Genomic DNA, 115343 nt, shown 5'->3' on the forward strand with positions numbered 1-115343 from the left:
GAGTTGGAGCAATCCGCTGCCAGCGGTAAACCGCCTCTGGATCTGAGTGTTTTTCCTCGCACTGAACATTGGCGTAAGCTCCTGTCAGCACTGATTGCTGAACTACGCCCTGATGCCCCGGATCATATTGTGGCCGTATTGGATAATCTGGATAAGGCATCGGTACATGAGCTGGAACTGTATGCTGATGCGCTGTTAAACCGCGAGTTTGCCCAAATCGGCAGTGAAAAAGCGCCATTCATCTGGGCGGCTTTATCGTTGTATTGGGCGCAGATGGCCAGCCAGATCCCCGGTAAGGCGCGAGCTGAATATGGTGAACATCGCCAGTTCTGCCCAGTCTGCGGCAGTATTCCGGTCTCCAGCGTGGTGCATATCGGTACCCAAAACGGTTTACGTTATCTGCACTGCAACTTGTGTGAAAGCGAGTGGCATGTGGTCCGAATCAAATGCAGTAACTGCGAACAGACCCGTGATTTGAATTACTGGTCACTGGACAGTGAACTGGCGGCAGTAAAAGCGGAAAGTTGTGGTGATTGCGGCACTTACCTGAAAATTCTCTATCAGGAAAAAGACCCACAAGTTGAAGCGGTTGCTGATGATCTGGCCTCGCTTATTCTTGATGCCAAAATGGAAGGTGAAGGATTCGCCCGCAGCAGTATCAATCCATTCTTGTTTCCAGGGGAATAGGTTTCCGGGTCACAAAATAGAAGTATAGTTTGTATGGTTATTATACAATGGTCGCGCTCACATGTGATGGCCATTGTAACCACTGTTGGTTTTATTGACAGGCGCTACTCCATCATCCGAGCGATACGCTAACTTAAATAAGGATATTTATTGTATGTTGAAGATAGTCGCAAAACTGACGGTAGTGATGGTGTTGGTAGGTGGTCTGGCCGCGTGTGATAACAGTAAGGAGAGCAAGGAAAGCACCAACAATGCCGCCCCTGCATCGACCCCTGCTACAACACCCGCGCCCGCTCCGGTAGCCTCTACACCCGCAGTAACTCCGCCAGCAGCAACCACGCCAGCCGCTAAACTTTCCGCTGACCAGCAGCAGGTTAGTCTATTTGATGGTAAGGTTACCTTTGTATTACCAACATCATTTGTTGACCAAACTAAATTGGCGGGTGACGTAAACAATGAGCAAAATCAAACGTTGTTATTGATTGATGCTGCCGGTAAACAAATGGCCGTCACTGCGGTGACTAACCCGCCGGGCGTTGAATTGCTTGATACCAGTGATTTGTCCCTTGATGCGTTAAACAAAGGGTTATTGCAGGGGTTCAGTGCTCAGTACCAGAATATTAAACAAACCGGACAAAAAGACATCATCGTTGATGGCCATAAGTTCCGCCTGTTTGATACCAAGCAAAAAATACAAAATTCGCCGATGGTAGCGACTACAATCTTTACTGTGTTAGATAAGAAAGTGGTATTTATTCAGATGGTCTCTGCCGCTGAAAAAACCAAGCAACACCAAACGTTAGTGAATAGCGTGGTTGATTCTATCGCGCTACACTAATTACTCAGACCGAGCGCCGTACCATTATTATGGCGCTCTTTCGACCTTATTACCTGAGTGAGTATGAGCGCAGAACCCCATCAGTTATACAGTCAGTTACCCGCAATAGATCGCCTGCTACGCGAGCCAGATGTTGCCCCTTTAGTGGCTGAATATGGCCCTGTTTTATTGACCGATATTTTGCGTCAAATGCAGGTTGAGGCTCGTGAATATATCCGCCAATTTCATTCACTGGCTGATTGGTGCAGTGACTGGCCAACAGCATTAAAGCAGCGTTTACATAGCCGCCAATCCGCGTTAAAACCCGTCTTTAACCTTTCCGGTACCGTATTGCATACCAACTTGGGCCGTGCCCCATTGGCTGAATCAGCTATTGCTGCGGTGAATGATGCGATGCGTGGCGCGGTAACACTGGAATACTCTCTGAGTGGTGCCGGGCGTGGCCATCGTGACCGGGCTATCGCCGATTTGCTGTGTGAGCTGACCGGTGCGGAAGATGCTTGTATCGTGAATAACAATGCTGCTGCGGTGTTTCTCATGCTGACGGTAATGGCGGCGGGGAAACAGGTAGTGGTTTCTCGCGGTGAGCTGGTGGAGATTGGTGGTGCTTTTCGTATCCCGGATGTGATGCGACAGGCGGGGTGTGAATTGGTCGAAGTGGGTACCACTAATCGCACGCACCTTAAAGATTACCGCCAAGCCATAAATGAACACACTGGCCTGCTGATGAAAGTGCATACCAGCAATTACAGTATTGAAGGTTTCACCGCCTCGGTTGCCGAAGCGCAACTCGCAACATTAGGCCATGAATTCTCCATCCCGACCGCCACCGATCTGGGCAGCGGTTCGTTGGTGGATATGACCCGCTATGGTTTGCCAGCAGAACCAATGCCACAGCAATTGATTGCAGCGGGTATCGATTTAGTCACCTTTTCGGGCGATAAACTGCTGGGTGGCCCACAGGCCGGGATTATTCTTGGCAAAAAACAGTGGATTGAGCAGCTACAGCAGCACCCACTTAAGCGGGTGTTACGCGCCGATAAAATGACGCTGGCCGCACTGGACGCCACCTTGCGTCTCTATCAGCAGCCAGACCGGTTGACAGAGTTGCTGCCAACCATGAGGTTACTCACCCGGCCAACACAGGTTATCGCCGAGAGTGCACAACGGGTATTGGGTGCCCTAACCGCTCGTTATGGCACCGATTTCACGCTGGCGGCAGAACCTTGCTGGTCGCAGATCGGTAGCGGTTCGCTACCGGTAGACCGTCTGGCCAGTTGGGCGGTAACGTTCGCACCAAAAGAGGGGCGCGGAAGTGCTCTGGAAGCCCTAACAGCGCGTTGGCGCGGTTTGGCTAAGCCGGTTATTGGCCGCGTGGCTGATGGGCGTTTGTGGCTCGATTTGCGTTGCCTGGAGGATGAGGCGGCGTTGCTCAGGGAATTGGCTCGATGATTATTGTAACAGCAGGCCATGTCGATCATGGCAAAACGACACTCTTACAGGCCATCACCGGGGTGAATGCGGATCGCCTGCCGGAAGAAAAACAGCGCGGCATGACCATTGATCTGGGTTATGCCTATTGGCCCCAGTCCGATGGCAGCGTTATGGGGTTTATCGATGTCCCCGGCCATGAGAAGTTTTTAGCCAATATGTTGGCGGGCGTGGGCGGCATTGACCATGCTTTGCTGGTGGTAGCCTGTGATGATGGTGTCATGGCACAAACCCGCGAGCATCTGGCGATTTTGCGCCTCAGCGGTCGCCCCACGTTGACCGTGGCACTGACCAAAGCTGATCGGGTTGATGATGAGCGTATCGAACAGGCTCGCCAGCAGGTGCTGGCAGAGCTGGCGGCACAGGGCTGGCAAGCAGAGCAAGTCACTTTGTTCGTGACGGCGGCGGCGACCGAGCGTGGCATTAACGAATTACGTGAACATCTGGCGCAATACCACCAACAAAATGCACAGCACAGCCGGTTACAGCGGCGCTTTCGTCTGGCTATCGATCGTGCATTCAGTGTGAAAGGGGCTGGCTTGGTGGTAACGGGCACGGCGTTGGCAGGTCAGGTGGAACTCGGTGATACCTTATGGCTCACCGGCGGCGACTGTCCGGTGCGGGTGCGTGGTATCCATGCCCAAAATCAAAATACATCACAGGCGCAAGCTGGCCAGCGTATCGCCCTGAATATCAGTGGCGATATCAGCAAACAACAGATCAACCGCGGTGACTGGCTATTAACGCAACAGCCGCCGCAGGCCACGGAGCGGGTACTTGTCATTGTGGATGCTGATACACCGATCCAACATTGGCAACCTTTACATCTGCATCATGCCGCCAGCCATATTACCGGGCGTTTTTCGCTGCTGACCAATCCACAACCTACCGACGAGAACCCCCAGCCGATACTTGCTGAACTGCTGTTGGATAACCCGCTATCGCTGGCTGAAAACGATCGTCTTATTCTGCGTGATATTGCGGCGAAGAAGACCTTGGGCGGTGCTCGGGTGATTCATCTGACGGCCCCCAAACGCGGCAAACGGCAACCTGCGTATTTATCTTGGTTAACCGCGCTGGCCCAGGCAGCCTCTGACCGTGAAGTGCTGGATTTACATCTGGCTCAAGGGCCGATTTCTTTAGATGATTTCAGTTGGGCGCGCCAGCTAACCGAACGCGATATGTCGGACTTACTGGCACAGACCGATAGTGTTGTCGCCGGTGATATTGCACTCTCTCGCCCTCATGCTCAGCAAGCGCAACAAACCTTATTACATGTCCTGTGCCTGTATCATCAACAGCATGGTGATCAGTTAGGATTAGGGCGGGCGCGCTTGCGGCGTATGGCGTTGCCAACGCTGGATGAAGGGCTGGTATTCCGTTTGATTGATGATCTGCTGGCTGAAGGGGCGCTAAAGAATACCCGTGGCTGGCTACATCTGCCAGCTCATGGCCTGGCATTTACTGCCGAGGAGCAGGTTCAGTGGCAGCAGGTCGCATCCTATTTTGCCGATGACCCTTGGTGGGTGCGCGATTTGGCGGCACAGATGCAGATTGAAGAAGGTGAGATGCGCACACTATTGCGCAAAGCGGCACAACTGGGCTATATCACAGCAATTGTTCCTGATCGCTACTATCGCAGCCAGCGTATTGAGCAATTCGCTGATTTGGTACGTGAGCTGGATGCCAGCCAAGGCAGCGCCTGTGCCTCAGATTTCCGCGATAGACTGGGTGTTGGCCGCAAACTGGCGATTCAAATCCTTGAATTCTTTGACCGCAGTGGGTTTACTCGCCGCCGAGGTAACGACCATTTGTTGCGTGACAGTGGGCTATTTCTTAATACATCTCCTAATATGTAATTTTTACGATATCCAGCGCATGAGATGTATTAATTGTTGGGTGCTGCTTTTGGCGCTAACCTAATTCGCAAGGATAGTTATATGGCGTGACAGCTTTTCAGCTTTAAAGTTACGCTAACAAAAATATTTAGCGGGAGAAAAGCGCTGCTTCTCTCCCGCTTTAAAACTACTCCGCAGTAACCGCCTCCGGCTGACGGCGAATAAATATCATCACCAAGCCCAGCCACAGCAAGCCACTGATCAGATTGAACAGGTTAAAGATACCGCTGTTGCCCCACAAGTAAGCGATTTTGGCAAACTCAATGCCGAAGGTGAATACCATCATACTGATCATCCCCATGGCGGCAGATACCGTACCTTTACTGATATCACTGGCGAACAGTGTCAACCGCACCAAACCGGCATTAGCCAAGCCAATACCAAAGGCATACAAGCTCAGTCCTGCCGTCATCCACAGATAAGCATGGGATGAATAGAGCGTTGAGCCTGCGGCAATCAGCAAGCCAATAATCATCGGACCGGCACCGTAGCGGATAAGACGTGGAATACTGGTTTTGCCGCTCAATCTCGCCAGTGTCAGATTACCAATAATCAGTGCGCCGAAAATTGGCACCTGCAAAACACCATATTCAACAGTGGATAGCTGCTCACCGCTGATCAAAATGACGGGTGATTGCGCAATCCACGCCAGCAATGGCAGGCTGGCAAAGCCTAACGCCAAGGAACCACACATGAAACGGCGGTTGGCGAGTACCAGCTTATAGTCATGCCACATCGCTGCCACTGACAGTTTCTCTCCTTTCAGAGCGGCGGTTTCCGGCATGGCGCGCCATAAGCCCACAAATGAAATGGCCCCCAGCACGGCAAATAGCACAAACATTGCCTGCCACGGAGCGACATGAATCAAGGCGGCCCCCGCCAGAGGGCCGAGTAATGGGGCAATCAAGGCGACATTGGCCATTAACGCGGTAATTTTAATACAGACCGCTTCTTCAAATGATTCCTGAATAGTGGCGTAACCGACGGCACCAATAAAGCATAAGCCGATCCCTTGCAGGAAGCGCATGGCGATGAACTGTTCGATACTATTGACCAGCAAGATGGCAAGGCATGTCACCACAAAGAATGCGACACCGAACAACATTACCGGGCGGCGCCCACGGCGGTCTGACAACGGCCCAAGTAACCATTGCAAGAACATCCCGCCAGCCAGATAGGCAGTCATAGAGGTCGGAACCCACTCAATACTGGCATTAAAATCAGCCACTACGGCGAGCATACCTGGCTGGATCATATCGTTAGCGATATAAGCGGCAAATTCGAACAATACTAAACAAAGAGGGAATAAAAGCGCCCGTCGACCTAAACGTGTCGCGGGTGAAAATGAAGTTTGCATAAATTAAGCTATTAATAATAAACGTAAAAAAGGATACGGCTCAGGCAGGGTGTGCATTCAAAGCGCGTCAGGTCGGTTATTTTGCCGTCAATAGAGGAATATGGCAATGCCAATTATTTTGGGGATACGTTAAATTTACGTTATTGTTTGCAACCTGATTATTGATGCCGTAAATAGATCAACGCTTTTAGTATGCTGACAGGTGATAGAGAGTATGCATGACCAATAAGATTGGCTGGATTGATAATTTGCGGGCGGTGGCCTGCATTATGGTGGTCATGATCCATGCCACAACCTATTACGTCACCAGTGGTGCTCAGGTGGGTGAGGCTAACTGGGATATTGCCAATCTGCTCAATTCTGCTTCTCGTGCCTGCGTGCCCCTGTTCTTTATGATCTCTGGTTATCTGTTTTTTGGTGAAAAAAGTGCACAGCAAAAGCACTTCACCCGAATTGGGCTATGCCTGCTGTTCTACAGTGTGATTGCCCTGATTTATATTTCGATCCTGACGCCGATCAACGGTTGGAGCTCACTACAGAATATCCTGCAAAAACCGGTGTTTTATCATCTGTGGTTTTTCTACGCCATTATCGTGGTTTATCTGGTATCACCACTGATTAATGTCAAACCGGTGTCAGGCCGCTATCTGGCGGTGGTGATTTTACTGCTGGCAGTGCTAGCCAATCCCCAAGCCAGCAAATATTCGATTGGCGGTTTCCATTTATTGCCAATCAACCTCTATATCTACGGTGATACTTTTTATTACTTGCTGTACGCGCTGTTGGGGCGGGCAATTGGAATGTTGGAAACCAAAGGCAGGGTGATCAGTTGGGGGGCGGCATTGCTGTTTATCACCAGCGTAATATTTATTGCCATCTCAACTGAAAAGCAGACGCGGATTAATGGCAGTTTTGCGGATACTTTCTATATGTATTGTGGCCCGCTGGTGTTCGTTGCGGCGGTATCACTGCTGGTGTGGTTTAAAAACTGCATGAACCAGCAAATTGGCTGGCTAAGCTGGCTCGCCGGGCATTCATTGGCGATTTACGGCTTCCACGCGCTCATTATTCACTTTATTCGCACCCATCATTACGATTTTACGGGTTATCCGATACTGGATATTTTCTATGTTTTCGCACTGGCTCTCGCCCTGAGCACTTTGCTATCCATGGGATTACAGCGCATTGACCGGCGGCGTCTGGTCAGTTAACCACGACCTGCCCACGCTGTTGTGCGCGCCGAAGCTGGCGGCCGGAGGAGAACCCGGCAGCCAGTGCGGCTTTCTCCAGATTAAACCCTTCTTGCAGGCGAACTTCGGCCACTGCGACTCGCAATTGTTCGTGAAATTCACGCACACTGATCCCGACATGTTCGCGGAATAATCGTGTTAAATGGCGGCTACTGACATGTGCTTTCTGCGCGACCTGAAGCAGTGACCATTCGGCTTCCGGTTCTGCCGACATCACATCCTGCGCACGGTGTACGGCGGGATGCAGGTGATTGCGGTAACGTAACCAGGGGGAAAGCTGCGGATCATCGCCAGACCGTCGAAAATAAACCACCATTTCCCGTGCGACTTCTAATGCAGTTTGTGGGCTGCAATAGCGGCTAATCAGATGCAAAGAGAGATCAATACCCGCCGTAATTCCGGCGCTGGTATACACGCCACGGTCTTCAACAAAGATACGGTTTTCTTTGGTTTGTGCGGCGGGTGCCTGCTGACGTAATCGCTCAAGTACATTGTGATGAGTGGTGCATTGGTAGCCATCCAGTAGCCCCGCTTGTGCCGCCAGTAATGCACCGGAGCAGACACAAACCAAGATTATTTTTTGCTGTGTAATGGCTATTTTTTGCTGTTGTAACCAGTGACGGGCTACTGCGGCCGTTTCGGTTGCAAAGTAGTGGCGTGAGTCGCTCACTCCCGGCACGACCAGTAAACTGCCCTCTGGCAAGCGGTCAGGCAGTGGTTGTAACTGGCCTAGCACCATGTCGGTGGAAGCCGTCACTTGCGGCAATGGACTGATATAGAAGAGATTAAATGACCCTGCCAACCGTAAGGTTTCAGCCGGGCCAGTTAAATCCAGCGACAGCACGCCGGGAAGCAATAGGAAATAGACATTTCGTTGCATGGTTAATCCACAGTTACCGTCAGATAACGGTTCAGATAAGCCGGAATATCCGGGGTGTGCTGTAGCAAAGTAGCAACAAAAGCATCGCGTTCAAAGGCCATAACCTGCAAATCCCACACACAGAACGATTCATCCCGTGCCGCACGCCACACTCCCTGCTCTTGTACCCAGACTTTCACGCGCAATTCATTCTCATTGTCCCACCATCCAACAATCAGGTAATTCAGTGTTTTCCCCTGATGCTCAATCACAAAACCAATGCCTGGGCGGTTCACCGTTTCTGCTTCTTCAGGTAACCACTGCCCAACTAACTGATAAGCGGGGGCGTAATATGGTGTGTCACCTTGGGCCTGCGAGTAACGAATAACATAGCGCTTCAACTGCCACTGCTTAAGATATTTAACGTCAGCAGGGGTGATATCTCGTGGCAAATAAGGCTGTGGCTGCCAGTTTACTGTTTTTTCTGCAACCACCTCTGACGGCCGAGTATCCAGAGCATCCAGTGTTTTCGCAACGGTACGGATGGTGGCAAACCGATCGACTAACACGGTTTCAGTGCGCAGCTTTAATTCTTCGCTACTCAATACCACCCCATTTGGCTGCATCATTGGGAAGGTTAGCGTAGCTTCAGTCACGAAGGTCACTTGATAACCTAAATCCGATGCCACACGGGCGGTGGTTTCACAGCATTGCTCAGTACGCATACCGGCAATAATTAGATGATCTATCTGCCTTTCCTTTAGCCACTGATCCAGACCTGAATCAGTCAGCGCGTTATGTACCCGCTTTTGTACGGTAACATCTGCCTGATGGGAAACCAGCGACATTGGTTTAACATAGCCTGACGCCAGTGAGAAAGGCCCTTCTGGGGCGACATGAAAAACATCGACCAGTGCCACTCCTCGCAGTTTACAGCCGGTAATTAATAGATTCAGTGCCGCCGAGAAGGCGGGTAAGTCTTGCTGCTGCCAAAAAGATTTATGTTCGAAAGATTGTTGAACATCAATAATCAGTAATGCGCTGTTAGTCATTTCCGGCCCTCCGCCGTATGGATGTAGCTCAATCATGGGCTGGTTTTAACTAGAGCGGAATGCCAAATCCGGCCATCATAGGGTGTAAAAGGGACCAGTTAACCATTTGTTTATACCCCTTATGCTTCAACTTGCTGGTGTATTAGTTGTGCTAGCCTGCATTTTGCAATCTCGGGATATATATCATTTGGTTTCCAACATCTTTTTTATCGACAAAATTTGACATTAAAAATGTATTCATTGCTTATTATATACAATTTGAATTAATTAAAAGAATAGTTCTATTGATGGCGTATGAATATATTCCTATATTTTGTAGGATTTTTCCTTCAACATTGTTGATATCTCTGGTTTGTCGAATAAACACAGATAAGATTTATTGCTGATATTATAAAAATATTTGAAGTATAACCTTGCTTAGTCAAGCCTATTTGGCATAAATAACTGGGTTTTGATCATAAACATGGCATAAAACACCAAATAAATTATATATAACGATCGATTTGGCCGATAAATTCGTATTTACTAGATAAAAAGATCGCGTATAGTCCTACCCATGTCCAGTCGGGGCGAGAACAGCCAGATAATATAAATACATGGGAGTTTATAAAGTATCGGTTACTATTTAATATAAATTACACTTTGATGATTATAATTTAAATATTGAGGATTAATTCTGGAATTTTTATTCTGGAATGCATTCCTATAATTAAATTTTAGTGTCATTTTGTGATTTCATCTTATTGCATTTTTACTTTCATGTTTTTTATTTATTTTATCGTGGTTATAGCCATCGGTAATGACGTGAGCCGTTGATGGCATTCCATCAGCGTATTCTTTAAATATGGTGTCTAAATAAAGGTTTTTTAATATGTCTAATTTTAAGAAAAGTGCATTGATTATTGCGTTGGCGTCTTCTGCTTTCATTTCCCAAGCATTTGCTGCAGATGAAGGTAATGGCCGTATTCATTTTACCGGTACTGTTATTAATGCACCATGCTCTATCGCGCCGAACTCTACTGATATCAGCGTAGATATGGGGCAGGTAGCGAATAAATTACTGGAAACCGGTAATAAATATTCTCAGAACGTTCAGTACAACATTGATCTGCAAGATTGCGATCTGACTGAACAAACCGCAGGTTCAGTAACTTACCCTGCAATGTCTAAAGTTACCGTAACTTTCGGCGGCGTTTCTGATGCAACCTCTCCAGCATTGCTGGCAAACACCGGTAGCGCAGGTGGTGCAGGTATTCGTCTGATCGACACTAACGGCGCATTGCTGAAAGTGGGTGATACCGGTGCTGATGTTAATCTGGTAACTGGCCCGAATCAGATAGTATTCGCAGCGCGCGTTGAAGCAACTGGCGCACCTGTAACAACCGGTACTATCGTGTCCCAGGCTACTTACGCGCTGAACTATAAATAAAATTACCCTTCGTACTTGGCGTTGCAGCAGCGTTAGCGGCACTTGTTTGCTGCTTTGCTGAAACACCAATTACTTTGGGTCATACCCTGCTTATTTGACGTTACAGCGGCGTATGTAGCTTCAATTTAAGGGGAGGATACTCCCCTTTATTAATACTTTGCCATAAGACAGTGATTTATTTATGCAATATAAATCTAGAAGAAAAGAAATGATCTTTCGAATGGTGCAAATATTAACATTGGCAGGTTTGAGTTTATTATTGCCTGGAATGGCTGCAGCAGTAGAGTTTAATACCAATATTATCGATGCAAAAGATCGCAGTAATATCGATCTGTCTCGTTTTGAGGTTGATGATTATACCCCTCCTGGTGATTATCTGCTTGATGTCCTGATTAATGGCCGGCTGTTACCTGAGCGCTACCTGATACCCTATTTACCTGTCGATGATGGGAAATTAACTAAATTATGCCTGTCTCCAGATTTAGTTGATCTGCTAGGGTTAGCTCCGGCTGTGCGTGAGTCGCTGACATTATGGAATGATGGCAAGTGTGTCTCTATTGATCAAAAAGAAGAAATTACGGCAAATTACGATAAAGAAAAACAATATTTAATTATCTCTATTCCACAAGCATGGTTAGCTTACAGTGATCCTAATTGGGTGCCGCCTTCTCAATGGGATGATGGCATTCCCGGCGCTATATTGGATTACAACCTGTTTGGTAATCGTTATGCGCCGAAAAGTGGTAGTAGTAGCACTAATTTTAGCAGCTACGGAACTGCGGGCGCCAATATGGGGCCATGGCGTATCCGTGCTGATTACCAATATATCAATAATGAAACAGAAGGCTCGCACTACAGTAATTTTGACTGGTCACAAGTGTATGCATTTCGGGCTATCCCAGCGATAGGGGCTAAATTTATTGGTGGTCAAACCTATCTCAGCTCCAGTATTTTCGATTCATTTCGTTTTCTGGGGGCATCACTTTCCAGTGATGAGCGGATGTTGCCACCGACACTGCGTGGCTATGCACCGCAAGTGATCGGCATTGCTCGCACCAATGCCAGAGTCATTCTGAGCCAAAATGGCCGTACCCTTTACCAAACTAACGTTGCTCCGGGGCCGTTTGTTATTCAAGATATTAGTGAGGCGGTACAGGGCAATATTGATGTCCGCGTGGAAGAGGAGGATGGTCGTGTAACCACTTTCCAAGTTAGCGCCGCAACCGTACCATTTTTAACCCGCAAAGGCGCCATCCGCTATAAAACGGCTTTGGGCCGTCCGATGCAGGGCAGCAATAACGCGGTAAGTGATCCGACTTTCTTTAATGGTGAGTTTTCATGGGGGGCATTTAATGATGTTTCCTTGTATGGCGGAGTGATTGCGACGTCACAGGACTACACCGCGATAGCCATGGGTGCTGGGCAAAATTTGCATGATTTCGGTGCGCTGTCTGTCGATGTTACACATTCCCGCTCTCAGTTACCGCATGAAGGGAAGCAGAGTGGTGAAAGCTACCGGGTTAACTATTCCAAGCGTTTTGACCAGACTAATAGCCAGATTACCTTTGCCGGATACCGTTTTTCCGAAAAGAACTTTATGAGCATGAGCCAGTATTTGGATCGGCTAAATGGCAATAATTATCTACAAAATGATAAGCAAACATACACCGTGACCGCGAACCAATATTTGGCCTGGCCGGATATCACTATGTACTTATCTGCTACCCATAAAACTTACTGGAATGATGTATCCAGTAATAATTACGGTGTTTCTGTCAGCAAAATTTTTGATATTGGCTCTTTTAAAGGCATTTCGACGACAATCTCTGCCAATAAAGTGAAATACCAGTATGAAAGCGAAAATCAGGTGTTCTTCTCATTCAGCGTCCCGATTGGTGTTGGGCAGCAGGTCAGTTATGACGCGCAACGTGATAAGAACAACGGCTACTCGCAGAATATCTCCTATTTCAACAGCCAGGACCCGAGGAATATCTGGCGTGTCAGCGCCGGGGGCGCCAGCCCTGAAATACAGCAAGGAAATGGCGTGTTCCGTGGTGGCTATCAGCATAGCTCCCCTTATGGTGAGTTTGGTGTCGATGCCAGCCATAAAAATAATGAATATAACTCGTTGAATACCAACTGGTATGGCTCGATAACCGCGACTGCGAAGGGTGTTTCAGCTCACCAGAATAAATCGGGTAATGAGCCAAGAATAATGATTGATACCGGCAATGTTTCAGGTGTGTCATTGAATAATAATTCGGCGATTACCAATCGGTTTGGTGTGGCAGTGGTAAATGGCGTTACCAGTTATCAGCAGTCAGACGTTCGGGTTGATGTGCAAAGCCTGCCGGAAGATATTGAAGTCTATAGTACTGTTATTCAAAAAACCCTAACCGAAGGTGCTATTGGTTACCGTGAAATTAGGGCAGTAAAAGGTCAGCAAATTATGGCCATAATCCGCCTCAATGACGGTAGTTTCCCACCACTTGGGTCATCGGTTATTGCTGATAAAACCGGAGCCGAGGTAGGTATTTTAGGCGAAAGTGGCTTGGCCTATTTGGCTGGCTTAGAAGATGCCGGGAAACTGACGGTTCAGTGGGGCAAAAAGCAGTGCAAGATAGTATTGCCGGAAAATAACGGCATGAATTCAGGGAAAATTCTACTTCCTTGTCAGTAGGTTAGGCAGCAATATGGAAAAATATTAATTAAAATAGTTTATTGACCGAAAACTATTATTGACCGTAAATTATTTTTTACCCAAAACTGTTGCTTACTTAAAGCAGTTATTCACAGCATAACGATCTAATTTAGAGCGGAACAGAAAATGAAAGACCTTAATAACATGATGCTGGTTAGGAAGAACCAGCAGATAAATAATGCCATAGTAGGGATTGCCTTATTGCTTACCACGATGGTCAGTGAGGCGGCGATTAATCTTGACCGGACACGGATTATCTTCAACAGCAGCGATAAATCAGCCAGTGTTATTTTGCAAAATCAGAGTAAAACATCACCTTATTTAGCGCAATCATGGTTAGAAAATGCCGCTGGCCAGAAAGTAGATAACCCATTGGTTGCTTTACCGCCAATGCAGCGGATTAATGCCGGCCAAAAAAGTCAGGTGCGCATTATGAAACTGCCTGATGCTGATAAATTAGCTACAGATCGCGAGACGCTATTCTATTTCAACGTGCGGGAAGTACCACCAAAAAGTGAAATGACCAACGTGGTACAAATTGCGATTCAAAATAGAGTGAAGCTATTTTACCGCCCTACGGCGATAAAAGCAGATTATAACGAGGTCTGGCAGGAAAAATTACAGATTAGTAAGCAAGGTGAAAGTCTAAAAATTCATAACCCGACACCGTATTACATCACGTTAGGGTATTTAAGCCAGGATAATCGCGGTAATTTCCCCGGTTTCGATAGCCTAATGATCGCGCCTTTTGGTACTGAGATTGCCAAGACGCCAGGTTATAGTGGCAGTCGTTATAGCATTGGTTATATGGATGATTTTGGTGGCATGGTCATCCGTATTTTTAACTGCTCGGCTGTTGATTGCCAAATTCAACCTGCGGAAAAGAAAAAGTAATGCGCGCAGCCTGTTCCGGTACCGGTAAAGGAATGACAATGACTCATGCTATGTTAAATAAAATGGGCCGGATGGGTGGCTCGGTAGTTATTTTATTGGTGACGCTGCTGTTATCGCAGGCGGCCTATGCCCTTGATTGTGTTGAAAAGGGAACCGGTATTGTGATTAAGCCTGCGATACCTATCGGGCAATTAGCGATACCATCGAATGTTGCGGCAGGGACGAAAGTCTGGGAATCGAACGATATTACTGTTACAGCCTATTGCGATAACGTATTAGGCTCGACGGTTGACCAAGTGTGGTTCTATTTTAACCCGCTACATCAATCGTTGGGGCAGGGGTTGCAATTAGGTGTCAGTTATAATGGGCAGGATTTAGAAACTAACGCGGCCCGTTTAAATACCAATTCCTCTCCGATTGTTAAAGGGCAAAACGTTACCGTTACGGTGACTTTCCGGCTATATATTAAAGTGACCGGTAACCCACCTTCGAGCGGTTATTATGTGGGTGCAGATAACTTCACGGTATTCCAACTTGATGGTTCAACTGGGCTGAATCTGACCTCTGGGGCAAAGAACTTGCGCTATGCCTTATCAGGGTTAACGGGAGTACGGTTTATTGCCTGCGGTGCAGACTTGGTGGTATATCCAGAATCGCAAATCGTGAATTTTGGCGTATTCAATAAAGCGTTGCTACAAAATAGCGGCAATAATATTAGTCAGCCGTTTTCCATTACCGCAGTCAAACAAGGTTGCTTGTCCAATTTTTCTATTCAGGCGCAGTTCTCAACCACGAATCCGTTAGTGGGTGATAATGCCATTGATATGCAAAACGGCACGAAATTGACGATTTATAATGATGCCAGTCAGGCGATTGTATATAACCGTTATAACGAGTTCGCACAGTTGAACGATGTGAGTCAGGTGACAAAAAATTATACTGCCAGCCTAAATGCTATTGCCGGGCAATCAGTGAAATTAGGCCAATTTGATGCCACAGCCATCGTGAAAATCAACTATTACTAATACGCTCAGGGCTGAGGGGTATTACTCGCCAGCCCTGAGGTGTTATTTACTCACATAACGGCAGTAATTGCTGATAGAGCTTTTTGAAGATTGTCCGTTGAGCAGTGTAATAGTGATGGCGATCTGTATCAGGTAAATGGGTTTGTTCCAATATCAGTTCAGGTAATAAGTCCGCTAATGGCGTTTCTGGGTTCAGTGCAATTTGAGCCAACCGGGCTGCGCCCAACGCTGGGCCGATATCCCCCCCGGTACGATATTCCAGCGTTTGGCCACTGATATCAGCCAACATTTGCCGCCAATAGGCACTGCGAGCCCCCCCGCCAATCAATGTGACTGATGTCGGCTGCAATCCGCTGGCATGCACCGCATCCATCCCATCAGCTAAAGCAAATCCCACCCCTTCTAACACCGCACGGGCTAAATCTGCCCTGCCATGTTGGTGGGTAAAGCCCCAGAATGCCCCTTTAGCATTAGGGTTATTATGGGGAGTCCGTTCGCCAGAAAGGTAGGGTAAGAACCATACCGGGGTAGCCGCTGGCGGTGCTTTCTCCACTTCTGCTATCAGTGCAGGAACATTATCGACGCCGGTGAGTTGGCAAGCCCAGTCAAGACAGGATGCGGCACTTAGCATCACCGACATCAGGTGCCAGGTATGTGGTAATGCATGGCAAAAACTATGAACTGCGCTGGCGGGGTTGCTGAGAAAGCCGTCACTGACGGCAAAATAGACGCCGGAGGTACCCAGCGACAACATCGCCTGTCCGGTCTGATACAGACCAACACCAATAGCACCGGCAGCATTATCACCGCCTCCGGCCACTACCGGAATGGTGTTGATACCCCAGCGGTGGGCAATAGCTGTACTGACATGGCCGGTAATCTGGCTGCCTTCAAACAGTGCTGGCATGTGCTGGCGGTTTAAACCGCAGGCGGCCAACATCTCATCACTCCAGTCACGCTGCGCGACATCCAGCCACATAGTACCGGCGGCATCGGACATATCGCTGGCGAAATCACCACTGATCAGAAAACGAAGATAATCTTTTGGTAACAGTACCTTATCAATACGACTAAAAATATCTGGCTCATGCTCAGCCAGCCATTTCAGTTTTGGTGCGGTAAACCCGGGCATCATCAGATTACCTGTAATCTGGCGCGACTCGGGTACTGCTTGCTCCAGTGCCTGACATTGGGCAAAACTGCGACCATCATTCCATAGAATGGCTGGGCGCAGCACCTGATGTTGTTTATCCAGTAAGGTTGCGCCGTGCATTTGCCCGGTTAACCCAAGGGCTTTTACCTGCTGCAAATCATGTGCTGCGGCCAGAGCCTGCATGGCCTGATCGGTTGCCTGCCACCAGTCAGCTGGGTTTTGTTCCGACCACAACGGGCGTGGGCGCGAGACGGATAAAGCGGCACTTTGGCTCGCAACTACTTGCCCGTTTTCGGCCAGTAGAATTGCTTTGACGCCGGAGGTGCCCAAGTCGATGCCAAGGTACATATACCTTCCTTATAGGTGAGATTGGGGCAGCGGGTGCCCCATCTTAAACATCAGCCGAATAAATAGCGGTTAACCAGATTTTCTAACTGCTCCTGATGACCACTCTGATGTTGCGGATTCAGGTTATGCTGTTCGGCATAGCGTGCCAGCTCTTCCAGCGACAGTTTACCTTGCAGAATTTGCTGACCCATCTCAGTATTCCAACCGGCATAGCGCTTGGCAACGCGTTGATCCAACTGACCATCTTCAATCATTTTGGCGGCAACTTTCAGTGCCAGCGCCATGGTATCCATCGCCCCAATATGGCCATAGAACAGGTCATATTTATCGGTACTTTGGCGGCGTACTTTTGCATCAAAGTTCAGCCCACCGGTAGTAAAACCACCCGCTTTGAGGATCTCAAACATCACCAACGCATTTTCTTCTACACTGTTTGGAAACTGATCGGTATCCCAGCCCAACTGTGGATCACCACGGTTAGCATCTACTGAACCGAAAATACCTAAGGCAATAGCACTGGCGATTTCGTGATGGAACGAGTGGCCCGCCAATGTGGCATGGTTGGCCTCAATATTTACTTTAATCTCTTTTTCCAGCCCAAACTGCTTGAGGAAGCCATAAACGGTAGCCACGTCATAGTCGTACTGATGCTTGGTGGGCTCCTGTGGCTTAGGTTCAATTAATAGCGTGCCCTGGAAACCGGTTTTATGTTTGTGCTCCACCACCATCTGCATAAAGCGGCCAATCTGCTCGCGTTCCTGGCGCAAATCGGTGTTTAACAGTGTTTCGTAGCCCTCACGCCCGCCCCATAACACATAGTTTTCACCGCCGAGTTTTTTGGTGGCATTCATGGCAGTAAAGACTTGAGTTGCAGCCCAACTAAAGACTTCTGGATCAGGGTTAGTGGCTGCCCCCGCGCCATAGCGTGGATGGGTAAAGCAGTTAGCTGTACCCCATAATAATTTTACGCCGCTGCTCTCTTGTTTCTCGGCCAATACCTCGGTCATAACGGCAAAATTATTAAGATACTCTTTCATTGACGCGCCTTCTGGCGAGACATCGATATCATGGAAGCAGTAATAAGGCACATTCAGTTTATGAAAGAATTCAAATGCGACATCGGCTTTGCGTTTTGCCAGAGCCAGTGCATCCCCCGGATGCTGCCACGGGCGATCAAAGGCATTGCTGCCAAACATATCGGCCCCGCCCCAGCAGAAGGTATGCCAATAACAGGCCGCAAACCGGAGGTGGTCGGCCATTCGCTTACCAAGAATAATTTCATCCGGGTTGTAATGATGAAATGCCAGCGGGTTAGCGCTCTGGCTGCCTTCGTAACGCACTTGTTCTAATTCATCAAAATAAGATTGCATGCAATACTCCTTGGAAGCTGGCCCCGCTTTTGCCGGGCTGATGAGCTTTTATCTTCGGAGTTGTTAGTGATTCTCTCAATTACGTTATTTCACACTTAAATTCAGAGAATTATTAATTGTGGTGTAGATCTCATAAATAACCGCTTAATTATAAAAATGCTTAGATATTCATTACACGGATAACATCCCGTAATGGAATTATGCATTTTATGAGGAAGAAAACATGATCGTTATCATAAAATTAACATTAAACCAAAAAACATAATTGGCGGATGAAAATCTGTAATTGCCGATGTGCAAATAAGCGTCAACAATCCCTATTGCAGTCGATGTTTACCGTTTCTCTTACCCTGCTTGCACAATAAGAAAGGTACCGAAAGATGAAATTTAAGAACATTTTACTCTCCGCATGTGCCGCTCTGGTGATGATTAGCCAGCCCGGATTTAGTAAAGAAATTAAAATCGGTATGGCGATAGATGATCTCCGCCTGGAACGTTGGCAGAAAGACCGCGACATTTTTGTTAACAAAGCTGAATCACTTGGCGCTAAAGTATTTGTGCAATCTGCAAATGGCAATGAAGAAACACAGATGTCACAAATAGAAAATATGATTAATCGTGGCGTTGATGTGTTAGTTATTATTCCCTATAACGGTCAAGTATTAAGTAACGTTATCGCCGAGGCTAAACGGGAAGGGATAAAGGTATTAGCGTATGATCGTATGATAAATAACGCTGATATTGATTTTTATATCTCATTTGATAATGAAAAAGTGGGTGAGTTGCAGGCGAAAAGCCTGGTTGAGCGGGTGCCGCAAGGCAATTACTTCCTGATGGGTGGGTCACCCGTCGACAACAATGCCAAGTTGTTCCGCCAAGGGCAAATGACAGTGCTTAATCCACTGATAAAAGAGGGGAAAATAAAAATTGTCGGTGATCAGTGGGTTGATGCCTGGTTACCAGAAAATGCCTTGAAAATTATGGAGAATGCACTCACTGCCAACAATAACAAGATTGATGCTGTGGTGGCATCCAATGATGCAACTGCTGGCGGGGCAATTCAGGCGTTAGCTGCACAAGGGTTGGCAGGGAAGGTGGCTATTTCCGGTCAGGATGCTGATTTGGCTGCAATAAAACGAATTGTTGCGGGTACGCAAACTATGACCGTATATAAACCAATCAGTAAATTAGCCAATGATGCGGCAGAAATTGCAGTCACCCTGGGTAAAGGTGAGGAACCAAAAGCCAACAGTAAATTAAATAATGGTATAAAAGATGTTCCTGCTTATTTATTAACACCGATTCAAGTTGATAAAAGCAATATTGATAGCACTATCATAGCCGACGGATTCCACAAAAAAGCAGATGTTTATTGATTGGCATATTGCTGATTGGACTTTGTAATAAACGGCCAGTTATTTAATTTATTAACATGGCCGTTATTTAATGTAGCCGCAATGCTATAAAATCAGCAGTATTAAGGAGGGGTTATGCCCTACCTGCTAGAAATGAAAAATATTACTAAGCAATTCGGTGTGGTTAAAGCTGTAGATAATATCAGCCTGACATTAGAGGCCGGACAAGTATTATCGTTATGTGGTGAAAACGGTTCGGGAAAATCCACACTAATGAAAGTGTTATGTGGTATTTATTCCGCCGGTTCTTATCAGGGAGAAATATTTTTTTCAGGCGAAATGTTACAGGCCAAAAATATTCGTGAAACAGAGCAAAAGGGCATTGCGATAATTCATCAGGAACTGGCGTTAGTGAAACAGATGTCGGTGCTGGAAAACATGTTCCTCGGTTCCGAATGGGGGCGCTTCGGCATTATGGATTACGATGCCATGTATTTACGCTGCCAGCGGATGTTGGCACAGGTCAAACTGGTCGTCGACCCTCACACTCCCGTCGGTGAGTTGGGCCTTGGGCAGCAACAGCTCGTTGAAATTGCGAAAGCGCTGAATAAACAAGTGCGGCTACTGGTATTAGATGAACCTACCGCCTCACTGACTGAAAGTGAAACCGCTATTTTGCTGGATATTATCCGTGACCTGCGAAACCACGGTATTGCCTGTATCTATATCTCGCATAAATTGAATGAAGTCAAAGCGATATCCGATCATATCTGTGTGATCCGCGATGGTCGTCATATTGGTACCCGCCCGGCGGCGACCATGAGCGAAGATGACATTATCGCTATGATGGTAGGCCGCGAACTGAAAGAGCTTTACCCCCATGAAGCCCACCATATTGGCGAAGAAATTCTACGGGTGGAAAATCTCTGTGCCTGGCATCCGGTCAACCGCCATATTCGCCGGGTCGATGAGGTCTCTTTCGTGTTGAAACGTGGCGAGATTCTAGGTGTTGCCGGGTTGGTAGGCTCAGGTCGAACCGAAACAGTGCAATGTCTGTTCGGCGTCTATCCGGGCCGTTGGCAGGGAGATATTTTTATTGATGGTAAACCGGTGACCATCAACACGTGTCAGCAGGCGATGAAATTGGGCATTGCGATGGTGCCAGAAGATCGCAAAAAAGACGGCATCGTACCGGTGATGGGGGTGGGCGCGAATATCACACTGGCGGCCTTGGATGATTTTACCGGTGCTTTTAGCATGCTGGATGATGCCAAAGAGCAATCCACCATTGCGCAGTCTCTGGCGCGGTTAAAGGTCAAAACCTCTTCATCAGAGCTGGCGATTGCCCGCCTTAGCGGTGGTAATCAGCAAAAAGCGATTCTGGCTAAATGCCTGTTACTGAACCCGAAAATTTTGATTCTCGATGAGCCAACTCGTGGTATAGACATCGGCGCAAAATATGAAATCTATAAACTTATCAATCAATTGGTCCAGCAGGGAATTGCGGTCATTGTGATTTCCTCTGAATTGCCGGAGGTTTTGGGATTAAGTGATCGGGTGCTGGTCATGCATCAGGGGCGCATCAAAGCTGATCTCATTAACCATAACCTGACCCAAGAAAAGGTCATGGAAGCCGCACTCAGGAGTGAAACCCATGTCGCAAGCTAATCAGTCTGAACTGAATACACCAGAAAATGGCGTTAAAAAGCCACTATTTCGGCTAAAATCTGTTAATTTGCAAGTTTTTGTCATGTTGGCCGCTATTGCCATTATTATGCTGTTTTTTACTTTTACCACTGAAGGGGCCTATCTCAGCGCCAGAAATATCTCGAATCTTCTGCGCCAAACGGCGATCACCGGCATCTTGGCGGTGGGGATGGTGTTTGTCATTATCTCAGCGGAGATTGATCTGTCGGTCGGTTCGATGATGGGGTTGCTGGGCGGTGTGGCCGCGATTTTTGATGTGTGGCTTGGCTGGCCGTTGCCGCTAACCATTGTGGTTACGCTAGGCTTGGGGCTAGTACTGGGGGCATGGAACGGTTGGTGGGTTGCCTATCGCAAAGTTCCTTCATTTATTGTCACCCTTGCCGGAATGCTGGCTTTCCGTGGCATCTTAATCGGTATTACCAACGGCACCACAGTATCGCCAACCAGTAATGCGATGTCACAAATCGGCCAAAGCTACCTGCCTAATGGATTCGGTTTTGGTATCGGGGCGATTGGCCTGATGTTGTTTGTGGCCTGGCAATGGCGTCGGCGTAGTCACCGTATTCGGCTGGGTTTGCCGGTTGCGGCACCCCAGGGAGATGTTACTCGCCAATCTATTACTGCTGTAATAGTTCTTGGGGCTATATATTTATTGAATGATTATCGTGGTGTCCCTACCCCGGTATTAATTCTTACGGCGCTGATGCTGGCCGGTATATTTATGGCTACCCGGACTGCTTTTGGTCGCCGGATCTACGCCATTGGCGGCAATATCGATGCAGCCCGTTTATCTGGGGTCAATGTAGAACGCACCAAACTGGCGGTATTTGCTATCAATGGATTGATGGTGGCAATAGCCGGTCTGATTCTTAGTTCCCGCCTGGGGGCGGGTTCACCTTCTGCGGGTAATATTGCCGAATTGGATGCCATCGCAGCTTGTGTGATTGGTGGTACCAGCCTTGCAGGGGGTATCGGCAGTGTTGCTGGTGCCGTGATGGGCGCATTTATTATGGCTTCTCTCGACAATGGGATGAGCATGCTGGATGTGCCGACTTTCTGGCAGTACATTGTCAAAGGTGCGATTTTGTTGCTGGCTGTATGGATGGATTCCGCGACCAAACGCCGGGTTTAACCCTATCTTTTTGCAGAGAGATCAATGCCATACTGCGTTGATCTCTCTGCTTATTGAGTCTTGATATCCCACCTATTTCAGGAGCCATTCCCATGTTTGAGAAACGCTACCGGATAACCTTGCTGTTTAACGCTAACAAAGTATACGACCGGCAAGTGGTGGAAGGGGTCGGTGAGTATTTACAAGCTTCACAATGTGATTGGGATATTTTTATTGAAGAGGATTTTCGTTGCCGTATCGATAACATTCGAGATTGGCTGGGTGACGGTGTTATTGCCGATTTTGATGATCGGCAGATAGAGCAATTACTGGCGAATGTAGATGTCCCGATTATTGGCGTGGGTGGTTCTTATCATCAACCGGCAGATTATCCGCCGGTCGATTATATTGCGACGGATAATGCAGCGCTGGTTGAGGCTGCTTTTATGCACTTGAAAGAAAAGGGTTTAAATCGTTTTGCTTTCTACGGACTGCCTGCCAGCAGTGATAAACGCTGGGCACAGGAGCGAGAATATGCTTTCCGACAGTTAGTGGCGGCAGAGCAATACCAAGGGGTGGTTTATCAAGGAATGGCTACCGCGCCGGCTAACTGGCAATACACCCAGAACCGCCTGGCGGACTGGGTGCAGACCTTACCACACCAGACCGGGATTATTGCTGTGACGGATGCGCGAGCGCGACATTTGCTCCAAGTGTGCGAGCATCTGGATATTGCGGTACCCGAGAAGCTGAGTGTTATTGGTATTGATAATGAAGAGTTAACCCGCTATTTATCGAGGGTGGCACTCTCTTCGGTGGTGCAGGGAACCCGACAGATGGGCTATCGGGCAGCTAAGTTGTTGCATCAACGCCTTAATCAGCGTCAGAAACAACAAGAGACAGCGCCATTACAGCGCATTCTGGTGCCACCGGTTAAAGTCATGGCCCGCCGCTCAACCGATTTTCGCTCGCTACGTGATCCGGCAGTGATTCAGGCGATGCATTATATTCGCCATCATGCTTGTAAGGGGATTAAGGTTGAGCAGGTATTAGATGCGGTAGGAATGTCGCGCTCAAATCTGGAAAAACGCTTTAAGGATGACATTGGGCAGACCATTCATGGCGTAATTCATGAAGAAAAGCTTGATCGGGCGCGTAACTTATTGGCTGCCACTTCCTTGCCTATCAATGAAATATCGCAAATGTGCGGCTATCCATCGCTACAATACTTCTATTCGGTATTCAAAAAAGGCTATTCCATTACCCCGAAAGAACACCGCGATAAATATGGCGAAGTGAGCTATTAACTGATTCGGTACTCTCAATAATGTCTCATCCCACTCTTACTTGAGGGGATTATTCATCATGTTTATTGAATGGCTAGCACCATACAATAAACAAGCTATAATCACCGCCTTACACCATTCTTCCAAATGGAAGATCATCGTCCCCGGTGGGGCGGCTGGACTTCAAATCCAGATGGGGCCGCCAGCGGTCCCTGGCAGGTTCGACTCCTGTGATCTTCCGCCAAAGCTCTTCCGTATTACTCCCCAAAAGTCCTAAAAACCCCAGTAAAACCAATAGATAGAGCGTTTTATTGTCCGTAGGTGTCCGAGCTTATCTCTCTAAATCCGTAACAATTGTGTATAGTAAAGGGTATAGAATTACCCTATACCTTTTTGAGCTATACACATGCCACTTTCCGATATCCAGATTCGCCGTGCTAAACCACAAGAAAAAGCCTATACCCTGAGTGACGGGCAAGGGCTATCACTCTTAATTGAACCTAACGGCAGCAAAGGGTGGCGCTTTCGCTATCGTTTTGCCGGTAAAGCCCGATTAATGTCATTAGGGACTTATGACTTGATATCCCTTGCTGAAGCTCGCTCTAAGCGAGATATGGCACGTAAACTGGTTGCAGATGGAACAGATCCCGCAGAGGTGAAAAAGGCTGAGAAGTTAGCGCAGCGGCTTTCATCGGAAAACTCTTTTGAGGCCATTAGCCGTGAGTGGCATAAAGCCAAATCCGATCGTTGGTCTTTGGGATATAGGGAAGAAATCATGAGTACCTTTGAGGCGGATATATTTCCGTATATTGGTAAACGGCCAATTGCAGAAATCACACCGCTGGAGTTACTTGATGTGCTTCAACGTATCGAAAAGCGTGGAGCGTTAGAAAAAACGCGCAAAGTACGTCAGCGCTGCGGCGAAGTATTTCGTTATGCCATTATTACTGGTCGGGCTGCATATAATCCCGCCCCTGACCTTGCCAGCGCATTAAGTACGCCAAAGAAACAGCATTACCCGTTCCTGTCTGCCGAAGAGATGCCATATTTTATTCGTGATCTAGAGGGTTATACCGGCAGCATCATAACCAAGAACGCCGCGAAGATACTTATGTTGACTGGTGTGCGAACTAAGGAAATGCGTTTTGCTACTTGGCAGGAAATCGATCTTGAGAATGGTTTGTGGGAGATTCCAGCAGAACGAATGAAGATGCGTCGCCCTCATATCGTGCCGTTGTCTACGCAGGTTATAGCGCTATTTAAACAGCTTTTACCCATCACTGGGCATTACCCCTACATTTTCATTGGACGGAATGACCGTAAAAAGCCCATAAGTAAAGAAACAGTCAATCAGGTCATTGAATTACTGGGTTATAAAGGCCGTGCGACGGGTCACGGATTTAGACATACCATGTCAACGATATTACATGAACAAGGCTATGATAGTGCATGGATAGAGCTACAATTGGCTCACGTTGATAAGAATAGTATTCGCGGTACTTACAATCATGCGCAGTATCTTGAAAAGCGTAGAGAGATGTTGCAGTGGTATGCTGATTCAATATATTAGTTAAAGGAATTATGCCGAGGATTAATAATAAACCTCGGCATAGTTTTATTATCAGAATGGTAACTCATCATCTACTATATTTGCGATAGGCATATTTTTTATCAAAACTTGACCGACCATTCTATCGGCAACTATTTTTAATTTCTCATTTGATAATCTAGGTTCCGACCATCCTTTAGCAAAACTGACGTTATCAGAACGTGGCCTTTTATTTTCTGGAAGATAATTAATCTTAATTTTTGCTGGCAGAGCTGCAGCTTCACCAACAAAAATAGCTTCCTGTTGAGCAAGTGATGGTAAAGAAGCTACAAGGCCTGATAAGCCGTCTGGTAGGAACTTAGCTACGTGTTGTTGATCCGTTGAGTTTGTTAATCTTAATACAATCCAAGAACCACATTGTGAGATAACGGTACTTTCTATATCAGCAGGCCTTTGGCTTACTAACATTAGGCCAAGTCCATATTTCCGCCCCTCCCTAGCAATTCGTCGAATAGCTGATTGTGCAGCTGCATATTGTGCTTCACCATGATTAGGAACATACCTATGGGCTTCTTCACAGACAAGTAAGAATGGGTCTGAGATTCTTTCTTCTAAAGTTTGATGGACTTTATATTGAAATAAAAGACGAGATAAAGTTGCTGTCAGTGGGCCAGCAACCTCATTAGGTAAGCCAGATATATCAATTATCCTTATATCCTTATATAAATCACCAGTTTTTATTTCACCTACAAGCTGATTTAATACAACTTCTAAAGTTATTGCATCATCCTTATTAACCCATTCTTCCATCAAAAATGAAATTCTTGGATCTCTTCTTAAGACAGATAGCTTATCAAGTATTGATTTGAATTTTTCTGAAAAATTAGAATCAGTTTCTTTTTCAATTTTGCCTTTTACTATTCTTGCAGCTTGAACATATCTTATATGATTTTCAAACTCAGAAAGTGAGAAAGCGATAGGCTTATCTGAATCAAATGACATTATTTCTTCAATGGTTCTACCATTATTCGGCCGAGGTTCATCTGGTGACATGCCATCGTTTGGAACATCCCACTCATAATTTTTAGGAGCTGATGAGACTAAACCAACAGAAACCATTCTGCTATGTGCCAATGCTTTATAAATTATATTATTCTGAGAAGTAGCCTCCTTTTCTGTTTTCCCAATAATCAGAGTCCTAAATTCATCTGATGACATTAACCAATATGGTAATTTAATATCTTTTTTATTTTCATTCTTTTCTAAAGCACTATACGCTTGATATGTTATGCCTCTATCTAGAAATGCAGTACCATATTCATCATGAGGGTCTATCATGATAATTCGAGGAGCAATTATTTTATCTTTTATACATGAATGGTCTAAAATACTATGGAGTAAAGTTGCTACAGCACCTGATTTTCCTGAACCTGTTGATCCTAAAACTGCACAATGTAAGCCGAATAGTTTATCTATATTGGCTCTACAGGGTATTGATGTAGCACTCGAGTATCTAGCAAATGGAACTAATGGGTTAAATTCCTCATTTCTTGCCCCCTCTGCGGCTGAAAATAAGCCAGAAGACTCGGTGTGAGTAAGTAAATACACACCTTGCAAGGGTAAAGGATATGTTTTCACTCCTCGACTGAAACTTAATATTTGCGCTGATTGTGACCATTGTCCATGCGAAAAAAGTTCTACCTCCATTATTCTTTGATCTGCTTCTGGTGGGATTGGTAAGGAGTTTCCCACTATTTCATCAGATCTCATTCTTAATAATGTTACAAATCCAAATATTATATTTCGTCCAAAATGAATTTTAACTATACTGCCAAGTTGACCTATAGGATAAACTTTTCCCTCATAACTCCTCGTTAATTCCTCTACATTATTTGATAGTTCAACTTTTATTTTTGTTCCAGAAACCTCGATTATTTTTCCAATCTTTAGTTCTTCAATTGGTATAAATTCCATCAAATAACTCCTTCTTTCATTACGGTAGTAATACCTGAGAATGTCCACCAGTCATCATATTTTTCTTTTCTTTTCAGTACTGGTTTATCAGACACATACAAACCTTCCTGAGTAGCTATATAAATTCTTTTTCCCCAAACCTCCTTTCTCCATGTATTTAGAACGTCAGGAATACAGCCATTAATTTCTTGGCAAAATGCTAAGAGAACTGTCTTGCTATCCGGATTTGACATTGATAAGGATATTTCTTGATTAATGTGTTCATCACCAAAACTATACCCGCAAACTATTAGTACATTATACGATGGTGATGAAATAGCTTTTCTAAATAAATCAAATTGAGATGAGAATGGATCTTTCTGAGTCGCTACATATTTTGTAGACTGTGGGTAGATAAGAACCCTATGGTTTTTTTTGGGGTATGTATCCCTATCTCTTACTCGCCATAAATATCCATCATCATTTTGGTACCAATCTATTGAGCCATGCATTTTTACTACATATGCTTTTGCTTCACTAACGGGTTCACTTTGCCCATATCGATAAGTTCTATATGCTACAGCTCCGCCGCTAAATCCATCCCAGTATGGGATTTTATTTAAAGATAATGCATCTTCAAGAAGCGTATCATAATTAGTTGTGAATAGCCTAACCGGCTTTCTTCGCTCGTTTATACCCGCTCTTAAGTTATAGAATAGTGTTTTTATGAAATTAAAATGATCATCTATTCTTACTATAAAATTATCCTTGTCGCCGACTTCTCTTTTTTCTCCTTCTACATATCCATATCTAATGGTGTCAGCTATATTATTCAATATTTCATTGTGTGCGCTTTCAATCTGATCAAGAGTAAAAATGGTATCTCCAATACTTATTTCTTTTGTTACTGAGCGGGAAGCTATAGCAGAATAGTCACCTAATTGGCTGAGTATGTGTTCTATATGAACATCTTGAGGTAGTTGTACCTTTAAAATATTCACTAACTTTAATACGTCAGGACTGTCATTTAATAATTCAACAACCCTATTCGTAAGTGGATACATTAATGGTATTTTTGCATTGTAGCTAATGCCAGCACCTAATAGCCAATTCTGTTCTGGGCAATTTAGTAATTCTTGAAATTGTTCAAACTCTTCATCCACATCATTAATCATAACAGCTCCTAATTACTCGCCTTGAAATAATAAGAATTGTAATTACTTTATTGACTGTAATCACAACTAATCCTGTGATGGTAGCGATACTCACTGTATATAAAGTTTTTTGCTAGTAAGATACAGTCTTGAATCAAGTTTATAGTACATATATCAATAAAAAGAGAATATAGGTAATAATAAAATTAAAAATTTCAACAGGTTACTATTTTTAAGGGGACTACGAGTTATGTGACGTTAAGGAGACATTTTTAATTCGGCTTTCAACCTAGCCGCGCGCAATGGTCCCCCGCCTACGCGCTCTGACTTTATCATGCACTTTTCATGCATGACATAGAGAGCCTACAAGCCCTTGTGGTGCGGTGTTTCAGGTGTTTTGATGCCGGGGCGTTGCATGCAAAATCATGCACTATATGCATGCAGTGCTCATTTTGGCAGGCTAGCCAGAGAAAAAGCCCTTAAACGGCAAGGTCGAAGTGGTGAGAGTCAGAGAAAAGTCCCCGCCTTGAGAGGTTACAGGCGGAGTGGGGTTATTAATGAATTCGTGCGTTAGAACCGTAGCGATTTAATATTTTTCGTTCTGGTAGAATAACCTCTGGTATTATTTCAGGCTCTTTAATCGGAGGTCGAGTAATAATCCTGTCAACACTCTCAACTGATTTAAAGGTGCAAGAGCATTCTATATTTTGGCACTGATAATAGGCCTCTTTTGTCTGCTCTGATAAATATCGACTAGAGCGCGTATGAGATGCATGTTTACATACCGGACAACGCATCATAATTATTGCTCCCCGGCTGGATTGAGTTTTTTCCTTTTTGCCATAATTGCTTCAGCTAGCCGTGTTCGTGTTATCGGGCTATTGTTCAAATCAGAATCCACGTAACCCGGTTGTGGCCGCTCTAAGGTCAGTTCTGCCAGTATGGTCTCTTTTGCCATATTTAAGGGATACAGGGCGGCGGCTACAATAGCTGCATCAATAAGCATACTCAGCGCGCGCGCCGGTGATTCGTTACCGTAGACATCGTTAACGGCCATTTTAATTTTTACTGCCCGCATGAGTTCTGGTGACAAGGTGTGCAATGCAGCGGCTATTTCTATGTCTGCGTAAGCCATTAGGGCTTCGCGATGTGTATCTTTATAGGGTTTTGCTGACGCGCACAGTTTTAGCAGAGTGCTATTTTTATCCAGCTCGAGTTCTTCAATCAGATGGCCGAATTCCTGTGCCAACTCCCGCTGTGAAATCCGGCGGATATGTTCGGTTTGTAGCTCATCCGTCATTTCACCGCGCAGGCTGCGAAACAGTTTACGCCAAGTGCCGTCGGCCTGCTGGCTTTGGGTTTCGGCGTCGCGCTGCTTTTGCTGACTGCGGGCAATGGAGGACATAATTTCTTCATAGGTTTCTTCATTCTTTAGGTGTTGCGCTTTCGCCGCTTTGAAGCTTTCAAGGGCGGGTGTAATTGGGTGTGGGGTTGTTTGGCTCATCTAGTTATAACTCCGTCTCAGTCAAGGTGGAGTCATTTTGCAAGCTCTCACACAACGTCTCAATCCATGCCCGTTGTACCATTTCCCATACAACACACTCTCAAATCAAACTAAAAGGGCTATAAAAATAATAGTTTTATAAAAACTGTTCACTACTCTTCACTTTAGTAAAAAAGTATTAATAATCAATAAATAAAAGGGTGAACAGTTCACTTGAAACTATTCACCAAGTGTTCACTACTGTTCACTGGGTTAAAAAGAGCTTTTTCTCTGGCTAGCTTAAAAAGCAGGCAAAACCCTCACTGTTGTGCTCAACCACCACCACTCTTTTTAGAGCATTTTAATATCAATCAATGTCTTTTAATTCATTTTAGCTTTAACGACTCAGTTCAAAAAATCACCCCCTCCACACATATACCCGAATACACCCACATAGACCCAGAGAGTCAAATACCGTCATTTTTACGCACGTTTGTTGTGGTAAATCACACAACAACGGCTTGTTGCATCAGGTAAAAATATTCTCACAATAGGGGGCTACCCAACTGAATCCCAGCAAACCCGGCGGTATATGACCGGACAACCAATAAGGTAGCTTTTCATGCTTGCAATGACACAACAGGCTTTATCCAATACGCCACCACCAATGGCAACACACTACCCGCGTGACCGCTTTATGCGTCTGCCGGAAGTGATTAACACCACTGCATTATCCCGCTCGACCATTTATGAACTGATTAGCCGTGACCACTTCCCCGCACAGATTTCCCTCGGCGGTAAGAACGTCGCATGGCTGGCTTCTGAGATTGAGGGCTGGATGGCAGAGCGTATTGCTAACCGTCAGGGGGTATCAGCATGATCACCCTAAAAATCGGCGAGCAATTCTTCACTCTGAATGATGGAGACGTGCAGTACATCGCTGAGGCGTTCCAGATTGCGCAGCAACAACCCGGCCTTGCTTTACCCAAGTACCGCAGCCAGCTAAACGGCGTGGTGCAAGTGATGTCGGGCAATGCGCCGAGTACGCCAGCACAGGCTAATTTCTACGCCCGTGCCCCCGCACAGCCTAAGCCTGATATTCAGACTGACTGTTAAACCGATGACGCTCATCCCGCAAAAAGGGCTTTTCTCTGGCTTGCATTTTTTGCAGGCCTTGCGTTATAGTCACCGTGCTGTCGCAAAATCGGCAGCCGGGCGTGAGAACCCGTGTAACTCAATGGCGACACAACACGCGCCAGGCGTGTTTTTTTATGTCGTGGCCTCGGCCTACCAGTTTTTTGCACAGTGGTTTCTACACCGCTGTCGCTATCAAGCAATGGTGGCTCAGGCGGGGCAGCCTTCGGGCTGGCCGGTATCCATTGAGGCCGGTTTCTCACCCCCGTCTGGGCTACCACCCAAGTGTGAGAACTCAAGTGGTAGCAATAACCATGACTCAATGGAGGCTGCCACTATGGCTACATCCCTCACCCCGTTACACCCGCAATTTATCTATTTGTTTGCTGCTGTTCGCCGTACTGAATTAACGGCGCGTCCCTGCATGTTGCGTACCATCGCCAGCAGTGAGAAAAATGCTCGCCTGCGTTTAACCCGTGACTACATCCTGTCGTTTGCTGGCCGTCTGCCACTGGGGGAGGTCGCATGAATACCCTTGCCGCCCGTTATGACCGTGATACGCAGTACAGCATCCCTCACGCTGATTTCTTACGCCTCCAGCATGCGCACAATGTCGGTGTAACGTTCCTCGATATGCTGGAAACGCAAAGCAGCCTGCTACACGGTATTACCCCACCGTCGCCTGAATCGTTCGCCTCAATGGTGGCGTTACTGACTGATCAGCTCGGACAGGTAATGAACACCTGCGAATCACAAATCTTATCCCGCATGGAGGCACCTATCGTATGAATACCCTGAATCAATCCTGTCTGCCCGTTGAAGTCCGCACCGCTGTTTATCGTCGTGCGTTGGCCCACGCTTATCTTGATGTCTGTTTGTCTCACGGGGTACGCCTTGGTTACTCGCTGGATGAATTGCAAATGACCATTGCGATGGATATTGAGGGCTATTATGTGCGCCAGCACGGGCCAGAAGCCGGTATGGATATGGCCTGCACTATGCTCAGTGACATGGTGCAACCGGATATCTTGCTGGCTCCGCCGCGCCTGACAATATTAGGGCAAAAAATGATGGATGAGCTTTGCCAAGCGCAGATAACCACAACCAGTCAAACCACCCTGCACTGAGGAGAAACAGAGAATGACAACATTAAACGTTTCAAAAACCTCACGTGCAGCCACCGGCCAGTGGCCGGTATTGCTCCCTGCTCTTGGTATTCATATCACCGCTGGAGGCCGGGCGCAGCCCTGCCCAATGTGTGGAGGTAAAGACCGTTTCCGCTTTGATAACCTGCAAGGGCGTGGCACATGGTTTTGTAACCAGTGCGGCAGCGGCGATGGCCTGAATCTGGTTGAAAAGGCGCTGGCGGTCACGACCAAGGAAGCCGCCTGCAAAGTGGCCGAGGTGCTAGGGGAACCATCGAACCCTCCATTACCGGCACACAATGCCGAACAGGAAACGCAGGAGAAAGCGCAAGCACGGCAGCGGGCCGCAGAACAGGCCAGACAGTTGCTGGCTGTCGCACAATCACAGGCCGGGAATGCTTATCTGACCACCAAAGGCTGGCCAGAGCTGGAGACGCTGACATTACACGATAAACCGTTGCGTGTTGGGGGGATTGCCTATCAGTCCGGCGACCTGTTATTTCCCCTGACTGACAGTAGCGGTGAAGTGGTTAACGTTCAGTTGATTAACACCGACGGTGACAAGCGCACACTGGCCGGGGGACAAGTGAAAACAGCCTGTCATTTTTTGGCCGGACAGGATAACGCCGTTATCTGGCTGACCGAGGGCTATGCTACCGGGCTAACGGTACATCATCTAACCGGGGAAACGGTGTGTGTCGCGCTCAGTGCTAACAATCTGCCCGCACTGGCGCAACAGTTGCGTACCCACTACCCGGATGCATTGCTATTGTTGGCCGCCGATAATGACGAGAACGGCACCGGCCAGAGCCGCGCAACAGAGGCCGCCCAATTGAGCGGCGGTAAGCTGGCGTTACCATCGGTTGTCGGTGACTGGAACGACGTTTATCAGCAGCAAGGCAAACTGGCTACTCTGACCCAGTTACAAGCATTCAATCAGCCGCAACAGCCCAGCCCGTTTGATACGCTCAGTGACGCCGACCTGAAAGCCATGGGCGCCAGTGAAAAGGCCGAACTATTAGCAGAGCACTATCAGCACTTATTGGCCGTGCCACAGGTGGGTGAAGACCTGTGCCGCTATGAAAAAGGGGCATGGCAGGTACTGCCATATCGGGTACTTAGCCGGGAGATTGCCGCTTTATTTCATAAAATCCGCGCCCCTTTCTCAGCATCAGGGATAAACAGCGTACTTGATACACTCACGCTGATGGTGCCACAAATGGGAACACCCGCCCGGCACTTGATAGGTTTTCGTAACGGGGTATTTGATACCACTACCGGCCAGTTCAGCGCGCACCAGAAAGCGCACTGGTTGCGTACCGTGAACAGTGTGGATTACACCCAGCCCAAAGCCGGGGAAAATCTGTCCGACCATGCCCCGCACTTTTGGCGCTGGTTAACGCGGGCCGCCGGGCAACAGCATGAGAAACAGGAGCGTATTCTCGCGGCGCTTTATATGGTGTTGGCGAACCGCTATGACTGGCAACTGTTCCTTGAGGTGACAGGGCCGGGCGGCAGTGGTAAAAGCGTGATGGCCTCCATCGCCAGCTTGCTGGCCGGTAAAGATAATACTACCTCGGCTACCATTGATACGCTGGAGTCGTCGCGGGAACGTGCTTCCGTGGTGGGGTTCTCACTGATTATCCTGCCAGACCAAGAGCGCTGGAGCGGTGACGGGGCGGGCATTAAAGCCATTACTGGCGGCGATGCCGTTGCCATTGACCCGAAATACCGTGATGCCTATTCCACCCATATCCCGGCGGTGATTCTGGCCGTCAATAACAACCCGATGCAGTTCAGTGACCGCAGCGGCGGCGTATCCCGTCGCCGGGTTATTCTGCCGTTCCCGGAAGTCATCCCGGCTAACGAGCGTGACCCGCTATTACTGGCGAAAATTACCGGTGAGCTGGCGGTGATCGTGCGCCACCTGATGCTGCGTTTTACCGCCCCCAATGATGCCCGCGCGCTACTCGAAGCGCAGCAGAACTCGGATGAAGCGCTGGGGATCAAACGCGGTGCTGACCCGCTGGTTGATTTTTGTGGCTATCTGTTGGCGGTTAATACACCCAATGGCCTGTATATGGGGAATGCCAATATTATCCCGGCTAACCCGCGTAAATACCTGTATCACGCTTACCTGTCATTTATGGAGGCGCGCGGCCATCAACGGCCAATGAGCCTGACCGCATTCGGGCGCGCTGTGCCGCAAACCCTGAGTGAATATGAAATAGCCTTGTTGAAGCGTAAGACCAATCAGGGGATGCAAACCAATCTGATATTAAGTGAAGACTGCGAGGCCGACTGGTTGCCTAAATGTGAAGCACATTGAATAAACAACATCACGATCGTTTCTACCGATCAATATGGCGTTATTGATCTGCCTAACCCATTGGACGCTATCAGTTGCGACACTTATAGTTGCGTTGTACAAACCTCATACATCCAACACCGGGGAGCAATGTATCAGTGTGTACTCGGGCCTGCTTGCAGGCCTTTCTTTTATCCCCAATTTGTCCCACATATCTTGGCACCTCAAAAATAATCACACCGGCCTAGGCCGGTGTTTTTGTATTCAATGGCCGACTGTTCACAGCAAGTGACTAGTTAGGCTAAACTCGTCACTAACTCATCACCACTTAATCTATTGTATTTAAATGATTAAATTCAAAAGTGAACAGTGTGAACAGTTTTTCTATAAATCTTTTTTTCTTGGCTGATATTGAAAATATATACCTACTGAGTTTTCACCCTAATAATTGCTTAAAATATCACCGCATTAACTATTGTGTATAGGAAAGTGTATAGAATCATACTTATGTTTTAATATTTTACTTATATATCAGTATGTAATGATTCTTTAGGTATTCCTGTGATCTGCCAAAAATTTTTTTTGCCTATTCCTCAGCACTTACAAAATATCCCCATTTTAAGTAAATATGAAAAATAAGTAGAATCAGCTTGTTGAAGTTATGATGATTCGATACGGATGATTTTGTATGATTCTAAACCAATAAAATGCCAAGTTATTTTCAGTAGTACTGATAATAAAAACATGTTCTTAAAAACAGTATTGACATCTGGTACAGAACACGTAGATTGGAATTCAACACCGGTGCAATTAGTAACGAACTCTTTATTTAGCCGGTGTCCATGTAGTTGATTTAAAATAATGCGATAAAGGTCACGAAATATTTTTTTATGTGAGATTCGCGATGGGTTTTTAATAATGGACTCGTGCGATGATGATTTCAGGCCACGTAATAAATCTTTACGATCGCATATGTGGACCAAAACGCGATGAGTTAAGGCTTTGTTGTTAATAGTAATGTTCGCGATTTGTGTACGTAAGTATGAAGTCGAGGATATCGCGAAGAAAGTAAAGCCATGTAGTAAGAGTATATATCGCGAGGGTGATGTACTAATTTAGTCAGTGTTATCATAAGCATGGCTAAATGTAACAAACGGGAAATGTTATCATTCAGTTAATATATTGGAGGATAGAGTTAGTTGTAAGCACCAAATATTCCTGTAGAAATAGGTACATCTTTGTAAATAGTACTAAGATAAGTGTCACGTTATTAAGTTGATTAATGTTTAATTTTAAATCTGTAGTACCTTAAAAGCCCTGACTACTGTAGTCGGGGCTTTTATCATTGTGGCTTTATAAGGTTTTGTATTACTGCGTTTTATCGGGGCGATCCAATGCTGTTATCCCGATAAGAACAAAATAACCGCCATGAGGGCGCCCCAATCCCATCAATAACTGAAGCTTTTAACCCGCGCCAGCACATGCTCCCCTACCGGCATAGTAAGTGACGTACATCCTATATAATCGCCAACTAACCCCAGAAAAGACGTAAATGTCTTAAATACATTGATGGCTTCGTTTAATATTGTTTTCTTTCATTTTATCCGATGGGGTCACCGATGATCGCAGTTATCTTTGAAGTTGAACCGGCAGAGGGTGAGTACCACGCATATCTGGATTATGCCGGGGCACTGAAACCTTTATTGGAACAAATGGACGGTTTTATTTCAGTAGAACGTTTTCAGAGTTTAAGTAATCCGCAGAAGTTGTTATCGCTATCATTTTGGCGCGATGAGGCGGCCGTTAAGCAGTGGCGGAATATTGAACAGCATCGTAGCGCACAAGCCGCGGGGCGTGCGAGTGTGTTCGCCGGTTATCGCCTGCGGGTAGCGGCGGTGGTACGGGACTACGGCTTAACTGAGCGAGAGCAAGCGCCTGTTGATAGTCAGGTTCATCATAAACAATGAGTTATAGGTAACGACGGATACATTTTGTGTTTGGTAGCCCCCTAATGGTCAACCGCGGAACCGTATAGTGTATTTGGGACGATATCGCCGATTTAGTGTGTCACAATGTAAAATCCATGTGACGTATATGTGACTTCGTGCGCAAAAACACACCAATTTTATGCTGATTTCATCAGTAAAACCACGTTGAAAATCCTTCTACTCTGCCTTAACGCAGAACGAAATTAATTATAACTAATTAATTTAAAACACTATTCATAATATTATTTTTTTTGGGTACGGCAGAATATTGCCTTTTTACCAGAGCTTGATTGTACTTGTCTATACGAGTATATGTTAATAAATACTCAAGCTAAGTAATGTCGTTGATACCTGAAAAACTGGTTGAAGGAAATTGCCGTGACTGCCCCAAATAGATTCCGTGATACTGAGATTCGTGCCCCGCGTGGTACGCAACTTACGGCCAAAAGTTGGCTGACCGAAGCCCCGTTACGTATGCTAATGAACAATCTTGATCCAGACGTGGCTGAGAATCCAAAAGAATTAGTGGTTTACGGCGGTATCGGCCGCGCAGCCCGCAATTGGGAATGCTATGACAAGATTGTTGAAAGCCTGACCCATCTGAATGACGACGAGACGCTACTGATTCAGTCAGGTAAGCCCGTCGGTGTCTTCAAAACCCACAGTAACGCCCCTAGAGTATTGATTGCCAACTCGAATCTGGTGCCTCATTGGGCCAACTGGGAGCATTTTAACGAACTAGATGCCAAGGGGTTGGCGATGTACGGCCAGATGACCGCAGGCAGTTGGATTTATATCGGTAGCCAAGGCATTGTGCAGGGTACCTATGAAACCTTCGTCGAAGCCGGTCGACAGCACTTTGGTGGCAGCCTGAAAGGGCGCTGGGTATTAACGGCAGGTCTGGGTGGCATGGGCGGGGCACAGCCACTGGCGGCAACCTTGGCGGGTGCATGTTCTCTGAATATTGAGTGCCAGCAGAGCCGCATCGATTTCCGTCTTAAAACCCGTTATGTCGATGAACAAGCCACCGATCTGGATGATGCGTTAGCGCGAATCGAAAAATATACTGCGGCGGGTGAAGCTGTTTCTATTGCACTGTGTGGCAATGCGGCTGAAATTTTACCTGAGCTGGTTCGTCGTGGGGTTCGCCCAGATATGGTGACCGACCAAACCAGCGCACATGACCCGCTAAACGGTTATCTACCAAAAGGCTGGAGCTGGGAAGAGTATCGTCAGCGCGCCCAAAGCGAACCCGCATTGGTGGTTAATGCCGCTAAAACTTCCATGGCGGAACATGTTGAAGCGATGCTGGCCTTCCACAATATGGGTATTCCAACCTTTGATTACGGCAATAATATTCGCCAGATGGCACAAGATATGGGGGTCACTCATGCTTTTGATTTCCCTGGTTTTGTCCCTGCGTATATTCGCCCGCTATTCTGTCGCGGTATTGGCCCGTTCCGCTGGGCTGCGCTCTCTGGTAACGCCGACGATATTTATAAAACCGATGCCAAGGTTAAGGAACTTATCCCTGATGATGAGCACTTGCATCACTGGTTGGATATGGCCCGCGAACGTATCAGTTTCCAAGGGCTACCGGCCCGTATTTGCTGGGTAGGCTTGGGGCTGCGCGCTAAATTAGGTTTGGCTTTTAACGAGATGGTTCGCAGTGGTGAACTGTCGGCCCCGATTGTCATTGGCCGCGACCATCTGGACTCCGGTTCAGTTGCCAGTCCTAACCGAGAAACCGAAGCGATGCAGGACGGCTCTGATGCCGTATCTGACTGGCCGCTGCTCAATGCATTGCTCAATACGGCCAGTGGCGCAACGTGGGTTTCTCTGCACCACGGTGGTGGTGTCGGGATGGGCTTCTCCCAGCACTCTGGCATGGTGGTGGTCTGTGATGGCACTGATGATGCTGCTGAGCGCATCGCCCGGGTATTACATAACGATCCGGCTACTGGTGTTATGCGTCATGCAGATGCAGGTTATGACATTGCCATTAATTGTGCACAAGAGCAGGGGTTGAACCTGCCGATGGTTGCTGCAACTCAAGGTAAAAAATCATGAAAACAGTCAATAAAACAGTCAATAAAACAATGGTACTGCACCCTGGGCTGATGACGTTGGCGGATTTGCGACATATATACCAACATCCAGTCAACATATCGCTGGATGAAAGTGCTGATGCGGCTATCCAGCAGAGTGTGAAGTGCGTACAGGCAATATTGGCAGAAAAGCGTACTGCCTATGGCATTAATACTGGTTTTGGCCTGTTAGCATCGACTCGCATCGCTACCGAAGATCTGGAGAACCTGCAACGTTCGATAGTCCTTTCCCACGCGGCCGGCGTCGGAGAGCCGAATGACGACGCCATTGTGCGGCTGATTATGGTGCTGAAAATCAATAGCCTGGCGCGTGGATTTTCAGGTATCCGTCGGGAAGTCATTGATGCGTTGATTACGTTAGTTAACGCAGAGGTCTATCCGCATATTCCGCTAAAAGGATCCGTGGGTGCTTCCGGTGATTTAGCACCTTTGGCGCACATGAGCTTGCTGCTGTTGGGAGAAGGTAAAGCGCGTTATCAGGGCGAATGGCTTGATGCTCGCACGGCTCTGACGAAAGCGGGCCTGGAACCGCTCACCTTAGCGGCCAAAGAAGGGCTAGCATTACTTAATGGCACTCAGGTTTCAACAGCTTATGCACTACGTGGTTTGTTTGAAGCCGAAGATCTCTATGCTGCGGCGTCTGTCTTTGGCAGCCTCACCGTGGAAGCGGCTTTAGGCTCCCGTAGCCCGTTTGACGCACGTATTCATGCGGTGCGAGGCCAGCGTGGTCAGATTGACGCGGCCAATACTTATCGCCACCTGTTGGGCGATCGCAGTGAAGTCTCTGAATCTCATAAGAATTGTGACAAAGTACAGGATCCTTACTCTCTGCGTTGTCAGCCGCAGGTGATGGGTGCCTGCCTGACTCAAATGCGTCAGGCAGCAGAGGTGCTGGCTATCGAGTCGAATGCAGTATCAGATAATCCGCTGGTGTTTGCCGAACAAGGCGATGTGCTGTCAGGCGGTAATTTCCATGCTGAGCCGGTGGCTATGGCAGCGGATAATTTGGCATTGGCACTGGCTGAAATAGGTTCATTAGCCGAGCGTCGTATTTCACTATTAATGGATAAACATATGTCGCAGTTACCACCATTCCTGGTGGAAAATGGCGGCGTAAACTCTGGTTTTATGATTGCACAGGTGACTGCTGCTGCATTAACCAGCGAAAATAAAGGGTTGGCATACCCTTCCAGTGTTGACAGTATTCCTACATCTGCCAATCAGGAAGACCATGTCTCTATGGCACCACGTGCGGGTAAACGCTTGTGGGAAATGGCCGAAAACGTGCGCGACATTCTGGCTGTTGAGTGGCTAGCGGCATGTCAGGGGTTGGATTTGCGCAAAGGTTTGAAAACCTCGGATGCATTGGAGCCTGCCCGCCAGCTATTGCGCCAACATGTAGCCTACTACGAGAAAGATCGTTTCTTTGCCCCCGATATTGAAGCGGCAAGCCAACTCATTGCGCAGCGTCATATGAATGAACTGATGCCTGCGCACCTACTACCCAGCCTTTAATAACGATTTGTCCACTAATAACCGTTCATCAACTAATAACAATTAATCTACTAATAACAACGGTCACCAGTTATTACATCAACCTATGGGTGGTCCCGATTACCGGGATCACCCTCTCTGAACCCCTGCCTGAAAAGGCACAAATTTTGCGAGAATGTACCATGAAGAATGATTCATCCACGCTCAAACGAGGCCTCAGTGCCCGGCATATCCGGTTTATGGCGTTAGGTTCCGCCATTGGGACCGGTCTGTTTTATGGCTCTGCCGAGGCGATTCGTCTGGCGGGACCAGCAGTTTTACTTGCTTACCTCATCGGCGGAGCGGCCGTGTTTATGGTGATGCGCGCGCTGGGTGAGATGGCAGTGCATGACCCGGTAGCAGGCTCTTTCGGTCACTATGCCAGCCGTTATCTTGGGCCGCTGGCCGGTTTTCTCACTGGCTGGACCTATACCTTTGAGATGATTATTGTGGCGTTGGCTGATGTCACCGCATTCGGTATCTATATGGGGTTATGGTTCCCTGATGCGCCACAGTGGGTTTGGGTGCTGAGTATTATTTTCTTTATTGGTGCGCTGAATCTCTGCTCAGTCAAAGTGTTTGGTGAAATGGAGTTCTGGCTATCGTTGCTAAAAGTGACGGCGATTATTGCCATGATTGCTGCCGGCTTGGGCATCATGATGTTTGGCTTTGGTGCAGGTCATGAGAGCACCGGTGTCAGTAATCTCTGGTCTCATCAAGGATTTATGCCGAATGGCTTGACGGGGGTGATTGCATCATTTGCCGTAGTGATGTTTGCTTTTGGGGGGATAGAAATTATCGGTGTCACGGCCAGTGAGGCAAAGAACCCAGAAAAAGTACTACCACGTGCCATTAATACCGTACCGATACGCATTCTATTGTTCTATGTTTTGACCTTGTTTGTGCTGATGGCTATTTATCCATGGAATAGTATTGGGCAAAATGGCAGTCCTTTTGTTGAGATTTTCAGTAGTTTAGGTATCAGTTCTGCTGCTAATATTTTGAATCTGGTGGTTATTACCGCGGCTATTTCCGCCATTAACAGTGATATTTACGGTGCGGGTCGCATGATGTACGGCATGGCGCAAGAAGGGCTGGCACCGAAGTGTTTTAGCCGTCTGACCCGTAATGGTGTGCCATGGATGACTATTTTGGTGATGGCAATCGCACTGTTATGTGGTGTGGTGCTGAACTATCTGATCCCGAAAAATGTATTCCTGATTATTGCCTCGATTGCCACCTTTGCGACGGTCTGGGTATGGCTGATGATCCTTATCTCGCAAGTGGCGATGCGCCGCTCTATGAGCAAAGAGAATATTGCCCGGCTGACATTCCCGGTACCGTTCTGGCCAGTGGCACCGATTCTGACCATCATCTTTATGGCATTTATTATCGCGGTTTTAGGTTACTTCCCTGATACCCGTATCGCCATGTATGTTGGGGTGGCGTGGGTAGTATTAATGACTCTCGCCTGGTGGGTCTGGTTACGCAAGGCTTCACCACGGTCCCTTCAAGAACCGATAGAGAGTTTGCAAAAACAGATAGAAAGTCGCGAGGTTTAGCCACGACTGGCCGCTGATGATCGATTCAGCGGCCATACTGTTGCTTTTTAGCTCTGTGGGGGGCGAGTCGGCACATTGATCACCAATTTTTGGTGTAATTCTAACGCCATGGTTTCAAGGCGGGTGGTTAATTGATTGGTCAGGGTGGTGAGTTCTGTATTCTGCCGCAGTAACTCCAGCATTTGTTCCGCATTTTGCGCTGCCATTCTTTGCCGCTCTTCATTCGCAATGGCTAGTGCCTCGCGATGTTGTGCATCGGCTTGTGCATTAGCCTTATCACGTTCTGCCTGGCGGGTTTGCGCCAATAAAATAAGGGGTGCTGCGTAGGCCGCCTGTAAGCTAAAAGCCAGATTTAGCAAAATAAACGGGTAAATATCAAATTTGACAATACCCATCACATTCAGACCAATCCAGATCACCACAATGAGTGTTTGTGCGCCAAGGAAGACTGGCGTGCCGAAAAAACGGGCAAAAGCTTCTGCTTTCTGGGCAAACCAACTGTTGCCGAAAGGGGTTGATAAGTGTTCATGAGCACGATGGTAGCGGAGATAATCGACTTTACGTGTCTGTAGTGGCGGCTGCTCGGTCACGGGTTCAGTTTTTTTCATAGGATGTTACCCCGGTAGATGAAGGATTCTGTTGAGGTCAGCTCACGACAAAATTAAATCAGGTTACTTAATGCTTCAGACTATTTAATTATAGAGTGGGGTCCGATGAGCAATGGATAATTACCCCGTCTAAAGATGTTGAGTTGATGGAATAATCACATATTCATTTTATTGTTATCGCACTATATACCAAGATAATGTTTTGCGTTTAAAGTAGCGGCGTGGCCAGATGGTGATAAACTGACCTCAATTGTGAAAAATTATATACATACGGAGTAGCGGCCCATGCCTGCCATAGCCATTAAGCGGTGGATTAAACGGATTGTACTGGTCTTGGTGGTAATGTCAGTTACCATACTGGCGATACGAATTTACGATACACAACGTGGCCCAAAGCTCGAGCTTTGGCATACGTTTGTTCCTCATGATATGCGCGCGGCTGAGATTGATAAAGCCAGTTGGGCGGATTACATCAAAGCTGAAAATAACCTTTTCGATGAAGTGCGGATTAATGTTACCGAGAAACTGGAACCAAGGAATGAAATTCCATTAAATCGTTATTACTCTGGTAGCTCGATTTACCCCCCACATTTCAAAAATGACTGGAATCGCTCATATATTCTTGAGCCAGAAGGTAAACCTAAAGGTGCTGTGGTCTTACTGCATGGTTTAACTGACACCCCTTATAGCCTGCGTCATATTGCTGAAAATTATCGTCAGCGTGGATATGTTGCCATTGGTATTCGTTTGCCCGCTCACGGAACAGTGCCTGCGGCTCTGACCGATGTTGAATGGCAGGACTGGCTGGCGGCAACGCGCTTAGCTGTTCGTGAAGCCAAAGCACTGAGTGGCCCTGATTTACCGCTACACGTGGTCGGCTTCTCCAATGGCGGCGCGTTGGCAATGAAATATACGTTGGATTCAATGGATGACCCAACACTGGCGAAACCGGTGCGGGTTATCTTGATATCCCCGATGATCGGTGTCACCAGTTTTGCGCGTTTTGCCGGTATTGCCGGTTGGCCCGCTATCTTCCCGGCCTTTGCTAAAGCTGCCTGGTTGGGGATTGTGCCGGAGTTTAATCCTTTCAAATATAACTCGTTCCCAGTGAATGCTGCCCGTCAGTCTTATTTACTGACGTCTGTGCTGCAACAGCAAATTGCGCGTGATGCCAGAAACAATAAGATGGAGGAGTTACCTCCGATTCTGACCTTCCAGTCGTTAATGGATTCAACGGTCAGTACTCGTGCGGTTGTTACTGCTCTTTATAACCACTTGCCGAAGAATGGTAGCGAAGTGGTGCTGTTCGATTTGAACCGTGCCGCCAGTTTCGGCCCGCTATTAAGAACTTCTTCTTATACTGCTCTGGCGCGTTTGTTGCCTCCACCACCACGTAATTATAGCGTAACGGTGATTACCAACGTTTCACCGCAAAGTAATGAAACAGTGGCGCTGACTACCTTGGCGGGTGAGACTAACGAGGTTTCAGTACCTACCGGCTTGATTTACCCACCGGACATTTTCTCGTTATCCCACGTGGCATTGCCATTCCCAATGAGTGATTCGCTGTATGGCCGCTATCCAGAACCGCGTGACCAATACGGTATCAGCTTGGGGACTTTTGCCGCTCGTGGTGAGCGGGCGGTACTGGTTGTCGGGTTAGACTCACTGATGCGTATCTCATCAAATCCATTCTATTCGTACATGTTGCAGCGGATAGATGACAAGATAGACGCACCAGCGAAATAAGATGATGTTAAAGCCTCCGAATCGGGGGCTTTTTCATAATGAGTGCCATACTTTCAAGTCGTAGCTGTTGTTCATATTTACTGACCCAGAAAGGAAAGCAAAATGTCTATTGAAAAAGTCGTATACCGTGCCAAAGCTAAAGCCACTGGCGGGCGTGATGGTCGGGCAACATCCTCAGATGGCGTATTGGATGTGAAATTGGGCGTCCCAAAAGAGATGGGTGGGGCGGGGGGCGCTGTGACTAATCCAGAACAGCTCTTTGCTGCGGGCTATTCAGCTTGTTTCCTTGGTGCGCTGAAATTTGTGGCATCAAAAGAAAAGGTGAAAGTGCCGGATGATGCCAGCATTGAAGGTACCGTGGGTATTGGTGCCATTCCAACTGGTTTTGGTATTGAAGTGCAACTGGATATCAGCTTGCCGGGTATCGAGCGTAGCGTAGCAGAAGATTTGGTGAAAAAGGCACATGTTGTCTGCCCATATTCCAATGCCACGCGTGGCAATATTGATGTGACATTGAATATCAAATAAGCCAATTTCTCATCTCAGCAGCCCATGAGAATTATCTTGTGGGCTATATGCTGCATCCCCAAATTTTCTGCTCTAACTTCAAATAAATAAGCCAATATATCCTCTAGAGACTATGCGCTAGTTCGTGGATTGACGAACTAAGAATTGTTAAGATAATTCTTGTAACTAAAATCAATAGCATGCTTATTGATCTCGCACTGAACCTGAGGGGGGGTTCACTGTCTGACTGATTCAAGCCGCAAATAGTGTCTCTGGAGACCTGGCGTTATATGGACAGAGTTAAATCTTTATCACAGCAAAGCATTTCTTTGTTGTTGGCTGTTTATATTGGTATTTTCCTGAATATATCTGTCTTTTATCGTCGTTTTGACTCCTTTAGCCAAGGTATCCAAGGCATAAAAGTCGTGTCTGCTATCATCGAAGTGATGGCCATTATTCTGTTTACCTTTTTTGTTATGAGGGTGATCTCCCTCGGTGGCCGGTGGTTTTATCGTGTTATTGCCACCCTGCTGGTCCTAATTTCTGTCGCTGCCAGCTATTACATGACTTTTTTCAATGTTGTCATTGGCTACGGCATCGTTATTTCGGTGCTGACCACCGATACAGATTTATCGAAAGAAGTCATCGGGTTACATTTTGTCATTTGGATGGTATTGGTCAGCACACTACCGTTACTACTTATCTGGAAAAACACTCTGCGGCTAACCCTGCTTGAGCAATTTTTGACACCAGGGCAGCGTATTAAGCCTATTTTGTTGATGGCGGTTGCTGTGGCGCTGGTTTGGTTGCCGTTACGCTATCTGGATAATGTACAAGATGCTAATGAGCAACTGAAAACGGTGGATTTGCCGAGTTATGGCGGTGTGGTTGCTCACTCATATTTACCCTCTAACTGGTTGGCTGCATTGGGTTTATATGCTTATACCCAATATAACGAGCGTTATGATGCGGTAACATTGTATAACCCGACCGAACACCATACTTATATCGCGCCTGCCGGTATTGATGACACCTATGTTGTGTTTATCATTGGCGAAACAACGCGTTGGGATCATATGGGGTTGTTGGGATACCCACGTGATACCACTCCTCGCCTGAGTAAAGAGAAGAATTTAGTCGCTTTCCGTGGCGCATCTTGTGATACCTCAACCAAACTTTCACTGCGCTGCATGTTTGTGCGCGAAGGCGGCACTGAGAATAATCCACAGCGCACATTGAAAGAGCAAAATGTGTTTACGGTGATGAAATCATTGGGTTTTACCTCTGAACTGTTTGCCATGCAGAGCGAAATTTGGTTCTACAACAATGCGAATACTGATAATTACTCGTTCCGTGAATTGATTGCTTCAGAGAAGCGCAACGATGATAAGCCGGTAGATGACATGCTGCTGGTTGATGAATTGAAGGAGTCTCTGGGACGTTATCCTGTAGGCAAGCATTTGGTGGTATTGCATACCAAAGGCTCACATTACCTCTATTCCCAACGCTATCCCCGCAGTTATGCCCGCTATCAGCCTGAATGTATGGGGGTCGATGATTTTTGCAGTAAGCAGCAATTGGTGAACGCTTTTGATAACAGTGTGCTGTATACCGATTCGTTTATCGCAAATGTGATTGACCAAATGCGGGATAAAAAAGCATTAGTGTTTTATGCATCGGATCATGGTGAGTCTATTGACGAGAACTCCCACTTCCATGGAACACCACGTGAAATGGCGCCCCCGGAGCAATTCCGTGTGCCATTGATGGTTTGGGCCTCGGACAAATTCCTGGCGCAACCGGATCATCTCGCGGCTTTTGAGCAACTACAGGCTGAGCAGCGGGTGGGTAAGACCCATCGTCAGGTTGAATTGTTTGATTCTATTTTGGGTTGTTTAGGTTATACCTCGCCAGATGGCGGCATTAATGCCCAGAATAACTGGTGCCAGGCACCGGGGCGGCCCGCAAAATAAACATTTAGCACAAGTATAATCCGATACGGAATGATTTTTGATTCCAATCCCATTGTCACTTTTAGGTTACGGTATACTCCAGTTCCAATCCCTACTGGCTGGAGTCTTCCATGACTTACCGTGTTGCCTTTATTGATGATCATGACATTGTGCGCTCAGGTTTTGCCCAGCTACTTTCTCTGGAAGACGATATTCAAGTGGTGGGGGAGTTTAGTTCAGCAAAACAGGCACGCCTCGGATTACCTAGCCTACAGGCGAATATCTGTATTTGTGATATCTCGATGCCTGATGAGAGTGGTTTAGATTTACTGAAAGACTTCCCTTCAGGGATGGGGGTCATTATGCTCTCGATGCACGACAGCCCGGCGCTAGTGGAAATGGCGTTGGAGCGTGGTGCGCGGGGGTTCCTATCCAAGCGTTGTAAGCCAGAAGATCTGGTTTCCGCTGTCCGTACCGTTGGCAGTGGCGGCGTCTATCTGATGCCTGAAATCGCCCAACAATTGACTCGTATTGCTGTTGACCCCTTAACCCGACGTGAGCGGGAAGTTGCCTTGTTATTAGCGCAAGGAATGGAAGTGCGCGAGATAGCCGAGTCACTTGGCCTGTCACCGAAAACCGTGCATGTTCATCGCGCTAACTTATTTTCCAAGCTCGGTGTCAGTAATAACGTTGAGTTAGCTAAGCAGGTATTGAATCTATGATGCAGCGTTTTATTATGCTGCTGGCATTGTTATTTATTTATATCACTGCAGCTTTCTGTTTATGGTCCGTTGGCACTCAATTAGTTGATCGGCCGTTACAGGCACTACTGCTGTTCCCGTTTGGCCTGCGGATGGGCATTTTATTGCAAAGCCCACGTCAATATTGGCCGGGCATTCTGTTGGGTGATGCACTGCTATGGTGGCTGCTGACCGATCAGTTTGGCTATCCTTATAGCTTGCTGTGGGCTGCGATTCCCTTACTGCTGGCGACCACGTTATTGGCGGTTATCGCTTCTCCTTGGCTGTTGCGCAATCAGAGCAGCGGCAGTGAATGGAAGTGGCCCTTGATGCAAGGTGTGGTGATTTTTGGTGCTGCATTGATACAAGCATTAGGATGGCAAATTAACAGTGGTCAGGGTGCGATGGCGCTGTTATTGGGGTTGGTGGGTGGATTTACCATCGCGCCGATTTGTCTGTTGTTGTGGCACTATCTGGCGCGTCAAATCTGGGCTCCGCTGGAGCCGGGGCTGATTCATAAACCCATTAATCTACGTTTGCGCCATATCCTGTGGTATCTGCTGCTATTCGCCTTGAGCATATGGCTACAACATCATGTCACCGAGTCAGATTTGTATTTGTTTGCACCGTTCTGTTTGGCAATCCCGATTGTATTTATGTCTTATCGCTATGGTTGGCAAGGGGCGGTGGTGGCCACATTGCTCAATGGCATGGTGTTATTGATCAATACCCCCGCAGAATTAGATTCACACCGTGATTTGTTGTTGTCGTTATTGGCGCAGAGTTTGACCGGCTTATTATTAGGTGCGGGGATCCAGCGTCAGCGCGAGTTAAATTACCAATTACAGCTACGGCTGAATGAAAATCGTGAGTTGGCTAAAGCATTGGTGGTGGCCGAAGAACATGCCCGGCGTGATGTTGCACGTGAACTGCATGATGAGGTTGGGCAGACAGTGACGGTTATCCGAACCCAAGCCAGTATTATCAAACGGTTAACTACCCAACCACAGGTATTGGCCAGTGCCGAAATGGTCGAGACGCTGGCGTTGCGGGTTTACGATGGTGTCCATGATGTTTTGGCGAAACTGTGGCCTGCGGCATTGAATAATCTGCCCTTATCGGCGGCTATTGCTGCACTAATCCGTGAACTTATTCCGCAGGATCAATCAGTGACCGGTGTGCTTAACTGGCAACTCAGTGACGCTGATATAGATGAAACACTGAAAATCACCCTATACCGTATCTGTCAGGAGGGAGTAACCAATGCCTATCGCCATGGTGCTGCCAGCCGGATTGAAATTAATGCACAACAGAATGATAAACAGATAACACTGACGATTCGCGACAATGGAAAAGGTGTTGATTTGGCGACATTAACCCCAGGTTATGGGCTAAGAGGTATGCAATCACGGGTGAGTGCTTTAGGGGGGGATTTTACGCTGAGTGTCGATAACGGCACCTGTTTAAATGTGATCTTGCCCACAGTTTCTCTGCCAGCTAATGAAAACTAAGAAATATTCTCGGTTTTTGCAGGGTTTTTTCTCATTGGTTTTGTACGCACGAGGAACATGATGACTCTACTTGAAAAAATTTCTGAGGTTCACATGTGGTCTTTCCTCAAAAGCCGCGATAACGTGCCGCCCGTCACGGATCAAGCGCAAATTGATTCGTCTTATAAATATTGGCGTATTCAACTAATGTGGACGATGTATATCGGCTACGCTGCGTTCTATTTCACCCGTAAAAGCTTTAACTTCATCATGCCTGCAATGCTGAGTGATTTAGGGCTGACCATGTCTGATGTCGGGATTTTAGGCACACTCTTTTATATCACTTATGGTTGCTCTAAATTTATCTCCGGCATGATAAGTGACCGCTCAAATCCGCGCTACTTTATGGGCATTGGGTTGGTTATGACCGGGGTTATCAATATCCTGTTCGGCATGAGCTCGTCACTGCTTGTGTTTGGTTCTTTGTGGATCCTTAATGCCTTCTTCCAAGGTTGGGGTTGGCCGCCTTGTTCCAAAATCCTGACCAGTTGGTATTCGCGCTCAGAACGCGGGGGTTGGTGGGCGATGTGGAATACTTCGCATAACTTTGGTGGTGCACTGATTCCCTTGTTGGTCGGCTTTATTTCTCTGCACTTTAGCTGGCGTTACGGCATGATTATCCCTGGTATTATCGGTGTGGTGATCGGTTTACTGATGTGTTGGCGCTTGCGTGATAAGCCGAGCACGATGGGGTTGCCGAGTGTGGGTAAGTGGCGCAATGATGCGATGGAATTGGTCCAGGAATCTGAAGGCCAGGGGCTATCAAATAAAGAGATTGTGAAGCGCTATGTATTAACCAACAAATATATCTGGTTGCTGGCGGTATCTTACGTGCTGGTTTATATCGTTCGTACTGCTATCAATGACTGGGGTAACCTTTATTTGACACAAGAGAAAGGTTATTCATTGATGACGGCCAACTCGGCGATTTCACTGTTCGAGGTGGGGGGTTTTATTGGCTCGTTGGTGGCAGGTTGGGGTTCTGATAAGTGGTTCCGTGGCAACCGTGGGCCAATGAACTTGATATTTGCTATTGGAATTTTCCTCTCGGTGGCGTCGTTGTGGATTATGCCGGGTGTCAGTTACATCTTGCAGGCGAGTTGCTTCTTTGCTATTGGCTTCTTCATTTTTGGCCCGCAGATGTTAATTGGTATGGCTGCCGCTGAATGCTCACATAAGGATGCTGCGGGAGCTGCTACCGGTTTTGTTGGGTTGTTTGCCTACTTGGGTGCGGCCTTATCTGGCTACCCCATTGCCCGCGTGATGGAGGTTTGGCACTGGAATGGTTTCTTTGTGGTTATTTCCATTGCGGCCTGTTTATCTGCATTCTTCTTGCTGCCATTCCTACGGGCGCAATCGCCAGAATTAAAGCAAGCGGAAGCCTGATTTACGTGCAAATGCGTCAGTTTTAGCCGTTGGTGATGTTTTTAACAACAGTCACTCAGCGTTTGTTAAAAAGTGATTGACGGCCAAAAATCGTAGCAGTAAGATGCGCCCCGATTCGGCGAGTAGCGCAGCTTGGTAGCGCAACTGGTTTGGGACCAGTGGGTCGGAGGTTCGAATCCTCTCTCGCCGACCAAATTTAAGAACCCTGACTTTTAAGTCAGGGTTTTTTTTGTGTTTTTTCTGCCAAATTTGCCTATCCATCCCGCTATTTCCTTAATCTAAATCGCCCCCACTGACATGATTTGGTCACCGATAATATCTGTTGCGCAGTCATGCACTCATAAGGGGCACCATTAGGGTGCACTTTCGTATGAAGCCTTGCTATCTCTTGGACGGTGAGGGGGGTGGCAAGCTGACTTTGCTTTTTTAACGGCACGCAAGATGTGTGAAATTCTGGCTGGATGTGACAACGATCACGTCACTTATCGGCTGTCACGACAGCATTTCCTCCTGTTTTCTGTCGAGATTACAAAAAAATCCGACCAGATATGCATCATTTAGCAACAAAGTTTTTTCGTTTGTCACTGGATGTTGCGACTGCTTTATTCTAATTAGCCAGTCAATATCGCTGGCATATTACCGCTAGCATAATTTTTCATGCTAATAATGTTAACGAGAAGTTTTTTTTATGTTTGCATGCTGTTTCTCATTGTCTTGATAAAACCTTTCAGACCGTATTGACGTTGCCACCAACTGTTGCCAAATTGGTACCCTCAGGGGGAGTCATAGAGAGCAGTTTGGGTGATTCAATGCATTCAAAATTGCTGTCGTGATAGCTTTTATCCGACATCTCAATCCCGCATCCCTGCGGCTAATGAGCCAAAACGGTACAGTCCACGGACGAAAAAATTATAGGGTCTGGCCGTACACACAACACACATCACCATAATGGAGCACAAGCGATGACGATTTCCTTGGGAAAAACAGGGATACTGAAATTCGGTATTGGGCTGATTGCACTGACCGTGGCGGCCAGTGTACAAGCAAAAACATTAGTCTATTGTTCTGAAGGTTCACCTGAGGGTTTCAACCCGCAGCTCTTTACCTCTGGCACAACGTATGACGCCAGCTCGGTACCCATCTACAACCGTCTGGTTGAATTCAAACTCGGTACTACCGAAATTGAACCTGGTCTGGCTGAAAAGTGGGAAGTTAGCCCAGATGGCAAAAGCTATACCTTCCATCTGCGTAAAGGCGTGAAGTGGCAAGATAATAAAGACTTCAAACCGACCCGTGATCTCAATGCTGACGATGTGATCTACTCCTTCATGCGTCAGAAAGATGACAAACATCCGTACCATAAAGTGTCTGGCGGCAGCTATGAATACTTCCAGGGCATGGGTATGGGTGATTTGATCACCAATGTGGTTAAAGTTGACGACAACACCGTGCGTTTTGAATTGGCGCGTCCTGAGTCGCCATTCCTTGCCGATCTGGCGATGGACTTTGCCTCTATCCTGTCTGCTGAATATGCCGACAAGATGCTGAAAGCAGGCACCCCGGAAAAAGTCGATTTGAACCCAATCGGTACCGGCCCATTCCAGTTGCAACAATACCAAAAAGACTCCCGTATCCTGTACAAAGCCTTTGAGGGTTTCTGGGGTACTAAGCCGAAAATTGATCGTTTGGTGTTCTCTATTACACCAGATGCGTCAGTCCGTTACGCTAAATTGCAGAAAAATGAATGTCAGGTTATGCCATACCCTAACCCGGCTGACATTGCTCGCATGAAAGAAGACAAAACCATCAACCTGATGGAGCAACCTGGCTTGAACGTCGGTTACCTCTCCTTCAACGTTGAGAAAAAACCATTGGATAACGTGAAGGTTCGTCAGGCGTTGACCATGGCTGTTAACAAAGAAGCGATTATTGATGCGGTTTATCAGGGTGCTGGTCAAGCAGCCAAGAACCTGATCCCACCGACTATGTGGGGCTACAACGATGACGTGAAAGATTACGCTTACGATCCGGCTAAAGCGAAAGAGCTGTTGAAAGAAGCGGGCCTACCAGATGGATTCGCTATCGATCTGTGGGCAATGCCAGTTCAGCGTCCGTACAACCCGAATGCTCGTCGTATGGCTGAAATGATCCAGTCTGATTGGGCGAAAATTGGTGTGAAAGCCAAGATAGTGACTTACGAGTGGGGCGAATACCTCAAGCGTGCTAAAGACGGCGAGCATGAAACGGTGATGATGGGCTGGACTGGGGACAATGGGGACCCAGACAACTTCTTCGCCACCCTGTTTAGCTGTGATGCGGCCAAGCAAGGTTCCAACTACTCCAAATGGTGTTATAAGCCGTTTGAAGACGTGATTCAGCCTGCTCGTGCTGAGTCTGATCATGACAAACGTGTCGCACTTTACAAACAAGCTCAGGTTGTTATGCATGATCAAGCTCCGGCGCTGATTGTTGCTCACTCAACTGTGTATGAGCCAGTGCGTAAAGAAGTGAAGGGTTATGTTGTAGATCCGTTGGGTAAACACCATTTCGAGAACGTGTCCCTGGATTAATTTTAACCGCGCATAAGGCCGGTGAGTATGTGTAAAAGCATGTTCGCCGGTTTCTTATTGATACCCAAAATAATTCGAATTGCAGGAAGGCGGCAAGCGAATGAGTCCCGATGAGCTTACTGAAGTAAGTGATTCGGGTGATTGAGTGTAGCCAACGCACATGCAGTTTGAAGTATGAAGGGTATAGGTTAAAACAGATACAGATGTGAGCCATATAACCTCTCCCAATAAGTGTCATTGTCGCAGAAATTTTGAGCATGGACAGCGCGCAAGCACTGGAGCGGACACCATGACCTTGTAAATCATGGCTACGTGACGGTGGTGAGCACTGCCCTAGGTCAAAATGGCAAGTAAAATAGCTTATTAGGAAGGTTTTAATAAGCTGGGTTGCCCACGAGCAGCCCGGCATTCTACACAGAGAGTTCGGGATATGTTGCAGTTCATACTCCGACGTTTGGGGTTAGTTATCCCAACGTTTATCGGCATTACTTTGCTGACCTTTGCTTTTGTCCATATGATCCCGGGTGACCCGGTGACCATCATGGCTGGGGAACGCGGCATCTCCACCGAGCGTCATGCTCAAATCATGGCGGAAATGGGGCTAGACAAGCCTCTCTATCAACAATACTTCCATTATGTGAATGGCGTATTACATGGCGACCTCGGCATCTCGCTGAAAAGCCGTATTGCTGTCTGGGAAGAGTTCGTCCCACGCTTTAAAGCGACACTGGAACTGGGGATCTGCGCGATGCTGTTTGCTATCGCGGTGGGTATTCCGGTGGGGGTGTTGGCGGCAGTTAAACGCGGTTCAATATTCGATCACACCGCTGTTGGGATCTCCCTTACCGGCTATTCGATGCCTATCTTCTGGTGGGGCATCATGCTGATTATGTTGGTCTCGGTCCAATGGAACCTGACTCCGGTTTCCGGGCGCGTCAGTGATACGGTGTTCCTTGATGACAGCCTGCCTTTGACTGGTTTTATGCTGATTGACACCTTTGTTTGGGGTGAGCCGGGTGATTTCAAAGACGCGGTGATGCATATGATTTTGCCTGCCATCGTTTTAGGGACTATCCCTCTTGCCGTCATCGTGCGTATGACGCGCTCCTCGATGCTGGAAGTCTTGGGTGAAGATTATATCCGTACTGCGCGGGCGAAAGGCCTGAGCCGGATGCGGGTGATTGTGGTCCATGCACTGCGTAATGCTTTGCTGCCGGTGGTTACCGTGATTGGTTTGCAGGTTGGTACCATGCTGGCAGGCGCTATCCTGACGGAAACCATCTTCTCCTGGCCGGGGTTAGGGCGCTGGCTGATGGATGCTTTGCAACGCCGTGATTACCCAGTGGTTCAGGGTGGTGTGTTGCTGGTCGCAATCATGATTATTTTAGTTAACTTGCTGGTAGATGTGCTCTATGGCGTAGTTAACCCGCGTATTCGTCACAAGAAATAAGGGGCGCAGAATGTCTCAACTTACTGAGTCTACAGTAAAAAGTGCGCCGAAGCCGATGACTCCATTGCAGGAGTTTTGGCACTATTTCAAGCGCAATAAAGGGGCTGTTATCGGCCTGTTCTACATTATTATTATGCTATTGATTGCTGCCGGTGCTACCTGGCTTGCCCCGCACGGGCCGGCAGAGCAATTTCGTGATGCGTTACTGAAACCGCCGGTCTGGGAAGAGGGCGGCAGTTGGAAATTCCTGCTGGGTACCGATGATGTGGGCCGTGATGTCTTATCTCGCCTGATGTACGGTGCTCGCCTCTCGCTGCTGGTGGGTTGTCTGGTGGTGGTGCTATCACTGGTGATGGGCGTGATTTTCGGTTTATTGGCCGGTTATTTTGGCGGTATCGTTGATGCCATCATCATGCGTGTTGTCGATATCATGCTGGCACTGCCAAGCCTGTTGCTGGCATTAGTGCTGGTGGCGGTATTTGGCCCCTCCATCGTTAACGCCTCGCTCGCATTGACCTTTGTTGCCTTGCCGCATTATGTCCGTTTAACCCGTGCCGCGGTGCTGGTTGAGGTTAACCGCGACTACGTAACGGCCTCAAGAGTGGCTGGGGCGGGTGCGATGCGCCAGATGTTTATCAATATCCTGCCCAACTGCCTTGCGCCGTTAATCGTGCAGGCTTCTCTCGGCTTCTCTAACGCCATTCTGGATATGGCGGCTCTCGGCTTTCTCGGCATGGGTGCGCAACCGCCAACACCGGAATGGGGCACCATGCTCTCTGACGTGTTGCAGTTCGCCCAAAGCGCCTGGTGGGTCGTGACCTTCCCCGGTGTGGCGATCCTGCTGACGGTTCTGGCGTTTAACCTGATGGGGGACGGCCTGCGTGATGCTCTCGACCCCAAACTCAAGCAGTAACAGAGGTAGAGAGAGATGGCACTTTTAAATGTAGATAAATTATCGGTGCACTTCGGTGACGAAGGTGCGCCGTTCAAGGCCGTAGACCGTATTAGCTACAGCATTGAGCAAGGGCAGGTGGTAGGGATTGTGGGTGAATCCGGTTCCGGTAAGTCGGTCAGTTCACTGGCGATTATGGGACTGATTGATTACCCCGGCAAAGTGATGGCTGACAAGTTGGAGTTTAATGGCCGTGACCTGACCAAGATTTCCGAGAAAGAGCGACGTCAGTTAGTGGGTTCGGAAGTGGCCATGATCTTCCAGGACCCGATGACCAGTTTGAACCCGTGCTATACCGTCGGTTTTCAGATTATGGAAGCGCTGAAGGTGCATCAGGGCGGCAACCGTAAAACCCGCCGTCAGCGGGCGGTGGATTTGCTGACGCTGGTGGGCATTCCTGATCCCGCGTCACGTCTGGATGTGTATCCGCATCAGCTTTCCGGCGGGATGAGCCAGCGCGTGATGATTGCGATGGCGATTGCTTGTCGGCCGAAATTGTTGATTGCTGATGAGCCAACGACTGCGCTGGACGTGACCATTCAGGCCCAGATTATTGAATTGCTGCTGGAGTTACAGCAGCGTGAAAATATGGCGCTGCTGTTGATAACCCATGATCTGGCACTGGTGGCTGAGGCGGCTCATCATATTATTGTGATGTATGCCGGTCAGGTAGTGGAAACCGGTAAAGCCTCGGAAATCTTCCGCGCGCCACGGCACCCGTACACTCAGGCATTGTTACGAGCCTTACCGGAGTTTGCTCAGGATAAAGCGCGTCTGGCGTCGTTACCGGGTGTGGTACCGGGTAAATATGACCGTCCTGACGGGTGCTTATTGAACCCACGTTGCCCGTATGCCAATGATCGTTGCCGCCGTGAAGAGCCAGAACTGCTGGGGCCAGCGGGGCGTCAGGTTAAATGTCATACACCGCTCGATGATGCGGGGAGGCCGACCTTATGAGCCAACCAACTGATATGAAAAAAGAATCACAGGTATCCAAGCCGCTATTACAGGCTATCGACCTGAAAAAATACTATCCGGTCAAAAAAGGGTTCTTTGCACCAGAGCGTCTGGTTAAAGCACTGGATGGGGTTTCTTTCACCTTGGAGCGCGGTAAAACATTGGCCGTGGTTGGCGAGTCCGGTTGTGGTAAATCCACACTGGGCCGCTTGCTGACCATGATAGAGATCCCAACTGGCGGTGAGCTTTACTACCAGGGTCAGGATTTGCTTAAGCCGGATGAAAGTGCGGAAAAACTACGGCGTCAGAAGATTCAAATTGTGTTCCAGAACCCTTATGGCTCGCTGAACCCACGTAAGAAAGTGGGGCAGATTCTGGAAGAGCCACTGCAAATCAATACTAATCTCAACAGCAAAGAGCGGCGTGAGAAAACATTGGCAATGATGGCAAAGGTCGGCCTAAAAACCGAGCATTATGACCGTTATCCCCATATGTTTTCCGGCGGTCAGCGCCAGCGTATCGCCATTGCTCGTGGGCTGATGTTGAATCCCGATGTGGTGATTGCCGATGAGCCGGTTTCTGCACTGGATGTTTCGGTGCGGGCTCAGGTATTGAACCTGATGATGGATTTGCAGCAGGAACTGGGTCTGTCGTATGTCTTTATTTCCCATGATTTATCAGTGGTTGAGCACATTGCTGATGAAGTGATGGTGATGTATCTGGGGCGCTGTGTTGAGAAAGGCAGTAAAGAAGCCATTTTTAATAACCCACGCCACCCTTATACACAGGCATTGCTCTCTGCTACCCCTCGGCTGAACCCTGATATGCGCCGTGAGCGAATTAAATTGACGGGTGAGCTACCTAGCCCCATGAGCCCGCCACCGGGGTGCGCATTTAATGCCCGTTGTCGTCGGGCGTTTGGGACTTGCACCCAACTACAGCCGCAACTGAAGCAATATGGTGATCAAATGGTCGCCTGCTTTGCGGTTGATCAGGATGAAGCAGAAAAAGCCAGCTAACACGAGTTAAGGCCCCAGCGCTGTTGGTTGGGGTCCAATCGACGAGTGCGATATCAATTACAACAACGCCGATAATTCGGCGTTTTTTTATAACTGAAAATAGCCTTCCACTGACTATTTATAACTTCATTTTAAAAATAATTACTGTAAATGTGAATGTAATATTGTAAATAAATAGTTACGCAACAATTTAATATTGCTGAATGTGACTTAATAACCGAGTACTCCTGTTATTTAGGTCGAGATTAACATTCACTTAAAATGATATAGATCACATTTTTAGTTCTATCTGGCAAATGCAGTCACTATCGATGTAAACATCATTTTGTTGATATGTGAATAATAAAGGGTGCAATGAATGCACCCTTTATCAAATAGCCGAAGACAATACTATTCGGTTTTTATTGTGGGTAAGGCACCCAGTCACCGCCATTTAATCGAATATAAGGTTTTCCCTGATATTGAATCACAATGGCATTATCGTTTTCCGATATTACCGCTGTTTGCGGCAATCCTTGTGTCAGGGTCTGCCAATTGATAGTCGGCGCAGTAAATACTTTGCCATCGACCATACGTGATACTAATTCAGAAAGCGCCAGATAGCTGCTTGGCGTATTGATAATCACCGGGCTGGCGGGCTGTGGCGCTTTGATTCCCATTAACGTAATCCCAACAGGGATATGCGTGATACTTGGGCTGGGGATATCCCTCAGGCCGGACATCTGCATTTTATCGCCAACCAGCGCGGCTCCATGCTCTGGTACCACCACCACCATAACTTTGCGGCCTGATTTTTCCAACGCCGCCAAAAACGTATTCAATTGGTCAAATAGCGTTTGGGCGCGAGCGTGGTAATCAGCCGTTTTATTGGTACCAACGAAACGGTTACCATCATGTAACGGTATGATATTCATGAAGGTTGCGCTGCGGCTATCCCCCCCTTTCTGCTGCTGTTCCAGCCAGCGGTTGAGCAGTTCCAGATCATTGTAAATTGGCTCACCATCGAAGGACGCCAATTGATTACTGATGCCTTTTTGTGACATCAGCGGCGCGCGCATATTGCCGTCATCTTGAATGTTTTGCAGATAATTACCAAATACACCTGAGTGGTCCATCATCAACTGAGATGTGAAGCCAAGTTTCGCAAGATTATCAAACAGATAACACTGCTGCTCTTGTGGCAGATAGAGGTCTTTGTGCGATGACTGGCCACAACTGGCGCGCAGTAGTCGAATAGAGGCTGGGCCACTGTAGGCGGTGGCAGAGTTGAAGTTCTTGAACAGAATATCAAACTTATTCCACAGCGGGTGCTTATCCAGTTGGATAGCTTCAATGTCTGACCAAGACAGCGAGCAGATATTAATAACTAACAAATCAAAAGGTTGCGCATCTGTTGGCAGCGATGTAGGGAATGCCGTATGGCGGGTTTTCTCCTGCTCATAAAATGCATTCAGATAAGCAGTCAGATTGGCATCGGTTGGTGGGCCATTGGCCGCCACCTGATGACTATTAGGCGTTGGCGGCTCAGCCCCCAGTGTTACTGGAGATGATGCTACCGACGTTTCAGCAGCAGGTGCCAGAGAAAATGCCGGTGCGGCGATGCTGGCAACATTCAGCCAAATCATGGCTGCAACAACAAAAACCGTCACTCGAATCCACTGTGAAATAAACAGGTAGCCCACCAGAATAACAAAGGCGGTCCCTATCATGGCCCAGTTAATAAAACGGCTAATTAATTCAATTAGATAACTGAAGCTAAAGCCCGTAATCTGCGAGCCTTGGCTCAGGATACTGTTGAGCCCCGGTAGCCAGGTGTCGTGATATAGCAAACCAATACCTATTGGTATCGCAATCCAGTGACGCCAGCGGTGGACCCTATAGGCCGGGATCGGAAATAGCAGGAAAGCAATAAACACCAAGTTGGCCAGCGGATGGAAGTTCAGGTAACCAAACCACAGCAAGGCAAACTTTAGCAGGAAATAGTAGTTCCATGCGCCAAGACCACGCCAATAGCGCCACGGGCTCGGTGATTCTTGCAGTTTATTCTTTGCATTCATGGTTGTTTCTTCGTCAGTGAAGAGGAGCCATTACGCAACCAAACCCCTTCTGATTTTAAATATCGCGCAGATAAGAACAGATGTTGTCTTTTCTCCCACCAGCGTGGAAACCAACGGTGTGCTACATAACCCAGAGGGAAAAAGATAACCGCAGCGCACAGCAGGATTTGCCAGATATCGTTGAGATTCATTGGGTTTGCTCCTTGTTCGGCCCGACATTCAGTGCCAGAGGCACGGGGACTCGTCGGCTAACTTCGGCTTGCTCAGCTGTATCCATTTGTTGCGTATAGGATTTTTTGTCACCGGTCATTTGCCATGCATTGGGGGTATTCATCCGATGAATCTCAGCGATAATTGCCTGATCCTGATACCACACCCGTTGATTACTGAAAATTTCAGCCACCGGCAAACGGAATATATACTTCAGAGCGGTATCTAAATCATTGATACGGCAGGTAGAAAGGAATAATACCACGTGGTTATCAGCTACCGTTACCACATCACCATAGCGGCGTAGATGGCACAGTGTTAGTGCTTGTCTGGCCTGTAACCCAGGGACTGTCCGCAGAGCAACCATGACACCTTTGCCGTTTTCTGGCAGCAGCGTGTTGTTCATCAGTTGCAAAACAGAGTGGCAGAACTCAGCGGGAGGTAAATAACCTTTAAGCTGAAGTGGGCGTAACGCCTCCAATAACGCATTGATATCTTGAGGAACATGTCGAGAGGAATGTTGGCCCTGAATACCTTCTAACATGGTAAGAAAGCGTGACAGCGGTGCGATGTGAGGCACGATCAGATTCGCGCCGCAGGCCAGCAATAAACGTTCATCGCTGTAACGCAGGCTGGCGTTCATTTCACGCACCACAATTTTGATAGCATCACCCCGTTGGCGGCGTATGTTATGGATCTGATGTGCTAAATCGTCAATTTGCTCACTTTGATTAAGGGCAAAAATCAATGTGGCGGCATGAGCACTTATTGCCCGCTGCGCCAATACTACATTATTATCAAGTAGTTGCCAGTTGGTAGAGAGTGGCGGAGCGCCTTCCAAAATAGTGCGCTCCGCCAAATACAGATGCTCATCATTACGTGAAAGCGGCAGTGCCTGTTGAACTTCATCCGCCATGCTCCAGCCTTGTTCATCTGCTTCCAATCGGACTAACTGATTGGCGGTAACCCCTTTTTCAGTGCTCCACCAAGAGGCAACATACTGGGCATTATCTTGCTGCCATTGCAGGCTAGCCAATCCTTGTAAATAACGGTGCTGGCTAACTAATTGATTCTTAATTTTATTAATACCAGAACTGTGGCAAATTACGATTAACGTACAGTTTTGCGCCTCCAGCCATTGCTGAATATGCTGTAGCCACTGCTGCATCTCTTCGCCAGTGAATGTTTGCCATAAACTGGCCGGTGCTAACAGAATGAACAGTCGCTGTTGCGGCCGTAATGAACGCATTAAATCTTGAGTTAAATGTAGTAATGCTTTTCTTTGTGCCGGTAAGGTAAAAAGTGGCAATTTATAGGGGCCATAACCCACAATATTTGCCAGTAATTTCTCAGGTTTTAGCCCGCAACAAATCAAGGCGGCCCGAGTATTTTCAGATTGGTTACGAATAAGTTGCTGACAGAATAAATTAGCATCAATTTGACGTTCAATATTGACCCAATAAAACCCAGGCGCCTGCATCACTGCTAATTCATCCCAGATTTTTCGAATACCTAATGTGAAAGATCGTGGCATAGATTCTTTATCTGCTTGGTTAAAATGCGATTGGGCCAATTACTGGATAAATTCAGTGAACAATTGTAACATTGCAATAATTATTAACCAATGTCTTTCCCGTGATAATAATCTAAGACTCATCTTATTGGGAGAAAGTATACTCGAATTATTGTTATAATTAATTACCATAGCCTATTTTCTAAAGGCGGATAAATGAAAACCATAATAAATCGATTTCACGCCAAAACATCGCTCGAATCTCAGGATGATCTACTAGCATTAACTCAGGCTTTCTCATTACCAACGTTAAGTTATATCGATATCGTCCGTCAGGAACGATTAACTCAGATGATGGCTCGCTGGCCATTGTTGGCTGAACTGGCACAATCCACAGGGAGTGAATAGTTTATGCCGGTACTGGCGTTACAAGGGATAAGAGGGGGGACTGGTACCACATCGGTAACCGCCGCGCTTGCTTGGGCATTGCAACAACTGAAGGAATCAGTTCTGGTGATCGATTTTTCACCGGATAATTTATTGCGGTTGCATTTCAATATGCCGTTTGATCAAACCCGTGGTTGGGCCAAAGCTGAAATTGAGGGCCAAGGTTGGCAGCAAGGGGCGATGCGCTATACCGAAGGGTTGGATTTTCTGCCATTTGGCCAACTAACTCTCATTGAAACTGAGCAACTGAACTCGTCCTTACAACAGCACCCCGGTCAATGGCGAGAAAACCTGTCTGCGTTGCAAGCCAGCGCGCCCGATTGCTGGATTCTATTGGATATCCCTGCGGGTGATAGTATATTCACGCGCCAAATTTTAGCGCTGGCTGATCTGGTGCTGGTATTGATCCATGCCGATGCCAGTTGTCATATTCGTCTACATCAGCAAAATCTGCCTGTCGACTGCCATTTCCTGCTGAACCAATTTTCTGCCAGTAGCCATCTACAACAGGATTTACATCAGCTTTGGCTACAAAGCCTAGATAACTTATTGCCTACATTTATTCATCGCGATGAAGCAATGGCTGAAGCGTTGGCGGCCAAACAACCATTGGGTGAATACAGTGAGCAAAGTTTGGCTGCTGAAGAGGTCACCACACTGGCAAATTGGTGTTTGATTACTGTGGCGAACAACAGGCTATGAACTACTTGATGCGGATGTTATTTCTGACCCCGGTTTATCAGGGGATGCGCCGTCGTTATCATCTGTATATGCAGCAAGGTTGCACCGTGCTCACCGCCTTTTTGACCACGTTGGCGCTGCCGTTGTGCTGGATTTTTCTGCGTCTGGAGTCGCCCAGTTGGCAACGTGTAATACAAAACCGCACTTACTGGTTCCCACAGATTTCACCTATTCGCCCACGGCTTGGCGATGGCCTACGGTATCTCTTGCAAGGGCTGTGGCTGCTACTGACCTATCCTGAATCGCGCAATGAAAAGAGGCACCAGCCTGCCGCAGTCGGCAAAAAGTGGGTAAAACATACCAGACAAGGTTATATCCGTTGGCTGGGGAATATGCCCGAACGTTTTGAACTCCAGCGACTGGAACAATCGCTTATCACCCGATTAACCCCGTCATCAAAGCGCACCCGCCGAGTCCTGTTTATTATTTTGGGTATTTTTACCGGCATATTAGCGTTGCTGTGTATTTCTCAGCCGTTTGGCATGATGGCGCAGTTCGTTTTTGTGCTGTTGCTTTGGGCGTTGGCGATGGTGGTGCGACGGGTGCCGGGTCGCTTACCAACCTTAATGCTTATCGTGCTGTCTTTAACCGTCTCCTGCCGCTATCTGTGGTGGCGCTATACCGAAACTCTGAACTGGGATGACCCCGTCAGTCTGGTATGCGGCTTATTGTTGCTGTTCGCTGAAACATACGCCTGGGTGGTGCTGGTGCTGGGTTACTTCCAGACCATTTGGCCGCTTAATCGCCAGCCGGTGGCAATGCCGGATGATATCAATAGTTGGCCGACCATTGATTTGATGGTGCCGACCTATAACGAAGATCTTGGCGTGGTTAAACCAACTATTTATGCCGCTCTTGGTATTGATTGGCCAAAAGACAAAATCAATATCTATATTTTGGATGATGGTAACCGACCCGCGTTTAAAGCATTCGCTGCTGAGGTCGGGGTGCACTACATTGCCCGACCCACCCACGAGCATGCTAAAGCCGGTAACATTAACCATGCACTGAAACAGGCTAACGGTGAGTTTGTCGCCATTTTTGACTGCGACCACGTGCCGACCCGTTCTTTCCTGCAACTGACGTTGGGTTGGTTCTTTAAAGATACCAAGTTGGGCATACTCCAGACGCCGCATCACTTTTTCTCTCCCGACCCCTTTGAGCGAAACCTGGGGCGTTTTCGTCAGACGCCGAATGAAGGCACACTGTTTTATGGCTTGGTGCAAGACGGTAACGATATGTGGGATGCCACCTTCTTCTGTGGCTCTTGCGCTGTGCTGCGCCGCAGTGCGTTAGATGCTATTGGCGGTATTGCGGTAGAAACAGTGACTGAAGATGCCCATACCTCGTTGCGTATGCACCGTAAAGGATACTCCTCCGCCTATATCCGCATTCCGCAGGCCGCAGGCTTGGCAACAGAGAGTTTATCGGCGCATATCGGGCAGCGTATCCGCTGGGCGCGGGGCATGGTTCAGATCTTCCGCCTGGATAATCCACTACTGGGTAAGGGGCTGAAGTTAGTCCAGCGCTTATGTTATGCCAATGCCATGCTGCACTTTTTATCCGGTATTCCACGCTTAATCTTTCTAACCGCTCCGCTGGCTTTCTTGTTGCTGCATGCTTACATCATTTTTGCTCCGGCACTGGCGATTGCACTCTATGTGTTGCCGCATATGATCCATGCCAGTCTGACCAACTCCCGCCTGCAAGGGAAATACCGCCATTCCTTCTGGAGTGAAATCTATGAAACGGTGTTGGCATGGTATATCGCCCGTCCGACCACCATGGCACTTCTCAGCCCACACAAAGGAACGTTTAATGTGACGTCGAAAGGGGGGTTGGTTGAAGAGCAGCATGTGGATTGGGTGATCACCCGCCCGTATATCGCGCTGGTTCTTCTCAACGTTGCCGGCCTGATTGCGGGTTTGTGGCGTTTGGGTCATGGCCCGTCGAATGAAATTATGACGGTGGTTATCAGCTTGGTGTGGGTGATTTATAACATGACGATTTTAGGCGGTGCCGTCGCGGTGGCAGTTGAAGCTAAACAAGTGCGCCAGTCACACCGGGTCGAGATAGCCATGCCAGCCGCAGTAGCCCGTGCTGATGGTCACTTGTTCTCCTGTACATTGCGCGACTATTCCGATGGTGGCGTGGGGATTGAAATGCGCGAAGCCGGATTACTGCAAGAGGGTGAGGCGGTTCATTTACTGCTCAAACGTGGGGCGCAGGAGTACACCTTCCCCTGTGAGGTGACCCGAGCCTTCGGCACTAAAGCCGGGATGCGAATGCATCAACTGAGCGTGGCACAACATATTGATTTTATACAGTGTACCTTTGCCCGTGCCGATACCTGGGCGCTGTGGCAGGATGGTTTTCCTGAAGATAAGCCGATTGAAAGTCTGCGCGATGTGTTGGCGCTGGGCTTTAGAGGATATGTCCGTATGGCCAGCTATGCGCCACCGGTAATGCGAAATGTATTGGTAGGATTTACTTCCCTGATTGCCTGGATAGCGTCATTTGTACCCCATGGCGTCGGTAAGAATCAGGCTCCGAGTAGCCAAGGCCAGACAGTGGCTCAACATTGATGATGGTATGGTGATGAGAAAAATAACATGGTTTACCGCATTGGCTTTGGGATTGACGTCATTCACCCATGCTGAAACTCCAACGGTACCGTCAGCTCAATCGGCGGTCATGGCCACTGACGTGGCGCAGATACCCGCAATATCGGGTGATGTACCGATGCGCGACGTAGAATATTCGTTTGCCAAAATCGCGCCGCCGCCGGGGACCTTCTCCTTGCGTGGCACTAACCCTGAAGGCCAGCTTGAGTTCGGCGTGCGCAGTGATGAGGTGGTGACTCATGCGACCTTGAATCTTGAGTTTACGCCATCACCTTCGCTGATCCCGGTGGAGTCGCAGGTGAAAATTTTGCTGAATGATGAACTGATGGGCGTCATGGCGATCACCAAAGATCAGCTTGGTAAACCCACCCACCTTCAATTACCGATCGATCCGCGTTACATCACTGATTTCAACCGCTTGCGGTTAGTTTTTGTCGGCCATTATCAAAATATCTGTGAGAACCCAGCGAGCAATACCCTGTGGTTGGATGTCAGTAAGTCCAGCTCACTGGATTTGCGCTATCAATCGCTGCTGGTTAAAAATGATTTATCCCACTTTCCTGAGCCATTTTTTGATGCCAGAGATAATCGCCCGCTGATTCTACCCGTGATATTTGCTGCTGCACCTGATGTGTCGCAGCAGCGGGCCGCCGCTATTCTGGCCTCATGGTTTGGTGATAAGGCGCAATGGCATGGGCAGAACTTCCCGGTATTGTATAACCAACTGCCTACTCAGCATGGCGTAGTATTCGCGACTAATGCTCAACGCCCTGATTTCCTAAAAGATTACCCGCTGGTGAAAGCTCCAACGGTGGAAATCATCAGTCATCCGAATAACCCGTATGTGAAGTTATTGCTGATTCTGGGGCGCGATGATAATGACCTGATTACTGCGGCACAGGGGATCGCGCAAGGCAATATTCTGTTTCGTGGTCAGAATGTAACGGTGGATAAGGTTGAGCCATTAGCACCTCGCCTGCCTTATGATGCACCAAATTGGGTGCGTACCGACCGCCCGATGACATTTGCTGAGTTGCAGCAATATCCTGAGCAACTGCAAACATCGGGATTACTGCCGCCGCCGATTTCATTAGCGATGAATCTGCCACCGGATTTGTTCTTGACTCGCAGTGCTGGTATCGATATGCGCTTGATATATCGTTACACCTCAACACGTTTGATGGATGGTTCCCGCTTAAGTATTAGCTTGAATAATCAGTTTGTGCAGGATTACCCACTGTCACCGAATATGCCCGAAGACAGTAAGATCCTGCGTCTGCCACTGCTACAAGGCTTACAGGATGCTGCCAAAAGGCTAAGCATTCCGTCCTTGAAACTGGGCGCGACTAACCAATTACGTTTTGATTTTGATTACAGCACCTTGCTGGCAAGCGGTGCCGAGGGGCGATGTGAAACCTATTCTACCGCGCCGAATCACGCGGTAATTGACGGTAACTCTACTATTGATTTCTCCGGTTACCGTCACTTTATGGAAATGCCTGATCTACGGGCATTTGCCAATGCTGGATTCCCCTTCAGCCGTATGGCTGATCTCTCCGAAACGCTAGTTCTGGTACCACCAAACCCGGCGCCAGCACAGATAACCACCCTACTCAATGCGGTGGGAAATATCGGGGCGCAGGTGGGTTACCCCGCGGTCGGTATTAACATTACCGATGATTGGTCACAGGCGGCGGAGAAAGATGCGGATGTGTTGATTATTGGCACCATTCCGCCAGAACTGCGCAATGATCGAAAGATTAACGTACTGGTGGAACAGACCCTGAGTTGGGTAAAAATGCCAAATCGGCAAACCGGCTTACCAACCATGATGGTACCGCAATCAGATTGGGTAGCAGACAGCCAGGCGACGATAAGCTCTGAAGGGGCGATGTCGGCGATTATCGGTCTACAGTCACCTCACTTCCCTCAGCGCAGTATTGTGGCGTTATTGGCCGACAGCTCGCGTGGTTATACCTTGCTGAACAATGCCATGCTCGATACTGGCAAACGCGAAGCGATATTTGGCTCAGTCGCGGTTATTCGCGAGTCGGGCGTCAATAGCCTGCGGGTTGGTGAGACCTATGATGTCGGTCATTTACCGTGGTGGGAACGTATCTGGCATACCTTATCTACCCATCCGGTACTGTTGGCAGGGGTGGCCGTATTGGTCGTGGTTATGGCTGCAATGATGGTCTGGCGTGTATTACGTCTGATCAGTCGCCGCCGGTTATCACCTGATGAGCGAGATTGACGTTGAAGGTCGTGATGTTTAAGCGACAGATCTGTGCCCTGCTGCTCGTCAGTTTTGGTAGCGCAGCAACATGTGATTGGCCAGCATGGCAGCAGTTCAAACATGACTATGTCAGCGATGGCGGGCGCATTATTGATCCCAGCAGCCCGAGGAAAGTCACCACGTCGGAAGGACAGAGTTATGGGTTGTTTTTTGCTCTGGTTGCCAATGATCGGGAAACCTTTGACCAATTATTGTCCTGGACGGAAAACAACCTGGCCGCCGGGGATTTAACCGCACGTCTGCCGGTATGGCTATGGGGACAACGCAAGGATAATAATTGGGATGTTCTGGACCCCAATTCGGCCTCTGACGCGGATTTATGGATTGCATACAGCTTGCTGGAAGCGGGGCGGTTATGGGATAGCCGCCGTTACCAGACGATGGGTACTTTGTTGCTGCAACGTATCGCTCAAGAGGAAGTGGTGAATATTCCGGGCCTTGGCGAAATGCTATTGCCGGGGAAAATTGGTTTTAATGATGATGACCGTTGGCGGCTCAACCCGAGTTATCTGCCGCCACAACTGTTGGCCCGCTTTGCCTCTTTGGCGGGGCCGTGGAAAGCGATGGTTAAAGTCAATCAGCGCTTATTGCTTGAAACGGCACCCTATGGTTTCTCCCCTGATTGGGTGGTTTGGCAAGAGGGCAAAGGCTGGCAACCTGATGAGACACGGCCCGATGTCGGTAGCTACGATGCGATACGCAGCTATTTGTGGGTTGGTATGTTGTCCAATAACAGCCCAGAAAAGGCTGTATTAATCCAGCGCTTCCAGCCAATGGCGGCGGTAACCCAACAACGTGGGGTACCACCAGAAAATACGGATACCAGCAACGGTAAAACCAGTGGTAAGGGATCGGAAGGGTTCTCGGCGGCATTACTGCCATTTTTAGCCAGTAGCCCTGAACCCTATAATCAGCAAACCTTGAGCGTGCAACAACAACGTGTGCAAGATTCGCCACCGCCCGCAGATGCCTATTACAGTGCGGTGCTGACACTGTTTGGTCAGGGATGGGCGCAGCATCGTTATAGTTTCAATCGTCAGGGTGAGCTTCAGCCCTCATGGAACAGTCAATGCGCAACATTAAAATATACTGGCTCTTAAGCTTAGCGCTGTTGTCCCAAGCCTTTACCACTCCGGCGCAGGGCGCTGAGCCTATCTCACCGACCCAGTTTTTACTGGAGCAGGTACGGCTAGGGGAAGCAACCAATAGAGACGAGTTGGTTAAGCAATCACTGTATCGCTTGAATATGATGGACTCGAATAACCCGGAAGTGGTGGCGGCAGGAATGCGCCAAGCTCTGAGACAGGGTAATTTGGCTGAAGCACAAAAACAGTTGGATAAGCTGCAACAATTGGCACCCGACTCAGAGGCTTATCAGCGGGCTAAACTGCTGTTGGCGCTGACTAAGCCGGAGGTACGCCAACAATTACAACAAGCGCGTCTGTTAGCGACCGCCGGGCGGGTGACTGAGGCCAAAGTTCAATATGATCAACTGTTGCAAGGCAAACCACCAACACTGGATCTTGCTGTGGAATACTGGCGGTTGGTCGCACGTGTACCGGGGCAGGAAGCTCTCGCCACCCAGAAATTAGCCGCGCTTGACCAACAATACCCCGGTAATGTCGCGCTGCGAATGGCCTTGGCGCGCCTGTATTTCAATCAGCAAAATGCCACGCAAGGCTATGCCACATTGGAGAAAGTGGCCGCGGACCCAGTGGGAGCTTCAGATGCCGCAGACTTGTGGATGGAGACTGTCAAAACCATGACTGTCAGTCCACAAAGCGTGGCGGCGCTGACCCATTTCCTCGACATCTTCTCGTCTGGTCCTCAGGCTAATATCGCCCGTCAAGCATTGGCCAGCCAGCAGGCCATGCTGGCTTCACCGACTTATCAAGCGCGTTTAAGTGGATTGGCAAAAGTAGACAGCGGTGGCGGGGCGGCGGCGATCCCCGCACTAAAACAAGCACTGGCTGCCGCACCTAATGACCCCGAGATACTCGGCGCGCTGGGTCTGGCATATGCCCGTAGTGGTGACCGTGCCCAAGCTCTGCGCTTGTTTGAACTGGCGCAAAAATCAGATAAAGATGGTCTGAAAAGCGACAAGTGGATCAGCCTAATAAAAACCAATCGCTACTGGCTGCTAAATGACGAGGGGGATAAAGCGCTGAAAGCCGGTAATACCGGGGTGGCACAACAGAAATACCAGCAAGCGCGCCATATTGATGGCAGCGACAGCTATGCATTGATTGGTTTGGCTGATGTTGCCGTGGCCCGTCATGATGATAAAACGGCCGAGCAGTATTATCAGCAGGCACTCCGTCTGGACCCATCAAACGGCAGTGCGGTACGAGGGCTAACCCATATCTACCAGCGCGAATCGCCGCAAAAAGCACTGAGTTATCTGAGCAGTTTACCACGCAGTCAACAAGCCAAAATGCATGACACATTAGACAGCCTGCAAGTCGATATGCTGAAACAACAAGCCGAAAATCTGGCGGCGCAGCAACAATGGCATCAAGTAGCGGAAAAATATCGCCAGGCGCTGAAGATGGCCCCGGACGATGTCTGGATAACCTACCGGCTGGCACAAGCGTTAGCGCAAGAGGGGCATTTGGTGGAAGCTGACGCACAGTTCCACCAATTAGCGAGCCGTAAGCCGAAAGATCCCGAGCAGGTATATGCCTATGCGCTGTATCTCTCCAGCACCGGGCGTGATAGTCAGGCATTGGCGCATTTGGCAACACTGCTAACCCTGCACTGGAACGATAATATCCGCGCTTTAGACCAGCGCTTGAAATTTGCTCAGCTACTGACATTAGCTCGCCAACTGCGGGCTAGTGGTGATGAAGTGGGGGCGATAACCCTATTACGTCAACAGCCAGCCAACACTGCCATTGACTTGACGCTTGCTGATTGGGCGTTGGAGCGTGGTGACTATCACACAGCGCTGGTGGGGTATCAGCGAGTTCGGGCGCGCGAGCCACAAAACCCCGATGCTATTCTGGGTGAGATTGAGGCTTATATTGCCGAAGGCCGTCTCAGTGACGCTCGCCAATATTTACAACATGAGCCACTTTCCGGTGACGGGACTAACTCAAGCGCCCAGCGGCGGATAGCCAATGCCTGGTACGGCGTGGGCGAGCCACAAAAAGCGGCAGAGATCTTCCAGCGCTTGAAACCGGCGGCAGCTAAAGGGGGGTCCTCACAGGATAATGCATTGATATTTCGTGATTCAGGTCGATTAGCACAAGCGCAGGGGCAACCCGCTGCGGCACAAGATGATTTCAAACATGCCATGGTAGCCAGTGGTATCACACCGACACTGGCGGCGGATAACGACAGTTATACCTTGCTGACCCGCAATCAGGCCACCGATGACTGGCTTAAGCGGGGCATTCGTTCTGATGCCGCTAACCTTTACCGCCAGCAGGATACCCGTATCACGATTGATCACGACTACCTGCGGTCAAGCGGCACGGAAGGGATCTCTGATCTCCGGGCGCACAACACCATGTTGCAGGTAGATACCTCGCTGGCTGATGGTCGGGCTTTCTTACGAACAGATACGGTGCAGATGGATGCCGGGACCTTTGACAAGAATGCCCGATATAAAGCCGGTACCTGTTACCAGACAGAAAAGCCATGTCAGACTAATCTACATCAACAGGCAACGGGTACCAGTGTTGCCGTGGGCTGGCAAAATGACAGTTGGGAAACTGATCTCGGTACTACACCGATGGGTTTTGATGTCGTTGATGTGGTCGGTGGGCTGGCATACAGCAATAGTTGGAATCATATTGGCTGGACCGCCACGGCGTCACGTCGGCCAATATCCAGCTCGATGCTGGCCTTTGCTGGAGCCAAAGATCCGAATACCAATGTGACCTGGGGGGGCGTGCGTGCCAACGGTGTGAGCCTGGGAGCCAGTTATGACCGAGGTGAGGCTCACGGAGTGTGGAGCGATTTAAGTTATCACTATCTGACCGGGCAGAATGTGGCGGATAACCAGCGGCTGCGCTTTATGACGGGTTATTATTACAAGCTAATCAACGAAGATAACCGCCGTGTTACCGTCGGTTTGAACGGGATGTGGTGGCATTATCAAAAAGACCTCAGCGGTTATACGCTAGGCCAGGGCGGGTATTACAGCCCGCAAAAATATCTGTCACTGGCTATTCCGGTAAATTATCGGCAGCGGACGGCTAACTGGTCGTGGGAGTTGGGTGGGTCGGTGTCTGTTTCACATTCTGCAACTAGCTCACGGGCACGTTATCCACTGCAAAATCTGCTCAACCACAGTATCCAGACTATTCCAGACCGGTATGAACCCGATGATGGTGATAGCAGTAATGGGGTGGGTTATACCTTGCGCGCCTTGATCGAGCGCCGGTTGAGTTCGCATTGGACATTGGGAGCTGGGGTTGATATCCAGCAGGCGAAGGACTATACCCCAAGCCATGCGCTTATCTACTTGCGTTACTCTCTGGCTGGATGGCAAGGCTCTCTGGATATGCCACCACAGCCATTGGTGCCATACGCAGATTTTAAGTAATCATTGGGTCGTGATGATTTGCACGAAAAAACAACGTTAGAGTGAGAAATAGCACTCTGACGTTGCGATCCTGATAGGAAAAGACTGAAACCCACGGTATTCTTCCCCTCCGGTTTGGTTTCACCAGATAAAATCTGAACGCGATCGAGTATCATACACCCAAAGTAACTGACTCGCTGTGAGCGAGCCATAAGCTGATGCTGGTTAGTGCTTCGTGAGTGGAGAGCCGCTAACATCGCTGCAACTTCAAGCAAGAAGGGTATACTCAGACAGCATCGACGAGTCGCCATATCACCATGGCACCCTCTTATATTATTCAGTTGGCATTGGCGGAGAGCGAGTTTGCAGGTAAGGCGTTCATTAACGATTAAACAAATGGCGGCAGTGGCAGTTGTGGCACTGGTGACCATCTGTATTTTTATCGTCCTTCAGTTGTTCCACTTTGTGCAGCAGCGCAAAGATGACTACGCCAAGCAGTTGGAGAGCATTGCATATTCGGTTCGCCAACCGTTGTCAGAAGCCATACTAAGTGTCGATGTCCCACAAGCCAAAAAAATCCTCAATAGCTTGTTACCGATTGGTATTCTCAGCCGCGCTGAAGTGATATTACCGAATCAGATTCAGGTATTACATGCTAACTTCCCCACAGAACGGCCTGTTCCACGCTGGGCTAAGCGTATTTTTTCCCTGCCAGTACAGATAACAATACCGCTGTATGCACTGGAGCGGGTATCCGCAAATCCGCAGCCACTGGCACATTTAGTGTTGCGAGCCGACTCATTTCGTATGTATCAGTTCATTCTCAGTGCATTGTCGGCCATGCTATCGACCTATTTGTTACTGGCATTGGTACTTTCGGTCTCTATCGCCTGGTGTATTAATCGCCTGATTATTCATCCATTGCGGGCGATGGCCAAAGAGCTGGAAAAGATTGGTCAGCAAGGTGTGCTTAACCACCAACTGTCCTTACCTGCCCACCATCAGGATGATGAATTAGGCGTACTGGTACACAATTACAACCGTAACCAGCAACTATTAGCCGAAGCTTATACGGATATGACCCGTATAAATACCCGTTTCCCGGTGACTGAACTCCCCAACCGCCCGTTGTTTATGGCTCTACTTGAGCAGGAAATTGCAGCTGGCATGCATGCTGAGAAATTCCACCTGTTAGTCATTGGCATTGAAACATTGCAAGAAGTGTCCGGCGTAATGAGTGAAGAGCAGCACCGGCAGCTCTTGCTGACTATGGCACAGCAACTTGAACAATGCATTGATGAAAACAGCTTGCTGGCGCAACTGAGTAAAACTGAGTTTGCAGTACTTGCCAGAGGGATCAGCCGCCCGTTCCCGGCGATGCAGTTGGCGCGGCGGATTATGCTGCAAATTACTCAACCCTTAGTCTTTGGCAATATGCAACTGCGGCCCAGCGCCAGTATTGGGATTACTGATTACCAATACCAAGATGAAACAGCCGAGTCTCTGATGGGCAATGCCAGCACTGCGATGATGGCCGCTCACCATCAGGGGCGAAACCAGATTATCGTGTTTGAGCCGCATTTGACTGAGAAAACGCAAAAGCGACTGACTCAGGAGCATGACATTTTACAGGCAATTGAAAATCACGACTTCAGGCTGTTTTTACAACCCCAATGGAATATGCAAGATCAGCGGGTTATCGGTGCAGAAGCGTTGTTACGCTGGCCCCAACCGGATGGCAGTTATCGTTCCCCTTCAGAGTTTGTCCCCGGAGCGGAAGAGGGGGGCGTGATGATGCCACTAGGTAACTGGGTACTGGAAGAGGCATGCCGCATTCTGGCTGACTGGAAAGCACAAGGGATTACCCTATCTTTGGCAGTAAATATTTCGGGTTTGCAGGTGCAGAGTGATCAGTTTTTACCGCATCTGAAAACCATCATCGATCAGTATCAAATCGACCCGCGCCAATTATTACTGGAAATAACCGAAACCGCCCGTATTCAGAATCTGGATGAAGCTCTCGGGCTACTGCGCGAATTACAAGGGCTAGGTTTGTCGATCGCTTTGGATGATTTTGGTATGGGATATTCAAGTCTTCAATATCTCAATCATCTGAAAGGCCTACCAATCAGCATGATTAAGCTCGATAAATGCTTTGTGGAGCACCTGCCAGAAGATGATGTAATGGCGCGAATAATCGCCACTATCTCAGAAGTATTAAAGCTGCGAGTGATGGCCGAAGGTGTCGAGACCGATGAGCAACGTCAATGGTTGCTAAACCACGGCATTTACTGCGGGCAGGGTTTTTTGTTTTCGGAGCCGTTACCGCGAGAGGTGTTTGAGGCGCGCTACATCCTTCGTCCTTGACGCCGCAGCGTTGTTAGCTGCACTCGTATACTCGGCCCATCCTTGGGCCTCGCCTCGTTGAGGCCGCTGCAAGCAGCGTTCAAATCTGCTCCCGGCAGATTTGTCACCCGAATCACTGAATTGAGTCAACTCATCCTACGGGCTAGCATAAATGCTGTCCAAATAGATTCCCGACCAATTTGCCGTTTGCTGGCTGCCTGGCCGTTATTCCATTTCAGGGGTATTGCGTTGAAGCCAGCGGTAAGTTGATCACTACTGGCTATGTGCAAATTACCAAAAAATGAGCCTTGTATTTTTATAAAAAAAAGCATGATGTTAGTTTGTATTTATCGAGAATTAAGTTAAATGAATGTAGGATAAATGTACTAACACAGGCAAATAAAAAATAAAATTCCCACGCCGTTGTAGGAATTTTATTTTTTATCTGTAGGCTAAAATACGGGGTGTTTGGGATTGTTTACCCCCCAAAATGGAAATGGATTATTTTATTCTTTAAAATAAAAACATAATAATCTGCTAAAATGATCTTAATCCACATCAACGATTACTTTTCTATATGTAGACGATCTAAAAATCTTCGGAAAAGACAGTATTCGGTATAATATACTGCAAACCAATATTGCTTTCAGACCATTGATCTGCAATATCGGTGTTTACTAGATGAATCGATCGCGTATACTTTAATCCATAGCAAGTGAGCACAGCGACAAGGATGTTTCAGGTTTCTAAGTCGCTTAATATACAGCACGGACATTGTGAATATTAGAAACCCGCTTTACTCCCGCTCTTAAAAGATATTTAAAATATCGTTTTCGCTACCTAGTATATATATTGAGCTTCGACATTTATTGGATGGTTGAAAAAACTCATTACTGGTCTTATTGCCCAGCAGCGATAAATAAATATCTAATGGATTCTTGTGGAATAACCACCACCAAATTAACACAACAGTACTGAGTTATTTAACTCATACATCTATTATTAATTGGAAATATAAATGAAAAAGTTAGCTATTATTGCCTCAATCGTTGCTGCATTCGCGGGTGTTAACGCTGCTCAAGCCGCTTCTACCGGTACCATCACCTTTAACGGTGAACTGACAGCGTCTACTTGTGACGTATCCGTCGACGGCCAGGGTGCAGACGCAACAGTGGTACTGCCAACTGTCGGTACCAACCAGTTGACTTCTGCTAACCAGGTTGCTGGTAGCACAGGCTTTAACATGGCGCTGAGCGACTGTGCTGGCACCCTGAAAACAGTTTCTGCTTTCTTTGAAGCAGGCCCAAGTGTCGATGTGGTTACCGGTCACCTGAAAAATGTAAGCGGTACTGCCGGTCAGGTTAGCCTGGAACTGCTGGACGCGTCTAACGCCATGACGCCAATTAAAGCCGGTAACAGCAACCAGACGACCAGCACGACTTATATTGATGCTTCTACGGGTTCTGCTTCACTGCCGTATGCGGTTCAATATTATGCTGATGGCGCAACCACTGCCGGTACAGTTATCAGCAACGTGGTTTACTCTATTCAATACAAATAAGTATTAACGAGTAACATATAAATTTTAAAGGGCAGCAGATATCTGCCCTTTTTGACGATAATAACTAAAATTAAAGCATGCACACATTCAATAAGTGTCGAGGTTGTTATGAACAGCACTAACCGTCTTTTATTAACAGTATTTTCAGCCTTGTTCTTGATTCTATTTGTCGGACGCTCTGTTCAGGCCAGTGTGGTTATTACCGGCACCCGGGTAATTTATCCGGAAAAACAAAAAGAAGTGACGGTAAAGGTTAATAACACCGGCACCGGCCCGGTGGTATTACAAAGCTGGATTGACAATGGGGATGTGAATGCCCGCCCGGAAACCTTGAAAGTGCCTTTTGTGCTTACGCCTCCAATCAATCGCGTCGAACCAAATAAAAGCCAGACATTACGCATCAGTTATACCGGAGCCTCTTTACCCACAGATAAAGAATCGGTGTTTTGGTTGAACGTATTGGAAATTCCCGCGAAAGTGGATTCGGGTAGCAGTCAGAATTATTTGCAGATGGCGTACCGCTCCCGTATTAAATTGTTTTTCCGTCCCGCAGGGTTAGTGGGTAATGCGAATGATGCTGCACAATCTTTAGTCTGGACCAAAGTCCCTGGCGGACTTAAAGCCACCAATCCGACACCGTTTCATGTTTCTTTGGTCACGGTGGGGATAACGGGCAGTAAAACAGCGCCAGTTGAAGGCCAAATGATTAGCCCTAATAATTCGCTGACCTTTTCGTTACCGGGAAATACCGCCGGCAATAACGTTGATTTTGAATTTGTTAATGATTATGGCGCACTCAATAAACTGAGTCAGCCCATTAAACCTTAATTTAATTTATATACAGCAGTTATACACAGCGTCCGCTGGTTATCTCGTGGGGGCGGAATACGTCTGTACACTACGGAATAATTGAATAATGAAACACCCTGCAATGCCTTTTTCAGCAGAACGGCGTACCCGCAATGTTGGTTTAACACCCGTTGCGGCGGCGGTTATTACCGTTTTTTTGTCACCAACTGTTTTTGCTGTTGATAGCATTGGAAAAACAGAGAGTACTGTATCACTTGAGCCTAATAAACCTCAGGCGGTGGAGTTTGACAGTATTTACTTAAATACCGAACACGGTGGTTCCGGCATTGATTTAAGCCGCTTCTCGAAAGGGGGCAGCGTGTTACCCGGCACTTACCGGGCTGACATTTATTTAAACAATACCCTGATTGGCAATGAGAATGTGGAATTTAAGGCCCGCGACGATAAAAGTGTCCATGCCTGCTTATCCTCGTCGGTCATTGCCAGTCTTAATCTCAAGACAGAAGTATTGCCGCCTGAATCACTGGCCCCGCTGAAAGAAGAGGACGGCTGTGTTGATCTGGCGTCGCTGATCCCCGATGCCCAGGTGGCTTTTGACAGCGGCGAACAACGGCTGGATATCGCTATTCCCCAGGCATTGTTACTCCGTACCGCCCGTGGCACCGTCAACCCCGCGTTGTGGGACAGCGGCGTGACGTCAGGGATGTTGGGCTATTCACTCAATGGCTACAGCTCCTCCGCCAACGGACAGACATTTAACTCGGCTTTTGCCGGGATTAACACCGGGGTAAACCTCGGCTCATGGTATTTCCGTCATAACGGCTCGTATAACTGGCAAGAAGACGGTGACAGCAAATACACCAGTATTAACAGTTATGTGCAGCGGGATGTCCCGGCTGCGCTGGGCCGGGTGTTGCTGGGACAATCCAATACCACCGGGCAGTTATTCGATACCGTGCCTTTCACTGGAGCACAATTCAGCACCGATGACCGCATGTTGCCAGAGTCCCTGCGTGGCTATGCGCCGGAAGTGCGCGGGATTGCCCGCACCAATGCGCTGGTGACCGTGCGCCAGAGTGGTCAGGTGTTGTATGAAACCACGGTTTCACCGGGCGAATTTATCATTGATGACCTCTATCCGACCGGTTACGGCGGCAATCTGGATGTCACGGTGCGTGAAGCCGACGGCAGCACACAGAATTTCCAGGTGCCGTTTGCGGCAGTGGCGCAATTGCTGCGCCCCGGTTCGCAGCGCTACAGCCTGACGGTGGGTAAAGTGCGCAATGATTCGCTCTCCTTTACCCCGGGTCTTTATCAGGGAACCTATCAGCGTGGTCTGAACAACAGCATTACCGGTTATACCGGGGCGCAGGCCAGTGAAGACTACTATGCCGTGCAGGTCGGGACTGCGTTCAGTACCCCGATTGGGGCGGTGGCGGTCGACGTGACCCAGGCCAATACCCGCCTGCGTAACGGCAATGAAAGTGGCCAGAGCTATCAGGTCAGTTACAGCAAGGTGATTGCTGAAACCAACAGTAACCTGAGTGTGGCGGCGCACCGCTTTTCGACTCAGGGCTATCTCGATTTCGCCACGGCGATGCAAACCCTTGATGCCGAACGTCAGGGCTATGACGCCAACAGTATCTACCGGGCAAAAAACCGCTTAACCGTGACCGCCAATCAGGGGTTACCGGACGGCTGGGGCCAGATGTATATCAGTGGTTCTTTGCAGGATTACTGGAATAAAGGTGGCAGTGACCAGCAGTATCAGGTGGGTTACAGCAACAACTATAAAAGCATGACCTACGGCGTCAGCGTGAACCGCAGCCGCTCCGGGTTTGGCGAGATGCAAAATACTTATCTGGTCAGTATGAGTTTCCCGTTGGGGCGTAATGACCAGCAGAACGTGCCGCAAATGCGACTGGAAATGAACCGCAATGGTCAGGGCAACTGGGGCGAACAGGCATCGGTTTCAGGCAGTGCTGGCGAGCAAAGCCAGTTCAGTTATGGGGCAACCGCCATGAACAGCAACGGCGGGTCGGGGGCCAGTGGCAGTGTCAATGGTCAGTACCGCGGTTCTAAAGCCACCAGTATGGCGTCTTACGGTGGTGGTCGCGACTATCAGAGTGGCTCGGTCGGCATTTCAGGCAGCATGATTGCCCACCCCGGTGGCGTGACATTAACGCCGTACAGCAGTGAGACCTTTGCGGTGGTGGAAGCGAAGGGCGCTGAAGGGGCCGAAGTGTCCGGTTACTCCGGCGTGAAAATTGACTCCCGGGGTTATGCCGTGGTGCCGTATCTGAGTGCCTATCAGATGAATGAGATAACCATCGATCCGAAGGGGACCTCTTATGACGTGGAGCTGGAATCCACCAGTCAGAAAGTGGCGCCGAATGCCGGTGCGGTGGTGATGGTGAAATATAAAAGTACCAAGGGCTATCCGATATTGGTCAATGCCACCCAGTCAGATGGCGAGCCGGTGCCGTTTGGGTCGCAAGTGTTAGACACCAAAGGTCAGGTAGTGGGTTCTGTCGGTCAGGGTGGTCAGATTTATGCGCGGGTGAGCGAGGAGCGTGGCCGTTTGCAAGTCAGTTGGGGTGAAGGTACCGGCCAGCAATGTTACCTGAACTATATTCTGCCGCCGCAATTAGCCAACGGTAAAGCCAGCGCGATGATGCGGTTTACCTCGACCTGTGTGCCCCAAGGACAAGTCAGTGAGCATCGAGCCATCACAAACTGAGAAGAACGGCATACAGAACTAAAGGGGGAATAACCTGTGCGTAAAGTATATTTAAATCAATTTTGTGTTCTGTCGATGACCGCCAAAATAGTGAACGTAATGCGTAGTTGTGCCAAAGGTGAACGAATGAAAAAAATAATACAAAGTATCGCCGGGCTTGTTTTACTCATGATGACCAGCCATAGCGTTTGGGCTGAGGTGGTTTGTGCGCCGCTGAATGGGGCCCCCCGCACGGATACGGTGCAACTCACTCCTCCGGCGATTTCAGCCGGTGCAGATATTCCAGTCGGAACGGTGATTTATCAGGGGCGCTGGAATAGTGGATCCACTGGCCTTAGCGTGATGAAATGCACATCCCCAGTAGATACCACTATGTGGCTCAATATTGCATGGGGGATTGAGCAAGCCCCTTTGCCACTGGCTAATTGGACGGGTAGCCCCTTTAGCGGTGCGGTATATCAGACCAATATTCCGGGTGTCGGGATTGCCATATCCCGGAACAACAACGCTGATGCAGCTATTTTGGGCCAGGCTAACTATCAATTCCCTGCCGATGTACAAAGTCCGGTAGCGGGTGGGTCTTATGAACCTTTCCTGAATGGCAGAACCGTCTATGTCTCATTGATCAAAATCGGCACGATTACACCTGGAAATTATAGTCTTGATGCGTCAACACTGCCGTCTGCCAGTATCTCTATTGTTAACCCACTGACTCACTCTGCAACAACAGGGCTTCCGGTCAAAGCTAATGTGATCAAGTTTCAGGGGCAGTTAACGGTCTCTGCCCAGACTTGCACGACACCGAATGTGAATGTGAACATGGGGAGTTATGAGAAGCGGCAATACTTTACGGCTATTGGTGCTACGACGCCGTGGATAGATGCCTCGATTATATTGACAAATTGTCCTACTTTTTATGGCTTCTATAATGCGAACAATAGCACGCTGATGTTTGATTACAGCACCGGCACGGGTGCTGTAGCAACGTCAACCAGTAACAGTATTGGTGTGCGATTAACACCCACTAGCAATGTTATTGATTCGACAAGTGGAGTGATGGCTATCGATTCAACAGTATCAGGAGCCGCATCGGGTGTAGGCATACAAATCGGTTGGGGTGTGAGCAACCAGACGCCAACACTCTTTAACTTTGCCGCAGAACAAACGTTAACGCTGCCAAAAGATGGCAGTTCTACGATACGCGTTCCACTGGTGGCTCGCTATATTCAAACAGAAGCGAACCCCATGCCAGGTAAAGCGAATGGTAAAGCCGTATTCTTGATCAATTACTATTAACTAAATTGTTGTATCAAATTTAATTAAATTAATAACATGGCCTTTATGGGAGGCGAGGTGCCGCTGAAGATAAAGCGGCACCGTTGCAACGTTGGTTTGGTGCTTACCAAAAAACGGGTTGAGGTAACCGGTGGTATTGGCCATTCGCTGGCTGCTCCTCTTGGTCTACAGATTGTGCTGGTGTAATCACTGCAATATGGCTAGATATCAGAACTTTCATCTATGCAGGAAATATCAAGATATTATCTTTTCTTATATTAATTAACCTTAATTTTTAATAAGAAATATCCGTCACACCTTGGTTCGGCGTGTATATCCACTAATCCTTTGCCCACAAGAAAATAGCAAATATCATCTGTAGTGTAAAAGTGATTAAAACTATCAATAATACCCATATGAAAATATTGGACTAGGATGTATTTGCCTTATATTCGCTTGTACCTACAATATTATTGCCTACCACGTCAAGACTATTTATCCCTCACATTATCCTCTTTAAAATAGCGACAATCCCTTGCTATGCCTACGTTACAGCAGAATTATTACAGACGAGAGACATTGGTTAAAACTATTTACTTTGAACCATGTCACATAAATGGATATTGGTTTTATTAATTTCAAACTATCGGTCATGGATCTCGGAACTTAATATCAAAATAAATAGAATTATGTTTCATAAATGTCTTTTGTATTTATCATAATAATACTTATATTTATTAAAATAAGGGAAATTGGAATGAAATTTAAATTACTATCTCTGGCAATGGCATCACTTATCAGCACTAGCGCAATGGCGGTAACTATTGACTATCGTCATGAAATGCAAGATCAAAGTGGTAACACCCACAAAGATCGTTTATTAATGTCACATCGTTTTGCAAATGGCTTCGGTTTGTCACTGGAAGGCAAGTGGAAAGGAGCTCAGGACAAAGATAAAGCATTTAATGAAACAGTCAGCAATGGTACTGAAGTCGTTGCCAGCTATGTATACAAAATTGATAATACATTTTCTATTGAACCAGGTTTCTCATTAGATTCAAGCTCCACAGCCAATAGTTATCGTCCTTACCTGCGTGGTAAGGCTAATATCGTTGACGACCTCTCTGTTTCCTTCCGTTATCGTCCTTATTACAAACGCACCAGCGCCAATATTAATACGCCAAAAGATACATCTGAAAATGGCTATAATCTGACGAGCGTGGTTAGCTATAAATTCTTTAAAGATTACCAATTAGACTATGAGCTGGACTACAAACAAGCCAATAAAGCTGGGGTTATACTGGCAAATAACGAGAACTACGATTGGAGCCATGATTTTAAATTGACTTACAAGTGGGATAAAAACTGGTCTCCTTATATGGCAGTGGGTAACGTTGCTGGCAGCAAAAATACCAACGAACGTCAAACCCGTTATCGCGTTGGGGTGAAATACAGCTTCTGATCCATTATTCAAATAATCAGATTCTGACCTCAGGGGGTCACACCTCACATAACGATTTTTGACAGGTAGCAAGTAATGAAAAAAAGAGCGTTATTCTTGAGTATGGCAGCGCTGGCAACGCTGTATATACCCGCCGGACAGGCAGCGGATACCGATCGTCTCACTGTCGTGAAACAGTATGTCGATAACGTGTTAAGCAAAGCTTCAGATACTTACCACGGCGATAAGCCCAGCCCGTTATTGGCGGATGGTGTTGACCCCCGTACTGGCCAACAAATGGAATGGATATTCCCCGATGGCCGTCGGGCTGTGTTATCAAACTTCTCAGCACAACAAAATCTGATGCGTGTCATGAGCGTCCTGAGCCAGCTTACTCAGGACGCCCGTTACCAAAAACGCGCTGAAGATATCGTTCGTTATCATTTCCAAAATTATCAGGACCCGAGCGGCTTACTCTATTGGGGCGGCCATCGCTTTGTCGATTTGAAAACGCTGCAACCAGAAGGGCCGAGTGAAAAAGAGATGGTGCATGAACTGAAAAATGCCTATCCCTACTATGACCTGATGTTCAGTGTTGATAGTGATGCCACTGCCCGGTTCATTCGTGGTTTCTGGAACGCCCATGTTTATGACTGGCGTATTCTCGAAACCAGCCGCCACGGCGAATATGGCAAACCAATGGGGAAATTATGGGAAAGTAAATTCGAGCAACAGGCCCCCTTCTTTGCAACCAAAGGGCTTAGCTTCCTCAATGCAGGTAATGATCTGATTTATTCCGCCTCTCTGCTTTATAAACATCAGCAGGAGCCAGAGGCATTAGTGTGGGCTAAGCGTTTGGCCTCGCAGTATGTATTGCCACGTGATGCGAAAACCGGTCTTGGTGTTTATCAGTTTACCCAAGCTCTTAAACGGGAAGAGCCAACAGATGACGCAGATACCCACTCCAAGTTCGGTGACCGCGCCCAGCGTCAGTTTGGCCCAGAGTTTGGCCCGGCAGCATTGGAAGGCAACATGATGCTCAAAGGGCGCACCAGCACGCTTTATTCTGAAAATGCGCTGATGCAACTGCAACTGGGTAAAGATCTGGGCAATCAAGGGCAGGATTTATTGAAATGGACCGTGGATGGCCTAAAAGCATTCGCGCAATATGCTTATAACGATAAGGACAACACCTTCCGCCCAATGATTGCTGATGGGCAGGACTTATCCAATTATACACTGCCGCGTGATGGCTATTACGGCAAAAAAGGCACCGTACTCAAGCCGTACAAAGCGGGCAACGAATTCCTGATTTCATATGCCCGTGCTTATGCCATTGATAATGATCCACTGTTGTGGAAAGTGGCTCGCGGTATTGCAAACGATCAGGGGCTGGGTGATCTCGGCACAGCACCGGGTAAAGAGGTGAAGATCAAGTTGGATACCACCAACAGCGATCCTTACGCATTGTTTGCTTTGTTGGATCTCTACCATGCCAGTCAGGTGGCGGAGTATCGGTTATTAGCAGAGAAAATCGGCGATAACATCGTTAAAACCCGCTATATCGATGGTTTCTTTATGGCTTCACCGGATCGTCAATATGCAGATATAGATGCCATTGAGCCTTACGCTTTATTGGCGCTAGAGGCTTCACTACGCAATAAACCACAGGCAGTAGCCCCTTTCCTGAATGGTGCTGGTTTTACTGAAGGTGCTTACCGAATGGACGACGGTTCAGCCCGGATCTCAACCCGTGATAATGAACTGTTCTTGCTCAATGTGGGTGAGAAGCTGCAACCGAACGGCCGTAAATAGTCCCGACAGCGGCCCGTGCTGGGGCCGCTGTTGGTAAAGTGCCGGGCAGTGGCTTCCCAGGGTTGCTTGTCCCGGCGCTTTCCTCTCGGGTTTCTGTGTCGTGATAAAAAGGATAGGTTGATGAAAAAACAGGTTTTAGCCACTCTGGTGTTAGGTTCGTTGTTCTGCGCATCGGGTTATGCCGCGCAGATTGTTGCTGTCACTGCATCGGGTTATGACAGTGAGAAAGGCCATGTTCCGGCGAATATTGCCGACGGCGATGTAAAAACGCGTTGGGCAGCATCGGGAGATAGCTGGATTCAACTGGAATTGGATAAAGCGCAATCCATTGAAAATATTCTCGTGGTTCCATTTAAACCCACCGAACGCAAGCTGAAGTTTTCCATCGCCTATTCCAGTGATGGGAAGAGTTGGCAGCCGCTGGCGCAAGGGCTGGAAACCTCTACGGCGAACAAAAGCGGTGAGAAGCTGACTTTTACACCGGTGACAGCCAAATATATCAAGCTGGACACTTTTGGCACAGATATCAATAAGTGGAGTGCCATTAACGAAGTCGCCATTAACAGTGCTGCCACCGCGCCCACCCGGGCAATTAAATAAGCTTACTGGAAATGGCTAACTCGCCCCCTTGACCAATCATCCTTAAAGGGGGCTATTGCTGCAATACATCGGCTGTTCACGTCGTTCAAAAACCTTCTTTTTCCCCGACACACCATCCCGATTATTTATCTCATTTCTACCCCTTCTGCGGACTAATCATTTTGGTTAATTGTCTGGTTGATCTGTCTGTTTTTCCGTTGTTGCTCTCGCTTGAAGCGTTTCAGTTCTTAATTTCGTGTTAAGGGTGCAATCCAGTGCAACTAATAATTTCCATATTGTTATGAGGGTGTTATTTTCCGCGCAAGCACGGATAAAAAAGAAGTGTCACTCAATCATCACAAAGAGTTAAGCGACAGGCTGCCGTGTATTTACCCAAAAGGACATAGTCATGAAAGTTTCAATATTTAAAAGTCTTTATTTTCAGGTGTTAACGGCGATTACCTTGGGCGTATTGTTAGGGCACTTTTACCCTGACCTCGGCGCTCAGATGAAACCTCTGGGTGATGGATTTGTTAAACTAATTAAAATGATTATCGCACCCGTGATTTTCTGTACCGTGGTTACCGGTATTGCGGGCATGGAAAGTATGAAGGCCGTTGGCCGTACCGGTGCGATTGCACTGCTCTATTTTGAAATTGTCAGCACCATTGCACTATTGATTGGGCTGGTGATTGTTAACGTGGTGCAACCCGGTGCCGGTATGAATATCGACCCGGCAACTTTGGATGCCAAAGCAGTTGCACTTTATGCCGAACAAGCCTCGCAACAAGGGATTGTGCCATTCTTGCTGGATATCATCCCAGGCAGTGTGGTGGGCGCGTTTGCCAGCGGTAATATTCTGCAAGTATTGATGTTTGCTGTTCTGTTCGGTTTTGCCCTGCACCGTTTGGGTGAAAAAGGTCAGCTCATCTTTAATGTTATCGAGAGTTTCTCCCGCGTTATCTTCGGTATCATCAATATGATTATGCGCCTGGCGCCGATTGGTGCTTTCGGTGCGATGGCCTTTACTATCGGTAAGTATGGTGTCGGCAGCTTGGTGCAACTGGGGCAGTTGATTATTTGCTTCTACGCGACCTGTATTCTGTTTGTGGTGGTGGTGCTGGGGTCAATTGCGAGATTCAATGGCTTTAACATCTTCAAATTTATCCGCTATATAAGAGAAGAACTGCTGATCGTATTGGGGACGTCATCTTCTGAGTCCGTGCTCCCGCGCATGCTCGATAAGATGGAGAAAGCAGGGTGTAAGAAATCGGTGGTGGGATTGGTTATCCCGACCGGTTACTCCTTTAATCTGGACGGCACCTCTATCTACCTGACCATGGCGGCAGTGTTTATTGCGCAGGCGACCAACACCCATATGGATGTTATTCATCAGGTCACATTACTGGTAGTACTGCTGCTCTCCTCAAAAGGTGCGGCCGGTGTGACAGGCAGTGGCTTTATTGTGTTGGCGGCGACCATCTCTGCGGTTGGGCATTTACCACTGGCCGGGTTGGCGCTGATTCTGGGTATCGATCGCTTTATGTCCGAAGCTCGCGCCCTGACTAACCTGATAGGTAACGGTGTGGCAACTATTGTGGTTGCCAAATGGTGTAAACAACTGGATAACGACCAGTTGCAGGCGGTGTTATCAAACAAAACACCACCTAACAGTGAGATAAAAAACGGTCTTTCTTCTTCGTAGCATCAAGTGCGAAAGATATAACCAAGATTCAGTCGATTAGTACGACCAAATCACTACCGGTGGCTTGCTGTCACCGGTAGCACCTCTGCACTATAATCGCGAAAATAATGCCCCGCGATCCATTTTCTGGTGTTAAATACCCTTTAGCTACTATTTTTTACTCTGTTGAGTGACATCGGCAAAAGCATGCGGTCTAACAGAATGGTACACTGCCACCTCCGGTTTTCACGGTGGCGTTGACCGTTGATTTTTCGCCTAATAATGACGGCAGAGCGATCAGTTTGTGATGGCTGGACTGGGGTTATTAAAGCTGGATTGGTTTATGCATGTCTTTATGGCTGCCATATCGATGGCGCTGACAAGTTAAACATGGGCTGTTCGGGTGAAAACACGACTGGCTGGTGTAAATTTGTATCGTTTTAAAATTGGATAGTTTATTAAGTAGGGGTTCACATGCAGGGCACCAGAATTCGTCTCATAGTTGGTGGATTATTGTTGGCTGCCGCCAGCAGTAATGTGCAGGCTGAAGCACTACAACCCGATCCTGCTTGGCAGCAGGGGAAGTTAGAAAACGGGTTCTCATGGCAGTTGCTGGCTACGCCGCAACGCCCAAGCGATCGGATCGAGTTACGTCTGGTTGTTAATACTGGCTCATTATCTGAAAGCGCACAGCAAGTTGGCTTTGCCCATCTGCTACCACGCCTGGCATTAATGAGTAGCGCGAGTTTTACTCCCGCCCAACTTCAGTCGCTGTGGCAACAAGGGGTCGATAACGAGCGCCCGTTGCCACCGGCCATTACATCTTATGATTTCACGTTATACAGCTTAAGTTTGCCCAATAACCGCCCCGACCTGATGAAGGAAGCGCTGGCCTGGTTATCTGATACCAGTGGCAAGCTGGCTGTAAATGAACAAACCGTTAATGCGGCACTGAATGGTGCCACCGATCCTATTGCCACTTTCCCGCAAAATATTCAGGAACCTTGGTGGCGTTATCGGCTTAAAGGCTCTTCTTTGATTGGGCATGATCCGGGTCAACCTGTGGCGAAGCCGGTCGATGTCGAAAAGCTAAAACAGTTTTATGAACAGTGGTACACCCCGGATGCGATGACGTTGTACGTGGTCGGAAACGTGGATAGCCGCAGCATTGCCGCCCAAATTGGTAAAGCGTTCTCTGAGCTGAAAGGGAAACGCGCGACACCTGCACCGATTGCGATGTTAGCGCCATTGCCGCCAGAGCCGGTAAGCCTTATTAATGAACAAGCGGCACAAGATACGCTATCGCTGATGTGGGATACCCCATGGCATCCTATTCAGGATTCCATCGCATTGAGCCGCTACTGGCGCAGTGATTTGGCGCGCGAGGCACTGTTCTGGCATATCCAGCAAGTGTTGGATAAAAGTGATCAGAAGAACCTGAAGCTGGGCTTTGATTGCCGGGTGCAATATCAGCGTGCGCAATGTGCTATCCACTTGAATACGCCGGCTGAAAACCTGACGCCAGGGATGAGTTTTGTTGCCCGTGAACTGGCTAGCTTGCGCGCTAATGGCCTGAGTCAGGCTGAGTTTGATGCGTTGATGGCGCAGAAAAATGATCAGCTAAGTAAGTTGTTTGCAACCTATGCCCGGACTGATACCGACATTTTGATGAGCCAACGTTTGCGTTCACAGCAAAGTGGCGTAGTGGATATCGCCCCGGAACAGTACCAGAAGTTGCGCCAGGCATTCTTGTCGGGTTTGACGCTGGCTGAGCTTAATCAGGAATTGAAACAGCAGTTATCGCAAGATACCACGTTGATTCTGACGCAGCCGAAAGGCGAGCCAGAAGTGAATGTGAAGGCATTACAGGCGGCGTATAACGCAATTATGACACCCCATACGGTGGTGCCAGAGGATGCCACGCCAACAGTAGCGGCAGCGGAAGCAGCACCACCAACACCGACCACTGCGCAGTAATCAAAAAAGCCCGGGCGGTATGTGCCGGGCTTGTCGTTAATGAAATGAATTCATGACGATATGAAGCAGCAGAGGCGGACCGTAGCGACGTCAGTCACCGGCCGCCTGAACCTGTTGGCGAGTATCAAACTGCTGGCATTGCTGCCAGTGGAATGATAGCACCACGATATTGAATCACCGTGCTGGCTGTTAAATGGCCACGTACTGCTGCGTCGTGGGCGCTACCGCCCGTTAAGCGAACCGCCAGATAGCCCGCACTGAAGGAATCCCCCGCAGCAGTGGTATCCACCACTTTCTCTTTCGGCAGTTTGACCGCGGGAACATCATATTGATGGGCTTCAAAACCGTCTTTTACCCAGACGATACACGAGTCCGCACCACGCTTGATGATAATCTCGCTCACGCCCAAAGCCTGAGTGCTTGCAATCACCTGTTCCAGTGGCTTCTCGCCCCACAGCATATCTTCATCATCCAGTGTCAGGAACGCGATATCCGTACAGGCTAACATGTCACGGTAGGCTTCCTGAGTCTCTTGCTTGCTCTGCCACAGGCGTGGGCGGTAGTTGTTATCAAAGATAACTTTGCCGCCGTTGGCACGACAGGCGCGCAGCAATTGCAGCAGACGCTGGCGCGATGCGCTGTCCAGAATGGCCAAACTGATCCCACTAAGGTACAGATAATCAAATTTTTCCAGCCGCTGGCAGATTTCATCGGCTGCCGGGCTGGTCAACCAGAAACGGGCTGCGGCATCATTGCGCCAGTAATAGAAGGTTCGCTCACCGGTGTTGTCGGTTTCGATGAAGTACAGACCCGGCAACTTATTATCCATACGCTGAATAAGATCAGTGTGGATTTGTTCTTGCTGCCAGGCAGCCAGCATCTCTTCACTGAAGTTATCAGTCCCCAATGCGGTCACGTAATGTACATTCAAAGCCTGCTTTGATACCTGACGGGCAACATACACCGCAGTGTTCAGCGTATCACCGCCAAAACCCCGGCTAAGATCGGTACCTTTTTGTGACAGTTCAATCATGCATTCGCCGATAACGGCAATATTTTTGCTGGTCATGGAAAGCGGCCTATTTCTGAATGATGAGTCAGTGATGGGAATGATATTGGGTTATCCCCGGCTAACTTGACGTTGTAGCGTTGTTTGCAGCCGTGCTACAACGCCAATGACTTTGACTATAGTCTCACTGCTGGCTTGGTCGGAGTCAATAGTATTAAAACGACGTTTTAAATTTTTTATGATGTAGGTCGGGAAACTGACAAGTTTCCCGCCACTCAGAACAGAATTATGATGATTTCCGCAGTTCGGTGACGCTTTGACCACCAATACCCCAGTTATCAGTGTCCACTTCATCAATCACGACGACCGTAGTCGCGGGGTTTTTACCTAAGGTATCGACTAATAGTTGGGTGACTCCGGCAATTAGCTGTTTTTTCTGCTCCGCCGTCGCTCCTTCGCGAGTAATTTTAATATTTACATAAGGCATACAGACCTCCATTAACATTAATGGCATTATTGAGTTAACTACTGTAGATGGCTTTAATGTACCGTGCCAGCCCGCTTGGGAGCGATAATCTGTCATGCCGCTATATAAAGTTCTGGTCGCTCGAGTCGATAACATCTCCAGAAAGAAAACCGTTTACCACAGGATGCAATCAGGCTGGCAGCGATATACACTGCCATTACTGTACGGTGTCTTGCAACATGGCGACTAAACTGATGATGACCAATAAAGTATCAGGTTTACTTGCGCCATCCTTTGCCGCTATTGATCGAAATAAAGGACAGAGCTTCTGGCGGCAATGTCAGCGTCGGTACACTTTTCAACCTATCTATCGTACATCTGGTGCGTTGCTGGCAATTGAACTGCTCACGGCTGTTTTTCATCCTTCATCCCCGGATACACGTTTAAATCCAGAGGATTACTTCAGTGCTATTAGTATCCGCGCTCGTTTGGATGTGGTACTGGAGCAGTTGAATATGATTAAGCAGTGGCACGCCATATTTGTTCATCACTCGGTACTGGTTTCGATCAACATTGATGGACAGGCATTGATGGCGATGCAAGATGATCTGCAAGCCAAATTGCTAATCGATGCTATGCCCTATATTCGCTTTGAATTACTCGAGCACGTTGATACCTCCCTTGATACTCCTTTTGCGCGTATTGCTGAAGCTGACCGACTCTGGTTGGATGATTTTGGCAGCGGGCTGGCGAATTTCACTTCATTTATCAGTTGGCGCTATGAGTACATCAAAGTCGCCAGAGATTTATTTATTGTGTTGCAAGAAAGTGAGGTTGGAAACCAACTGTTCTTCACCTTGGTCACCTTAATGGGGCGCTACTGCAAAGGGGTTATAGTTGAAGGGGTTGAGACCTCGCAGGAGTGGGCCATGGTGCAACGCTCTGATGCCGCTGCCGCACAGGGTTATTATCTGTCCCGGCCAACTTCATTTGATAGATTACAGACGCTGCCTATGTTGTTTTGTGGTTAACCTTCTCTGAGAAAAAGCACTTCCCTGCCGTGTTGCCTCTGCGCATCACCGGATTCAACTGCCCAAATAATGGATTCTGAACCATCATCGACTATGGTTAGTGTAGTCTTCTGAATCCGCATTATTAATCAGTTAGCTATTTTTATGGCTGATTTTTCGATTAAATTACCGCGAACTGACGTCCATTAAATACGCGCCTGGTGTCGGATTTAGCTTTATCTATTATGAGTACGGGCATGGAGCTGTTATGACAAAAACCGGAAAAGTGCTGACAGGTGTTGGTGGACTTATCGTGCTGCTACTGGCGGCGACGGTGATTTTCGTGATGACCTTTGACTGGAACCGTTTGAAGCCAACCATCAATGAAAAAGTCTCTGCTGAGTTGCAGCGGCCGTTTGCTATCCGTGGCAACTTGGGGGTGGATTGGTCACGTAAAGGGGATGAGCCGGGTTGGCGCGGCTGGATACCATGGCCACATATTCATGCTGAAGATTTGGTGTTGGGTAACCCGTCAGATTTAGTCAGTGATAAAACAGATAATAAAACTAACACGCTAGCCACAGATTTTCCGGCTGGGGAAATGGTCACGTTAAAACGGGTTGATGCCAGTATTGCGCCGTTGGCTTTATTGGCACAGAAAGTGTGGATCCCTCGTATCTGGCTAACACAACCGGATGCCAAGCTGCTTCGTCTGGCTAACGGTAAGAATAACTGGACCTTCAATCTGGCCAATAGCCCTACGCCGGGTGAAGCACCTTCTTCATCTTGGTCAGTGAATATTAACGATATTGTGTTTGATCGCGGTGAAATAACCCTCAGTGATGCCATTCTGAAAGCTGATTTGCACGCCGTGATCGACCCACTGGGTAAGCCATTGCCGTTTGCTGAGGTGACCGGTACTCGTAATGAGACAAAGGATAAACAGGTCACGGATAAGGCGCAGAGCCATACGCCAGATTATGTTTTCGGCTGGAAAATTGACGGTAAGTATCAGAGCCAGCCACTCACCGGCAGCGGAAAAATAGGCGGCATGCTGTCGATGAGTGATGCGAGCGTACCATTCCCGTTGCAGGCTGATGTGCGTTCTGGCTCTACCCGTGTGGTGGTAGCCGGTACCTTAACCGACCCTGGCAATCTGGCGGGATTAGATCTGCAATTGAAATTCTCCGGTGCCAGTCTGGACAACCTCTATCCCCTTATCGGTGTATTGCTGCCCGCGACCCCGCCTTACAATACCGATGGCCGCTTAATTGCCAGCCTAAAGCAAACTGGTGGCGCAGTTTATCGCTATGAAAACTTTAACGGTAAAATCGGTGACAGTGATATTCACGGCAGCCTGACCTATACCGCCAGCCAGCCACGGCCGAAATTAACGGGCAAAATGTCATCAGAAAAATTACGTTTTACTGATTTAGCCCCCTTGATTGGTGCTGACTCCAATCAGGAAAAGGCCAATCGTGGTGAGCGAAACCGGCAGCCTGCAAACAAGGTATTACCGACAGATAAGTTTGATACCAAAAGTTGGGGAGTGATGGATGCAGATGTTAAGTATGCGGCTAAGCGTATCGAACGGGATAAATCATTACCTTTGAATAATCTGTCTACCCACGTGGTACTCAATCAGGGTGAGTTACGACTCGATCCACTGCGTTTTGGCATGGCGGGCGGTAATCTTAATGCCACTTTGCGGCTGAATGGCAACAAAGATCCGATGACCGGCAAGGTTGATTTGCATGCCCGTCGCCTGCAATTGAAAGAGCTATTGCCACAGGTACAGGCGATGCGCAACAGTCTGGGGCAGTTGAATGGCGACGCATCATTTACCGCTACCGGTAACTCAGTGGCTGCGTTGCTGGCAACCAGTAATGGTAACCTGCGCTTGCTACTGAATCAGGGGCTAATCAGCCGTAGCCTGATGGAGTTGTTGGGGCTGAATGTGGGTAACTATCTGGTGGCGAAGCTGTTTGGTGATGATGAGGTGAAAATTAACTGCGCAGTGGCCGATGTGCAGTTGCGCAATGGATTGGCAACACCGCGCCTGTTTGTTATTGATACCGAGAATGCCATTATCAACATTACCGGTAATATCAACTTTGCTACTGAGCGGTTGGACTTATCGGTCAATCCAGAAAGTAAAGGGCTGCGTATTCTGACCCTACGCTCTCCGCTGTATGTGAAAGGAACATTTAAACAGCCTGATGCTGGTGTGAAAGCGGGGCCGTTGATCGCCCGTGGTGCAGTTGCTGCTGTATTGGGTGTCGCACTCACACCTGCTGCGGCCTTGCTGGCACTGATTTCGCCCAGTGAGGCTGATGAAAACCAGTGCACCCCTTTCCTGCAAAAGATAAAGCAAAAGAAATAGAGCAATAAAAGATCTATCGCCAGGCTAATGGGAGCCGGTAAATCAATCAATTTGAACAGGGTAGCGGCTGGGCGGTGAGAGCGAGTAACTAACTGCCCGGCCGTTTTAACTCTACGGAGAAGAGAGCAGCGGCGGCGGCGGTGGAGATAGCAAATTACAGTCGTGATCCTGCAATTCTTCCACGGATGCACGGTGCAGTTTCGTCAGGCTCGCCTGGCTTGCCAGTAGTAAAAATGCCCCATCAGGCAATGCGGTCATGGCTAAACCATAGCGGCCCATACTATCTTTCGCTCCAGCCACCTCATCGGCTAACAGGCGGAATGCACCTGAGTGCTGCAATTCAGCGGCTGTTGTGCGCCGCACCAGATAGTCATGACCTAACAGACCACCTGGCAGGGGCTGCCACTGCTGACGGAAGTTTGCTTCTTGCGCCGCCAGCGCCGCTTTTACCTGTGGTTTCAGGCAAGAAATATGGATATGTAAATGATCCTGACTACGCCCGTATTTTGAATTAATGGTCAGTGAGATATCCGCATCATCAATTGGTGCGCCATATTTATCGGCCATAAAGTGACGGGCTTGCCAGGCATCAAGGAAGTAGTTTGGGCTGCTGCTCGTTAACAACTGTGGGCTTTCCATGCCGCTGATTTTAGCGGTCGGCATCAACAAATACTGCAATGGCCCAACATTCGATTTATACACCACAAAACCAGCCGGTATGTCAGCCGCGACACAAGGCTGCGGGCTATGTTCTGCGACCATATGGGGAACACATTGCTGGCTGACGATTTTCCACAGTGCATCCGCATTGCTAAAACGCAATTTATACACTGTGGCCAGCACCGCAACTGCGAGTAATATCAGTAAAAACCACGGTTTTTTTATATAACGCGACACGGATAGCCCTCTGTTTTTGATAACGGCGGCCAGTGTAGTGATAAGTCAGCGAGGTGAGCAAACGCCATAATGCTTATTTATCATTAATGGGGTATTGACCCTATCTGGTTGGGCTTATTGGGTGGCCTTGTTTCCCCCGCCTTGCGGTAAGGTTTCATCCTCAGCGTAGTGGGCTGTGGCTATCCAGGCGGCACAAAATAACGTTAGCCGGGCAAAAAAGTAGAAAAACGCCATTAAACCAATAACGGAGCCAAAAGCCGCCCCGGACGGCGAACTGGCAAGGCGTGGTAGCATCATCGTCATGACAAACTTAATTATCTCAAAGCCGATAGCGGCAATCAGGGTGCCGCGCAGTAACGCTTTTTTCTTAGGTTTATGGCGCGGCAGAATCCAGAATATCCATAAAAATAACAAATAGTTAGCCGCAATAGAGATCGACAACGCAATCAATGTCATAACGGGCCGTAACCAATCAATTCCCCCCAATCCTAATGCATCAACAATGGCAGATTGTGCAGCACCGGCAATTGACGTCAGTGACAGGGTGATAATCAGTGCGATAACCAACCCGGTCAGCGAGATAAAATCGCGGGCATAACGGTAGTAGAACTTTTCCTGATCCTGTGGATTACGCTCCCACACATCCCGTGATTGAGCACGAATCGCCTCGCGTAAGTTCCCCATCCAACTGATACCGGAATACAGCGCAATCGCTAAGCCAGTCAAGCCGACGGTGGTGCGCTGCTGGATTGCGGTATTTACCGTGTTTTTAAGTGTAGCGGCCAGTGTTGGATCACTGATGGTATTGACAATTTTATTAATTAATTCAGCTAATAAGTCAGGATTAGACGCTAGGACAAAACCGACTGCGGCGAAAGAAACCATCAAAATAGGGATCAGTGACAAAAAAGAAAAATACGTAATAGCTGCACCAAACTGGCTGCCCATCCGGTCATTAAAGCGATCGGTGGCACGGATAATATGAGCAACCACTGGGTAAGCTTTGATGTGGTTACTCAGCTGGGTCATATAGGAAATGGCTTTTTTACCGGTTTCAATCCCCGCCGCCAGTGGGGCTGAGTTGTCTTTCGGTGCGTTCGGCATAATTCTCCTCAGTGGCCTTAATCCATGCCTTATGCAGATGATTATTCTACAAAATATGATACAAAATGGCAGCAACCTGTTGATAATAGCAGAGTCGACGTCTATCACAACCTAACCAATAGTTATGCCAGGGTGTCGGTCGGGATTCTGTATGACCACGGATATCTCGATAGCTTATGTGTGCTCAATCATCATCACCGCAGTGGTATCCACGGCCAGTGCTTCAAAAATATGTTCCACATCAGCAGAATAGCTAATGTAGTCTCCTGCGTTTAACTCAACTGCTTGATCAACTGGGCCGATTCTGGCTTTTCCTGAACTGATAATCACATGTTCAATGGTACCGGGCATATGTGCTCGGGAGCGCCTGAGTTCACCGGGTTGAACATTAATCCGATAGATATCCCGCTGTACCCCTGTGGGGCAGGCAGCCAGCAACGTCGCGGTGTAGTTCGCCTGTTCAGAAACCGCAGTAATCCCTTCATTGGCCCTGATCACCTGAACATGCATGCGCGGCTGGGCGATAAGCCGACTGACCGGAACATCCAGTGCCATGGCTAACGACCACAGTGTTTCCAGACTGGGATTACCGGCTCCACCTTCCAATTGCGATAACGTCGATTTCGCGATACCTGCACGCTTTGCTAATTCCGTTACCGTCAGCCCTAACTTCTCACGTTCCCGGCGAATAGAGGCAGAAAGCAAGCCAATCGGGGTTGCTGCATGGTCTGAGTTATCGGGTATAAAGTGAGTCATTGTTCACCATATCATTCATTTGTTCATCTTGACGAACGATTGATTGTCGTTCACCATAATAGTCACTTGTTCATTTTAATGTATTGTCTGTTGAGTGCCAAGCACTCAAATACAAAAGCATCCTGGCAGCGATTACGGAGAGAGAATGATAAAAATGAAAGCTCGCGGGGCCATGGAAATGGTCGCAGCTATGCTTATTTCCGGTACTGTGGGCTGGCCGGTTATCGCATCAGGGCAACCTGCGGTAACGGTTGTGTTCTGGCGCTGTGTATTTGGTGCATTCGCCATGTTTATCGCTTGTGCCATGCTGGGTTTACTCAAACGCGGTGTGCTCACGCGACAGCATATCGTCATTGCAGTTATCGGTGGTATTACGCTGGTATTGAACTGGGTTCTACTGTTTGGCGCTTACTCTTATGCCTCCATTTCGATGGCAACCGTTACCTACCATACTCAACCCTTTATGCTGGTTGGGCTGGGGGTGCTGTTTTTTGGTGAGAAATTAACAGTAAATGCGCTCTGTTGGTTGCTGGTCGCTTTTGGCGGGATGCTGTTTATCATTATCGGGCAACCGGGGGCCATCACCTCAGGTTCTGACTACCTCTTCGGCATCATTATGGCGCTGGGGGCGGCATTTATGTATGCGGTAACGGCCGCGATTATCAAACGGCTAAAAGGCTTGCCACCACATCTGATTGTACTGATTCAGTTGTTGGTCGGCGCTATTTTGCTGGCACCCTTTGTGTGTTGGTCTGATTTACCGCTATCAGGCAGCACATGGGGATTACTGTTCATTATCGGCGTGGTTCACACTGGGTTAATGTCCGCACTGTTGTACAGCGCGATTCAGAAAATCCCGACCAGTTTGGTTGGCACGTTATCTTTTATTTATCCGGTTGTGGCGATTATTGTCGACTGGTTGGTATTCGATCACCGCTTGAGTCTCGTGCAAATAGCTGGGGCGACCGCCATCCTATTGGCTGCTGCGGGCATGAATTTTGGCTGGAAACTACTAAGGGATCACCCGCGTGAAAGTAAGAAATATTCGCGAGGATAGAATTTAAAACAATAAAAAAGGCTATCAACCCTGCGGTCCATAGCCTTTCTGATCTTTTACCAAACCTTAACGCATGGTTACAAACTCTTCTGCGGCGGTCGGGTGGATAGCGACGGTGTTGTCGAAATCTTTCTTGGTCGCGCCCATTTTCACGGCGACAGCAAACCCTTGCAAGATTTCATCCATACCGAAACCGATACCATGGATACCAACAATCTTCTCTTCCACCCCTACGCACACTAATTTCATCCGGCATGGCTGGCGGTGCTGAGTCACCGCGCTGTACATTGCAGTGAATGAAGATTTGTACACTTTCACCTGATCGTCGCCAAACTTCTCACGTGCTTGCGGCTCAGTCAGACCAATAGTGCCGATTGGCGGATGGCTGAATACCACGGTTGGGATATTACTGTAATCCAGATGCTCATCCGGCTTGTTATTGAACAAGCGTTCAGACAAACGGCGACCCGCAGCCACGGCTACAGGGGTCAGTTCAACCGCACCGGTGTTGTCCCCGACGGCGTAGATACCTTTGACGTTAGTGTTTTGGAACTTATCAACTTCGATATAGCCTTTGTCATTGGTTTTGACACCGCTGGCAGACAGATTGAGGTTGTCAGTTGACGGTTCACGGCCAATGGCCCAAATCAGGTGGTCAACGGTGACTTCAGTGCCATTTTCCAGTTGCAGCGTTAGGCTACCATCGGCGTTTTTAATCACCGCTTTTGGTACCGCGTCGGTATGCAGTGTTGGCCCTTCGGTGTTCATCACTTCAAGCAGAGTTTCAACAATCAGCGGATCAAAAGTACGCAATGGTGCATGTTTGCGCACAAACAGATGGGTTTCTGTACCTAACCCATTGAGCACCCCGGCGATTTCTACCGCGATATAACCTGCACCTACTACGGCAACTCGCTTTGGCATCTCGTCTAATTCGAAGAAGCCATCGGAGTTAATCCCGTATTCTGCGCCAGGGATATTCGGGTGACTTGGGCGGCCACCGGTGGCGATCAGGATGTGATCAGCAGTGATTTTTTCACCGTTCACTTCCACAGTATGCGCATCAACAAAACGCGCGAAACCATGAATAACATCCACTTTGTTATTGCCTAAACCACGCTCATAAGACTGATGGATACGATCGATGTAAGCAGTACGGTTAGCGATCAGCTTTTTCCAATCGAAATGGTTCACCGTGGTATCGAAACCGTAATCTGGGCCATACAAATGAATCGCTTCTGCAATTTGCGCAGCATGCCACATTACTTTTTTCGGCACACAACCAACGTTGACGCAGGTGCCACCAAGTTGTTTAGCTTCGATCAGCGCACACTTTTTGCCGTACATGGCTGCCCGGTTGATCGACGCGATCCCACCACTGCCACCGCCAATTGCCAGATAGTCGTAATGTTTGGTCATCAGAATCGTTCCCACGTTGTTTAAAATTTGCCTAACAGTTTAACGCTTACCCGAGTTTTGTCGCAAAGGTTGCGTCAATGGCTCTGATTCGCGTGACCAATTGATTTAGGCTGTGTTTATTCTGGCACTACCCACTTCACCAGGGTATGACCATGGCCCGATGGCACCAGCACGTTGTGCAGCCACGGCAACAAGGTATTCATCTGTTGTTCTAGCTTCCACGGCGGGTTAATCACAATCATGCCAGATGCGGTCATACCATGTTGGTCACTGTCCGGGCGCACTGCCAGCTCAATTTGCAAGATACGGCGGATGCCGGTGGCTTCCAGATCCCGTAACATACGTTTGATTTGCTGACGTAAAACCACTGGATACCATAATGCATAGGTACCCGTTGCAAAGCGTTTATAGCCTTCCTGAATACCTTTCACCACATCCTGATAATCCGTTTTCATTTCATACGGCGGATCAATCAGAACAAAACCCCGGCGTGATGATGGGGGCAATTGTGATTTAAGTTGTTGATAACCATCGGCACGTTGAACTTTAGCTCGCTCATCTTTAGCAAACTCATTGCGCAGCAACGGGTAGTCGCTTGGGTGTAGTTCAGTCAGATGAATTTTGTCATCTTCACGCAATAAATGGCGGGCGATTAATGGTGAGCCGGGGTAGTAACGCAGTTTTTCACTACGGTTAAAGTAATTGATAGCACTGATATATGGCGCTAAATCAGCAGGTAAATCATCTCGTTGCCACAGTAGGCCGATACCATCAAGGTATTCACCCGTGCGCTCGGCATGCTCGCCGCTTAACTGGTAGCGACCGGCACCGGCGTGGGTATCCAAATAAAGGAACGGTTTTTCTTTTTCCTTCAAAGACTCAATAATCAGACTTTGAACGGTATGTTTAAGAACGTCGGCATGGTTGCCGGCGTGAAAACTATGGCGATAACTTAACATTTTATTTTAACCAATTGATATTCTAATTTAAATCAAGGATTTAGCGAGAATATATGCTGTAGATTGTGGCAGTGCTTTTTATCTGTGGATGCGACAAACACCCTGGTGAGAAACCGCAGCCAGCACATTATGGCAACTAGTATAAACTGTCTGGTGGATAAAAACTGAATTGCATTAATCTGTGATGAATACCTGATCTCACCTCAATGGATATAATAATGACTAACAAGATAATTGCTGAGCACTACCCAGACGCTTTGCTCTGGTCCTTTGGCGACAGTTCTGAGATGGCAGATGAATTGGCGCAATTGGTCATCAACGGCGCTAAAACAGCGACTTGTTGCTCCTATCGTGCTTATAAATCAGAAGCTTCGCCCAGTGTTGGTGATTACAATGTCATTCTCGATGGCCGAGGCACACCGGTTTGTGTCATTAGAACCATGAGCTTAACGCTGGTCCGCTATTGTGATGTCACCGCAGAAATGGCGGCCAAAGAGGGCGAGGGAGATAAAAGCTTGGTTTATTGGCAGACCGGGCATCGGGCCTTCTTTGAACGAGAGGGTGATTTCTCCCCTGAGATGCTATTGGTCTTTGAGCAATTTAAGCTGGTTGAGGTTTTTGCTACACCAGCAGTGCGAGCTTGATTGCCAAAATCGGTGGGTAATCAATAGTCGTCAGGCCGCCAGCCATTGATTTTCATGTTGATAGACCTCATGTTAATCATACATAGATAATTTATAAGTCGTCGTTGTATTCACCATCGCGGCGGTATTGAAAACGATCATTGATATTCAAAAGAATCATTGATATCCAAAACTATAATCAGGACTGCCCTATGACAAATCCGCTGTTGACCCCGTTCTCCCTGCCGCCATTTTCTGCGATTCGCCCCGAAGATATCGTGCCTGCGGTGAAATCCGCGCTGGATGAATGCCGTCAAGCGGTGGAGCGGGTAGTTGCCCAGCCAGGACCTTTCACTTGGGATAACCTGTGCCAGCCATTGGCTGAGTCTGACGATCGCTTATCGCGTATCTGGTCGCCGGTCGGGCATTTAAATTCGGTCAAAAATAGCCCGGAACTGCGCACTGCATATGAACAAAGCCTGCCATTGCTGTCGGAATACGGTACTTGGGTGGGTCAACATAAAGGTTTGTATCAGGCCTATGTCAGTCTGAAAGAAGGCCCGGGGTTTGATGCATTGACAGCCCCACAGCGCAAAGCAGTAGAGAATGCGCTGCGCGATTTCCAGTTATCCGGTATCGGTTTGCAACCCGATCAGCAGAAACGTTATGGCGAAATTGTCGCCCGTTTGTCTGAGCTAGGCTCCACTTACAGCAATAACGTGCTCGATGCCACTATGGGCTGGAGCAAGTTAATTACTGATGTTAACCAATTGCAAGGCTTGCCAGAAAGTGCCTTGGCTGCGGCTAAAGCTATGGCTGAAGCCAAACAGCAGGATGGTTGGTTGCTGACACTGGATATGCCAAGTTATCTACCGGTTCTGACCTATGCTGATAACGCTAAATTGCGCGAAGAGATGTATCGCGCCTTTGCTACCCGCGCCTCTGATCAGGGGCCAAATGCCGGTAAGTGGGATAACAGTGAAATCATGGCGGAAATTCTGACATTGCGTCATGAATTGGCACAACTGTTAGGTTTTGGCAGCTATGCCGAGAAATCGCTGGCGACCAAAATGGCAGAAAGCCCGCAACAGGTGCTTGGTTTCCTGAACGATTTGGCGAAACGCGCCCGTCCGCAGGCTGAAGAAGAACTGGCACAATTACGTGCTTTTGCTGAAAAACACTACGGCGTCAATGAGTTGGCTGCTTGGGATATCACCTATTATTCAGAGAAGCAGAAGCAGCATCTGTTCTCCATCAGTGACGAGCAATTGCGACCTTACTTCCCGGAACAGCGGGTGGTGGAAGGGTTATTCGAAGTCGTTAAACGTATTTACGGTATTAGCGCCAAAGAGCGCCGAGATGTGGATACTTGGCATCCAGATGTGCGTTTCTTCGAACTCTTTGATGCCAGCGGTGAACTGCGCGGCAGCTTCTATCTTGACTTGTATGCCCGTGAGCACAAACGTGGCGGTGCCTGGATGGATGATTGCGTCGGTAGCCTGCGTCTGGCGAACGGTCAATTGCAAAAGCCGGTGGCTTATCTGACCTGTAACTTTAACGGGCCAGTCGGCGGTAAACCGGCGCTGTTCACCCATAACGAAGTCACCACCTTGTTCCATGAGTTCGGTCATGGTTTGCATCACATGCTGACCAAAATTGATACTGCCGGCGTCTCGGGTATCAATGGTGTCCCTTGGGATGCGGTCGAATTGCCGAGTCAGTTTATGGAAAACTGGTGCTGGGAGCCACAGGCGCTGGCGTTTATTTCCGGCCATTACGAAACCCATGAGCCATTACCGCAAGAGATGCTGGATAAACTGTTGGCGGCGAAAAACTATCAGGCGGCGCTATTTATTCTGCGTCAATTAGAGTTCGGGCTGTTCGATTTCCGCATGCATTATGAGTTCGATCCACTGACCGGTGCACAGATCCTGCCGATCCTGTATGAAGTGAAAAAGCAGGTGGCAGTGGTACCGTCACCGACATGGGGCCGCTTCCCGCATGCCTTTAGCCATATCTTTGCCGGTGGCTATGCAGCGGGTTACTACAGCTATTTGTGGGCAGAAGTGCTCTCGGCAGATGCATTCTCGCGTTTCGAAGACGAGGGGATTTTCAATGCTGCCACCGGGCAGTCCTTCCTCGATAATATTCTGTCCCGTGGTGGCTCTGAAGAGCCGATGACGCTGTTCAAGCGCTTCCGTGGCCGTGAACCGCAGTTGGATGCTATGCTGCGCCATTACGGTATTAAGGGCTAGAACGTGTCACAAGTCAGTATCTGTTTATTGTCTGAAGCAGGCGCCGCCCCCGGCGCCTTGTCTATTTTGGCTGAGCGTTGGGGTTTGGTGTCTGACGAGCAGGCCATTATGGCACTGGTGTTGACACCTGAGCGCCTTGAATTGCGCAAGAGGGATGAGCCGAAGCTCGGCGGCATTTATGTCGATTTTGTCTCCGGCACGTTGGCGCACCGCCGCAAGTTCGGTGGTGGGCGAGGGGAAGCGGTAGCCAAAGCCGTCGGGGTCAAAAAGGGTTATCTTCCCCGCGTGGTCGATGCTACCGCAGGCTTAGGGCGGGATGCGTTTGTTTTGGCGGCGCTGGGTTGCCAGGTGCAAATGCTGGAGCGCAATCCAGTGGTGGCAGCATTGCTCGATGATGGTTTGTGTCGCGGTTATCAGGATGCTGAGATTGGTCCGTGGCTGCGCGAACGGTTGACGCTGTTGCACGCCTCCAGCCTGATAGCACTGGCAGATATTGAACCCCGGCCAGAAGTGGTTTACCTCGATCCGATGTATCCGCACCGGCAGAAAAGTGCACTGGTTAAAAAGGAGATGCGGGTGTTCCAATCGCTGGTGGGTGCGGATGAAGATGCCGATGGTTTATTGGCACCGGCCCGCGCGTTAGCGACCAAACGGGTGGTGGTGAAGCGGCCAGATTATGCCGAGCCGTTGGCAGGAATAGCTGCGCAAGCGGCTGTAACCACTAAAAGTCATCGTTTTGACCTCTATATGCCACTTCCTTGATGTTATTACAGTGTCAGTTTGCCCTATGGCTGTAACACCAATGACTTTGGGTATATTGGTTTCAATCAGGCGGCTGCGCGTTATTGCAGCCACCTGAATCATCGATTCTACCTGGATAAATAGTTATGAAATAAGCGGTGAACTGACAATAAAATCATTGTGGGTGAATTGATGTTTACCGGTGAATTTTATCATCATATCGACTTTGCTTATTTTTGGATCGAAATCAATCATCAGATAGGTAATATTAGCGACATCATCATATTTCTGCATTAATTCTGTTTGACCATTCGCGCTGAATTGATTGACCATAACAATATTATTATTGCCAGCCATAATGAATGATAAATCAATTTTATCTTCACCAGAGGTAAAGTCGATGATGGTATCGGTATATTTTTTGGTGGAATCTCTGCTATTACGGTATTGGAAAATATCATGGCCCTCTCCCCCTTTCATCCGGTCAGCGCCGCGCCCGCCGAATAGCCGGTCATTGCCATTGCCACCGCTGAGCCGGTCATTACCCGCGCCGCCGGATAAGAAGTCATCACCCTTACCACCGGATAGCCTGTCATTACCACGGCCGCCAAATAGCCGGTCATTTCCCACCCGGCCCCATAATCTGTCATCACCACCCCCTCCGTTCAGGGTGTTATTTGATCGGTTACCGTTGATTTCATCATCACCGCTACCGGCGATGGCATTTTCAATCACGACTTTATTTGCAATTGAGACATTGCCTCTCAAACCACCAATATCAGAGAAACCACGCTTAGTCAGTGTGATTCTTTGGTCTTGATGATAGCCCGAGAAATCAAACGTATCGTTACCACCGGCATCCCACACGCAGAATACCAACTTGTCGTTAGCGTGGGTTGCAGTAAAGTAATCCCTATTACTATTGGAATTGAAACCATAAGTCGTATTACCGATACGGGTACGATTATTGGCTCCGTAAAGGTATTGAAGTGCTAAAATATCATGGAGTTGCGGGGTTGATGCAAAGTTACCCCCGTAGATTGCTCCTGAGTAGAACTCAGATAAATAGCTCATTACGCTGGTTTGTTGTGTTAAGCCTACGGTGTCATGAGTATGTTCCAAGCCGAGTGCATGGCCGAGTTCATGCATAAACACCCGACCACCATAGTTTGATTGCGTGGGGGCTAGATTCTCCTCTATCTTCGCATTAATAAATATGGGGCTGAGGTTACTAGGATTCGGGGGATAGGCATAACCGCCACGTGACCCATCGAGTGAAACATTGGTAATGGGGATGTTAGCTATAACATCATCTTTAGCCTCAATAAATTTAATATTCGCCACATCAGCAATGGCGAGCATAGCGGTTCTTATCTGGTGAATTTGGGCTTCATTAAGGGAATAGGCCGGAACACCCTCAGCTGATTTATAATAATGGTAATCTATTGGTATTCGTTGGCTAAATGAATAAGTGATAATACTTATTCCATTCTTATCTTTATTTTGCCATTTGTTTCTGCTGGTTATCGCTAATAGATTAATCGCCTTTGATTTATTAATATCAATACTATTATTAATACCTACAGTTCTGACATTATTTTTAGTCTGTTCCCTGAGCATTATTATTCCTCATAATTTAAATTATTTACTTTGCTATCGACTCATGCACGGGAAGGATGTTACTGACATCGATAATATTTAAAATAAGCACGTTCTTAAAAAGAACTAAGGATTTTATATATTACTCTGCGGGATATATGATTTTTAAATCTATGAGGATAAAGTTCCCATATTCTTCTGGTATTATTACCTCAAAGAATATGGGAATAGAGTCTTACTTACAACACACCTTGGGCCAGCATTGCGTCTGCCACTTTAACAAAGGCCGCAATATTCGCGCCGTGTACATAGTGGGTTTGCTTGCCTTCGCCACCGTATTCAACACAAGATTGATGAATATCGAGCATGATGTGATGCAGACGGACATCAACTTTCTCTGCCTTCCAGCTCAGGCGGGCCGCGTTCTGCGCCATTTCCAGACCTGATGTGGCAACACCACCGGCATTGGCGGCTTTACCCGGTGCAAACAGCACCCCTGCATCAAGGAAAGCATCAGTTGCCTGAATAGTCGTAGGCATATTAGCGCCTTCGGCAACGGCTTTAACCCCGTTGGCAATCAGTTGACGTGCCGCTGGCAGGTCCAGTTCATTCTGCGTCGCACATGGCAGCGCGATATCAACCGGTACACTCCATGGCTGCTGATCGGCTAAATAGACCAGATTACGTTCACGGGCATAATCTTCAATACGACCATAACGATTGTTCTTAATCTCAGCCAGATGAGCCAGTTTTTCTGGGGTAAAGCCTGTTTCATCAACCACTGTACCACCTGAGTCAGAAGCGGTAATCACTTTGGCACCCAGCTCCATGGCTTTTTCAATAGTGTATTGTGCGACATTTCCGGCGCCGGAAACCGAGACTTTACGACCTTCAAAACCTAAGCCGTGACGTTTTAACATGGCGTCGGTGAAATAGACCAAGCCATAACCGGTGGCTTCCGGGCGAATCAGACTACCGCCGAAGGAGAGACCTTTGCCGGTGAAGACACAAGCGGTGTTATTCGACAGTTTTTTCATCATGCCAGACATAAACGCCACTTCACGGCCACCAACACCAATATCACCCGCCGGAACATCGGTATCCGGGCCGAGATGACGATACAGTTCCATCATCAGTGCCTGGCAAAAACGCATCACTTCAGCCTGACTTTTTCCTTTAGGATTAAAATCAGAACCGCCTTTGCCGCCTCCCATAGGCAGGGTTGTCAGGGCATTTTTAAAGGTCTGTTCAAAACCAAGGAACTTCAGAATTGATAAGTTTACTGATGGGTGGAAACGCATCCCGCCCTTATAAGGACCAATCGCCGAGTTAAATTGAACACGCCAGGCGCGGTTAACCTGAACTTTACCTTGGTCATCAGTCCAGGCAACGCGGAATTGAATAACACGTTCTGGCTCGACTAAGCGCTCGAGTAGGCTTTGTTCACGGTAATGTGGGTTTTGCTCCAGAAAGGGCCAAAGTGACGTGAAGACTTCACGTACTGCTTGGAGATATTCTGGTTGGTTGGCATCACGTTGTTGTAAAGATTCTAAAAACGACTCCAGAGAGGTTAAACCATTCATCACTAATAATTCCTTGTACCAATTAAGACTCTCCCTACACCTTTTTGCGAACTATTATTATTATCCAAATAGTGAGGAGACGATGTTGTGCATCTTCGACTATATCACTGGTTTATATTCATACAGCAAGGGATTTTGACAAAAACTTAGCAGGGTTATCAATGAGTGGCTATCGGGGCTTGGCGGGGGTTGTTGATTAAAAACGCCCGCAAAAGGCGGGCGTTAAAGCTAAACAGGATGACTCTCGCGAAACTTATTCGTCTTCGGCGTCGTCATCGCGCAGTGGCACGATAAGCATATCGACATGTACGGTATTGATCAGTTGGCGTGCTGAAGACATCAATTTGCTCCAGAAATCCTGATGATGACCGCATAATACCAAGTCCATATCATATTTCTTAATGGCATCAACCAGTACCTGGCCCAAATCGCCGCTACCGCTGAGGGTTTGCTCAATTGGGTAGCCCGCATTTTGCGAAAGCTCAGTTAATGCATTATGGGTTTCTTCAGAGATACGTTTTTGCATATCACCAAGATTAACGTCGATCAGACCGGTATAGAGGTCTGAGTAGTTAACATCAACATGGATCAGGGAAACTTTGGCATTGTACGGTCTGGCCATGGAGACCGCCTTTTCCACCAATACCTTACTTTCTGGAGATAGGTCAACCGCAATCAGAATGTGTTTGTAAGCCATAAGTAAACTCCTTCCATAATGTTAATTAATGGGTAAGCAAACATTCAACCTGTTGAACGGGTGCTAACACGGTATCTGCATACTATCATTATGACCCCTAACTGAAGTGTTTCACGGATCACAACGCACTGTTTTGATGATGATCACTAAAGCATCCGTATGTCATTTTGCACCAAATTGCACCAATAAGTGATGAGATTCGCCCGTTAATTGCCTTGGCGCACGGTGAGAATACTTGAATTTAAAGCAGATCATTATCTTAAGTATAGCGCTGATAAATCATCATGATTAACGGAATTTCATATTTGTGATGCAAATATAATTTACAAAAAACAGCAGCCAAATTTATGTAATTCAGTTAAGAGAGATTAATATTTAAGCGGAATTTGTATGGGTTACGAGCATTTATCAGTGACAGATATTCGATATAAGTTAATGCCAATCGATAGTTAACAAATGCCTAAATAGGCTTAATTTAGAGATTATCAGGCTATTTTCCATTTCATTTCCTACACTGATAAAGGGAGTCCTACACGTTCGGATACTGTGTCGAACGAACAACGTATCGAGCATAGTCAGAAAGCGGACGATAGGGGGTGTTTTTTGAGGCCCTGGGGGTGTTTGTATCGGCTAGAGTAAGCGATGGCACAGAGGTTCAGGTGATTGACCCAATGTGTGAGATATCGCTGGGAGGATAATTATGATCAGTACCGTCGCGCTTTTTTGGGCTTTATGTGTGGTATGTGTGATTAATATGGCACGTTATTATTCATCTCTGCGTGCTTTGTTAGTGGTATTACGTGGCTGCGACCCGTTGCTGTATCAATATGTTGATGGTGGTGGCTTTTTTACCTCCCACGGTCAGCCGAGCAAACAAATTAGATTAGTGGGTTACATCTTCGCCCAACGTTATCTTGATCACCACGATCCTGAGTTTATTCGCCGCTGTGAGAGGCTACGTGGGCAATTTATACTGACCAGTGCATTATGTGGATTGGTAGTGGTCAGTCTGGTGGGTTTAATGTTGTGGTATTAGTATGAATTATTGGCAGAGAAGCATTTAAAAAGGCGACCTGATAAGGCCGCCTTTTTTATTTACCGTAACCGTTCAATATGTTTACTGCCCGGTCTTATCACAGTGCTAGGTTGAGGCGCACTATGATAGTAATACGTTTCGCTGGGTTTAAATGAATCTTAGAGCCACCCAGTACAACCCACCGGAAAGAAGAATAGATATTGGTAAGGTTAATACCCACGCCAACATAATGTTCTTCACCGTTTTACTCTGAACACCACCGCCATCAACCAACATGGTCCCGGCAACTGCTGAAGAGAGCACTTGCGTTGTCGATACTGGCATACCGGTATAACTCGCAATACCGATGGAAACCGCCGCAGTCATCTGGGCAGAAACCCCTTGCGCGTAAGTCATGCCTTTCTTACCGATTTTCTCACCGATGGTGACTGCCACACGTTTCCAGCCAATCATGGTACCCAAAGAGAGGGCCAGAGCGACGGCAACGATGATCCAGGTCGGTGCATATTCCACAGTTTCCAACAAATCTGTACGCAGATTATTGAGGAAACGGCGGTCTTCAGCACTGGTTTCAGGCAGTTTGGCAACAGTCCCTGCGGTTTCGGCAACACACATCAGCAAGCGACGCATATGGCTGCGTTGATCAACCGTCAGATCGTCATAGCTTTGCAGATTAGCCAGCAACGTTTGGGCATGATCAATGGCAATCATGGCGCGTGAGCTATCACAATGGAACTGTGCCGGTGTATTCGGCAATGTTTCTGGTGCAGGTACCAGCGGTTTCAGCGCGACAGCATGAGGTAACACCTCAACATGTTGCTGATAATATTGTTGCAGATGGGTCACTGCATCGCGGGTGCGGGCAATATCATAACCGGTTGCATTCATATTCACGACGAACCCAGCCGGAGCCACGCCGATTAATACCAGCATGATCAAGCCAATCCCTTTCTGACCATCGTTAGCGCCATGAGAGAAACTCACACCGATAGCCGATAGAATCAGCGCAGTACGGGTCCAGAAGGGCGGTTTACGTTTACCGTCTTTCTTTTCACGTTCAGCAGGTGTCAGGTGAATACGTTGCTGTTTCTTGGACCCGTTCCAGTAACGACGTAGCAGGAACACCATCAAACCGGCAATAACCAGACCCACAATTGGGGATAAGATTAATGACAGGAAGATTTGAATCATCTTAGGAACGTTCAGTGCATCTACAACAGATGTACTGGTCATTAATGCATTGGTTAAACCAATACCGATGATTGCACCAATTAGCGTATGAGAGCTGGAAGCCGGGATACCGAAATACCAAGTGCCCAAATTCCAGATAATCGCCGCCAGTAGCATAGAGAAGACCATAGCCAACCCATGCGCCGAACTGACGTTTAACAGCAGATCAGTAGGCAATAAGTGAACGATAGCATAAGCCACGCTCAAACCGCCCAGCATCACGCCGAGGAAGTTAAACACCCCTGCCATCACAACAGCAACCTGTGAACGCATGGCACGGGTATAGATTACGGTCGCGACCGCATTGGCTGTATCATGAAAACCATTGATGGCTTCGTAAAACAGCACGAACAACAAAGCAAGAACTAACATTAGGCCGGTATGGAAATCCAGGCCAGCGAAAAGATGTAGCATAAGCGTTACGCCAGTTTGTGGACATGAACGCGGCGCATTATCAGTGACAATGGGGGGTGGGGAAAAGGAAAATATGACCTTTTTTTGACATGACCGCAGACGAATTCGTCTTATTGAGCAACATATGCATGTTATATCAGCAGGTTACTTAGTTTTACTGTATGAGACATTTTCTTACTATAGCGATATTCCTGCGAGCGACTTACAATCTCCCGCCGCCAATTTGTCGGTTGAATGCGCTAAATAATATAATAATCAGCCAAAAGCGGGCAATTTTGCAGCGATGATGATTTTACTCAGTGAGGCCAAGTGTGGAACAGTTTGATGTGGTAGTGATAGGTGCAGGTGCTGCGGGGCTATTTTGTGCCGCTCAGGCTGGACAAGCCGGATGTCGGGTGTTGTTGGTCGATAACGGCAAAAAGGCGGGGCGCAAAATACTGATGTCTGGTGGTGGCCGCTGTAATTTTACCAATCTCTTTGCAGAGCCTGCCGCGTATCTGTCACAGAATCCTCACTTCTGTAAATCTGCCTTGGCGCGTTATACCCAATGGGATTTCATCGATCTGATGAATCGCTATGGCATTGCCTGGCATGAGAAAGCGCTAGGGCAGTTGTTCTGCGATGACTCTGCTCAGCAGGTGGTTGAACTATTACTGAAAGAGTGTGAGCTGGGGCAAGTCACGATTCGGTTGCGTAGCGATGTTTTGTCGGTTGAAAAAAGCGGCACCGGTTTCGTATTACAAATTAATAATTTGGAAGTGAGCACTAACTCACTTGTCGTCGCCTCTGGCGGACTCTCTATGCCCGGACTTGGTGCTTCACCGTTCGGCTATAAGTTGGCAGAACAGTTTGGCTTGAAAGTCCTCCCTACCCGTGCGGCATTAGTCCCGTTCACCTTGCACAAACCGCTGCTGGAGCACCTGCAAACATTATCTGGGGTTTCCGTGCCTGCGGTGGTCACCGCCGAAAATGGCGTTAGCTTCCGTGAGAGTATTTTGTTTACTCACCGTGGGCTTTCTGGCCCAGCAATTTTACAACTTTCAAGCTATTGGCAGGCTGGTGAGTATGTGAGCATTAACTTACTTCCTGATACTGATTTAGATGATTTTCTAAACAGTGAGCGAAAAAACCACCCTAATCAGACACTGAAAAATACTCTGGCTCAACGGTTACCTAAGCGGCTGGTGGAGTGCCTTCAGACCTTGGAGCAACTGCCAGACGTTACCCTGAAGCAATTAAACGCGCCGCAGCAGGCCGCGTTAGTCGCCAATCTTCAACAATGGCGAGTGCAGCCCAATGGCACCGAGGGCTACCGTACTGCTGAGGTCACTCTTGGTGGTGTTGACACCCAAGAGCTCTCCTCTAAGACAATGGAGGCCCATAAAGTGCCTGGAATGTACTTTATTGGTGAGGTTGTTGATGTCACTGGCTGGTTGGGTGGCTATAACTTCCAATGGGCCTGGAGCTCTGCCTGGGCCTGTGCGCAGGCATTGGCGGTTGTTCTGGAATAATAAAGTTTGTACACCAAGCTATAGTTAGTCCATCAAGTGGGCTTGTTGCAAATAATGAGCGTCGGTGATTTTACTGATAGATGAGCGGGATAATTAAGCTAAAACCGCCTCAATATGAAAGAGCCGATTCATAAAGGCGGATCTTTCCCGCACTCGATACTCAGGTTCGTCACGGCGTAGCCAAATATCAAATTGACCTTTATTCAGTCGTCGCAATGTTTCAACTCCCTGAAGAGTTGACCCGGCAAGGTTTGGCCGTTTGAAGCCCCCGCCCGCTTTGACTAATTTTTTGATGGGGGCATATTCAATAAACCAACGGTAAATCGTAGAGCGGTGAACGGAAACCCCACGCTCTGCCAGCATATCGCTGACATTGGCATAACTCATCGGGGTTGAGCCGTACCACCGTAAGCACCACAGAATGATCTCGGGTGCAAAATGTTTTCATTTGAAATCGCTAGGGGGCCATGTGGGTTCACTGAAGAAGGGATGAATAGCCTCAGCTTTCATGGTCACTCCATTTTTTGCAACAAGCCCGTCTGAGCGTGGTGAATTATATCACTTACGTGCGACGCAAAAAATCAGCAATGAAACCCTGCAAAAATTGTTGCATGATTTAGATTTGCTGGAAGCGTTATTGATTGAGAAGGAAAGTTAATTTTTCTTCGGTCGGTCATCTTAAGTGATCCGGCTCCTCTCATATTTGGCAGGCAGTTAATATGGCTCTGCTGCGTCTTAATACAACACAACCTTTTCTTGTTATACATGCAACCATCCGCCAGTGTTGGGGCACCTCCTTGTTAATAAAACATCAAGTCATTGGTTCTTATTAATATTATTAAACCTGAATAAGATGGGTTCACTAATTGTTCGGGGCTGTCTGATGCATCATAGGTAATGAAACTGCCGATCAGTGTCGAATCTAGCAATATAGATACGGTAGTTTATCGTTACTCACCTGATTCCGTGGGGGGGGTAGGAAACTAACACTAAAAAATTTTCGTCACTCTACAATATCAAACGAGATTTAGGCAATATTGATTAAATCGCGAGGTTATGTGACGGTTTTTTTACTCGGCTGAGTATAATAAATTGCGTAATTTTTTTTGGACGAAATCACTAAAAACATCCTCGAGTCATGGGTTCACGCGGGCATACGCACTACCACAAACGTTCAGGATTATTGCGTGGATTAATATCCTGTTTCAGTTACTGTTTCCTTTGAGTTTGGCATTTTCACCTGCGGTTGTCGCGTCTTCTTCGTATACTTCGCAAGTCAATACGGTTACAGAGTCTTATATTTTGCAGACCGGTAAAAACATTAATACTGTCGCCAAGTTAGGGGATGAAATTGATGTTTCCGGTAAGCTGCCTTCGTTATCCATTAGTGATGAAAGTTATTCACATGCTGATATTCACATAAATAATAAGCTGGCCGGTTATGCCCAGACCGGTGCTGTCGCATTATCTAATGGCAATGCAGTAAAATCTGGTGAGCGCATGCTCAACTCAGCTGCCAACAATGAATTAAACAACTCCACGCAGCAGTTGCTGAGCCAGTTTGGTACCGCCCGGGTACAAATGAATGTTAATGAAGATTTTAAGCTGGATGGCAGTATGGTCGATGTACTGGTTCCACTTTATGATAATCAGAAATCCCTACTTTTTACCCAATTGGGTGCCCGAAATAAAGACGATCGTAACACCGTTAACGTTGGTGCTGGAGTGCGTACTTTCCAGAATAGCTGGATGTATGGGGCTAATGCGTTTTTTGATAATGATGTTACAGGCAAAAACCGGCGGGTTGGGGTAGGCGCAGAGGCTTGGACCGACTACCTGAAGTTCTCGGGTAACAGTTACTTCGGTACCACCGATTGGCATCATTCACGGGATTTTGCTGACTATAAAGAACGGCCTGCCAACGGCTATGATGTGCGGGCAGAAACTTATTTACCCTCTCATCCCCAACTTGGCGGCAAGGTCATGTATGAAAAATACCGTGGTGATGATGTGGCCTTGTTTGGCAAAGATAACCGCCAGAAAAACCCCTATGCTATTACTGCGGGTGTAAATTACACCCCTATACCATTAGTGACTATTGGGGCTGAACATCGCGCCGGTAAAGGCAGTAAAAACGACAGCAACATTAACTTCCAGCTAAATTACCGACTGGGTGAATCTTGGCAATCTCATATCAGTCCATCAGCCGTGGCAGCAACGCGCACTTTGGCGGGTAGTCGTTATGATTTAGTCGAGCGTAACAACAATATTGTGCTGAATTATCAGGAACAGAAGGTGATACAGCTGATCCTTCCGGCTATGATAAGCGGTGAGGGGGGGACAAGCGTTCCATTGAGTGCAGAGGTATCCACCCGACATGGCCTTGAGCGTATTGAGTGGGACAGTTCTGCCTTGATAGCGGCAGGAGGTTCTCTCACACCGGTATCTGCGCACGCTGTTGTAGTAGGATTACCCTCGCATCGGCTAACGCGGAGTGGTAGTAATGCCCACACGTTAAGTGCAGTGGCTCATGACATCCAAGGTAATGTGTCATTACGTGCGACAGTGCAGATCACTGTTATGCCTAGTACTGTTGCAGCAGTGAACCTGACGGCGACTGCCGATAATGAGGTTGCCAATGGTATTGCCACCAATGCGGTGAAAGCGATAGTGATGGATGCGGGCAATAACCTTGTACCGGGCCAGGTGGTGACATTTACCGCCAGCAACGGGGCGAACGTGACGACGGTGATTGGTACTACTGGCGTGGACGGGGTTGCTACGGCGACACTGACCAATATGAAGAGTGGAATAAGCGCGGTCACCGCCACGGTGAACGGCAGTAGTCAGACGGTCGACACCACTTTTGTGGCGAACAGCAGCACAGCGGAAATCACTGCAGCCAACCTGACGGCGACTGCCAATAATGAGGTTGCCAATGGCATTGCCACCAATGCGGTGAAAGCGATAGTGACGGATGCGGGTAACAACCTTGTACCGGGCCAGGTGGTGACATTTACCGCCAGCAACGGGGCGAAAGTGACGACGGTAATTGGTACTACTGGCGTGGACGGGGTTGCTACGGCGACACTGACTAATACTGACTCGGGGATTAGTGTGGTCACCGCCACGGTGAACGGCAGCAGCCAGACGGTGGACACCACCTTTGTGGCGGACGGCAGCACCGCAAAAATCACCGCAGCCAAGGTGACTGCCGATAGAAGGGTGGCCAACGGCACGGCCACCAATGCGGTGGTAGTGATAGTGACGGATGCCGGTAACAATCCTGTCGCAGGCCAGGTGGTGGCATTTACCGCCAGCAACGGGGCGAAAGTGACGGCAGTCATTGGTACTACTGGCGTAGACGGGGTTGCCACGGCGACACTGACCAATATGAAGAGTGGAATAAGCGCGGTCACCGCCACGGTGAACGGCAGTAGTCAGACGGTCGACACCACTTTTGTGGCGGACGGCAGCACAGCGGAAATCACCGCAGCTAACCTAACGGCGACTACTGATAACGAGGTCGCCAATGGCAGAGCCACCAATGCGGTGAAAGCGATAGTGACGGATGCGGGTAACAACCTTGTACCGGGCCAGGTGGTGACATTTACTGCCAGCAACGGGGCGAACGTGACGACGGTGATTGGTACTACTGGCGTGGACGGGGTTGCTACGGCGACACTGACTAATACTGCGCCGGGTGTCAGTGTGGTCACCGCCACGGTGAACGGCAGCAACCAGACGGTCAGCACCACCTTTGTGGAGGATTCGATGTTTACCGGAATAGCCGTTAACGGCCATGTGTTCACTGTAAACGATGAATTTCCAAAAACAGGTTTTACCGCGGCTACCTTCATACTAAATATGAACAGAAATGCGAGCGACTTCACCTGGAGTTCCAACCAGCCAGGGGCCGTAAACGTCAATGGTGACGGTCAAGTGAAGCTCAACAGCAAACCTACTGGGCCAGTGACCATTACGGCGACACCCAAGGATGGAGGAAGTCCACTAAGCTACACATTTGCTGTGCAGAAATGGTTTATACATAACGATAGCACAATGGCTGTTTGGTCAGATGCTGTGAGGTTCTGTAGTCTACAGCTGGCGTCTCAGCCATCACGCACCGACTTGAGTTCTTCCTACTCCTCATTTGGTACCCGTGTGGTGGGTTCATTGTTCGATGAATGGGGGCGAATGGATAACTACACTGGCTCCGGTTTTATCGGCACCACCTACTGGACGGGCGACACTCAGAACCCCAGCACTGGCTTCTACTACCTTGGCGACTCGATCGCGGGCGTTACCAATAGCTTCAGTGACGCCGATATTCCTAGGCATGTAATGTGTCGTCGATAGAGTTTTGAGTTTTTAAATTTGGTTTTGCTTCTCTGGTATTCCCCCGCGTTTAGTGGGGGAAAAGTCAGTGGCTTTGTGGCGCTAAGACCCCGTCGGGTAACATGCTGTTTTTTTGATGATGTTATCGGGCTTGTTGCAAAAAATGGAGTTGTCATGAAAACTGAGGTTATTCATCCCTTCTTCAGTGAACCCACCTGGCCCCCTAGCGATTTCAAATGAAAACATTTTGCTCCCGAGATCATTCTGTGGTGCTTACGGTGGTACGGTTCAACCCCGATGAGTTATGCCAATATCAGCGATATGCTGGCAGAGCGTGGGGTTTCCGTTCACCGCTCTACCATTTACCGTTGGTTTATTGAATATGCCCCCATCAAAAAATTAGTCAAAGCGGGCGGGGGCTTCAAACGGCCAAACCTTGCC

The 115343-nt window shown here is 48.0% G+C and carries 88 protein-coding genes and 2 tRNA genes (2 of these 90 cut by a window edge); 65 read left to right on the top strand and 25 right to left on the bottom strand.

Translation table 11 applies throughout. From position 1 onward, the window contains the following. The 4 genes from fdhE to selB form a co-directional block, all read left to right on the top strand. Positions 1–687 carry the 3' portion of a formate dehydrogenase accessory protein FdhE gene (fdhE, locus tag Q2T72_RS00240; protein ID WP_083161459.1) on the top strand. 243 nt of this gene lie to the left of the window's left edge, so the window shows 687 of its 930 coding nt (coding positions 244–930); the start codon falls outside the window, past its left edge; its stop codon occupies positions 685–687. A gap of 154 nt (positions 688–841) precedes the next feature. After that, the gene (locus Q2T72_RS00245; protein WP_372568443.1) at positions 842–1525 is read left to right on the top strand and encodes a hypothetical protein; all 684 of its coding nucleotides are present in this window, start codon (positions 842–844) and stop codon (positions 1523–1525) included. Between the two features lie 63 nt (positions 1526–1588). Then, entirely contained in the window at positions 1589–2977 is a 1389-nt protein-coding gene (gene selA / locus Q2T72_RS00250) for an L-seryl-tRNA(Sec) selenium transferase (protein WP_083161455.1), read from the top strand. Further along, positions 2974–4875 carry a selenocysteine-specific translation elongation factor gene (gene selB, locus Q2T72_RS00255; protein WP_372568444.1) on the top strand — a complete coding sequence of 634 codons (1902 nt, stop codon included), beginning with the start codon at positions 2974–2976 and terminating at the stop codon, positions 4873–4875. Before selA ends, selB begins: the two co-directional genes overlap by 4 nt. 166 nt (positions 4876–5041) lie before the next feature. Here selB and Q2T72_RS00260 read toward each other — a convergent pair whose 3' ends face one another. Next, entirely contained in the window at positions 5042–6271 is a 1230-nt protein-coding gene (locus Q2T72_RS00260) for an MFS transporter (RefSeq protein WP_372568445.1), read from the bottom strand. Positions 6272–6489: 218 nt separating this feature from the next. On the opposite strand from Q2T72_RS00260, the gene Q2T72_RS00265 reads away from it, so the two are divergent. Further along, on the top strand, positions 6490–7482 hold the full coding sequence (locus Q2T72_RS00265) for an acyltransferase (protein WP_083161449.1): 993 nt from the start codon (positions 6490–6492) through the stop codon (positions 7480–7482). On the opposite strand, the gene Q2T72_RS00270 is transcribed toward Q2T72_RS00265, so the two are convergent. Next, positions 7475–8401, bottom strand: coding sequence for a GlxA family transcriptional regulator (locus tag Q2T72_RS00270; protein WP_083161447.1), 927 nt, complete (start codon positions 8399–8401; stop codon positions 7475–7477). The genes Q2T72_RS00265 and Q2T72_RS00270 overlap by 8 nt on opposite strands. Positions 8402–8403: 2 nt before the next feature. After that, entirely contained in the window at positions 8404–9432 is a 1029-nt protein-coding gene (locus Q2T72_RS00275) for an isochorismatase family protein (RefSeq protein ID WP_193784752.1), read from the bottom strand. 871 nt (positions 9433–10303) lie between these two features. Here Q2T72_RS00275 and Q2T72_RS00280 point away from each other — a divergent pair. From Q2T72_RS00280 to Q2T72_RS00295, 4 genes are all read left to right on the top strand, one after another. Next, a complete protein-coding gene (locus Q2T72_RS00280; RefSeq protein WP_083161443.1) occupies positions 10304–10861 on the top strand; it encodes a fimbrial protein in 558 nt (185 codons plus the stop codon). Positions 10862–11081: 220 nt separating this feature from the next. After that, positions 11082–13541, top strand: a complete 2460-nt coding sequence (locus Q2T72_RS00285; RefSeq protein WP_227746574.1) for a fimbria/pilus outer membrane usher protein — start codon at positions 11082–11084, stop codon at positions 13539–13541. A 147-nt stretch (positions 13542–13688) separates the two neighbouring features. Further along, positions 13689–14456: a molecular chaperone gene (locus Q2T72_RS00290; RefSeq protein ID WP_083161439.1), complete on the top strand. Its 768-nt coding sequence runs from the start codon at positions 13689–13691 to the stop codon at positions 14454–14456. 38 nt (positions 14457–14494) lie between these two features. Beyond that, positions 14495–15481, top strand: a complete 987-nt coding sequence (locus tag Q2T72_RS00295) for a fimbrial protein (RefSeq protein ID WP_083163973.1) — start codon at positions 14495–14497, stop codon at positions 15479–15481. A gap of 46 nt (positions 15482–15527) precedes the next feature. Here Q2T72_RS00295 and xylB read toward each other — a convergent pair whose 3' ends face one another. Together xylB and xylA are read right to left on the bottom strand one after the other, a co-directional pair. Next, positions 15528–16982 carry a xylulokinase gene (xylB, locus tag Q2T72_RS00300; RefSeq protein WP_372568446.1) on the bottom strand — a complete coding sequence of 485 codons (1455 nt, stop codon included), beginning with the start codon at positions 16980–16982 and terminating at the stop codon, positions 15528–15530. A 50-nt stretch (positions 16983–17032) separates the two neighbouring features. Next, positions 17033–18352, bottom strand: coding sequence for a xylose isomerase (gene xylA, locus Q2T72_RS00305; protein ID WP_083161436.1), 1320 nt, complete (start codon positions 18350–18352; stop codon positions 17033–17035). Between the two features lie 380 nt (positions 18353–18732). Between xylA and xylF the strand changes: the two genes are divergently transcribed. From xylF to Q2T72_RS00335, 6 genes are all read left to right on the top strand, one after another. Next, positions 18733–19728, top strand: a complete 996-nt coding sequence (xylF, locus tag Q2T72_RS00310; protein ID WP_050086873.1) for a D-xylose ABC transporter substrate-binding protein — start codon at positions 18733–18735, stop codon at positions 19726–19728. 114 nt (positions 19729–19842) lie between these two features. Continuing rightward, a complete protein-coding gene (locus Q2T72_RS00315) occupies positions 19843–21375 on the top strand; it encodes a xylose ABC transporter ATP-binding protein (protein ID WP_372568447.1) in 1533 nt (510 codons plus the stop codon). Then, positions 21362–22546, top strand: a complete 1185-nt coding sequence (gene xylH, locus Q2T72_RS00320) for a xylose ABC transporter permease XylH (RefSeq protein ID WP_083161431.1) — start codon at positions 21362–21364, stop codon at positions 22544–22546. Before Q2T72_RS00315 ends, xylH begins: the two co-directional genes overlap by 14 nt. A 92-nt stretch (positions 22547–22638) precedes the next feature. Beyond that, the gene (gene xylR / locus Q2T72_RS00325; RefSeq protein WP_083161429.1) at positions 22639–23832 is read left to right on the top strand and encodes a D-xylose utilization transcriptional activator XylR; all 1194 of its coding nucleotides are present in this window, start codon (positions 22639–22641) and stop codon (positions 23830–23832) included. 128 nt (positions 23833–23960) lie between these two features. Further along, a tRNA-Sec gene (locus tag Q2T72_RS00330) sits at positions 23961–24055 on the top strand. Between the two features lie 162 nt (positions 24056–24217). Then, a complete protein-coding gene (locus Q2T72_RS00335; protein ID WP_372568448.1) occupies positions 24218–25381 on the top strand; it encodes a tyrosine-type recombinase/integrase in 1164 nt (387 codons plus the stop codon). A gap of 51 nt (positions 25382–25432) precedes the next feature. Here the strand turns inward: Q2T72_RS00335 and Q2T72_RS00340 are convergent, their stop codons facing one another. The 4 genes from Q2T72_RS00340 to Q2T72_RS00355 all read right to left on the bottom strand — a co-directional run bounded on the left by Q2T72_RS00340 (position 25433) and on the right by Q2T72_RS00355 (position 29971). Beyond that, on the bottom strand, positions 25433–27334 hold the full coding sequence (locus tag Q2T72_RS00340) for an ATP-binding protein (protein ID WP_372568449.1): 1902 nt from the start codon (positions 27332–27334) through the stop codon (positions 25433–25435). Continuing rightward, entirely contained in the window at positions 27334–28488 is a 1155-nt protein-coding gene (locus Q2T72_RS00345) for an SIR2 family protein (RefSeq protein ID WP_372568450.1), read from the bottom strand. The genes Q2T72_RS00340 and Q2T72_RS00345 overlap by 1 nt, the downstream gene beginning before the upstream one ends. A gap of 533 nt (positions 28489–29021) precedes the next feature. Further along, positions 29022–29267, bottom strand: a complete 246-nt coding sequence (locus Q2T72_RS00350) for an ogr/Delta-like zinc finger family protein (protein WP_145512779.1) — start codon at positions 29265–29267, stop codon at positions 29022–29024. Between the two features lie 2 nt (positions 29268–29269). Further along, on the bottom strand, positions 29270–29971 hold the full coding sequence (locus tag Q2T72_RS00355) for an aldehyde dehydrogenase (RefSeq protein ID WP_246108425.1): 702 nt from the start codon (positions 29969–29971) through the stop codon (positions 29270–29272). Between the two features lie 601 nt (positions 29972–30572). On the opposite strand from Q2T72_RS00355, the gene Q2T72_RS00360 reads away from it, so the two are divergent. The 10 genes from Q2T72_RS00360 to Q2T72_RS00405 all read left to right on the top strand — a co-directional run bounded on the left by Q2T72_RS00360 (position 30573) and on the right by Q2T72_RS00405 (position 41728). Then, a complete protein-coding gene (locus Q2T72_RS00360; protein WP_025381895.1) occupies positions 30573–30830 on the top strand; it encodes an AlpA family transcriptional regulator in 258 nt (85 codons plus the stop codon). Beyond that, a complete protein-coding gene (locus Q2T72_RS00365) occupies positions 30827–31066 on the top strand; it encodes a hypothetical protein (protein ID WP_372568451.1) in 240 nt (79 codons plus the stop codon). Before Q2T72_RS00360 ends, Q2T72_RS00365 begins: the two co-directional genes overlap by 4 nt. A gap of 4 nt (positions 31067–31070) precedes the next feature. Further along, positions 31071–31613 (top strand): host cell division inhibitor Icd-like protein, encoded by a 543-nt coding sequence (locus tag Q2T72_RS00370; RefSeq protein ID WP_372568452.1) that lies wholly within the window; start codon positions 31071–31073, stop codon positions 31611–31613. Further along, positions 31610–31873 (top strand): hypothetical protein, encoded by a 264-nt coding sequence (locus Q2T72_RS00375; protein WP_032814182.1) that lies wholly within the window; start codon positions 31610–31612, stop codon positions 31871–31873. The genes Q2T72_RS00370 and Q2T72_RS00375 overlap by 4 nt, the downstream gene beginning before the upstream one ends. Continuing rightward, positions 31870–32211: a DUF5375 family protein gene (locus tag Q2T72_RS00380; protein ID WP_372568453.1), complete on the top strand. Its 342-nt coding sequence runs from the start codon at positions 31870–31872 to the stop codon at positions 32209–32211. The genes Q2T72_RS00375 and Q2T72_RS00380 overlap by 4 nt, the downstream gene beginning before the upstream one ends. A 13-nt stretch (positions 32212–32224) precedes the next feature. Beyond that, positions 32225–34558, top strand: a complete 2334-nt coding sequence (locus Q2T72_RS00385; RefSeq protein ID WP_372568454.1) for a primase-helicase zinc-binding domain-containing protein — start codon at positions 32225–32227, stop codon at positions 34556–34558. 1598 nt (positions 34559–36156) lie between these two features. Then, positions 36157–36504 (top strand): antibiotic biosynthesis monooxygenase, encoded by a 348-nt coding sequence (locus Q2T72_RS00390; protein WP_083161417.1) that lies wholly within the window; start codon positions 36157–36159, stop codon positions 36502–36504. A gap of 399 nt (positions 36505–36903) precedes the next feature. Further along, positions 36904–38595 carry a urocanate hydratase gene (gene hutU / locus Q2T72_RS00395; RefSeq protein WP_372568455.1) on the top strand — a complete coding sequence of 564 codons (1692 nt, stop codon included), beginning with the start codon at positions 36904–36906 and terminating at the stop codon, positions 38593–38595. A 29-nt stretch (positions 38596–38624) separates the two neighbouring features. Then, positions 38625–40148: a histidine ammonia-lyase gene (hutH, locus tag Q2T72_RS00400; protein WP_372569835.1), complete on the top strand. Its 1524-nt coding sequence runs from the start codon at positions 38625–38627 to the stop codon at positions 40146–40148. Between the two features lie 161 nt (positions 40149–40309). After that, the gene (locus Q2T72_RS00405; protein ID WP_083161413.1) at positions 40310–41728 is read left to right on the top strand and encodes an amino acid permease; all 1419 of its coding nucleotides are present in this window, start codon (positions 40310–40312) and stop codon (positions 41726–41728) included. Between the two features lie 47 nt (positions 41729–41775). Here the strand turns inward: Q2T72_RS00405 and Q2T72_RS00410 are convergent, their stop codons facing one another. Then, positions 41776–42336, bottom strand: coding sequence for a DUF1003 domain-containing protein (locus Q2T72_RS00410; protein ID WP_083161411.1), 561 nt, complete (start codon positions 42334–42336; stop codon positions 41776–41778). Between the two features lie 285 nt (positions 42337–42621). On the opposite strand from Q2T72_RS00410, the gene Q2T72_RS00415 reads away from it, so the two are divergent. From Q2T72_RS00415 to dppF, 12 genes are all read left to right on the top strand, one after another. Then, the gene (locus Q2T72_RS00415; RefSeq protein WP_083161409.1) at positions 42622–44085 is read left to right on the top strand and encodes a carboxylesterase; all 1464 of its coding nucleotides are present in this window, start codon (positions 42622–42624) and stop codon (positions 44083–44085) included. 102 nt (positions 44086–44187) lie between these two features. Next, positions 44188–44613, top strand: coding sequence for an organic hydroperoxide resistance protein (locus Q2T72_RS00420; protein WP_004713820.1), 426 nt, complete (start codon positions 44188–44190; stop codon positions 44611–44613). Positions 44614–44882: 269 nt separating this feature from the next. Further along, positions 44883–46565 (top strand): kdo(2)-lipid A phosphoethanolamine 7''-transferase, encoded by a 1683-nt coding sequence (eptB, locus tag Q2T72_RS00425; RefSeq protein WP_372568456.1) that lies wholly within the window; start codon positions 44883–44885, stop codon positions 46563–46565. Between the two features lie 110 nt (positions 46566–46675). After that, entirely contained in the window at positions 46676–47266 is a 591-nt protein-coding gene (uhpA, locus tag Q2T72_RS00430) for a transcriptional regulator UhpA (RefSeq protein ID WP_372568457.1), read from the top strand. After that, positions 47263–48795 (top strand): signal transduction histidine-protein kinase/phosphatase UhpB, encoded by a 1533-nt coding sequence (gene uhpB / locus Q2T72_RS00435; protein WP_372568458.1) that lies wholly within the window; start codon positions 47263–47265, stop codon positions 48793–48795. Before uhpA ends, uhpB begins: the two co-directional genes overlap by 4 nt. 93 nt (positions 48796–48888) lie before the next feature. Next, positions 48889–50220 carry an MFS transporter gene (locus Q2T72_RS00440; protein ID WP_083163967.1) on the top strand — a complete coding sequence of 444 codons (1332 nt, stop codon included), beginning with the start codon at positions 48889–48891 and terminating at the stop codon, positions 50218–50220. A 116-nt stretch (positions 50221–50336) separates the two neighbouring features. Further along, positions 50337–50413: transfer RNA gene (locus Q2T72_RS00445), tRNA-Pro, on the top strand. 769 nt (positions 50414–51182) lie between these two features. Beyond that, positions 51183–52790, top strand: coding sequence for a dipeptide ABC transporter periplasmic-binding protein DppA (gene dppA / locus Q2T72_RS00450; protein ID WP_083161401.1), 1608 nt, complete (start codon positions 51183–51185; stop codon positions 52788–52790). A 430-nt stretch (positions 52791–53220) separates the two neighbouring features. Beyond that, a complete protein-coding gene (gene dppB / locus Q2T72_RS00455) occupies positions 53221–54240 on the top strand; it encodes a dipeptide ABC transporter permease DppB (protein WP_005174906.1) in 1020 nt (339 codons plus the stop codon). Positions 54241–54250: 10 nt separating this feature from the next. After that, entirely contained in the window at positions 54251–55153 is a 903-nt protein-coding gene (gene dppC, locus Q2T72_RS00460; RefSeq protein WP_083161399.1) for a dipeptide ABC transporter permease DppC, read from the top strand. A gap of 15 nt (positions 55154–55168) precedes the next feature. Next, the gene (gene dppD, locus Q2T72_RS00465) at positions 55169–56149 is read left to right on the top strand and encodes a dipeptide ABC transporter ATP-binding protein (RefSeq protein ID WP_083161397.1); all 981 of its coding nucleotides are present in this window, start codon (positions 55169–55171) and stop codon (positions 56147–56149) included. Between the two features lie 14 nt (positions 56150–56163). After that, the gene (gene dppF / locus Q2T72_RS00470; protein WP_083163965.1) at positions 56164–57168 is read left to right on the top strand and encodes a dipeptide ABC transporter ATP-binding subunit DppF; all 1005 of its coding nucleotides are present in this window, start codon (positions 56164–56166) and stop codon (positions 57166–57168) included. Between the two features lie 401 nt (positions 57169–57569). Here dppF and bcsG read toward each other — a convergent pair whose 3' ends face one another. From bcsG to bcsE, 3 genes are read right to left on the bottom strand one after another with little or no spacing between them, the layout of a single operon-like run. Further along, a complete protein-coding gene (bcsG, locus tag Q2T72_RS00475) occupies positions 57570–59225 on the bottom strand; it encodes a cellulose biosynthesis protein BcsG (RefSeq protein WP_372568459.1) in 1656 nt (551 codons plus the stop codon). Beyond that, a complete protein-coding gene (bcsF, locus tag Q2T72_RS00480) occupies positions 59222–59416 on the bottom strand; it encodes a cellulose biosynthesis protein BcsF (RefSeq protein WP_083161393.1) in 195 nt (64 codons plus the stop codon). Before bcsF ends, bcsG begins: the two co-directional genes overlap by 4 nt. Beyond that, a complete protein-coding gene (gene bcsE, locus Q2T72_RS00485) occupies positions 59413–60969 on the bottom strand; it encodes a cellulose biosynthesis protein BcsE (RefSeq protein ID WP_372568460.1) in 1557 nt (518 codons plus the stop codon). The genes bcsF and bcsE overlap by 4 nt, the downstream gene beginning before the upstream one ends. 195 nt (positions 60970–61164) lie before the next feature. On the opposite strand from bcsE, the gene bcsR reads away from it, so the two are divergent. From bcsR to Q2T72_RS00570, 17 genes are all read left to right on the top strand, one after another. Next, on the top strand, positions 61165–61356 hold the full coding sequence (gene bcsR / locus Q2T72_RS00490; RefSeq protein ID WP_083161389.1) for a cellulose biosynthesis protein BcsR: 192 nt from the start codon (positions 61165–61167) through the stop codon (positions 61354–61356). A gap of 3 nt (positions 61357–61359) precedes the next feature. Beyond that, positions 61360–62097 carry a cellulose biosynthesis protein BcsQ gene (gene bcsQ, locus Q2T72_RS00495; protein WP_083161387.1) on the top strand — a complete coding sequence of 246 codons (738 nt, stop codon included), beginning with the start codon at positions 61360–61362 and terminating at the stop codon, positions 62095–62097. Further along, positions 62094–64721: a UDP-forming cellulose synthase catalytic subunit gene (gene bcsA, locus Q2T72_RS00500; protein WP_083161385.1), complete on the top strand. Its 2628-nt coding sequence runs from the start codon at positions 62094–62096 to the stop codon at positions 64719–64721. Before bcsQ ends, bcsA begins: the two co-directional genes overlap by 4 nt. Before the next feature lie 7 nt (positions 64722–64728). Continuing rightward, positions 64729–67014, top strand: a complete 2286-nt coding sequence (gene bcsB, locus Q2T72_RS00505; protein WP_083161383.1) for a cellulose biosynthesis cyclic di-GMP-binding regulatory protein BcsB — start codon at positions 64729–64731, stop codon at positions 67012–67014. 14 nt (positions 67015–67028) lie between these two features. Further along, positions 67029–68156 (top strand): cellulose synthase complex periplasmic endoglucanase BcsZ, encoded by a 1128-nt coding sequence (bcsZ, locus tag Q2T72_RS00510; protein ID WP_372568461.1) that lies wholly within the window; start codon positions 67029–67031, stop codon positions 68154–68156. After that, the gene (gene bcsC, locus Q2T72_RS00515) at positions 68126–71608 is read left to right on the top strand and encodes a cellulose synthase complex outer membrane protein BcsC (RefSeq protein ID WP_372568462.1); all 3483 of its coding nucleotides are present in this window, start codon (positions 68126–68128) and stop codon (positions 71606–71608) included. Before bcsZ ends, bcsC begins: the two co-directional genes overlap by 31 nt. A gap of 342 nt (positions 71609–71950) precedes the next feature. Beyond that, entirely contained in the window at positions 71951–73954 is a 2004-nt protein-coding gene (gene hmsP / locus Q2T72_RS00520) for a biofilm formation regulator HmsP (RefSeq protein WP_227746572.1), read from the top strand. Positions 73955–74951: 997 nt separating this feature from the next. After that, positions 74952–75494, top strand: coding sequence for a fimbrial protein (locus tag Q2T72_RS00525; RefSeq protein ID WP_083161376.1), 543 nt, complete (start codon positions 74952–74954; stop codon positions 75492–75494). Positions 75495–75602: 108 nt separating this feature from the next. Next, a complete protein-coding gene (locus Q2T72_RS00530) occupies positions 75603–76322 on the top strand; it encodes a molecular chaperone (protein ID WP_372568463.1) in 720 nt (239 codons plus the stop codon). Between the two features lie 88 nt (positions 76323–76410). Continuing rightward, a complete protein-coding gene (locus tag Q2T72_RS00535) occupies positions 76411–79044 on the top strand; it encodes a fimbria/pilus outer membrane usher protein (RefSeq protein ID WP_372568464.1) in 2634 nt (877 codons plus the stop codon). Between the two features lie 126 nt (positions 79045–79170). Next, positions 79171–80340, top strand: coding sequence for a fimbrial protein (locus Q2T72_RS00540; protein ID WP_083161370.1), 1170 nt, complete (start codon positions 79171–79173; stop codon positions 80338–80340). 57 nt (positions 80341–80397) lie between these two features. Next, positions 80398–80526 (top strand): hypothetical protein, encoded by a 129-nt coding sequence (locus tag Q2T72_RS00545; protein ID WP_372568465.1) that lies wholly within the window; start codon positions 80398–80400, stop codon positions 80524–80526. A gap of 550 nt (positions 80527–81076) precedes the next feature. After that, on the top strand, positions 81077–81781 hold the full coding sequence (locus Q2T72_RS00550) for an oligogalacturonate-specific porin KdgM family protein (RefSeq protein ID WP_083161368.1): 705 nt from the start codon (positions 81077–81079) through the stop codon (positions 81779–81781). Positions 81782–81856: 75 nt separating this feature from the next. Further along, positions 81857–83575 (top strand): pectate lyase, encoded by a 1719-nt coding sequence (locus Q2T72_RS00555; RefSeq protein ID WP_372568466.1) that lies wholly within the window; start codon positions 81857–81859, stop codon positions 83573–83575. 120 nt (positions 83576–83695) lie between these two features. Beyond that, positions 83696–84175 carry a discoidin domain-containing protein gene (locus Q2T72_RS00560; RefSeq protein WP_372568467.1) on the top strand — a complete coding sequence of 160 codons (480 nt, stop codon included), beginning with the start codon at positions 83696–83698 and terminating at the stop codon, positions 84173–84175. A gap of 388 nt (positions 84176–84563) precedes the next feature. Further along, the gene (locus Q2T72_RS00565) at positions 84564–85859 is read left to right on the top strand and encodes a dicarboxylate/amino acid:cation symporter (protein WP_372560264.1); all 1296 of its coding nucleotides are present in this window, start codon (positions 84564–84566) and stop codon (positions 85857–85859) included. 453 nt (positions 85860–86312) lie between these two features. Continuing rightward, positions 86313–87815 (top strand): pitrilysin family protein, encoded by a 1503-nt coding sequence (locus tag Q2T72_RS00570; RefSeq protein ID WP_083161360.1) that lies wholly within the window; start codon positions 86313–86315, stop codon positions 87813–87815. Between the two features lie 124 nt (positions 87816–87939). Here Q2T72_RS00570 and Q2T72_RS00575 read toward each other — a convergent pair whose 3' ends face one another. Next, positions 87940–88884, bottom strand: a complete 945-nt coding sequence (locus Q2T72_RS00575; RefSeq protein WP_083161358.1) for a sugar kinase — start codon at positions 88882–88884, stop codon at positions 87940–87942. Between the two features lie 226 nt (positions 88885–89110). Beyond that, positions 89111–89311 carry a 2-hydroxymuconate tautomerase family protein gene (locus Q2T72_RS00580; protein ID WP_050086806.1) on the bottom strand — a complete coding sequence of 67 codons (201 nt, stop codon included), beginning with the start codon at positions 89309–89311 and terminating at the stop codon, positions 89111–89113. A 218-nt stretch (positions 89312–89529) separates the two neighbouring features. Here Q2T72_RS00580 and pdeH point away from each other — a divergent pair, with 218 nt between their 5' ends. Together pdeH and Q2T72_RS00590 are read left to right on the top strand one after the other, a co-directional pair. Further along, complete coding sequence (gene pdeH / locus Q2T72_RS00585) at positions 89530–90321, top strand: cyclic-guanylate-specific phosphodiesterase (protein WP_193784750.1); 792 nt, start codon at positions 89530–89532, stop codon at positions 90319–90321. Positions 90322–90568: 247 nt separating this feature from the next. Continuing rightward, positions 90569–92683: an AsmA family protein gene (locus tag Q2T72_RS00590; protein WP_372568468.1), complete on the top strand. Its 2115-nt coding sequence runs from the start codon at positions 90569–90571 to the stop codon at positions 92681–92683. Between the two features lie 111 nt (positions 92684–92794). On the opposite strand, the gene Q2T72_RS00595 is transcribed toward Q2T72_RS00590, so the two are convergent. The 3 genes from Q2T72_RS00595 to Q2T72_RS00605 form a co-directional block, all read right to left on the bottom strand. Beyond that, the gene (locus Q2T72_RS00595; protein ID WP_372568469.1) at positions 92795–93580 is read right to left on the bottom strand and encodes a CDP-diacylglycerol diphosphatase; all 786 of its coding nucleotides are present in this window, start codon (positions 93578–93580) and stop codon (positions 92795–92797) included. A gap of 114 nt (positions 93581–93694) precedes the next feature. Next, on the bottom strand, positions 93695–94684 hold the full coding sequence (gene yhjD / locus Q2T72_RS00600) for an inner membrane protein YhjD (protein WP_372568470.1): 990 nt from the start codon (positions 94682–94684) through the stop codon (positions 93695–93697). Positions 94685–94858: 174 nt separating this feature from the next. After that, positions 94859–95440: a helix-turn-helix domain-containing protein gene (locus Q2T72_RS00605; RefSeq protein WP_083161348.1), complete on the bottom strand. Its 582-nt coding sequence runs from the start codon at positions 95438–95440 to the stop codon at positions 94859–94861. A gap of 148 nt (positions 95441–95588) precedes the next feature. Here Q2T72_RS00605 and Q2T72_RS00610 point away from each other — a divergent pair, with 148 nt between their 5' ends. After that, positions 95589–96497, top strand: a complete 909-nt coding sequence (locus tag Q2T72_RS00610; RefSeq protein ID WP_372569836.1) for a DMT family transporter — start codon at positions 95589–95591, stop codon at positions 96495–96497. 66 nt (positions 96498–96563) lie between these two features. On the opposite strand, the gene gorA is transcribed toward Q2T72_RS00610, so the two are convergent. After that, entirely contained in the window at positions 96564–97916 is a 1353-nt protein-coding gene (gene gorA, locus Q2T72_RS00615; protein ID WP_372560271.1) for a glutathione-disulfide reductase, read from the bottom strand. A 116-nt stretch (positions 97917–98032) separates the two neighbouring features. After that, positions 98033–98875, bottom strand: coding sequence for a 23S rRNA (adenine(2030)-N(6))-methyltransferase RlmJ (locus Q2T72_RS00620; RefSeq protein WP_083161346.1), 843 nt, complete (start codon positions 98873–98875; stop codon positions 98033–98035). Positions 98876–99093: 218 nt separating this feature from the next. Between Q2T72_RS00620 and Q2T72_RS00625 the strand changes: the two genes are divergently transcribed. The 3 genes from Q2T72_RS00625 (at position 99094) to rsmJ (ending at position 102515) form a co-directional block, all read left to right on the top strand. Continuing rightward, positions 99094–99519, top strand: coding sequence for an ASCH domain-containing protein (locus Q2T72_RS00625; protein ID WP_083161344.1), 426 nt, complete (start codon positions 99094–99096; stop codon positions 99517–99519). A 191-nt stretch (positions 99520–99710) separates the two neighbouring features. Then, entirely contained in the window at positions 99711–101753 is a 2043-nt protein-coding gene (gene prlC, locus Q2T72_RS00630; RefSeq protein WP_372568471.1) for an oligopeptidase A, read from the top strand. Between the two features lie 3 nt (positions 101754–101756). Then, positions 101757–102515 (top strand): 16S rRNA (guanine(1516)-N(2))-methyltransferase RsmJ, encoded by a 759-nt coding sequence (rsmJ, locus tag Q2T72_RS00635; protein ID WP_083161340.1) that lies wholly within the window; start codon positions 101757–101759, stop codon positions 102513–102515. Positions 102516–102638: 123 nt separating this feature from the next. Here rsmJ and Q2T72_RS00640 read toward each other — a convergent pair whose 3' ends face one another. The 3 genes from Q2T72_RS00640 to uspA form a co-directional block, all read right to left on the bottom strand. After that, positions 102639–103856 carry a M10 family metallopeptidase C-terminal domain-containing protein gene (locus Q2T72_RS00640; protein WP_227746571.1) on the bottom strand — a complete coding sequence of 406 codons (1218 nt, stop codon included), beginning with the start codon at positions 103854–103856 and terminating at the stop codon, positions 102639–102641. A gap of 476 nt (positions 103857–104332) precedes the next feature. Further along, positions 104333–105676, bottom strand: coding sequence for an NADP-specific glutamate dehydrogenase (gene gdhA, locus Q2T72_RS00645; protein WP_083161335.1), 1344 nt, complete (start codon positions 105674–105676; stop codon positions 104333–104335). Positions 105677–105929: 253 nt separating this feature from the next. Next, complete coding sequence (gene uspA, locus Q2T72_RS00650) at positions 105930–106373, bottom strand: universal stress protein UspA (protein WP_083161333.1); 444 nt, start codon at positions 106371–106373, stop codon at positions 105930–105932. A 700-nt stretch (positions 106374–107073) separates the two neighbouring features. Here uspA and uspB point away from each other — a divergent pair. Beyond that, positions 107074–107409 (top strand): universal stress protein UspB, encoded by a 336-nt coding sequence (gene uspB / locus Q2T72_RS00655; protein WP_005187112.1) that lies wholly within the window; start codon positions 107074–107076, stop codon positions 107407–107409. Between the two features lie 147 nt (positions 107410–107556). On the opposite strand, the gene pitA is transcribed toward uspB, so the two are convergent. After that, complete coding sequence (gene pitA, locus Q2T72_RS00660; protein ID WP_083161331.1) at positions 107557–109053, bottom strand: inorganic phosphate transporter PitA; 1497 nt, start codon at positions 109051–109053, stop codon at positions 107557–107559. Between the two features lie 311 nt (positions 109054–109364). On the opposite strand from pitA, the gene Q2T72_RS00665 reads away from it, so the two are divergent. Further along, a complete protein-coding gene (locus Q2T72_RS00665) occupies positions 109365–110564 on the top strand; it encodes an NAD(P)/FAD-dependent oxidoreductase (protein ID WP_372568472.1) in 1200 nt (399 codons plus the stop codon). 93 nt (positions 110565–110657) lie between these two features. Here the strand turns inward: Q2T72_RS00665 and Q2T72_RS00670 are convergent, their stop codons facing one another. Beyond that, positions 110658–110990: a hypothetical protein gene (locus Q2T72_RS00670; protein WP_227746606.1), complete on the bottom strand. Its 333-nt coding sequence runs from the start codon at positions 110988–110990 to the stop codon at positions 110658–110660. 82 nt (positions 110991–111072) lie between these two features. Between Q2T72_RS00670 and Q2T72_RS00675 the strand changes: the two genes are divergently transcribed. The 3 genes from Q2T72_RS00675 to Q2T72_RS00685 form a co-directional block, all read left to right on the top strand. Further along, on the top strand, positions 111073–111222 hold the full coding sequence (locus tag Q2T72_RS00675) for a hypothetical protein (protein WP_193784877.1): 150 nt from the start codon (positions 111073–111075) through the stop codon (positions 111220–111222). Between the two features lie 563 nt (positions 111223–111785). Continuing rightward, entirely contained in the window at positions 111786–114923 is a 3138-nt protein-coding gene (locus tag Q2T72_RS00680; RefSeq protein WP_372568473.1) for an inverse autotransporter beta domain-containing protein, read from the top strand. Between the two features lie 237 nt (positions 114924–115160). Further along, a protein-coding gene (locus Q2T72_RS00685; protein ID WP_372569837.1) for a hypothetical protein crosses the window boundary here: on the top strand, positions 115161–115343 show its 5' portion. Its footprint extends 150 nt past the window's final position; 183 of the gene's 333 nt are visible here — the first part of the coding sequence; it begins with the start codon at positions 115161–115163; its stop codon lies beyond the right edge, outside the window.

This window comes from Yersinia sp. 2466 StPb PI, assembly GCF_041538325.1.
Taxonomy (GTDB): domain Bacteria; phylum Pseudomonadota; class Gammaproteobacteria; order Enterobacterales; family Enterobacteriaceae; genus Yersinia; species Yersinia enterocolitica_E.

Excerpts from the sequence above, each read along its gene's own strand:
- Q2T72_RS00245 (WP_372568443.1), top strand. The coding sequence starts at position 842 with ATGTTGAAGATAGTCGCAAAACTGACGGTAGTGATGGTGTTGGTAGGT.
- selA (WP_083161455.1), top strand. The coding sequence starts at position 1,589 with ATGAGCGCAGAACCCCATCAGTTATACAGTCAGTTACCCGCAATAGAT.
- selB (WP_372568444.1), top strand. The coding sequence starts at position 2,974 with ATGATTATTGTAACAGCAGGCCATGTCGATCATGGCAAAACGACACTC.
- Q2T72_RS00260 (WP_372568445.1), bottom strand. The coding sequence starts at position 6,271 with ATGCAAACTTCATTTTCACCCGCGACACGTTTAGGTCGACGGGCGCTT.
- Q2T72_RS00265 (WP_083161449.1), top strand. The coding sequence starts at position 6,490 with ATGACCAATAAGATTGGCTGGATTGATAATTTGCGGGCGGTGGCCTGC.
- Q2T72_RS00270 (WP_083161447.1), bottom strand. The coding sequence starts at position 8,401 with ATGCAACGAAATGTCTATTTCCTATTGCTTCCCGGCGTGCTGTCGCTG.
- Q2T72_RS00275 (WP_193784752.1), bottom strand. The coding sequence starts at position 9,432 with ATGACTAACAGCGCATTACTGATTATTGATGTTCAACAATCTTTCGAA.
- Q2T72_RS00280 (WP_083161443.1), top strand. The coding sequence starts at position 10,304 with ATGTCTAATTTTAAGAAAAGTGCATTGATTATTGCGTTGGCGTCTTCT.
- Q2T72_RS00285 (WP_227746574.1), top strand. The coding sequence starts at position 11,082 with ATGGTGCAAATATTAACATTGGCAGGTTTGAGTTTATTATTGCCTGGA.
- Q2T72_RS00290 (WP_083161439.1), top strand. The coding sequence starts at position 13,689 with ATGAAAGACCTTAATAACATGATGCTGGTTAGGAAGAACCAGCAGATA.
- Q2T72_RS00295 (WP_083163973.1), top strand. The coding sequence starts at position 14,495 with ATGACTCATGCTATGTTAAATAAAATGGGCCGGATGGGTGGCTCGGTA.
- xylB (WP_372568446.1), bottom strand. The coding sequence starts at position 16,982 with ATGTACCTTGGCATCGACTTGGGCACCTCCGGCGTCAAAGCAATTCTA.
- xylA (WP_083161436.1), bottom strand. The coding sequence starts at position 18,352 with ATGCAATCTTATTTTGATGAATTAGAACAAGTGCGTTACGAAGGCAGC.
- xylF (WP_050086873.1), top strand. The coding sequence starts at position 18,733 with ATGAAATTTAAGAACATTTTACTCTCCGCATGTGCCGCTCTGGTGATG.
- Q2T72_RS00315 (WP_372568447.1), top strand. The coding sequence starts at position 19,843 with ATGCCCTACCTGCTAGAAATGAAAAATATTACTAAGCAATTCGGTGTG.
- xylH (WP_083161431.1), top strand. The coding sequence starts at position 21,362 with ATGTCGCAAGCTAATCAGTCTGAACTGAATACACCAGAAAATGGCGTT.
- xylR (WP_083161429.1), top strand. The coding sequence starts at position 22,639 with ATGTTTGAGAAACGCTACCGGATAACCTTGCTGTTTAACGCTAACAAA.
- Q2T72_RS00335 (WP_372568448.1), top strand. The coding sequence starts at position 24,218 with ATGCCACTTTCCGATATCCAGATTCGCCGTGCTAAACCACAAGAAAAA.
- Q2T72_RS00340 (WP_372568449.1), bottom strand. The coding sequence starts at position 27,334 with ATGGAATTTATACCAATTGAAGAACTAAAGATTGGAAAAATAATCGAG.
- Q2T72_RS00345 (WP_372568450.1), bottom strand. The coding sequence starts at position 28,488 with ATGATTAATGATGTGGATGAAGAGTTTGAACAATTTCAAGAATTACTA.
- Q2T72_RS00350 (WP_145512779.1), bottom strand. The coding sequence starts at position 29,267 with ATGATGCGTTGTCCGGTATGTAAACATGCATCTCATACGCGCTCTAGT.
- Q2T72_RS00355 (WP_246108425.1), bottom strand. The coding sequence starts at position 29,971 with ATGAGCCAAACAACCCCACACCCAATTACACCCGCCCTTGAAAGCTTC.
- Q2T72_RS00360 (WP_025381895.1), top strand. The coding sequence starts at position 30,573 with ATGCTTGCAATGACACAACAGGCTTTATCCAATACGCCACCACCAATG.
- Q2T72_RS00365 (WP_372568451.1), top strand. The coding sequence starts at position 30,827 with ATGATCACCCTAAAAATCGGCGAGCAATTCTTCACTCTGAATGATGGA.
- Q2T72_RS00370 (WP_372568452.1), top strand. The coding sequence starts at position 31,071 with ATGACGCTCATCCCGCAAAAAGGGCTTTTCTCTGGCTTGCATTTTTTG.
- Q2T72_RS00375 (WP_032814182.1), top strand. The coding sequence starts at position 31,610 with ATGAATACCCTTGCCGCCCGTTATGACCGTGATACGCAGTACAGCATC.
- Q2T72_RS00380 (WP_372568453.1), top strand. The coding sequence starts at position 31,870 with ATGAATACCCTGAATCAATCCTGTCTGCCCGTTGAAGTCCGCACCGCT.
- Q2T72_RS00385 (WP_372568454.1), top strand. The coding sequence starts at position 32,225 with ATGACAACATTAAACGTTTCAAAAACCTCACGTGCAGCCACCGGCCAG.
- Q2T72_RS00390 (WP_083161417.1), top strand. The coding sequence starts at position 36,157 with ATGATCGCAGTTATCTTTGAAGTTGAACCGGCAGAGGGTGAGTACCAC.
- hutH (WP_372569835.1), top strand. The coding sequence starts at position 38,625 with ATGGTACTGCACCCTGGGCTGATGACGTTGGCGGATTTGCGACATATA.
- Q2T72_RS00405 (WP_083161413.1), top strand. The coding sequence starts at position 40,310 with ATGAAGAATGATTCATCCACGCTCAAACGAGGCCTCAGTGCCCGGCAT.
- Q2T72_RS00410 (WP_083161411.1), bottom strand. The coding sequence starts at position 42,336 with ATGAAAAAAACTGAACCCGTGACCGAGCAGCCGCCACTACAGACACGT.
- Q2T72_RS00415 (WP_083161409.1), top strand. The coding sequence starts at position 42,622 with ATGCCTGCCATAGCCATTAAGCGGTGGATTAAACGGATTGTACTGGTC.
- Q2T72_RS00420 (WP_004713820.1), top strand. The coding sequence starts at position 44,188 with ATGTCTATTGAAAAAGTCGTATACCGTGCCAAAGCTAAAGCCACTGGC.
- eptB (WP_372568456.1), top strand. The coding sequence starts at position 44,883 with ATGGACAGAGTTAAATCTTTATCACAGCAAAGCATTTCTTTGTTGTTG.
- uhpA (WP_372568457.1), top strand. The coding sequence starts at position 46,676 with ATGACTTACCGTGTTGCCTTTATTGATGATCATGACATTGTGCGCTCA.
- uhpB (WP_372568458.1), top strand. The coding sequence starts at position 47,263 with ATGATGCAGCGTTTTATTATGCTGCTGGCATTGTTATTTATTTATATC.
- Q2T72_RS00440 (WP_083163967.1), top strand. The coding sequence starts at position 48,889 with ATGTGGTCTTTCCTCAAAAGCCGCGATAACGTGCCGCCCGTCACGGAT.
- dppA (WP_083161401.1), top strand. The coding sequence starts at position 51,183 with ATGACGATTTCCTTGGGAAAAACAGGGATACTGAAATTCGGTATTGGG.
- dppB (WP_005174906.1), top strand. The coding sequence starts at position 53,221 with ATGTTGCAGTTCATACTCCGACGTTTGGGGTTAGTTATCCCAACGTTT.
- dppC (WP_083161399.1), top strand. The coding sequence starts at position 54,251 with ATGTCTCAACTTACTGAGTCTACAGTAAAAAGTGCGCCGAAGCCGATG.
- dppD (WP_083161397.1), top strand. The coding sequence starts at position 55,169 with ATGGCACTTTTAAATGTAGATAAATTATCGGTGCACTTCGGTGACGAA.
- dppF (WP_083163965.1), top strand. The coding sequence starts at position 56,164 with ATGAAAAAAGAATCACAGGTATCCAAGCCGCTATTACAGGCTATCGAC.
- bcsG (WP_372568459.1), bottom strand. The coding sequence starts at position 59,225 with ATGAATGCAAAGAATAAACTGCAAGAATCACCGAGCCCGTGGCGCTAT.
- bcsF (WP_083161393.1), bottom strand. The coding sequence starts at position 59,416 with ATGAATCTCAACGATATCTGGCAAATCCTGCTGTGCGCTGCGGTTATC.
- bcsE (WP_372568460.1), bottom strand. The coding sequence starts at position 60,969 with ATGCCACGATCTTTCACATTAGGTATTCGAAAAATCTGGGATGAATTA.
- bcsR (WP_083161389.1), top strand. The coding sequence starts at position 61,165 with ATGAAAACCATAATAAATCGATTTCACGCCAAAACATCGCTCGAATCT.
- bcsQ (WP_083161387.1), top strand. The coding sequence starts at position 61,360 with ATGCCGGTACTGGCGTTACAAGGGATAAGAGGGGGGACTGGTACCACA.
- bcsA (WP_083161385.1), top strand. The coding sequence starts at position 62,094 with ATGAACTACTTGATGCGGATGTTATTTCTGACCCCGGTTTATCAGGGG.
- bcsB (WP_083161383.1), top strand. The coding sequence starts at position 64,729 with ATGGTGATGAGAAAAATAACATGGTTTACCGCATTGGCTTTGGGATTG.
- bcsZ (WP_372568461.1), top strand. The coding sequence starts at position 67,029 with ATGTTTAAGCGACAGATCTGTGCCCTGCTGCTCGTCAGTTTTGGTAGC.
- bcsC (WP_372568462.1), top strand. The coding sequence starts at position 68,126 with ATGCGCAACATTAAAATATACTGGCTCTTAAGCTTAGCGCTGTTGTCC.
- Q2T72_RS00525 (WP_083161376.1), top strand. The coding sequence starts at position 74,952 with ATGAAAAAGTTAGCTATTATTGCCTCAATCGTTGCTGCATTCGCGGGT.
- Q2T72_RS00530 (WP_372568463.1), top strand. The coding sequence starts at position 75,603 with ATGAACAGCACTAACCGTCTTTTATTAACAGTATTTTCAGCCTTGTTC.
- Q2T72_RS00535 (WP_372568464.1), top strand. The coding sequence starts at position 76,411 with ATGAAACACCCTGCAATGCCTTTTTCAGCAGAACGGCGTACCCGCAAT.
- Q2T72_RS00540 (WP_083161370.1), top strand. The coding sequence starts at position 79,171 with ATGAAAAAAATAATACAAAGTATCGCCGGGCTTGTTTTACTCATGATG.
- Q2T72_RS00550 (WP_083161368.1), top strand. The coding sequence starts at position 81,077 with ATGAAATTTAAATTACTATCTCTGGCAATGGCATCACTTATCAGCACT.
- Q2T72_RS00555 (WP_372568466.1), top strand. The coding sequence starts at position 81,857 with ATGAAAAAAAGAGCGTTATTCTTGAGTATGGCAGCGCTGGCAACGCTG.
- Q2T72_RS00560 (WP_372568467.1), top strand. The coding sequence starts at position 83,696 with ATGAAAAAACAGGTTTTAGCCACTCTGGTGTTAGGTTCGTTGTTCTGC.
- Q2T72_RS00565 (WP_372560264.1), top strand. The coding sequence starts at position 84,564 with ATGAAAGTTTCAATATTTAAAAGTCTTTATTTTCAGGTGTTAACGGCG.
- Q2T72_RS00570 (WP_083161360.1), top strand. The coding sequence starts at position 86,313 with ATGCAGGGCACCAGAATTCGTCTCATAGTTGGTGGATTATTGTTGGCT.
- Q2T72_RS00575 (WP_083161358.1), bottom strand. The coding sequence starts at position 88,884 with ATGACCAGCAAAAATATTGCCGTTATCGGCGAATGCATGATTGAACTG.
- Q2T72_RS00580 (WP_050086806.1), bottom strand. The coding sequence starts at position 89,311 with ATGCCTTATGTAAATATTAAAATTACTCGCGAAGGAGCGACGGCGGAG.
- pdeH (WP_193784750.1), top strand. The coding sequence starts at position 89,530 with ATGGCGACTAAACTGATGATGACCAATAAAGTATCAGGTTTACTTGCG.
- Q2T72_RS00590 (WP_372568468.1), top strand. The coding sequence starts at position 90,569 with ATGACAAAAACCGGAAAAGTGCTGACAGGTGTTGGTGGACTTATCGTG.
- yhjD (WP_372568470.1), bottom strand. The coding sequence starts at position 94,684 with ATGCCGAACGCACCGAAAGACAACTCAGCCCCACTGGCGGCGGGGATT.
- Q2T72_RS00605 (WP_083161348.1), bottom strand. The coding sequence starts at position 95,440 with ATGACTCACTTTATACCCGATAACTCAGACCATGCAGCAACCCCGATT.
- gorA (WP_372560271.1), bottom strand. The coding sequence starts at position 97,916 with ATGACCAAACATTACGACTATCTGGCAATTGGCGGTGGCAGTGGTGGG.
- Q2T72_RS00620 (WP_083161346.1), bottom strand. The coding sequence starts at position 98,875 with ATGTTAAGTTATCGCCATAGTTTTCACGCCGGCAACCATGCCGACGTT.
- Q2T72_RS00625 (WP_083161344.1), top strand. The coding sequence starts at position 99,094 with ATGACTAACAAGATAATTGCTGAGCACTACCCAGACGCTTTGCTCTGG.
- prlC (WP_372568471.1), top strand. The coding sequence starts at position 99,711 with ATGACAAATCCGCTGTTGACCCCGTTCTCCCTGCCGCCATTTTCTGCG.
- Q2T72_RS00640 (WP_227746571.1), bottom strand. The coding sequence starts at position 103,856 with ATGCTCGCCATTGCTGATGTGGCGAATATTAAATTTATTGAGGCTAAA.
- gdhA (WP_083161335.1), bottom strand. The coding sequence starts at position 105,676 with ATGAATGGTTTAACCTCTCTGGAGTCGTTTTTAGAATCTTTACAACAA.
- uspA (WP_083161333.1), bottom strand. The coding sequence starts at position 106,373 with ATGGCTTACAAACACATTCTGATTGCGGTTGACCTATCTCCAGAAAGT.
- uspB (WP_005187112.1), top strand. The coding sequence starts at position 107,074 with ATGATCAGTACCGTCGCGCTTTTTTGGGCTTTATGTGTGGTATGTGTG.
- pitA (WP_083161331.1), bottom strand. The coding sequence starts at position 109,053 with ATGCTACATCTTTTCGCTGGCCTGGATTTCCATACCGGCCTAATGTTA.
- Q2T72_RS00675 (WP_193784877.1), top strand. The coding sequence starts at position 111,073 with ATGGTCACTCCATTTTTTGCAACAAGCCCGTCTGAGCGTGGTGAATTA.